The 111,490-nt window shown below is 72.8% G+C and carries 107 protein-coding genes and 2 tRNA genes (2 of these 109 cut by a window edge); 44 read left to right on the forward strand and 65 right to left on the reverse strand.

Annotated features, from left to right (window positions below; all coding sequences use genetic code 11):
* A protein-coding gene (locus ACTEI_RS32245) for an MDR family MFS transporter (protein ID WP_122981092.1) crosses the window boundary here: on the forward strand, positions 1-373 show its end. Its footprint begins 1,196 nt before the window's first position; only the last 373 of its 1,569 coding nucleotides appear in the window; its start codon lies off the left edge, out of view; it ends in the stop codon at positions 371-373.
* 93 nt (positions 374-466) lie between these two features.
* Here ACTEI_RS32245 and ACTEI_RS32250 read toward each other — a convergent pair whose 3' ends face one another.
* Complete coding sequence (locus ACTEI_RS32250) at positions 467-823, reverse strand: STAS domain-containing protein (protein ID WP_122981093.1); 357 nt, start codon at positions 821-823, stop codon at positions 467-469.
* Between the two features lie 288 nt (positions 824-1,111).
* Here ACTEI_RS32250 and ACTEI_RS32255 point away from each other — a divergent pair, with 288 nt between their 5' ends.
* Complete coding sequence (locus ACTEI_RS32255) at positions 1,112-2,107, forward strand: AraC family transcriptional regulator (protein WP_122981094.1); 996 nt, start codon at positions 1,112-1,114, stop codon at positions 2,105-2,107.
* Between the two features lie 3 nt (positions 2,108-2,110).
* Here the strand turns inward: ACTEI_RS32255 and ACTEI_RS32260 are convergent, their stop codons facing one another.
* On the reverse strand, positions 2,111-2,461 hold the full coding sequence (locus ACTEI_RS32260) for a hypothetical protein (RefSeq protein WP_122981095.1): 351 nt from the start codon (positions 2,459-2,461) through the stop codon (positions 2,111-2,113).
* A gap of 364 nt (positions 2,462-2,825) precedes the next feature.
* On the opposite strand from ACTEI_RS32260, the gene ACTEI_RS32265 reads away from it, so the two are divergent.
* The gene (locus tag ACTEI_RS32265; protein WP_122982542.1) at positions 2,826-3,014 is read left to right on the forward strand and encodes a hypothetical protein; all 189 of its coding nucleotides are present in this window, start codon (positions 2,826-2,828) and stop codon (positions 3,012-3,014) included.
* A 64-nt stretch (positions 3,015-3,078) separates the two neighbouring features.
* Here the strand turns inward: ACTEI_RS32265 and ACTEI_RS32270 are convergent, their stop codons facing one another.
* On the reverse strand, positions 3,079-3,975 hold the full coding sequence (locus ACTEI_RS32270; RefSeq protein WP_122982543.1) for a Gfo/Idh/MocA family protein: 897 nt from the start codon (positions 3,973-3,975) through the stop codon (positions 3,079-3,081).
* A gap of 77 nt (positions 3,976-4,052) precedes the next feature.
* On the opposite strand from ACTEI_RS32270, the gene ACTEI_RS32275 reads away from it, so the two are divergent.
* Together ACTEI_RS32275 and ACTEI_RS32280 are read left to right on the forward strand one after the other, a co-directional pair.
* Entirely contained in the window at positions 4,053-4,418 is a 366-nt protein-coding gene (locus tag ACTEI_RS32275) for a hypothetical protein (protein WP_122982544.1), read from the forward strand.
* Positions 4,411-4,851, forward strand: coding sequence for a hypothetical protein (locus tag ACTEI_RS32280; protein WP_122981096.1), 441 nt, complete (start codon positions 4,411-4,413; stop codon positions 4,849-4,851). The genes ACTEI_RS32275 and ACTEI_RS32280 overlap by 8 nt, the downstream gene beginning before the upstream one ends.
* Positions 4,852-5,037: 186 nt before the next feature.
* Here ACTEI_RS32280 and ACTEI_RS32285 read toward each other — a convergent pair whose 3' ends face one another.
* The 5 genes from ACTEI_RS32285 to ACTEI_RS32305 are packed head-to-tail and all read right to left on the reverse strand — an operon-like array spanning position 5,038 to position 9,799.
* On the reverse strand, positions 5,038-6,504 hold the full coding sequence (locus ACTEI_RS32285) for a glutathionylspermidine synthase family protein (protein ID WP_122981097.1): 1,467 nt from the start codon (positions 6,502-6,504) through the stop codon (positions 5,038-5,040).
* Positions 6,505-6,509: 5 nt separating this feature from the next.
* Complete coding sequence (locus ACTEI_RS32290) at positions 6,510-6,893, reverse strand: hypothetical protein (protein WP_122981098.1); 384 nt, start codon at positions 6,891-6,893, stop codon at positions 6,510-6,512.
* A gap of 8 nt (positions 6,894-6,901) precedes the next feature.
* On the reverse strand, positions 6,902-7,297 hold the full coding sequence (locus tag ACTEI_RS32295; protein ID WP_122981099.1) for a hypothetical protein: 396 nt from the start codon (positions 7,295-7,297) through the stop codon (positions 6,902-6,904).
* A 36-nt stretch (positions 7,298-7,333) separates the two neighbouring features.
* Complete coding sequence (gene fabG / locus ACTEI_RS32300; RefSeq protein WP_122981100.1) at positions 7,334-8,098, reverse strand: 3-oxoacyl-ACP reductase FabG; 765 nt, start codon at positions 8,096-8,098, stop codon at positions 7,334-7,336.
* Between the two features lie 54 nt (positions 8,099-8,152).
* Positions 8,153-9,799 (reverse strand): alpha-amylase family protein, encoded by a 1,647-nt coding sequence (locus ACTEI_RS32305; protein WP_122981101.1) that lies wholly within the window; start codon positions 9,797-9,799, stop codon positions 8,153-8,155.
* Positions 9,800-9,915: 116 nt separating this feature from the next.
* Between ACTEI_RS32305 and ACTEI_RS32310 the strand changes: the two genes are divergently transcribed.
* Positions 9,916-10,635, forward strand: a complete 720-nt coding sequence (locus tag ACTEI_RS32310; RefSeq protein ID WP_122981102.1) for a DedA family protein — start codon at positions 9,916-9,918, stop codon at positions 10,633-10,635.
* Here the strand turns inward: ACTEI_RS32310 and ACTEI_RS32315 are convergent.
* The 5 genes from ACTEI_RS32315 to ACTEI_RS32335 form a co-directional block, all read right to left on the reverse strand.
* The gene (locus ACTEI_RS32315; RefSeq protein ID WP_239082126.1) at positions 10,619-11,737 is read right to left on the reverse strand and encodes a carbohydrate-binding protein; all 1,119 of its coding nucleotides are present in this window, start codon (positions 11,735-11,737) and stop codon (positions 10,619-10,621) included. The genes ACTEI_RS32310 and ACTEI_RS32315 overlap by 17 nt on opposite strands.
* 105 nt (positions 11,738-11,842) lie before the next feature.
* A complete protein-coding gene (locus tag ACTEI_RS32320) occupies positions 11,843-13,120 on the reverse strand; it encodes a chitinase (RefSeq protein WP_122981104.1) in 1,278 nt (425 codons plus the stop codon).
* Positions 13,121-13,297: 177 nt separating this feature from the next.
* Complete coding sequence (locus ACTEI_RS32325; protein ID WP_122981105.1) at positions 13,298-14,662, reverse strand: carbohydrate-binding protein; 1,365 nt, start codon at positions 14,660-14,662, stop codon at positions 13,298-13,300.
* An 82-nt stretch (positions 14,663-14,744) separates the two neighbouring features.
* Positions 14,745-15,464: a YidC/Oxa1 family membrane protein insertase gene (locus tag ACTEI_RS32330; protein WP_122981106.1), complete on the reverse strand. Its 720-nt coding sequence runs from the start codon at positions 15,462-15,464 to the stop codon at positions 14,745-14,747.
* 643 nt (positions 15,465-16,107) lie between these two features.
* A complete protein-coding gene (locus tag ACTEI_RS32335; protein ID WP_122981107.1) occupies positions 16,108-16,380 on the reverse strand; it encodes a DUF6412 domain-containing protein in 273 nt (90 codons plus the stop codon).
* A 104-nt stretch (positions 16,381-16,484) separates the two neighbouring features.
* On the opposite strand from ACTEI_RS32335, the gene ACTEI_RS32340 reads away from it, so the two are divergent.
* Positions 16,485-17,645 carry a carboxylate-amine ligase gene (locus ACTEI_RS32340; RefSeq protein WP_122981108.1) on the forward strand — a complete coding sequence of 387 codons (1,161 nt, stop codon included), beginning with the start codon at positions 16,485-16,487 and terminating at the stop codon, positions 17,643-17,645.
* Positions 17,646-18,091: 446 nt separating this feature from the next.
* Positions 18,092-19,204 (forward strand): polysaccharide deacetylase family protein, encoded by a 1,113-nt coding sequence (locus ACTEI_RS32345; RefSeq protein WP_239082128.1) that lies wholly within the window; start codon positions 18,092-18,094, stop codon positions 19,202-19,204.
* Between the two features lie 760 nt (positions 19,205-19,964).
* Here ACTEI_RS32345 and ACTEI_RS32355 read toward each other — a convergent pair.
* Positions 19,965-20,774 carry an Fpg/Nei family DNA glycosylase gene (locus tag ACTEI_RS32355; RefSeq protein ID WP_122982545.1) on the reverse strand — a complete coding sequence of 270 codons (810 nt, stop codon included), beginning with the start codon at positions 20,772-20,774 and terminating at the stop codon, positions 19,965-19,967.
* A gap of 169 nt (positions 20,775-20,943) precedes the next feature.
* Between ACTEI_RS32355 and ACTEI_RS32360 the strand changes: the two genes are divergently transcribed.
* From ACTEI_RS32360 to rocD, 4 genes are all read left to right on the forward strand, one after another.
* On the forward strand, positions 20,944-21,549 hold the full coding sequence (locus tag ACTEI_RS32360; protein WP_122981110.1) for an ATP-dependent Clp protease proteolytic subunit: 606 nt from the start codon (positions 20,944-20,946) through the stop codon (positions 21,547-21,549).
* Between the two features lie 120 nt (positions 21,550-21,669).
* Positions 21,670-22,254, forward strand: a complete 585-nt coding sequence (locus ACTEI_RS37930; RefSeq protein ID WP_187645854.1) for a hypothetical protein — start codon at positions 21,670-21,672, stop codon at positions 22,252-22,254.
* A 290-nt stretch (positions 22,255-22,544) separates the two neighbouring features.
* Positions 22,545-23,342 (forward strand): dimethylargininase, encoded by a 798-nt coding sequence (gene ddaH, locus ACTEI_RS32375; RefSeq protein ID WP_122981112.1) that lies wholly within the window; start codon positions 22,545-22,547, stop codon positions 23,340-23,342.
* Positions 23,343-23,519: 177 nt separating this feature from the next.
* Entirely contained in the window at positions 23,520-24,734 is a 1,215-nt protein-coding gene (gene rocD, locus ACTEI_RS32380) for an ornithine--oxo-acid transaminase (RefSeq protein ID WP_122981113.1), read from the forward strand.
* 67 nt (positions 24,735-24,801) lie between these two features.
* Here rocD and ACTEI_RS32385 read toward each other — a convergent pair whose 3' ends face one another.
* Entirely contained in the window at positions 24,802-25,950 is a 1,149-nt protein-coding gene (locus ACTEI_RS32385) for an FHA domain-containing protein (protein WP_122981114.1), read from the reverse strand.
* Positions 25,951-26,129: 179 nt separating this feature from the next.
* Here ACTEI_RS32385 and ACTEI_RS32390 point away from each other — a divergent pair, with 179 nt between their 5' ends.
* Entirely contained in the window at positions 26,130-26,927 is a 798-nt protein-coding gene (locus ACTEI_RS32390) for a hypothetical protein (protein WP_122981115.1), read from the forward strand.
* A 2-nt stretch (positions 26,928-26,929) separates the two neighbouring features.
* Here ACTEI_RS32390 and ACTEI_RS32395 read toward each other — a convergent pair whose 3' ends face one another.
* Together ACTEI_RS32395 and ACTEI_RS32400 are read right to left on the reverse strand one after the other, a co-directional pair.
* The gene (locus ACTEI_RS32395) at positions 26,930-27,985 is read right to left on the reverse strand and encodes a 1-acyl-sn-glycerol-3-phosphate acyltransferase (RefSeq protein WP_122981116.1); all 1,056 of its coding nucleotides are present in this window, start codon (positions 27,983-27,985) and stop codon (positions 26,930-26,932) included.
* Entirely contained in the window at positions 27,985-28,839 is an 855-nt protein-coding gene (locus ACTEI_RS32400) for a patatin-like phospholipase family protein (protein ID WP_122981117.1), read from the reverse strand. Before ACTEI_RS32400 ends, ACTEI_RS32395 begins: the two co-directional genes overlap by 1 nt.
* 75 nt (positions 28,840-28,914) lie before the next feature.
* Here ACTEI_RS32400 and ACTEI_RS32405 point away from each other — a divergent pair, with 75 nt between their 5' ends.
* Entirely contained in the window at positions 28,915-29,295 is a 381-nt protein-coding gene (locus ACTEI_RS32405; protein WP_122981118.1) for a MerR family transcriptional regulator, read from the forward strand.
* Positions 29,277-29,624 (forward strand): thioredoxin family protein, encoded by a 348-nt coding sequence (locus tag ACTEI_RS32410; RefSeq protein ID WP_122981119.1) that lies wholly within the window; start codon positions 29,277-29,279, stop codon positions 29,622-29,624. The genes ACTEI_RS32405 and ACTEI_RS32410 overlap by 19 nt, the downstream gene beginning before the upstream one ends.
* Before the next feature lie 95 nt (positions 29,625-29,719).
* Here ACTEI_RS32410 and ACTEI_RS32415 read toward each other — a convergent pair whose 3' ends face one another.
* From ACTEI_RS32415 to ACTEI_RS32440, 6 genes are all read right to left on the reverse strand, one after another.
* Positions 29,720-32,896 (reverse strand): cyclic nucleotide-binding protein, encoded by a 3,177-nt coding sequence (locus ACTEI_RS32415; RefSeq protein WP_122981120.1) that lies wholly within the window; start codon positions 32,894-32,896, stop codon positions 29,720-29,722.
* Positions 32,897-33,118: 222 nt separating this feature from the next.
* The gene (locus tag ACTEI_RS32420) at positions 33,119-34,705 is read right to left on the reverse strand and encodes a S1C family serine protease (RefSeq protein ID WP_122981121.1); all 1,587 of its coding nucleotides are present in this window, start codon (positions 34,703-34,705) and stop codon (positions 33,119-33,121) included.
* Between the two features lie 39 nt (positions 34,706-34,744).
* A complete protein-coding gene (locus ACTEI_RS32425; protein WP_122981122.1) occupies positions 34,745-36,298 on the reverse strand; it encodes a sensor histidine kinase in 1,554 nt (517 codons plus the stop codon).
* A gap of 9 nt (positions 36,299-36,307) precedes the next feature.
* Positions 36,308-37,021 (reverse strand): response regulator transcription factor, encoded by a 714-nt coding sequence (locus ACTEI_RS32430; RefSeq protein ID WP_122981123.1) that lies wholly within the window; start codon positions 37,019-37,021, stop codon positions 36,308-36,310.
* 295 nt (positions 37,022-37,316) lie between these two features.
* Positions 37,317-38,096 (reverse strand): lysophospholipid acyltransferase family protein, encoded by a 780-nt coding sequence (locus ACTEI_RS32435; RefSeq protein ID WP_122981124.1) that lies wholly within the window; start codon positions 38,094-38,096, stop codon positions 37,317-37,319.
* On the reverse strand, positions 38,093-38,854 hold the full coding sequence (locus ACTEI_RS32440; protein ID WP_122981125.1) for a GNAT family N-acetyltransferase: 762 nt from the start codon (positions 38,852-38,854) through the stop codon (positions 38,093-38,095). The genes ACTEI_RS32435 and ACTEI_RS32440 overlap by 4 nt, the downstream gene beginning before the upstream one ends.
* Positions 38,855-38,947: 93 nt before the next feature.
* Between ACTEI_RS32440 and ACTEI_RS37525 the strand changes: the two genes are divergently transcribed.
* The 5 genes from ACTEI_RS37525 to ACTEI_RS32455 all read left to right on the forward strand — a co-directional run bounded on the left by ACTEI_RS37525 (position 38,948) and on the right by ACTEI_RS32455 (position 47,022).
* Positions 38,948-39,610: a hypothetical protein gene (locus tag ACTEI_RS37525; protein ID WP_164466203.1), complete on the forward strand. Its 663-nt coding sequence runs from the start codon at positions 38,948-38,950 to the stop codon at positions 39,608-39,610.
* 171 nt (positions 39,611-39,781) lie between these two features.
* Complete coding sequence (locus tag ACTEI_RS32445; RefSeq protein ID WP_425321048.1) at positions 39,782-43,534, forward strand: multifunctional oxoglutarate decarboxylase/oxoglutarate dehydrogenase thiamine pyrophosphate-binding subunit/dihydrolipoyllysine-residue succinyltransferase subunit; 3,753 nt, start codon at positions 39,782-39,784, stop codon at positions 43,532-43,534.
* Between the two features lie 63 nt (positions 43,535-43,597).
* Complete coding sequence (locus tag ACTEI_RS37530; protein ID WP_164466205.1) at positions 43,598-43,774, forward strand: DUF6104 family protein; 177 nt, start codon at positions 43,598-43,600, stop codon at positions 43,772-43,774.
* A 54-nt stretch (positions 43,775-43,828) separates the two neighbouring features.
* A complete protein-coding gene (gene pta, locus ACTEI_RS32450) occupies positions 43,829-45,910 on the forward strand; it encodes a phosphate acetyltransferase (RefSeq protein ID WP_187645855.1) in 2,082 nt (693 codons plus the stop codon).
* Positions 45,907-47,022, forward strand: coding sequence for an acetate/propionate family kinase (locus ACTEI_RS32455; protein WP_122981128.1), 1,116 nt, complete (start codon positions 45,907-45,909; stop codon positions 47,020-47,022). The genes pta and ACTEI_RS32455 overlap by 4 nt, the downstream gene beginning before the upstream one ends.
* Positions 47,023-47,256: 234 nt before the next feature.
* On the opposite strand, the gene ACTEI_RS37535 is transcribed toward ACTEI_RS32455, so the two are convergent.
* The 4 genes from ACTEI_RS37535 to ACTEI_RS32470 all read right to left on the reverse strand — a co-directional run bounded on the left by ACTEI_RS37535 (position 47,257) and on the right by ACTEI_RS32470 (position 50,578).
* Positions 47,257-47,415 (reverse strand): hypothetical protein, encoded by a 159-nt coding sequence (locus ACTEI_RS37535; protein ID WP_164466207.1) that lies wholly within the window; start codon positions 47,413-47,415, stop codon positions 47,257-47,259.
* Between the two features lie 401 nt (positions 47,416-47,816).
* On the reverse strand, positions 47,817-48,758 hold the full coding sequence (locus tag ACTEI_RS32460) for a zinc-binding dehydrogenase (RefSeq protein WP_122981129.1): 942 nt from the start codon (positions 48,756-48,758) through the stop codon (positions 47,817-47,819).
* Between the two features lie 188 nt (positions 48,759-48,946).
* A complete protein-coding gene (locus ACTEI_RS32465; protein ID WP_187645882.1) occupies positions 48,947-50,104 on the reverse strand; it encodes an NAD(P)-dependent malic enzyme in 1,158 nt (385 codons plus the stop codon).
* Positions 50,105-50,317: 213 nt separating this feature from the next.
* Positions 50,318-50,578, reverse strand: coding sequence for a S26 family signal peptidase (locus ACTEI_RS32470; RefSeq protein ID WP_122981130.1), 261 nt, complete (start codon positions 50,576-50,578; stop codon positions 50,318-50,320).
* Between the two features lie 133 nt (positions 50,579-50,711).
* On the opposite strand from ACTEI_RS32470, the gene sodN reads away from it, so the two are divergent.
* The gene (gene sodN, locus ACTEI_RS32475; RefSeq protein WP_122981131.1) at positions 50,712-51,116 is read left to right on the forward strand and encodes a superoxide dismutase, Ni; all 405 of its coding nucleotides are present in this window, start codon (positions 50,712-50,714) and stop codon (positions 51,114-51,116) included.
* A 112-nt stretch (positions 51,117-51,228) separates the two neighbouring features.
* Positions 51,229-51,621 (forward strand): ATP-binding protein, encoded by a 393-nt coding sequence (locus ACTEI_RS32480; RefSeq protein WP_122981132.1) that lies wholly within the window; start codon positions 51,229-51,231, stop codon positions 51,619-51,621.
* Between the two features lie 7 nt (positions 51,622-51,628).
* Here ACTEI_RS32480 and ACTEI_RS32485 read toward each other — a convergent pair whose 3' ends face one another.
* Together ACTEI_RS32485 and ACTEI_RS32490 are read right to left on the reverse strand one after the other, a co-directional pair.
* Positions 51,629-52,327, reverse strand: coding sequence for a FadR/GntR family transcriptional regulator (locus ACTEI_RS32485; RefSeq protein WP_122981133.1), 699 nt, complete (start codon positions 52,325-52,327; stop codon positions 51,629-51,631).
* 38 nt (positions 52,328-52,365) lie between these two features.
* Positions 52,366-52,761: a hypothetical protein gene (locus tag ACTEI_RS32490; protein ID WP_239082129.1), complete on the reverse strand. Its 396-nt coding sequence runs from the start codon at positions 52,759-52,761 to the stop codon at positions 52,366-52,368.
* 52 nt (positions 52,762-52,813) lie between these two features.
* Between ACTEI_RS32490 and ACTEI_RS32495 the strand changes: the two genes are divergently transcribed.
* Positions 52,814-53,755, forward strand: a complete 942-nt coding sequence (locus ACTEI_RS32495) for a diacylglycerol/lipid kinase family protein (RefSeq protein WP_122981134.1) — start codon at positions 52,814-52,816, stop codon at positions 53,753-53,755.
* A 410-nt stretch (positions 53,756-54,165) separates the two neighbouring features.
* On the forward strand, positions 54,166-54,420 hold the full coding sequence (locus ACTEI_RS32500) for a WhiB family transcriptional regulator (protein ID WP_014694499.1): 255 nt from the start codon (positions 54,166-54,168) through the stop codon (positions 54,418-54,420).
* A 469-nt stretch (positions 54,421-54,889) separates the two neighbouring features.
* Here the strand turns inward: ACTEI_RS32500 and ACTEI_RS32505 are convergent, their stop codons facing one another.
* The 6 genes from ACTEI_RS32505 to ACTEI_RS32530 all read right to left on the reverse strand — a co-directional run bounded on the left by ACTEI_RS32505 (position 54,890) and on the right by ACTEI_RS32530 (position 61,270).
* A complete protein-coding gene (locus ACTEI_RS32505; RefSeq protein ID WP_122981135.1) occupies positions 54,890-55,651 on the reverse strand; it encodes a sirohydrochlorin chelatase in 762 nt (253 codons plus the stop codon).
* On the reverse strand, positions 55,633-56,409 hold the full coding sequence (locus ACTEI_RS32510) for a phosphoadenylyl-sulfate reductase (RefSeq protein WP_122981136.1): 777 nt from the start codon (positions 56,407-56,409) through the stop codon (positions 55,633-55,635). The genes ACTEI_RS32505 and ACTEI_RS32510 overlap by 19 nt, the downstream gene beginning before the upstream one ends.
* Positions 56,406-56,600 (reverse strand): hypothetical protein, encoded by a 195-nt coding sequence (locus ACTEI_RS38795; RefSeq protein WP_122981137.1) that lies wholly within the window; start codon positions 56,598-56,600, stop codon positions 56,406-56,408. Before ACTEI_RS38795 ends, ACTEI_RS32510 begins: the two co-directional genes overlap by 4 nt.
* Positions 56,597-58,288 (reverse strand): nitrite/sulfite reductase, encoded by a 1,692-nt coding sequence (locus tag ACTEI_RS32520; RefSeq protein WP_122981138.1) that lies wholly within the window; start codon positions 58,286-58,288, stop codon positions 56,597-56,599. The genes ACTEI_RS38795 and ACTEI_RS32520 overlap by 4 nt, the downstream gene beginning before the upstream one ends.
* Before the next feature lie 360 nt (positions 58,289-58,648).
* The gene (locus ACTEI_RS32525; protein ID WP_122981139.1) at positions 58,649-60,199 is read right to left on the reverse strand and encodes a sensor histidine kinase; all 1,551 of its coding nucleotides are present in this window, start codon (positions 60,197-60,199) and stop codon (positions 58,649-58,651) included.
* Between the two features lie 36 nt (positions 60,200-60,235).
* Positions 60,236-61,270, reverse strand: a complete 1,035-nt coding sequence (locus tag ACTEI_RS32530) for an SIS domain-containing protein (protein ID WP_122981140.1) — start codon at positions 61,268-61,270, stop codon at positions 60,236-60,238.
* Between the two features lie 161 nt (positions 61,271-61,431).
* On the opposite strand from ACTEI_RS32530, the gene ACTEI_RS32535 reads away from it, so the two are divergent.
* Positions 61,432-62,973, forward strand: a complete 1,542-nt coding sequence (locus tag ACTEI_RS32535; protein ID WP_187645856.1) for a tetratricopeptide repeat protein — start codon at positions 61,432-61,434, stop codon at positions 62,971-62,973.
* Between the two features lie 227 nt (positions 62,974-63,200).
* Here the strand turns inward: ACTEI_RS32535 and ACTEI_RS32540 are convergent, their stop codons facing one another.
* Positions 63,201-63,416: a biotin/lipoyl-binding carrier protein gene (locus ACTEI_RS32540; RefSeq protein WP_122981141.1), complete on the reverse strand. Its 216-nt coding sequence runs from the start codon at positions 63,414-63,416 to the stop codon at positions 63,201-63,203.
* Positions 63,417-63,548: 132 nt separating this feature from the next.
* Here ACTEI_RS32540 and ACTEI_RS39465 point away from each other — a divergent pair, with 132 nt between their 5' ends.
* Positions 63,549-63,623 (forward strand): 50S ribosomal protein bL37, encoded by a 75-nt coding sequence (locus tag ACTEI_RS39465; protein WP_369700219.1) that lies wholly within the window; start codon positions 63,549-63,551, stop codon positions 63,621-63,623.
* Positions 63,624-63,677: 54 nt separating this feature from the next.
* Here ACTEI_RS39465 and rsrA read toward each other — a convergent pair whose 3' ends face one another.
* The 5 genes from rsrA to ACTEI_RS32565 form a co-directional block, all read right to left on the reverse strand.
* The gene (gene rsrA, locus ACTEI_RS32545) at positions 63,678-63,962 is read right to left on the reverse strand and encodes a mycothiol system anti-sigma-R factor (RefSeq protein WP_122981142.1); all 285 of its coding nucleotides are present in this window, start codon (positions 63,960-63,962) and stop codon (positions 63,678-63,680) included.
* 4 nt (positions 63,963-63,966) lie between these two features.
* Positions 63,967-64,764 carry a sigma-70 family RNA polymerase sigma factor gene (locus ACTEI_RS32550; RefSeq protein WP_122981143.1) on the reverse strand — a complete coding sequence of 266 codons (798 nt, stop codon included), beginning with the start codon at positions 64,762-64,764 and terminating at the stop codon, positions 63,967-63,969.
* Between the two features lie 73 nt (positions 64,765-64,837).
* Positions 64,838-65,446, reverse strand: coding sequence for an alpha/beta hydrolase family protein (locus ACTEI_RS32555; RefSeq protein ID WP_122981144.1), 609 nt, complete (start codon positions 65,444-65,446; stop codon positions 64,838-64,840).
* Between the two features lie 14 nt (positions 65,447-65,460).
* Positions 65,461-65,859 carry a WhiB family transcriptional regulator gene (locus tag ACTEI_RS32560; protein ID WP_122981145.1) on the reverse strand — a complete coding sequence of 133 codons (399 nt, stop codon included), beginning with the start codon at positions 65,857-65,859 and terminating at the stop codon, positions 65,461-65,463.
* Between the two features lie 192 nt (positions 65,860-66,051).
* Positions 66,052-66,729, reverse strand: coding sequence for an SOS response-associated peptidase (locus ACTEI_RS32565; RefSeq protein WP_122981146.1), 678 nt, complete (start codon positions 66,727-66,729; stop codon positions 66,052-66,054).
* A 185-nt stretch (positions 66,730-66,914) separates the two neighbouring features.
* Here ACTEI_RS32565 and aroA point away from each other — a divergent pair, with 185 nt between their 5' ends.
* The 7 genes from aroA (at position 66,915) to ACTEI_RS32600 (ending at position 73,952) form a co-directional block, all read left to right on the forward strand.
* Positions 66,915-68,207, forward strand: coding sequence for a 3-phosphoshikimate 1-carboxyvinyltransferase (gene aroA / locus ACTEI_RS32570; RefSeq protein ID WP_122981147.1), 1,293 nt, complete (start codon positions 66,915-66,917; stop codon positions 68,205-68,207).
* Positions 68,208-68,209: 2 nt separating this feature from the next.
* The gene (gene rsgA, locus ACTEI_RS32575; RefSeq protein WP_122982549.1) at positions 68,210-69,283 is read left to right on the forward strand and encodes a ribosome small subunit-dependent GTPase A; all 1,074 of its coding nucleotides are present in this window, start codon (positions 68,210-68,212) and stop codon (positions 69,281-69,283) included.
* 209 nt (positions 69,284-69,492) lie between these two features.
* Positions 69,493-70,293 carry a histidinol-phosphatase gene (gene hisN / locus ACTEI_RS32580; protein WP_122981148.1) on the forward strand — a complete coding sequence of 267 codons (801 nt, stop codon included), beginning with the start codon at positions 69,493-69,495 and terminating at the stop codon, positions 70,291-70,293.
* 156 nt (positions 70,294-70,449) lie between these two features.
* Positions 70,450-71,178 carry an ATP-binding protein gene (locus tag ACTEI_RS32585; RefSeq protein ID WP_239082130.1) on the forward strand — a complete coding sequence of 243 codons (729 nt, stop codon included), beginning with the start codon at positions 70,450-70,452 and terminating at the stop codon, positions 71,176-71,178.
* Between the two features lie 29 nt (positions 71,179-71,207).
* Positions 71,208-71,765 carry a DUF5709 domain-containing protein gene (locus ACTEI_RS32590; protein WP_122981150.1) on the forward strand — a complete coding sequence of 186 codons (558 nt, stop codon included), beginning with the start codon at positions 71,208-71,210 and terminating at the stop codon, positions 71,763-71,765.
* A gap of 95 nt (positions 71,766-71,860) precedes the next feature.
* The gene (locus ACTEI_RS32595; RefSeq protein WP_145830757.1) at positions 71,861-72,610 is read left to right on the forward strand and encodes a carbohydrate-binding protein; all 750 of its coding nucleotides are present in this window, start codon (positions 71,861-71,863) and stop codon (positions 72,608-72,610) included.
* A 106-nt stretch (positions 72,611-72,716) separates the two neighbouring features.
* Positions 72,717-73,952, forward strand: coding sequence for a glycoside hydrolase family 16 protein (locus ACTEI_RS32600; RefSeq protein ID WP_122981152.1), 1,236 nt, complete (start codon positions 72,717-72,719; stop codon positions 73,950-73,952).
* A 52-nt stretch (positions 73,953-74,004) separates the two neighbouring features.
* Here ACTEI_RS32600 and ACTEI_RS32605 read toward each other — a convergent pair whose 3' ends face one another.
* Both ACTEI_RS32605 and ACTEI_RS32610 read right to left on the reverse strand, forming a co-directional pair.
* Entirely contained in the window at positions 74,005-75,255 is a 1,251-nt protein-coding gene (locus ACTEI_RS32605) for a chitosanase (RefSeq protein WP_239082131.1), read from the reverse strand.
* A 24-nt stretch (positions 75,256-75,279) separates the two neighbouring features.
* Complete coding sequence (locus ACTEI_RS32610; RefSeq protein ID WP_122982550.1) at positions 75,280-75,531, reverse strand: hypothetical protein; 252 nt, start codon at positions 75,529-75,531, stop codon at positions 75,280-75,282.
* 91 nt (positions 75,532-75,622) lie between these two features.
* On the opposite strand from ACTEI_RS32610, the gene malQ reads away from it, so the two are divergent.
* A complete protein-coding gene (malQ, locus tag ACTEI_RS32615) occupies positions 75,623-77,551 on the forward strand; it encodes a 4-alpha-glucanotransferase (protein WP_122981154.1) in 1,929 nt (642 codons plus the stop codon).
* Between the two features lie 119 nt (positions 77,552-77,670).
* Here the strand turns inward: malQ and ACTEI_RS32620 are convergent, their stop codons facing one another.
* The 3 genes from ACTEI_RS32620 to ACTEI_RS32630 form a co-directional block, all read right to left on the reverse strand.
* Complete coding sequence (locus ACTEI_RS32620) at positions 77,671-78,039, reverse strand: hypothetical protein (protein WP_122982551.1); 369 nt, start codon at positions 78,037-78,039, stop codon at positions 77,671-77,673.
* A 98-nt stretch (positions 78,040-78,137) separates the two neighbouring features.
* Positions 78,138-79,406: a DUF1501 domain-containing protein gene (locus ACTEI_RS32625; RefSeq protein ID WP_244940656.1), complete on the reverse strand. Its 1,269-nt coding sequence runs from the start codon at positions 79,404-79,406 to the stop codon at positions 78,138-78,140.
* Positions 79,403-81,001, reverse strand: coding sequence for a DUF1800 domain-containing protein (locus ACTEI_RS32630; RefSeq protein WP_239082132.1), 1,599 nt, complete (start codon positions 80,999-81,001; stop codon positions 79,403-79,405). Before ACTEI_RS32630 ends, ACTEI_RS32625 begins: the two co-directional genes overlap by 4 nt.
* 82 nt (positions 81,002-81,083) lie before the next feature.
* Between ACTEI_RS32630 and ACTEI_RS32635 the strand changes: the two genes are divergently transcribed.
* Together ACTEI_RS32635 and ACTEI_RS32640 are read left to right on the forward strand one after the other, a co-directional pair.
* Complete coding sequence (locus ACTEI_RS32635; RefSeq protein WP_122981156.1) at positions 81,084-81,935, forward strand: spermidine synthase; 852 nt, start codon at positions 81,084-81,086, stop codon at positions 81,933-81,935.
* A 159-nt stretch (positions 81,936-82,094) separates the two neighbouring features.
* Entirely contained in the window at positions 82,095-83,264 is a 1,170-nt protein-coding gene (locus ACTEI_RS32640; RefSeq protein WP_122981157.1) for a translation initiation factor 2, read from the forward strand.
* On the opposite strand, the gene ACTEI_RS37545 is transcribed toward ACTEI_RS32640, so the two are convergent.
* From ACTEI_RS37545 to ACTEI_RS32655, 4 genes are all read right to left on the reverse strand, one after another.
* Positions 83,253-83,393, reverse strand: coding sequence for a hypothetical protein (locus ACTEI_RS37545; RefSeq protein ID WP_164466211.1), 141 nt, complete (start codon positions 83,391-83,393; stop codon positions 83,253-83,255). The genes ACTEI_RS32640 and ACTEI_RS37545 overlap by 12 nt on opposite strands.
* A 28-nt stretch (positions 83,394-83,421) precedes the next feature.
* Positions 83,422-84,192 (reverse strand): pentapeptide repeat-containing protein, encoded by a 771-nt coding sequence (locus ACTEI_RS32645; RefSeq protein WP_244940657.1) that lies wholly within the window; start codon positions 84,190-84,192, stop codon positions 83,422-83,424.
* 113 nt (positions 84,193-84,305) lie between these two features.
* A complete protein-coding gene (locus tag ACTEI_RS37550) occupies positions 84,306-84,974 on the reverse strand; it encodes an alpha/beta fold hydrolase (RefSeq protein ID WP_164466212.1) in 669 nt (222 codons plus the stop codon).
* A gap of 565 nt (positions 84,975-85,539) precedes the next feature.
* Positions 85,540-85,616 (reverse strand) — tRNA-Met (locus ACTEI_RS32655).
* Positions 85,617-85,994: 378 nt separating this feature from the next.
* Here ACTEI_RS32655 and ACTEI_RS32660 point away from each other — a divergent pair.
* Positions 85,995-86,999, forward strand: a complete 1,005-nt coding sequence (locus ACTEI_RS32660; protein ID WP_262384554.1) for a glycosyltransferase family 2 protein — start codon at positions 85,995-85,997, stop codon at positions 86,997-86,999.
* A gap of 72 nt (positions 87,000-87,071) precedes the next feature.
* Here ACTEI_RS32660 and ACTEI_RS32665 read toward each other — a convergent pair whose 3' ends face one another.
* Positions 87,072-88,523: an MFS transporter gene (locus ACTEI_RS32665; RefSeq protein ID WP_122981160.1), complete on the reverse strand. Its 1,452-nt coding sequence runs from the start codon at positions 88,521-88,523 to the stop codon at positions 87,072-87,074.
* 102 nt (positions 88,524-88,625) lie between these two features.
* On the opposite strand from ACTEI_RS32665, the gene ACTEI_RS32670 reads away from it, so the two are divergent.
* A complete protein-coding gene (locus ACTEI_RS32670; RefSeq protein WP_122981161.1) occupies positions 88,626-89,009 on the forward strand; it encodes a MarR family winged helix-turn-helix transcriptional regulator in 384 nt (127 codons plus the stop codon).
* A gap of 84 nt (positions 89,010-89,093) precedes the next feature.
* Here ACTEI_RS32670 and ACTEI_RS32675 read toward each other — a convergent pair whose 3' ends face one another.
* A complete protein-coding gene (locus ACTEI_RS32675; RefSeq protein WP_122982554.1) occupies positions 89,094-90,518 on the reverse strand; it encodes a DHA2 family efflux MFS transporter permease subunit in 1,425 nt (474 codons plus the stop codon).
* 95 nt (positions 90,519-90,613) lie between these two features.
* Between ACTEI_RS32675 and ACTEI_RS32680 the strand changes: the two genes are divergently transcribed.
* On the forward strand, positions 90,614-91,180 hold the full coding sequence (locus ACTEI_RS32680; RefSeq protein WP_239082133.1) for a helix-turn-helix domain-containing protein: 567 nt from the start codon (positions 90,614-90,616) through the stop codon (positions 91,178-91,180).
* Positions 91,181-91,191: 11 nt separating this feature from the next.
* Here ACTEI_RS32680 and ACTEI_RS32685 read toward each other — a convergent pair whose 3' ends face one another.
* From ACTEI_RS32685 to ACTEI_RS32700, 4 genes are all read right to left on the reverse strand, one after another.
* Positions 91,192-93,447 carry a galactose oxidase-like domain-containing protein gene (locus ACTEI_RS32685; RefSeq protein ID WP_239082134.1) on the reverse strand — a complete coding sequence of 752 codons (2,256 nt, stop codon included), beginning with the start codon at positions 93,445-93,447 and terminating at the stop codon, positions 91,192-91,194.
* Between the two features lie 643 nt (positions 93,448-94,090).
* Positions 94,091-94,164, reverse strand: a tRNA-Met gene (locus tag ACTEI_RS32690).
* 71 nt (positions 94,165-94,235) lie between these two features.
* The gene (locus tag ACTEI_RS32695) at positions 94,236-97,181 is read right to left on the reverse strand and encodes a UPF0182 family membrane protein (protein ID WP_122981162.1); all 2,946 of its coding nucleotides are present in this window, start codon (positions 97,179-97,181) and stop codon (positions 94,236-94,238) included.
* Positions 97,182-97,306: 125 nt separating this feature from the next.
* The gene (locus ACTEI_RS32700; RefSeq protein WP_122981163.1) at positions 97,307-98,335 is read right to left on the reverse strand and encodes a YlbL family protein; all 1,029 of its coding nucleotides are present in this window, start codon (positions 98,333-98,335) and stop codon (positions 97,307-97,309) included.
* 90 nt (positions 98,336-98,425) lie between these two features.
* Between ACTEI_RS32700 and ACTEI_RS32705 the strand changes: the two genes are divergently transcribed.
* The gene (locus tag ACTEI_RS32705; RefSeq protein WP_122982557.1) at positions 98,426-99,691 is read left to right on the forward strand and encodes a zinc-dependent metalloprotease; all 1,266 of its coding nucleotides are present in this window, start codon (positions 98,426-98,428) and stop codon (positions 99,689-99,691) included.
* A gap of 276 nt (positions 99,692-99,967) precedes the next feature.
* Here ACTEI_RS32705 and ACTEI_RS32710 read toward each other — a convergent pair whose 3' ends face one another.
* Together ACTEI_RS32710 and ACTEI_RS32715 are read right to left on the reverse strand one after the other, a co-directional pair.
* Entirely contained in the window at positions 99,968-100,564 is a 597-nt protein-coding gene (locus ACTEI_RS32710; protein ID WP_122981164.1) for a hypothetical protein, read from the reverse strand.
* A 307-nt stretch (positions 100,565-100,871) separates the two neighbouring features.
* Positions 100,872-101,402: a M48 metallopeptidase family protein gene (locus ACTEI_RS32715; protein ID WP_122981165.1), complete on the reverse strand. Its 531-nt coding sequence runs from the start codon at positions 101,400-101,402 to the stop codon at positions 100,872-100,874.
* 506 nt (positions 101,403-101,908) lie between these two features.
* Between ACTEI_RS32715 and ACTEI_RS37555 the strand changes: the two genes are divergently transcribed.
* From ACTEI_RS37555 to ACTEI_RS32725, 3 genes are all read left to right on the forward strand, one after another.
* On the forward strand, positions 101,909-102,070 hold the full coding sequence (locus ACTEI_RS37555; protein WP_164466214.1) for a DUF5679 domain-containing protein: 162 nt from the start codon (positions 101,909-101,911) through the stop codon (positions 102,068-102,070).
* Positions 102,071-102,273: 203 nt separating this feature from the next.
* On the forward strand, positions 102,274-103,392 hold the full coding sequence (locus ACTEI_RS32720; protein ID WP_122981166.1) for a ThiF family adenylyltransferase: 1,119 nt from the start codon (positions 102,274-102,276) through the stop codon (positions 103,390-103,392).
* A 78-nt stretch (positions 103,393-103,470) separates the two neighbouring features.
* Positions 103,471-104,817, forward strand: coding sequence for an ABC1 kinase family protein (locus ACTEI_RS32725; protein ID WP_122981167.1), 1,347 nt, complete (start codon positions 103,471-103,473; stop codon positions 104,815-104,817).
* Between the two features lie 408 nt (positions 104,818-105,225).
* Here the strand turns inward: ACTEI_RS32725 and ACTEI_RS32735 are convergent, their stop codons facing one another.
* The 3 genes from ACTEI_RS32735 to ACTEI_RS32745 form a co-directional block, all read right to left on the reverse strand.
* Entirely contained in the window at positions 105,226-105,588 is a 363-nt protein-coding gene (locus ACTEI_RS32735) for a WhiB family transcriptional regulator (RefSeq protein WP_122981169.1), read from the reverse strand.
* 146 nt (positions 105,589-105,734) lie between these two features.
* Positions 105,735-106,058, reverse strand: coding sequence for a hypothetical protein (locus ACTEI_RS32740; RefSeq protein ID WP_187645858.1), 324 nt, complete (start codon positions 106,056-106,058; stop codon positions 105,735-105,737).
* Positions 106,059-106,177: 119 nt separating this feature from the next.
* Positions 106,178-108,331, reverse strand: coding sequence for an ATP-dependent DNA helicase UvrD2 (locus ACTEI_RS32745; protein ID WP_122981170.1), 2,154 nt, complete (start codon positions 108,329-108,331; stop codon positions 106,178-106,180).
* A gap of 82 nt (positions 108,332-108,413) precedes the next feature.
* On the opposite strand from ACTEI_RS32745, the gene ACTEI_RS32750 reads away from it, so the two are divergent.
* Positions 108,414-108,677 (forward strand): mycoredoxin, encoded by a 264-nt coding sequence (locus ACTEI_RS32750; protein WP_122981171.1) that lies wholly within the window; start codon positions 108,414-108,416, stop codon positions 108,675-108,677.
* A 96-nt stretch (positions 108,678-108,773) separates the two neighbouring features.
* Here the strand turns inward: ACTEI_RS32750 and ACTEI_RS32755 are convergent, their stop codons facing one another.
* From ACTEI_RS32755 to ACTEI_RS32770, 4 genes are all read right to left on the reverse strand, one after another.
* The gene (locus tag ACTEI_RS32755) at positions 108,774-109,127 is read right to left on the reverse strand and encodes a VOC family protein (protein ID WP_122981172.1); all 354 of its coding nucleotides are present in this window, start codon (positions 109,125-109,127) and stop codon (positions 108,774-108,776) included.
* Positions 109,128-109,300: 173 nt separating this feature from the next.
* Entirely contained in the window at positions 109,301-110,182 is an 882-nt protein-coding gene (locus ACTEI_RS32760) for a phytanoyl-CoA dioxygenase family protein (RefSeq protein ID WP_122981173.1), read from the reverse strand.
* An 87-nt stretch (positions 110,183-110,269) separates the two neighbouring features.
* Positions 110,270-111,265 carry an NAD(+) diphosphatase gene (gene nudC, locus ACTEI_RS32765; RefSeq protein WP_239082135.1) on the reverse strand — a complete coding sequence of 332 codons (996 nt, stop codon included), beginning with the start codon at positions 111,263-111,265 and terminating at the stop codon, positions 110,270-110,272.
* A protein-coding gene (locus ACTEI_RS32770; RefSeq protein ID WP_122981174.1) for a M16 family metallopeptidase crosses the window boundary here: on the reverse strand, positions 111,262-111,490 show its final stretch. The gene runs 1,097 nt beyond the window's last position; 229 of the gene's 1,326 nt are visible here — the last part of the coding sequence; the start codon falls outside the window, past its right edge — the gene reads right to left on this strand; its stop codon occupies positions 111,262-111,264. Before ACTEI_RS32770 ends, nudC begins: the two co-directional genes overlap by 4 nt.

The raw sequence follows: 111,490 nt of genomic DNA on the forward strand, positions 1-111,490 counted from the left end.
CGACGTGCCGGCCGCCGAGCTCGGCGCCACCACGTCGGCGCTCACCTTCTTCCGCAGCATGGGCGGCTCGATCGGGGTCAGCGCGCTGGGCGCGGTGCTGGCCGACCGGGTCACCTCGCTGTTCACCGAGAGGTTCGGCGCCGCCGCCTCCGGCGGCACGGCACAGGTGCCGGACCCGGGCAGCCTGCCGCCCGAGGCCCTCGCCGTGATCCGCGACATCTACGGTACGGCCACCGCCCACCTGTTCCTGATCGGCGCCCCGATCGCCTTCCTGGCGGTTGTCGCGGTGCTGTTCATCAAGGAGAAGCCGCTCTCCACGCTCTCCGGTGACGAGCGCGCCGCGCGCGAGCAGGCGGCCACCGCGCCGCACTGACCGGCCGCCGGCTGGTGCCCCGGTACGCCGGGCGCACCAGCCCGGGTCGGACGCCCGTGGCGTGCTGACGGCCGCCACGCCGGCGCCGGCGGGTCAGGAGGGGCGCAGGCCGACCGACGAGCGCGGCGACGGCGGCTCGGCGCAGCCCAGCAGGCCGACCAGCCCGGAGACCCACAGCTGCCGGTAGACCGTGGCGCTGGGGTGACTGACCACCAGCTTGATCCCGCTGGCGGCGGCGGTGTGGAAACACGCCACGAGAATGCCGATCCCGATGCTGTCGATCAGCATGACGCGCTGCAGGTCCAGGCAGATCCTGCTGGGCGTCATGGTGGTCAGGACGTCGTTGACGGCGTCCCGCATGACGTGCGCGTTGTCCAGGTCGATCTCGCCGCTCGGGGTGATCTCGACGGTGCCGTCGGCCAGCTGGCGGGTCGTGATCGGCAGATACACAGCTGCCCTCTTCCTGGCATCGGGACATCCGACGCCGACTTTCCGCGGGACACGGTGCGCCGGCCGGAAACTCAAGGTCGTTCGCACGCGGCGTTCGCTGGGATACGCCACACCGAACCCGCGTTCCTACAACAATCCGCTGGTCTGCAAGTTACGCCACGTAGGCGCGGAACGCCAGAGTAGTTCATATGGCCGGAATGTGCTGGAACGGTCAGTGCGTGGCGACCACGTTGACTCTCCACGGAACCTGACCGAATACTCACCGTATGCGATGGAGCACCGGACGGTATGCCTGACGCCGCCCCGGCCGCCGGGTCCGCACCGGCGCCGGGCACCGTCTACTTCGACAGCGTCGGCGTTCACCAGGCTCGTGACGTTCTGAATCGGTTCTTCCACCCGGTGTCGGTCGGCGGGCCCGAGTGCGGCGAGGCGCGGATGGCCGTGGAGGTGATCCAACTCGGACCACTCACGGTCGGTCACCTCACGTTTGGCGGCCGGGTCACGCTGGCCGCCCCGCGCGCCGACGCTTACCACCTGACACTGCCCACCGCGGGCCGGGTGCTGGCCCGCCGCAACGGCCGCGAGGTCACCGCCGGGCCGTCCACCGCGCTCACCTTCCGCCCCGGCGATCCGGTCCACCTGCGCCCGCAGGCGCCGTCCGCGGAGATCGACGTGCGCATCGAGCGGTGGGCGCTGGAGAACGAGCTCGCCGCCCTGCTCGGTCACCCGGTCGAGGGAACGATCGACCTGCCGCCCGTCGTCGACCTCAGCGGCGGGCCGGCGCACAGCTGGAGCCGGCTCATCCGGCTGCTGCACGACGAGCTGGAGCACGAGACCAGCCTGATCCACCAGCCGATGATCGCCGAACACCTGTGCAGCAGCGTGCTGAGCGGGTTGCTGCTGAGCGTCCCGCACCGCTACCACGACGAGCTGGTCACCCCGGCCGCCGCCGGCCCGCCCCGGGCGATCCGCCGGGTGCTGGACGCGATCCACGCGGAGCCGGACCGGCCGTTCACGGTCGCCGGCCTGGCCCGGGTCGCCGGGATGAGCGTGCGCTCGCTGCAGGAGGGTTTCCGGCGGCACCTCGGCTGCACGCCGATGGCGTTCCTGCAGCAGACCCGGCTCGACCGGGCGCACGAGACGCTGCGCCACGCCGATCCGGCGGTGGTCACCGTGGCGGCGGTGGCGCACCGCTGGGGATTCGCCCATCTGGGCCGGTTCGCGTCGGCCTACCGGGCGCGTTTCGGCGTCTCGCCGTCCGAGACGCTGCGCCGGGCGGCGTGAATCTCACTCCCCCGGATCACACCGGCGCGGCTGCGGTATCTCGTTGATCCGGCGGGTGCCCGGTCGGTGCCCGCGGGCCGCGCCGAGCAGGTGACCGCGCGGCGGCACCCACTGGCGCCACTCGGCCAGCGCGGGCGGCACCGGCGCCGCGTCGCCGTCACCGGCGCCGCGCCGCCGCCGCAGGTAGTCGTGCACCCGGGCGGCCGAGGCGGCGCCGTCCGCGGCCAGCCGCCGCATGATCCGCAGGGTCTCCTCGTCCGGCTCGGCGCGGTCCCGGCCGAGCAGGGCGGCCAGGCCGGCCAGCACCCGCACCAGCTCACCCGCGTCCCGCTCGGCGTCCCAGAGGCCGGTCACGCCGGACCCGCTTCCGGGATGCCGGCGCACGCCGCGGCTGCGTCGGCGCGGGCCGGCACGGCAGGGGACCACCCGGTCCCCCGGCAGGGCGTTCGCTTCGCTGCGGTGCGGTCGGTCATGCAGATCTGTCCCCTCACCTCACGCACATCGGCGGCGACCGGCGGGCCCGCGGCGCCTGGAGGACGGTTCGTCCCGGGTGTGCGTGACAGGCGAAAATGTATTCGGCCCGCTACTTTGCGTCCATCCGTAACGCGCAGGTTCTGTCCAGTTCGCGCTCAGTTCGGCCCCCCTTGCCGCTACCCGGCGTACAGAATAGGAAACCGGGCACCGCAACAGCCTGGCCGAACGCATGGAGGAGGCCACCATGAGCAGCACCTCGCCGGAGCAGGCGGCGGCCACGCCGCCGGTCTGGCGCACCGGCGCCGAGCAACCGTGGGATCCCGAGGACCTGGCGATGGCCCAGGGTCGGGACCCGACACCGGAGAACATCGCCCGGGCTCGCGCCGAACTGGAACGGGACGGCGCCGCCGCGATCGAGCGGACCGTCCCGTAACGCCCACGGGCCGCCGCCCGTGGGTCCCGCGGCGACGCCCGGGGACCCACGGGCGGCGGCCCGGTCAGCCCAGCCGGACCGTGCGTCCCTCGCGGACCGCCTCCGCGGCGGCCGCCAGCACCTCGGTCACCTGCTGGCCGAACCGGACGTCGCAGGCCGGCCGCGGGCCACCGGCGGCGGCCGACAGCAGCTCGTCGAGCGCCCGGCCGAACAGGTCGACCGCGGAGAACGGCACCGTCGGCACGGTGCGCACCCCGGCCGCCCCGGCGAATTCCGCCTCGGCCCGGACCGCCGCCTCCGGCGCGTCCACCGACAGGGTGAGCCGGCTGATCGCCCCACTCGCGTGCCGCAGCACCAGCGAGGTCAGATCGCGCCCGCCGGTCAGGCCGGTCACCTCGGTCACCGGGCCGAGCACCGGCAGCACCAGGGACAACGCGTGCGGGCCGACGTCCCAGAGGCCGCCGCGCTCCCGGCGCCACGGTGAGGCGCCGAACGGGTTGTCCGGCGTGAAGATCGAGCCGAGGTGGTCGACCCGCGCCTCGGTCCAGCCGCCGGTCGCCACGGCGTCCGCGAGGAACCGCTCGGTCTCCGGCACGAACCGCCGGGTGAAGAAGACCACCGAAGCCACGTCCCGGTCGGCGACGGCCGAGGCGAGTTCCGCAGCCTCCGAGGCACGCAGCGAGACCGGCTTGTCCAGCACCAGGTGCCGTCCGGCCCGCGCCGCGCGGATCGCGATCGGCGCCTGCACGTCCGGCGGCAACGCGATCGCAACCGCGTCCACGTCGGCGATCAGCTCGTCCGCGTCCGCATACGCCCGGGTGCCACGCTTCGCCGCCAGCTCCGCGGCCTTCTCCGGGTTCCGCCCCCAGACCCCGGCCAGCTCGACCCGCGGGTGTTGTGCCAGGGCCGCCGAATGCACATCGTGCGCCCACGGGCCCGTACCGAACAATCCGAACCGCACCGGTCCGCCCACCTCTCCTCGACCGATCTCCGGGGCCGCAAGTTACCAGCCCACGGTCGGCTCAGTAACCTGTGCCGGTGAACGGTCCCCTCTCGGCGGCGACGATCGTCGCCGCTCTCGTGCTGGCGGCGTGGTTCTTCCTGCGCAGCGCGCTCGATCGCGCGCCCAGCCGCTTCGACCTGCTGGCCATGGCCGCGCTCAGCGCCCTGGCCGCGGTCCTCGTCGTGGTCGCCGCGATCGGCCTCCTCGACGGCACCCGCCCCTCGGACCCCGCCACGTTCGCCGGTTACCTGGTCACCACCATCGCCTTCGCGCCGGCCGCGCTGTGGCTGGCGAAACTCGAACCGACCCGGTGGGGCAGCCTGATCCTCGGGGTCGGCGCCGTCGTCCTGCCCGTCCTGGTGCTGCGCCTGCAGCAGATCGCCGAGGTGACCCATGGCTGACCGGACCCGGACCAGGCCGCGCGGCGCGGCGCTGGGCACCGGCCTCGGCCGGGTGCTGCTGCTGGTGTACGGGACGTTCGCCCTGTCCGCGAGCGCCCGCGCCCTGGTCCAGATCAGCACGCACTTCGCCGAGGCCCCGCTGGCCTATCTCCTCTCCGCCCTGGCCGGCGTGGTCTACCTCGCGGCCACCGTGGGGCTGGCCGTCGGCGGCGCCCGCGGCCGGCTGATCGCCCTGGTCAGCTGCACCATCGAGCTGGTCGGCGTGCTGGTCGTCGGCACCCTGAGCATCGCCGACCGCGTCGCCTTCCCGGACGACACGGTCTGGTCCCGCTTCGGCAGCGGCTACGGCTACGTCCCGCTCGTCCTGCCGTTCGTCGGTCTGTGGTGGATCTGGCGCCACCGCCCCGAGCCGGCCGGCTCCGACCGCTCCTGACACTCCCCGCCCGGCCCGGCGGCGACCGCGCCCGCCGGGGCAGCGCCCGGGAGATCTCCGGAAACGCGAACGGCGCCACGCTGCGCAGCGCGGCGCCGACCACATCAAGCGGCTTCCGGGGGGATCATACCATTCTGTCTATTTCGATGACCGTTTTGAGCGGATGGAGCGACATCGACCGTACGGTCAGCTCTCCGCCTCGATCGCGTGCGGCAGGAAATTGCAGGTGTTCCGGGTGACCAGGCCGGACACGCCGACGCCCTCACGGATGCCCATCCCGGCCGGCTCGCCGTCGATCAGCCAGGACCCGATCACCGGGTGCACGGTGCCCTCCAGGGCGTCGAAGGCCGGCAGCTCGCACAGCTGCTGCACGATGTAGAGGCCGTCGGTGCCGTACTCGGAGGGGTTGTCGACGATCGTCTGGCCCGCACGGACCAGCGTGACCGAACCGCCCTCCCGGCCCCAGACCGGCTTCTTCGCGTACGACGTGAGCGTCGCCGCGCCCTTGGAGTCGGCGAAGTACGCCGGCAGCAGGTACTTCCCGCGCTCCGGGTCGTCGCCGAACAGCTTCCACAGCACCGGCAGCAGCGCTTTGTTGCCGAGCAGCGCGGCCTTGTACGGCGGCTCGATCCACACCGTCCCGCGCTTCTGCGGGTCCGCCATGTTGCGGAAGAACGCCTTGCCGCCCTCCTCGTGCCAGAACCACTCCCACGGGTAGAGCATGAAGATCACGTCGATCGGCTCGGCCTCGTGCTCGCGGCCCGGCGCCGGCACGTAGACCACCCGGTCGCCGGCCACGTCCCAGCCGATCTGGCTCATCGCGATCAGTTCGACCGGGAAGCCGGCCTCCTCCGCCGTGGACATCAGGTACGCGACGTTCATCCGGTCCTCGCCCGAGGCCTCCGACGTCTCGTACGCGAAGAAGATCTTCGGTTTCTCCGGCAGCCACGGCCGCGCCTCGCGCAGCTTGCCGATGTTGCGCCGCCAGGCGCCCGGGTCGGCCGGCTCGCCGTCCGGGGTGGCCTCCCAGCCGACCAGCCGGTCGTGGATCGAGTTCCACTGCCGCCACGGATGCCGGCTCACGCCGGTCTGGTCCATCCAGTGCCACTGGATGACCGAGGCCTCGACCAGCGAGGTCGGCGTCTGCGCGTTGAACTCCAGCAGCTTCGGCGTGCTGCCGGCCCCGTTGTACCACAGGTCGAAGCGGCCGTAGACGGTCGGCGAGAAGTCCGGCGTCTGCATCGGCAGCCGCATGTCCGGATCCTTGTCGTAGTGCGTCCACGTCTCCGCGTCGCCGTCGTACCAGGTCCGGATGATCTGCTCGTGGGCGAACTCCGGGACGCCGATCCGGCTCAGGTAGCACTCCGCGGGCGTGCAGATCGAGGCGAAGTAGCCACGCCTGCGGCCCTCCACCGTACGCCGCGGGCACTGCCCGACCATCCAGTCGCCGGCCTCCAGGCACATCTCGTAGAGCGTCGCGGTGGCGGTCTCCAGCTCCTCGATCTCGGCCGCGGTGAAGTCGTAGAACGGCCCCTCCTGCCAGTACGAGTACATCGACCCGTCGGGCAGCACGTCGTCGTTGTACGTCAGTCCGAGGCTGAAATTGGTCAGCCGCCAGCCGTCCCGGACCGGCCCGTACGGAATCCGCCGCATGTTCCCTAGCCTCCCACCGAACCGCTGTCGTCGCCGATGCCGCCGCCGGTGCTGCCCCGCCCGACGACCCCGGTCCGGACGGTGGCCGCCGGCGTGGCCGCCCGGGTCGTCCCGGCCGTCCGGGTGGGCGCCGTCCCGGCTGCCCCGGGCGCCCGGGTGGTCCGGACCGGCCGGGCGGTCCGCGCCGGCGTGCCGGTCCGCGCCGGCGTGGCCGTGGGCGCCGTGGTGGCCGGCACGACCATCGGCTCACCGATGCCGCCGCCGCCCGGATATCCGGGGTCTCGCGGCTCGGTGGCGTCCCGGGTCTCGCGGCCCGGCGAGGCACAGGCGGTGAGGGCCAGGAAGGAGGCCGTCAGAACGACGGCCCGCGAGGTCCAGCGTCGCGTCATCGCAGAGCTCAGCCGCCCGAGGTGCGGCTGCCGCTGCCGCCCTTGCCGACCACACTGGACTTGATCGTCCCGTTGCTGACCCGGCCGGTCGCGGGCAGCCCGTACGCCCGGCGGGCGGCGGTGTCGTTGTAGGCGAACCGGCCGCCGCCGGGCGGCAGGCGGTACCCGACCGGATAGCCGGACCGGTACGCGGTGGAGTGCCAGATGAAGAATCCCGCGCCGCCGTGGTAGCTGTCGTCGTCGTCGCAGTAGTCCTCGTCGACGACGACGCCATTGGCGTCGGCGCAGTAGAAGCCCTCGTTCTGGTAATCGTCGTCGTTGTCGCAAGCCGCCGCGCCGCCCGCGGCGAGCAGCAGAAATGTGCTGGTCAACGACACGCTGCGGGAGCTCATGCGTCGGTTCATGTTTTCTTTGTAGCCGTTCTCAGCAAGTTGCCAGCATCAGTCGCGTGGCCCGCCGGCCACGTAAATCACCTGGCCGGACACGAATCCGGCGCCCTCGCTGACCAGGAACGAGACGGTGTTGGCCACATCCTCCGGGCGGCCGGAGCGGCCCACCGGGATCTGGCTGATCGCCGCCTTCTCGAAGTCGGCGAAATCCATGCCGACCCGGGCCGCCGTGGCCCGGGTCATGTCGGTGACGATGAAGCCCGGCGCCACCGCGTTCGCGGTGATGCCGAACTTACCCAGCTCGATCGCCAGCGTCTTGGTGAATCCCTGGATGCCGGCCTTGGCCGCGGCGTAGTTGGCCTGCCCGCGGTTGCCCAGCGCCGAGGTGCTGGAGAGGCTGACGATCCGGCCGAAGCCGGCGTCCACCATGTGTTTCTGCACCGCTCGGCTGAACAGGAACGCGCCGCGCAGGTGCACCGCCAGCACGGTGTCCCAGTCCTCCTCGCTCATCTTGAAGAGCAGGTTGTCGCGCAGCACCCCGGCGTTGTTGACCAGCACGGTCGGCGGGCCGAGCTCGGCCACCACCCGTTGCACAGCGGCGCTGACCTGGGCCGGGTCGGACACGTCCGCGCCGATCGCGACCGCGGTGCCACCGGCGTCGTGGATCGCGGTGACCGTGTTGGCGCAGGCGCCCTCGTCCAGGTCGACCACCGCGACGGCCAGGCCGTCGGCGGCGAGCTTGAGCGCGATCGCCTCGCCGATGCCCCGCGCGGCTCCGGTGACGACGGCAACCCTGGACGGTGCGGACTGCGACATTGCGGCCTCCCAGTGGTGATCTCCGCTGCTCCTGCCGGCCGACTCTAGCCCCGGTCAGGCGGTTCTGCGCAGCCGGATCCACCGGTACCCGTAACCGGACACCGGGAGGTCGGCGAGCTGGCCCGGATCCGGGTACTCCGAGTCGGCCAGCACGTCGTTGGGCAGCTCCGCCTCGCCGGACAGCGAGCTCAGGTCGGCGGTCACCGCCTCCGGGCCGAGATTGTGCAGGAAGAGCATGGTGCCGGTGCCGTCGTCGGCCCGGTGCACCAGCAGGCTGCGGGGCACCGGCACGTCGACATGCGTGCACGCGCCGCTGCCGATCTCCGGCGCCTCCCGCAGGGTGCGGATCATCCGCTCGAACCAGGAGAGCAGTGAGGAGCTGTCGTGCCGCTGCAGGGTCACGTTGACCGATTCGTATCCGAATTCCCCACCGCTGATCACCGGGCGGGTCAGCCGGTCCGGCTCGGCGGTGGAGAAGCCGCCGCCCGGCAGGGCGGACCACTGCATCGGGGTACGGATCGCGTCCCGGCCCTCCAGCGACAGGTCGTCACCCATGCCGATCTCCTCGCCGTACCGCAGCACCGGGGTGCCGCGCAGGCTGAACTGCAGCGCGTAGGCCAGCTCCAGCCGGCGGCGGTCGTTGCCCAGCATCGGGGCCAGCCGGCGGCGGATGCCCCGCCCGTACAGCTGCATCCGCGGCTCCGGGCCGAACCGGGCGAAGACGTCGGCGCGCTGCTCGGCGGTGAGCCGGGACAGGTCGATCTCGTCGTGGTTGCGCAGGAACGTGGCCCACTGCCCGCCGGGCGGCAGCTTCGGGGTGTCGCGCAGCCCGTCGATGATCGGCTCCGGGTCCTCCCGGGCCAGCGCCAGCACCATCTTCGCGTTCAGCATGAAGTCGAACAGCATGTGGATCCGGTTGCCCGAGCCGCCCTCGTCGCCGAAGAAGGTGACCAGCTCGGCGGGCTCCACATTGGCCTCGGCGAGCAGCACCGCATCGGCCTTGCGCCACTGCACGTGCTGGCGCAGCTCGGTGAGGAAGCCGAAGTCCTTCGGGGAGTCCGGGTTGCCCGGCTCGGTCTCCTCGATGATGAACGGCACCGCGTCCATCCGGAATCCGGCGACCCCGAGCTGGAGCCAGAACGCGCAGATCTTCTTGATCTCCTCGCGGACCGCCGGGTTGCGGATGTTGAGGTCCGGCTGGAACCGGTAGAACCGGTGGTAGTACCAGGCTTTCGCGGTCCGGTCGTAGGTCCAGGTCTCGTCCTGCTCGCCCGGGAAGACCATGCCCTGCTTGCGGTCCGGTGGCTCGGTGTCGCTCCAGACATACCAGTCCCGGTACGGCGAGTCCGGCGACGACCGCGCCGACCGGAACCACGGGTGCTGGTCCGACGTGTGGTTCACCACCAGATCGATGATCACCTTGATGCCCCGGTTGCCCGCCTGGTGCAACAGCTCGGCGAAGTCCCCGAGGCTGCCGAACCGCGGGTCGATGTTGTAGAAGTCGGCCACGTCGTAGCCGTCGTCGCGGCCCGGCGAGGGGTGGATGGGGTTGAGCCAGAGGCAGTTCACGCCGAGGCGGGCCAGGTAGTCCAGCCGCCCGATCAGACCCGGGATGTCGCCGCAGCCGTCGCCGTCGGAATCGGCGAAGGTGTCGATGTCGAGGCAGTAGACGACGGCCTTCGAGTACCACCGGTCACTCATGGCCCCTTACTTGTCCGCGCCCGCGCGACGCAAAACGTGCGCCCGCGCGGGCCCGGGGGTCACCATCGCCGGCGGCGCCCGGGGTTGCTTCGGCCGCGGTCGGGTATGGGTGGGAGATGGCACAGGTCGATCCCGGACAACTGAGTGGGCTGACCGGATGGGTCGCCTCGGTCATCGACGCGCTCGGCGAGGCAGGCGTCGGCCTGCTGGTGGCGTTGGAGAATGTGATTCCGCCGATCCCCAGCGAGATCGTCCTGTCCCTGGCCGGTTATCTGGCCAGTGCCGGCCGGGTCGACGTGCTGCTGGTCTGGCTCGCCGCGACGCTCGGCGCCGTGGTCGGCGCGCTGCTGCTCTACGGGCTCGGGCGTGGGCTCGGCGAGCAGCGGCTGCGCCGCGGGCTGGACCGGATCCCGCTGGTGGACCTGGACGACCTGGACAAGGCCGACCGGTGGTTCGCCCGGCACGCCCGGGCCGCCGTGCTGTTCGGCCGCTGCGCGCCGGTGGTACGCAGCCTGGTGTCCATCCCGGCCGGGGCGGACCGCATGCCGATCAGGCAGTTCACCGTCTTCACCGCGATCGGCAGCGGGGTGTGGAACGCGATCTTCGTGGGCGCCGGCTACGCCCTGGGCGAGCGCTGGCAGGACGTGGAGCGGTACAGCCACTGGTTCGACTACGCGATCGCCGCGTTCTTCGCGGTCGCGGTCATCTGGTGGGTGGTCAGGAAGGTGCGCGGCCGCTCCGCGAAGCGACCGCGCACCGGGGACGCCGGACGCGGCCGCCCGGTGGAGCGACCGCGCACCGAGGACGCCGGGTCAGGCGTCAGAAGCCCGCGCTGACCTTGGTGAAGGCCCAGTCGGACTGGGCGATGCCGGAGCAGTCGGAGACCACGCCGCCACCGGCGCAGCCGCGGTCGCGGTTGACCGCCCAGAAGGTGAAGCGGGACAGGCCCTTGCTCTTCGCGTAGTCGCGGATCCGGGTCCAGGTGTCCACCGAGGTGACCTCCTGCTGGTCGGAGAGACCGTTCATGCCGGAGATGCCCATGTGCGAGTACGCCTGCGCGTCGGTGTAGCCGAACGTGCTCTTCAGGGTGTTCTTCAGGCCCTCGGTGGCGCCGACCGTGGCGGCGTACATGTCCGCGCCGCCGCCGAAGTCGAACGGCATCTGGGTGAAGATGTCGATGTTCGCGCCCAGCGCCTTGGCCTGCTGGATCAGCCGGGTGCCGTAGTAGGTGGGACCGGTCGGCGTGGTGCCGAACGTGACGATGGTCTTCACCGACGGGTTGTTGGCCTTGATGATCTTGAGGGCGCCGAGGATCCGGTCCTGGACCGCGGTGTTCTCGAACTCGTCGGTGTTCTCGATGTCGATGTCGATCGCCTTCAGGCCGAACGCGTTGATCACCTTCTGGTACGCCCCGGCGAGGGCCTCCGCGGTGGCGCAGTTCGGGCCGAGCTTGTTGCCGCTCCAGCCGCCGATCGACGGGACCACGTCCGCGCCGGCCGCCTTGACCTGCGCGATGTAGTTGGCGTGCACGCCGCCGGTCAGCCCGGACTCACCGTCCCACGCCGGGTTGCAGCCGCCGCTGGCCAGCACGAACGCGATGGTGAAGGACTTGACCCCGGTGGCGTTGACGACCGTGGCCGGCGCCGGCGGGTTACCCCAGCCGGGGTAGACGTACGGCGCCGAGGCCATCTTGGTCCCGGTCGACGGCGGTGTGGTGGGCGAGCTGGTCGGGGGCGTGGTCGGCGTGGTGCCGCCGCCACAGACGCCGTTGTCGGCCCAGACGTCCCACTGACCGCTGTGGGTGGCCGGCGACTCGTTCTGGGTCCACCACTTGGCGGTGTAGTTGTGGCCGTTCTGCGAGGCCACGTTGTCCTTGACATAGGTGGCGGTCGGGCTCCAGGCGGCGGCGCACGCGACGGCGGCGTTGGACACCGTCATCGGGAGGACGGCCACGGCCGTACCGGCCGTGGCGACTGCCGAGACTAGAGCGATCTTCCTGCTCAATTTCACGGGGAACTCCGAGGGGGGTGCGGGGGTGCGGGATCAGGGAAGGGTGGTGAGGTGCGGATCGACCGTGGCGGCCCAGTTGTTGCCGTTGGTGACGTCCCAGTTGATCGACCAGGTCATCGCGCCACGGATGCCCGGGTAGGTGGCCGGCGGCTTGAAGCTGCCGCAGTTGGTGCCGCGAGCCAGGCAGTCCAGGGCGGCGTTGACCACCGACGGGGCGACGTATCCGCCGCCGGCGGCCTGGGTGCTGGCCGGCAGGCCGAGGGCGACCTGGTCCGGCCGGAGCCCGTTCTGGGTCTGGATGCACGCGAGGGCGACCAGGAAGTTCTCGGTGCCCTGGCTGTACGCCGCGTTCTGGTCGCAGCCGAGCATCGACCCGGAGTTGTAGAACTGGGTGTGTACGACGGTCAGGATGTCCTTGATCGCCAGCGCCAGCGCGAAATACGACGAGCCGGGGCTCTGCATGTCGATGGTCTGCGGCGCCATCGTGATGATCAGGTTGGCGCCGGCCTTGCCGCGCAGCGTGCGCAGGGCGCTCGCCATGTAGGTCGGGTTGAGCCCGTTCTCCAGGTCGATGTCCACGCCGTCGAAGCCGTACTTCTGGATCAGCGAGTAGACCGAGTTGGCGAAGTTGGTGGCCGCCTCGGCGCTGGCGACGCTGACCGTGCCCTTCTCGCCGCCGACCGAGATGATCACCTTCTTGCCGCGCGCGTGCAGCGTGGCGATGTCCGCCTTGAACTGCGCGTCGGTGTAGCCGCCGACCGCGCCGGCCAGCCCCGGGTCGAGGGTGAAGGAGACCGCGCCGGGGGTGGCGGTGGCGTCCGCGAACGCGACCGCGATCAGGTCGTACGTGGCGGGGACGTCGGCCAGCTTGAGGGCGGCCGCGCCGTTGACGAAGTTCTGCCAGTACCCGGTGAGGAAGTGCGCCGGCAGGGCGCCGGTCCCGGTCGGCTGCGTGGCCGGCGGGGTCGTCGGCGAGCTGGTCGGTGACGAGGTCGGCTTCGACGTGGGCGCGGAGGTCGGCTTCGAGGTGGGCGACGACGTCGGCGTAGTCGTGCCGCCGCACGCGCCGTTGTCGATCCAGACGTCCCACTGGCCACTGTGGGTGGCCGGCGACTCGTTCTGGGTCCACCACTTGGCGGTGTAGTTGTGGCCGTTCTGCGAGGCCACGTTGTCCTTGACGTAGACCGCGGTCGAGCTCCACGCCGGGGCGCACGCGGCGGCCGCGGAGGCGTCCGCGGCGAACCACGTCGCCGTGCCGGCGGCGGCCACCGCGGTGACCGTCGCGAAGAGTACCGATCGGGAGCGCTTCATCGCTGTCCTTCCTGCGCCGCCGGTGAGATACGTCAATCTTTAGGACTGTTAACAGTGGAAGTAAAGAGGGGGAGCACCTTAAACATCCTTAAAACTCGATCCGTGACCGCGACACGACGATGGGCCGCAACCGCAGGTCAGCGGCCACGGCCCATCGATTTCGGTCGTTAAAAGTTTTTACCGGCGGAACTGGAACCAGTTCACGTTGACGAAATCAGCGGGCTGCCCGCTGGTGAAGGTCAGATAGACCGTGTGAGTTCCGGTCACCCCGGAGACGTTGCCCGGGATCGAGGTCCAGTTCTGCCAGCCACCGGTGGAGCCCAGGGCGAAACTGCCGATCGGGGCGTTGCTCCGGCTGTCCAGGCGCACCTCGACCAGCCCGCTCACCCCGGCGGCCGCACCGGACGCGACCCGGGCCACGAAGTCCTTCACCCCGCCGGTCCCGAAGTTCACGTTGCTGAACTGCAGCCAGTCACCGTTGCCGATGTAGCCGACGTCCTGGCCGCCCTCGGAGCAGGTCTCCACCTGCACCCCGGCCGAGGCGTTGAAGGACTCGGCCTGGATCTGCGCGTACGCGTCGCGGGTCGAGCCGGTGGGCGGCGGGGTGGTCGGCGTGCCGCCGCCGCCGGACTGGTACACCGCCACGTAGTCGACCAGCATCGGCACCCCGGACTGGGTGGCCGCGGTCGGGCCGCCGCCGAACGCCGCCGGGAAGCCGCCGCCGATCGCCACGTTGAGGATCACGAACATCCCGTGGTGGGTGGCGTTGTTCCAGGTGGTGGCGTCGATCTGGGACGAGTTCAGGGTGAAGTAGTTGACGCCGTCCAGGTACCACCGCAGCTGTTCCGGCGACGTGCTGCGGTCGAACTCGATCGCGTACGTGTGGAAGCCGGTCTGGCAGCCGGAGCAGGCTCGCTCACCGCTGGTGAGGCCGGTCGTCTCGTTGCAGACGCCGCCCGGGTTGGTCCCGCAGTGCAGCGCGGCGAAGACCGAGGACCGGCCGTTGATGTCCTCCATGATGTCCCACTCGCCGATGCCCGGCCAGTTCGTCGCGCCCACCGGGCGGGCGGCGTCGCCGAGCGCCCAGAACGCCGGCCAGTACCCGGCGGCCGCGGCGCCGCTCACATTCGGCTGCTGCAGGCGGGCCTCGATCCGTACCCGGCCGCCGGCCGGCGCGGCGAAGTCGGTGCGCTGGGTCTCCACCCGGCCCGAGGTCCACCGGCCGGCCGCGTCCCGGATCGGCTTGATCACCAGGTTGCCGCCGCCGTCCTGGTAGACGTTCGCGGTGGAGTCGGTCATCGTCTCGATCTCGCCGGTGCCCCAGTTGGCCGCGCCGCCGGGATAGCCGGTGCCGATGGCATAGAGCCAGTTCGACCGGTTCAGCCCGGTCCCGGCCGCGCCGGTGAAGTCGTCGCTGAACACCAGCGACATGCCGGACGGCGGAGGCGGGACGGCCGCCTCCGCCTGGGCCACGAACGTCATGGACGCGCCGACGGTCAGCGCGGCCGCGGTGAGCGTGAGGATGCGTCGAGGAGCTGCCATGGGGCACGCCTTTCCGAGGGGGCGGGGACGCAGACGTGAGAGCGCTCTCTGGCAAAGATTGCACGCTTGTTTCGCACACTTGTCAACGTTCGTCGATCGCTGCGGTCTCCGTCCGCCTGACGAGCCGCCGTCGAACCGCCTGCTCACCGGCGGTCCACACCGAGGAGGTGACCAGGTAGACGCCACCGGCCAGCGGCAGCCAGGCCACCGCCAGCACGCTCAGCCAGGGCAAATATTTCATCATGGTGACCGTCAGCGTGGCCGCCCGCTGCGCCTCACCGGAGCCCGGCGGCACCGCGTCGTGCCGGGCGGCCGCGACCGCCCGGCTCGACGACCACCAGGCGGTCACCGCGGCCAGCGCCAGCAGCCCGGCAAAGACCGGCAGGCCGGCGCCCAGGTGCGCGGTCAGCGGCACGCCGGCGATCGTCCCGGCGGGCGGATCCAGCGCCACCCGGTACATGACCATGAAGAACGGCGCCTGGGCCAGCGCGGGCAGCAGCCCGGCGAACGGGCCGACGCCGTGCTCACGCTGCAACGCGAGGGTCGCGGTGGCCAGCTCCACCGGGTCACGATGCCTGCGGCGCAACTGCGCCAGCTGCGGGGCGAGGACCGCCCGGCGGCGCTCGGCCCGGATCTGCAGGTAGGTGAGCGGGGTCAGGCCGGCACGCACGAGCAGGGTGAAAGCGACGATCGCGAGCGCCGGGGCGAGCCCGCCGGCGAACGGGTCGAGGAACCCGGCGAGGCCGGTGATGGCGGCGTGCGCGGCGTCGACGACGGCGTGGAACGGACTGGCGACAGACATGGACGTACCCCCTGGGGTCCGAAGCGATGGGACACCGAGGCGGCGGTCTGACACTCACCCCGGCCCACCCGCCGGGGCCGGCGACGGCGGCGCGGGGCCGCGGGCACGCCGCCCCGGATCGCCGGAGACGCACGGCCCCCGGATCGCCGGGCCGCAGGCCGGGCCACCGGACCGCAGGCCGGGCCACCGGACCGCAGGCCGGGCCACCGGACCGCAGGCCGGGCCACCGGGCCGCAGGCCGGGCCACCGGACCGCCGGGCCGCAGACCGGGCCGCCGGGCCGCAGACCGGGCCGCCGGGCCGCAGGCCGGGCCACCGGACCGCAGGCCGGGCCACCGGACCGCCGGGCCGCAGACCGGGCCGCCGGGCCGCAGACCGGGCCGCCGGGCCGCCGGGGCGCAGGGCCCGCCGCGGGCACGCTGGTCTCGGGTGTGGACCGGAGACTCAGGGCCGCGGTCGAAGTGCGAGCGCGGGCAAGGCGCGGGCCGGGCAAGGCGCGGGCGCAGACACGGCGCGGACGGGATGCGGGCACGGCGGGGCAAGGCGCGAGCGGGATGCGGGCACGGCGGGGCAAGGCGCGAGCGGGGTGCGGGCACGGCGGGGCAGGGCGCGGGCGCGGTCAGCGGGACGGCGCCGGTGCGAGGTCAGACAGCCGCGGGGTACGGCGTCGGCGCGCGGGGCCGGGGGCGGCCGGGCGCGCCGGGGTCGAGCAGGCGCCGGGCCGACGTGCGGAACCGGCGGGCGACCGCGCGCAGCCCCGGCAACAGCCACCTGGCCAGCACCGGGACCGCGACGGCGGCGACCACCAGCAGCGCCGCGGCGACCAGGGCCAGCGCCAGCACCAGGCGCGGTCCGCTGCTCAGGCCGGGCTGCAGCAGGGCGGAACCCGCCAGCGCCCAGTACCCGAGAAGCAGCATGGGCCGCAGCCTAGCCGGACCGGTCAACCGGCCCGCCCCGGTTCTCCGCCGCCCCACGCTGAGCTGCGGTTTCCTGGCGGATCGCGTCGGGTACCAGCAGTCGCATGGAAGCCGCTGCCGAGGGCACGACGACGATCTCCCCCACGCTCGCCGAGCGCGCCGAACGGCGTGACCTGCTCACCCTGGGCGTCGAGGAGGAATACCTGCTGGTCGACGCGGTCGAGCCACGCGGCGTGGAGACCGTCGAGGCGGTGCTCGACGAGGTGCCCGAGCAGCTGCGGCCCAGCGTCCAGCACGAGTACGTGCGCAGCCAGATCGAGGTGGCCAGCCCACCGCAGCTGGAGCTGACCGGTCTCCACGAGTCGATGAGCCGGCTGCGCACCGGGCTGGCCGACGCCGCCGAGCGGGCCGGCTCCCGGCTGGTCGCGGTCGGCGCCGGCCCGGCCGCCGGGCCGAACGCCCGGCTGGTGGACAAACCGCGGTACCACCGGATGCGGGAGCGCTTCGGCGACCTCTCCCCCGGACAGGGCCTGTGCGGCACCCACGTGCACGTGAGCATCCCGGACCCCGAGACCGGCGTGCAGGTGCTCAATCACCTGCGGCCCTGGCTGCCCACGTTGCAGGCGGCGACGGCCAACTCGCCGCTGTCCGCCGGGCACGACACGGGGTACGCCAGCTGGCGCTCGATGATGTGGGAGCGCTGGCCGACCGTCGGGCCCACCCCGTACCTGAACTCCCACGAGCACTACCTGACGCTGATCGCGGACCTCGAGGCGAGCGGCGCGATGCTCGACGAGGGGATGCTTTACTGGTACGCCCGGCTCTCCGCGAACTACCCGACCGTGGAGATCCGGATGGGCGACGTGATGCCCACCGTGGACGACGCGATCCTGCTCGCCGCGCTGGCCCGGGCCCTGGTCGCCACGCTGCTGCACGAGGTGCGCGACGGGGTGGCCGCGCCGGACGTGCCGCACCCGCTGCTGATGGCCGCGCACTGGCGTGCGGCCAAGGACGGCCTGGAGGGGCAGGGCATCGACCTGGCCACCCGGGAACCCCGGCCGGCCTGGCGGCTGCTGCGCCAGCTCGTCGACTACGTACGCCCGGAACTGGAACGGCACGGCGACCTGGAGATGACCACCGACCTGCTCGACCGGTTGCGCTCGCACGGGACCGGGGCGGCGCGCCAGCGGGTCCTGCTCGCCAAGGGCGCCCGGGTCGACGAGGTGGTGGACTGGCTGGCCCGGGCGACCCGCGGCGAGACGTGACCGCGGAACGTGTCCCGCGTGGATCACATCAGATATTACCCGTGGCGGCACATTTGGTGAGCAGCGCAAACCACCATATGTGACGGTGCGATGACTGATCTGGTATCGCGCTGGATCTTGCTGCACGGTAGGCATGACGAATGCCGCCGCACTCCTCGCCGCACCTGACGAGCTCCGGCGACGCAGCCGCGACGGGTGGTCGGCACCGCCGGCCGGACCCCGCCGACGGCTCGGAGACCGCGTCCCGCGTCCGCTCCCGGGCGTACCCCCCGCAGTCGTCACCGCGCTCCGCTGTGGACGGCTCCGGGCAGCCCGCCACCCGGGCGGCCCGGCACCGCGCGGGCGACACCGGGTCGTACAGCACCGTGCGTACCGGAGAGAGTGGATCCCCCGCCGGGCGGACCCGGCGCGCCACCGGCCCGCGCCGGTCACGCGCGAGGCGCCCGGTGACCGGCGCGCACCGCGCGCCCAACACCCTTCCGCTGGAAGCCTGGCTGGAAGCGGCGAAGAACCGGCCCACCACCGTGCTCGGCACCCTCGTGGTGACCGGGCTGTTGATCACCGCGGTGCCACTGTCGCAGCCGGACACCGGCAGCGACCCCGGCGCGTTCACCGCAGCCGCCCAGGCGGCGGCCTCGGCCCGGGCAGCGCAGCGCGACCGGGCGACCGACGCGGACGGCGGCGGCAAGCAGCAGAGCCAGGCCCAGGCCCAGCCGATCGCCGGGACGACCGCCCGGCCCACCCCGGAGGCGTCCGCCACCGTCAAGCCGGTCCAGCACGCCCCGGCGCGCGCCGTCCCGCCCGGCGCCGGACCCGGCAAGTCGCTGATCACCACCGGCGGCCAGCAGGTCGCCCTCACCTTCGACGACGGCCCGGACCCGCAGCTGACCCCGCAGATCCTGCAGATGCTCGACCAGTACCAGGTCAAGGCGACGTTCTGCCTGGTCGGCTCGCAGGCGCTGCGGCACCCGGACCTGGTGCGGCAGATCGTCGCGGCCGGGCACACGCTGTGCAACCACACGTACGCCCACGACCTGACGATCGGCCGGAAGAACGCCGCGAAGATCCGCGCCGACCTGGCGAAGACCAACGAGGCGATCCGGACCGCGGTCCCGGGCGCGCAGATCCCGTTCTTCCGGGCGCCCGGCGGCAACTTCTCCGACAAGCTGGTGTCGGTGGCCCACGCCGACGGGATGGCCTCGCTCTACTGGGACGTCGATCCGCGGGACTGGGAACACCCCGCGGGCGAGAGCGACGCGCAGCACGTCAAGCGGGTGATCGCCACGGTGAAGAAGCAGACGAAACCGGGCTCGATCATCCTCTCCCACGACTTCAACCAGCCCGACACCATCACGGCGTACCGGGACCTCATCCCCTGGCTGGCGAAGAACTTCCAGCTGGGTGTGCCGTCCGGCACCGGCGAGACACCGGTCACCGCGACGCCGACCGCGCCGACCCCGGCGACGCCCTCGCCGTCGGCGAGCACCAGCGCGCCGCCGGCCGTGGCGCCGCCGTCGGCGAGCCCGTCGACCGCGTCGACCGGCGCGCCCACCCCCTGAACCCGTTCCGGTCCGGTCCCCTGACGCCGGTCTGGTCCCGTCCCCCTGACGCCGGTCTGGTGCGACCCGCGGACGCCGCCCTGGTCCGGCCGCGGCCGAGTTTCACGGTGGTTCCGCGCGACGTCCGCCGTGCACCGGTTCGCGGCGCGTATCGGACGGTGTGCGGCGGCCCGTGGCGGGCGCCGCGGATCGTCCGAGCGTGGCCGCTGACGTGCGGGGCACTCCCGGACCGCGGCGTGTCACCCGGGCAGGGTCGCTGACGTGCGCGGTACCCCGGGCCCCAGCGGAGCATCCCCGCACGGCCGCTGACGTGCGCGGCACTCCCGGACCGCGGCGTGTCGTCCGGGCGCGGCTACTGCCGTGCCGCGCTGCGAACGCCGCGCGGGACCGTCACGGGGCTCGGCTGGGCCTTCGGACGGGGCTCCCGGTTCGTATCGGATATGGGTTTCATGCCGCCCTCGGGGCCGCGCGGCCGGGCGCGGGCCAGCGTGCGGCAGGGCGCGGGCCAGCGTGCGGCAGGGCGCGGGCCAGCGTGCGGCAGGGCGCGGGCCAGCGTGCGGCAGGGCGCGGGCCAGCGTGCGGCAGGGCGCGAGCCAGCGTGCGGCAGGGCGCGGAAAGCCCGGCCCAACCCCGGATCGCCGCCGGACGGGGCGAATGCGGCAAACGCGCAATCGCCGCGGATCTCGGCGGAACGCCGTGCGATGCGGCGAACATCGCGGGACGTGGTGGTTGCCGCCGGGCGTGGGGATCGCCGTTTCGGTCAGCGGGGCTGGCAGGTGGGGCACCAGTAGAGGTTGCGGCCGGCCAGCGGACCGCGCGAGACGGCCGTGCCGCAGACCAGGCAGGGCTGGGCGGCGCGGCGGTAGACATAGACCTCGCCGCCGTGCCGGTCGACGCGCGGCGCCCGCTGCATCGCCTCCGGGGTGTGCCGGGTGTGCACGGTGTCGATCCGGCCGCGGGCCACGCCCTCCTTCATCAGCGCGCACAGGTCGTCCCAGATCGCCGTCCAGCGCTCCCGGTCGATCGCGGTGCCCGGGGTGAGCGGGCTGAGCCCGGCGCGGAACAGCACCTCGTTGGCGTAGATCAGGCCGCAGCCGGCCACGATGGACTGGTCCAGCAGCAGCGCGAAGAGCGGCTTGGTGCTGGAGCGGACCCGCGAGTACGCCCGGGCGGGGTCCGCGTCGTCGCGCAGCGGGTCGGCGCCGAGGCGGGCGCGCAGCAGGTCCACCGCGGCCGGGTCGAGCACCTCGCAGGCGGTCGGGCCGCGCAGGTCGAGCCAGTGGGTGGCGCCGATCATCCGCATCCGGACCTGGCCGACCGGCTCCGGCAGCGGCGGCTCGCCCTCGGTGAACTTGCCGTAGAGCCCGAGGTGGACGTGCAGGGTGCGGTCGTCCTCGTAGTGGTGCAGCAGGTGCTTGCCGTAGGCCTCGGTGTCGTGCAGCACCCGCCCGTCGAGCCGCGCGGCGCCGCCGGCGAACCGGCCCTGCGGGCTGGAGACGGCCACCGGGCGCCCGGCGAACAGCTCACGGTGGCGGGTGGCGAGGCGGTGAATGGTATGTCCCTCCGGCACGCGCCAAAGGTAGCCGCCGGCGAGCCGCACACGGATCGGGCGTGATCAGCGCCACGGGCGGCCGGTTCTGCCGTGAGCGGATTCGCCCTGAGGGGAATCGCTGGGTTGCGACACGCTCCGTGGGAGAAGGTGTGAGACGTAGACGAGCGGATGCGAGAGGGTTGGGCTCATGAGTGTTGACACGACCATGCGCGGTGGCGGCGCGTCCTTCGACGACCAGGTCTTCGAGCGGCTGCTCCGGGAGCGGATCATCTTTCTCGGCAGCGAGGTCAACGACGAGGTGACCAACCGGATCTGCGCGCAGATGCTGCTGCTCGCCGCGGAGGACCCGGAGCGCGACATCGCGCTGTACATCAACTCACCCGGCGGCTCGATCAGCGCCGGGATGGCGGTGTACGACACCATGCAGTACATCAAGAACGACGTGGCCACCATCGCGATGGGCATGGCCGCCTCGATGGGCCAGTTCCTGCTCTGCGCCGGCACCCCCGGCAAGCGGTATGCCCTGCCCCACGCCCGGGTCATGATGCACCAGCTCTCCGGCGGCATCGGCGGCACCGCGGCCGACATCGCCATCCAGGCCGAGAGCATGCTGCACATCAAGCAGACGATGAACGAGCGGATCGCCTTCCACACCGGGCACACCCCGGAGGAGATCGAGCGGGACTCCGACCGGGACCGCTGGTTCACCGCCCAGCAGGCCAAGGAGTACGGCCTGGTCGACCACGTGATCAGCAAGGCCTCCGACGTGAACGCGACCTCGTCGCTGGTCTGACCGGCGCTGCCGCACGGCGGGCGCCCGGGTCCTCCCGGGTCGCCCGTCGTGTCGTTTCCCGGCGGGACGGGTATGGAGAAGGGTCGACACGCCCGACAATCCCGCCAAGGAGGTGCTGACGTGAGGATGCCGACCTTCTCGCGTACGGCGACGACCGATACCGATGAGACGGCCCGGGTCCCGGTGCGGCCCCGCCGGGACTCCGACGCCACCGCGCAGGACATTAACCGCCCCCGGACCAGCACGGTGACCGCACCGACCGAGGCGCAGCGCAAGCCCATCACGGTCGGCCGCCCGGTCACCGGGCCGGCCGCCACCGGGCCGGCCGCCACCGGGCCGGCCGCCCCGGCCGTCCCGGCCCCCGCGCCGGTCGCCAACCGCAGGCCGCGGGCCAGCCTGCTCGCCACCCTCGGCCTGATCACCGCGGTGGCCGGGATCGCGCTGGTGCTCTCCGGCCCGCTCGCCGGGTGGGGGATCGGCGTCGCCGGGCTTGGCCTGCTCCTCTCCCTCGCCGGGCTGAGCGCCACCCGCAAGCAGCACGTGGCCGGTAAGACCGACGCGCTGATCGGCATCGTCGTGGCGCTGGGTGCGATCACGCTCGGCGTGCTCGCGCTGACCGGCCAGCTGAGCTGGCTCGGCACCGACACCCACCCGGCATCGGATCTTCGCGAGTGGCTCGACACACAGTTTGCCAAGCGTTTCTGACGGGTACCTGACATGTACCGACGGCGATGCGCGGTCGGTGCACCTCTCGGAATCGGGACGACACGGTCGTCGGCCCGCCCCGAATTCACCCGGCGGTTCGCCGGGTCGGCTCCGGCGGTTCGCCGGAGACCGCACGGGCGCCTGGGGTGGCGTGGGAACGCCGCTCCCGGCGCCCGTGTGGCGTGTGCACAACGATTCGCTGCCCGGTCGGCCGATCACGCAACGATCCGCCGCCGGACGCATGGTTGAACCAGGGCGTTCGAAGGTCATCCGCCCCTACCGTTTGCTGCATGACCGCCAAGCGCCGCTATCTGATGTGCCGGCCCACCCATTTCGCCGTCACCTACCGGATCAACCCGTGGATGGACCCCACGGCGCCGTACGACAACGCGCTCGCCGTCCGCCAATGGGAGAACCTGCGCCGGGTGTTCCTGGACCTGGGCCACACGGTGGACCTGATCGACCCGCTGCCCGGACTGCCGGACATGGTCTTCGCCGCCAACGGCGGGACGGTCATCGACGGCCGCGCGCTGGGCGTGCAGTTCCGCGATGCCGAGCGGGCCGACGAGGCCCCGGCGTACGCCGCCTGGTTCCAGGACAACGGGTTCGAGGTCGAGCTGCCCAAGCACACCAACGAGGGCGAGGGCGACATCCTGCTCGCCGGTGACCTGCTGCTGGCCGGGACCGGCTTCCGCACCTCGCACGCGTCGCACGCCGAGACCCAGGAGTTCCTGCGCCGGCCGGTGATCACGTTGCAGCTGGTCGACCCGGCGTACTACCACCTGGACACCGCCCTGTGCGTGCTGGACGAGACGAACGTCGCGTACCTGCCGTCGGCGTTCTCCCCGGGCTCGCAGGCCGTCCTCCGGCAGCTCTTCCCGAACGCCGTCATCGCAACGCCCGAGGACGCCGCGGTGCTCGGCCTCAACGCGGTCAGCGACGGCCGCAACGTCGTGCTGCCGGAGCAGGCCGGGAACCTGACCGAGGCGCTGCGTCAGGCCGGCTACCACCCGATCGGGGTCGACGTGTCCGAGCTGCGCAAGGCCGGCGGCGGCCCGAAGTGCTGCACGCTCGAACTCCGGCCGTGAGCGACCGCACCGAGCGGCGCCTCCCCTCGCCCGCGGACAACCTGACAGGCGAGGGCCAGGAGAGCACGGCAAAGAAGGCACAGCCGTGAGCGACCGCACCGAGCGGCGCCTCCCGGCGCCGACAGACGATCTCGCCGGCGCTGCCGGAGAGGGAAGAAAGGCTAGGAAGGCACTGTCATGACCACGGTGGAATTCCGGACGCCGGAGGCGCTGGCCGACGCGGAGCGCTGGACCGCGCACAACTACCACCCGCTGCCGGTCGTCGTCGCCGAGGCCGAGGGCGCCTGGGTGACCGACGTGGACGGCCGCCGCTACCTCGACATGCTGGCCGGTTACTCGGCGCTGAACTTCGGCCACCGGCACCCCGGGCTGATCGCCGCCGCGCACGCCCAGCTGGACCGGCTCACCCTGACCAGTCGCGCGTTCGTGCACGACCAGTTCGCCGCGTTCTGCCGCGGGCTGGCGCAGCTGTGCGGCAAGGACCTGGTGCTGCCGATGAACACCGGCGCCGAGGCGGTGGAGACCGCGATCAAGGTGTCCCGCAAGTGGGGTTACCAGGTCAAGGGCGTACCGGACGGGCAGGCCGAGATCATCGTGGCGGACGGCAACTTCCACGGCCGGACCACCACCATCGTCAGCTTCTCCACCGATCCGGAGGCCCGGGCCGACTTCGGGCCGTACACCCCCGGCTTCGTGGTGGTGCCCTACGGCGACGCCGCGGCGCTGGCCGCCGCGATCACGCCGAACACGGTGGCCGTGCTGCTCGAGCCGATCCAGGGCGAGGGCGGCGTGCTGATCCCGCCGGCCGGCTACCTCGCCCGCGCCCGGGAGCTGTGCACCGAGCACAACGTGCTGCTGGTGGCCGACGAGATCCAGTCCGGTCTGGGCCGGACCGGCCGGACCTTCGCGATCGAGCACGACGGCGTGGTCCCGGACATGTACGTGCTGGGCAAGGCGCTCGGCGGCGGCATCGTGCCGGTCTCCGCGGTCGCCGCGAACCGGGACGTGCTGGGCGTGCTGAAGCCGGGCGAGCACGGCTCCACGTTCGGTGGCAACGCGCTGGCCTGCGCGGTCGGCAGCGCGGTCGTCGACCTGCTGGCGACCGGCGAGTTCCAGGAGCGGTCGGCGCGGCTCGGCGAGCGGCTGCGGGCCGGACTGGAGGCGCTGATCGGCAAGGGCCTGGTCGCGGTCCGCTGCCGTGGGCTGTGGGCCGGGGTGGACATCGACCCGGCGCTGATGACCGGGCGGCAGGCGTGTGAGCGGCTGGCCGAGCGCGGCGTGCTGGCCAAGGACACGCACGGCTCGACGATCCGGCTCGCGCCGCCACTGGTGATCACCGAGGCCGACCTGGACCACGCGGTCGCCCAGCTGGCCGCGGTGCTGGCCGGCTGACCGCACGACGACGAAGGCGCCGCGGCCGGACCCTCGACGGGTCGGCCGCGGCGCCTTCGTCGTGCCGTCAGCGGCCGACCGGGCGGATCGCCATGGTGGGTGCCTCGCCCATCACCGACTGCGGCTGCACCACGCCGCCGCTCGACCAGAGCTTGGCCCGGCCCACGTGCACGCCGGCGTACAGCTCCACGATGTCGTCCGGGGCGAGCACCCGGCTCTCGTCCCGGTGCAGGGTGATCCGCTGCTCGTCGTCGAACGAGCCGCCCGGGCGTACGCCCGTGCCGTTGGTGCTGATGTCCTTCGCGGTGACCTCGCCGGCGCGCAACGCGAACCGGACGTGCCCGCGGCTGATCCACTTCCGGGCGTCCTGGGTGAGCCACTGGCCCAGCATGACCCCGCCGCCACCCTCCGGCGCCCGGCCGACGACCACCGGCTGATCCTCCGAGACGGTGAACCGCTGCCGGATCACGCCGTCGATGCGTACCGAGAAGACCTCGGTGGCCGGGCGCGGACCGGCGTCCCTGAGCCGCTCGCCGTGCCGCGGGCAGGTCGGCACGCCGGCCCGCAGGGCCGGCGGCGGCTGCGCCACCGGGCTGGTGAAGGTACGCATGTCGGCGAACGGGCTGTCCGAGTCGCCCCCGCTGCCGAAGGTGGTGCAGTTGAAGTCCGGGCAGCGCCAGACCCGGGAGAGCAGCCGCTCGCCCAGCGGCGACCGCGGCGCCGGCGGGACCGCCTCACCCCGGCCCACCCGGGCCACCAGCCCCGGGCCGCCCTGCTGCGACACCAGCGCGAGCAGCCGCCCGGGCTCGGCCACCCACGGGCGGCTGGCCCGGAAGCGGTCCTCCCGGTCCCGGGTGAGCACCGGCAGGCCGAGCATCTCGGCCACCTCCAGCACCCGGTCGTCGAGCTGCGGCACCACCTCGACCTTGCCGTCGTCGGCCCAGCGGCGCACCACCATGCGCTCGTTCGAGGTGAGATCGGTGTCGGAGAGGAGACCGCGCGGGGCGATCACGTAGACCGGGACGTTCTCCTCGGCGACGTACCGGCCGAGGGCGTCGACCAGCAGGCCGAGGCGGACCAGGCTCGCCGGCCGGCCGCCGTCGAGGTCGGCGTAGCGCACCACCTCCGACAGATCGACCACGGCCCGCGCCAGCGCCGGGTCGGTGGTGAGCCGGGCCTCGATGGCGTCGAGGACCTTGCTGACCTCGAATCTCACGAGTCCTCCCCCTGTCTGAGCGAGTACGGATTACCTCCGCCTCATCATGCCCGGCCCATGATCTGCGCGGCCAACCGGGCGGACGTCACGCCACGCTTTGCCCGGGGTGTCCGTTTGCCGATTCCTCCGATCGGGCACTGCGCCTATCGACGGGCATGGAACCAGGAGGAAGGACAGTCATGCGCAGACCACGGCTGGCCGGGCTCGGCGTCGCGGCGGCTGCGGCCGCGTTTCTGACCGGCTGCACCGCCGACAGCACGCCCACGACCCCGGCGTCGAGCGTCCCGCCGGTTTCGGCGGCGCCCTCGTCCAGCGCCGACCCGGTGGCGGTCAAGGCGCTCTCGGACGCCGCCGCACAGCTCGGGAACACCAGCTTCAAGATGACGATGACCAGCGGCTCCGCCTTCCAGCTGACCGCGAACATCGACGCGCCGCGGGGCACCGGCAACGCGGAGATGACCGCCAAGGGCGCCAACGCCGCGCTCACCGTCAAGACGCTGCTGTCCGGCCAGGACATTTATGCCCAGATTCCCGGTATCACCCCGGCCGGCACCTGGACGCACCTGGACATGGCGCGGCTGCCGGACGGCGCGAGCATCGGTCTGCGGCCCGGCCAGATCGACCCGGCGAACACCGCGCAGCTGCTGAGCGCCACCACCGACGCGCAGGCCGCCGGGGCGGGGGCCTACGCCGGGACGCTGGACCTGACCAGGGCCGCCGGGGTGGCCGGGATCAACCGGGTCACCGTGGACGGGTACGGCGCGGACGCGCAGCGGGTGCCGTTCGAGGCCACCGTGGACCGGGCGGGCCGGTTGGACACGCTGACCCTGAAACTGCCCGCGGCCGACAACCGCCCGGCCCAGCCGCTGGTGGTCAAGTACAGCGACTACGGCCAGGCGGTGACCGCGCAGCAGCCGCCGAGCGGCCAGGTCACCGAGGCGCCGGACAGCGTCTACCAGGCGCTCGGCGGCAAGTGACCTCAGCCGGCGCCACGGTCGATCCACAGTGGCCGTGGCGCCGGCCGGTTCTCCTCGATCCAGCTGTCGATCCGGGCCCACCAGGCGTACAGCCAGTCGATCCGCTCCTGTTCGCCGGCCGGCACCTCCTCCGGCGGCACGCTCCAGAACCGCATCACCAGGCGTTTGTCCATCGGCAGCTCGCGCCACAGATCCCCGACCGTGATCATGCGGTCCAGGCCGGTGTGCGCCACGAAGATCACCCCTGCGTCCGGGGCGGCGTCGAGCGCCGCGAGCAGGCCGCCCGGTTTCGGCGGCAGCAGGTTGCGCAGCGCCTCGGCCCGGGTCGCCATCTCGTCCAGCCCGCTGGCCCGCAACCGGGCGATCGCCCTGAGCTTGCGCCGCGGGGTGAAGTTACCGCCCTCCGGGAAGATCACGAAGGCGTCGTTGTCGTCCAGCCCGGTGGCCAGTTGGCCGATCTGTTGCTCCAGCGTCGCGGTGCCGGTGTGCCCGGGCGAGATGAAGCGGTTGGGCAGCCGGTTGAGCAGCACGTCCACCGCCGGGTCCCACTGCAGCGCGGCCTTCAGCACGATCCGCGGCTCCCGGGCGAACCAGTTGACCAGCGCGTGGATCAGGGTGAACGAGTCGCCCGGACCGGCGTGCCGGCTCACCACGATCTCCGGCCGGCCCGGCTGCGCGGTGTCCGGGTCGGTGCCGACCACGTCGATCGCCAGGTGCAGCGACCAGCGGGCGAACCAGAACAGCGTCCGCAGGAACCAGCCGGTCACCAGGTAGTGCGCCCGCTGGAACGCCGGGGTGCGGATCCACCGGCCGAAGCCGGCCGCCACCCACAGCACGGCCAGCACGATCAGCGCCGCGGCGTCCCAGACCACGTAGACGATGAGCAGGAACACCAGCCGGGGCACCCGCAGCCGGCCGGGCACCAGCGGTGACACCGCGAGCGCGAGAAGCAGCCAGATCGGCAACGTGGTCAGCAGGGCCGCGGCGAGCAGCACGACGGCGGGGGCGATCAGCAGGCGGCGGATCCACGGCTGCGGCAGACCCGGCGGCACGTCCATCAACGGTCGCCCGGCTCCGGCAGCGGGTGCACGTTCGCCGCCAGGTAGCGGCGCGAGGCGGTGTAGGCCCGGCTGATCCGGCGGCCGACCCGGGCCATGTCCCGGTAGGCCCACGGCGAGTCGTCGCGGCTCTCCCCGCCGCCGCTGGGCAGGACATGCACGCGTACGCCCGCGGGCAGCGACGCCATCTCCCGGGCGAACCGGTGCCGCCGGGCGATCTCGAACGCCACCTGTGCCACCTCCCACGGCCGTCTGGGCACGCTGAGCTGCCGTTCCACCCGGCCGACCTGGAGCACGAAGATGAGCCGCGCGCCGAGCCGGACCGCTTCACTGATCGGGATCGAGTTTACGATCCCACCGTCCACATAGTGCTCCCCGTCGATCGCCATCGGCGGCAGCAGCCCGGGCACCGCCGACGAGGCGAGCACCGCGTCGACCAGCGGCCCGCTGTCGAACCAGTGCTCGGCGGCCCGCTCGATGCTGGCCGCGCAGCAGTGGAACGGCACCTTCAGGTCGGCGAAGGTGGCGTTCCCGCCCAGCTCGCCCGCCAGCAGCCGGCGCAGCGGCAGCGGTGAGTGCAGGTGGGTGCGCGCGGCGAAGCGGCGCAGCTGACGGCCGATCGAGTCGCCGTAGACCGCTGCCGCCTCGGGCGACGCCCAGAGCCGGACCAGCCGGTCGGTGACCGCCTCACCGGGCTCGGCGGCGACCAGCGCGCCGTTGACCGCCCCGATCGACGTGCCGACCACCACGTCCGGCCGGAAGCCGGCCCGGAACAGCGCGCGCAGCATGCCCACCTCGACCGCGCCCAGCACACCACCGCCACCGAGCACGAACGCCACCGGACCGCCGATCATGCTTCCATCGTTCCACGTGCTTGCCTTGACGCCGGTGTCAAGCCGTAGCGTCGGCGGCGTACGAGGGAGGATCGGATGCTGATCGGGGAGCTCGCCGAGCGAGCCGGAACCAGCCCGCGCACACTGCGCTACTACGAGGCGCACGGCCTGGTGCGGGCCGGCCGGGACGCCAACGGCTACCGCCAGTACGACGACGCCGAGCTGCGCGTGGTGCACGAGATCCGCACGCTGCTGGCGTCCGGCTTCGGCCTGGACGACATCCGGCCCTTCGTCGCCTGCCTGCGGGCCGGCAACAGCGCCGGTCACGTGTGTCCGGACTCGGTCGCGGTGCTCCGCCGCAAGATCGCCGAGGTGGACGACTACCTCGGCCAGCTCACCGACGTCCGGCGACGGCTGCACGACCAGCTCACCCACGCCATCGAGCACCGGGAGACACGATGCCGGACGACACCCTGATCACGATCACCGACGCCACGTTCGACGAGCTGGTGCTGCGTGCCCGGCAACCGGTCGTGGTGGACTTCTGGGCCACGTGGTGCCCGCCCTGCGGCCCGATGACCCGGGTCCTCGGCGAACTGGCCGGCGAGTTTCGCGGGCAGCTGCTGATCGGCACGCTGGACGCGGACGAGAACCCGGTCACCACCCGGAACCACCGCGTGCTCGCGATGCCGACGCTGCTGTTCTTCCGCGACGGGGTGGTCACCTCGTCGGTCGTCGGGGCGCGGCCGAAATCGGTGCTGCGGGCGGCGCTGCGCAGCGCGGTCACGCCGTACGTCAATTCCTAGGCCGGCGGCCCCGCCTTCGGGCACCGCGAGCGGCCGCGGACGACGGGCGCCGCACTGTACGGCGTCCCGCACCGGCACCGCGGCCCTTGCGGTGGTCAGCTCGAACCCGGCGTGCCCTCCTCGCCCCCGGCCGGTGTGGTGGTCGGCGCGGTCGTCGGCGGGGTGGTCTCCGCCGGCGGAGTCGTCGTCGTGGACGTCGGGGCCGGCGTGGTCCCGGCCGGCTTGCTGGTCGTCCTGGTCTTCGTCGGTTTCGTGGTCGGGCGGGTGGTCACCGTCGTCGGGCCGTCGTCCGGCGTCGTGATCCGGGTCGGCGTCCGCGTGGCGGCCGGCTCGGTCGGGTCCGGGCTGTCGCTGGGCGCGGCGCTGCTCGGGCCGGCGCTCACGCTGGGCGTGCCGGTGGGGGCCGGCGTCGTGGGCTCCTCGGTGGGGAACGGCTGCTCGGTCGGCTGGTCCCCCTCGGTGGCCGCCGGTTGCGGCACCGTGACCCCGTCGCCGCAGGTCAGGTCGCCGCCGACGGGGGCGCCGTCGACGCCACCGGCGGAGACCGAGCCGTTGGCCACGGTCACCGCGGCGGCATCCACCGCGTACCAGGCACTGCCCCGGTTGGTCACGTCGCCCTGGGCCCGCGCCACGGTCAGCTCCAACGGCCGGTACGCCGCGCTCGTGCCGGCCGTGCCGGCCAGCAGCCGCCCGTTGTCCAGGGTCAGCCGGCCGGACGGGGCGGCCTGCCGCCCGCTCGTGACCGACGCCGAGTTCAGGGTGACCCGCGCCCCCGGGCACAGCAGCACCGCGCCGCCGCCCGGGAAGGTCAGCCGGGCCCGGCCCGTGCCGGTCGTCTCCAGCTGGGCGCCGGCGCCCAGGTAGCGCCGCTGCCCGGCGCGCACCGTCCACCGGTCGCCGCCGTCGTGCGCGATGGCCTGCCCCCGGTCCACGGTCAGCAGCGCCCGCTCGGCCGGCATCTCGGCCCACGCCGGGCCGGCGCCGAGGCCCAGGGCCCCCGCGCCGAGCGCCAGGACCAGCAGCACCCCGGCGAACGCCCACATCCGTTTCTCGAAGTGCCGGTCCACGTCGAACTCGTCGCTGCGCTCCGGCGGCGGGCCGGGCGGCACCGCCAGCGGCGGGTGCGCCGCGCCGGGCCGCACCGCGAGCGGAGCGCCGGGCCGCAGGCTCGGCATCGGCGCGCCGGGACGGGCCGGCAGACCGATCAGCGGCGGCAGGTCGGACGCGTCCGGGATGATCCACAGCCGGACCGGGGTACGGGTCTGCGCCACCATGCCCGGGGTGCCGTCGCCGACCGGGCCGACCAGGGTGCCGCGCCGCAGCTCGATGCCGTCCGGCATGGCGATCACACCGGACTCCACCACGACCGCGTGGGTCGGCCCGTGCAGGACCACCGGGGCGCCCGGCTCCAGGTCCACCGGGTGCGCCGCGGCGATCAGCGCGAGCTGCTGGTCCTCCTCCAGGCCGGCCAGCGCCGGGGTGTCGGCGAACAACGCCTCGGCCTCGGCCCGCTCCGCCGGGGGCGGACCGGGCAGCGGGCCGACCACGGTGGCCACCGTCGAGGTGGGCACGGCCAGCAGGGTCGCGCCGGCGGCGGCGTGCCAGTCCAGGGCGGCGCCGCGGCCGGTGAGCGCGGCGGCCAGGCCGACCACGCTGCCCGGGCCGGCGTGGTGGCGGATGGTGCCGCCCGGGTCGCCGGGACGGCGGCCGTGCAGGGCGCCCTCGACCACCACCAGCACCGCGGGCTGATCCGTTCCGGCCAGGACCAGCTGGCGGCCGGTCGGCGGGCGCTCCCAGCGGGCCCGGGCGGCCAGCGACTGCAGCGCCGGCTCCGGCAGGCCGCCCAGGTCACAGGCATGCAGCGCGGCCAGCCGGCGGGGCATGTCGGCCTCCTGGTCACGCTCGGCGGCGCGCTGCCGCCACCGGCGCCAGCCCCGGCCGATCCGACCGAGCAGGAAGTAGAGCGGCGGAGCGGTCAGCCCGAGCAGCATCACGGCGAGCAGCAGACGGGCGGCGACGCCCTCGTACCACAGGCCGAGGACGAGACCGTGCACCCGGTCGGTCCACAGGCGAAGGCCCAGCGCGACGGCGGTGGCCAGCCAGAAGACGGCGAGCAGGCCGTACAGCGCGATCAGCCGGCCCTCGCGGTCCAGCGCCGACCAGCGCGTACCGCGCCGGCGCAGCCGGCCGCCCAGCCAGGCCAGCGCCCGCGAGCGCAGGTCGGGGATCTCCAGCCAGTCCATCAGCAGGTACTGCCCGTCCAGCGGCAGCAGCGGGCTGAGATTGAAGAACGTGTGCAGGTAGAGCAGGAACGCCAGCTTGAACGCGAGGCCGCCGGCCGCCGGGACGGCCAGCCCGATCAGCTGCGCCAGCCCGGCCAGCGCCAGCCCGGTGACCGGACCGGCCGCGGTGACCGCGATCCGGGCGCGCCGGCCGGCCATCCACACGTCACTGGTGTCGACGACGACGGTGGGCAGCCCGAAGTGCAGCATCAGCCCGGCGGCCGGCACCTCGCGGCCGACCCGTTTGGCGGCGAGCGCGTGCCCCAGCTCGTGCAGGCCGAGGGCGAGCAGGTTGAGCAGCAGCAGGCTGATCGCACCGAGCAGATACGAGTCGGCGGTCAGGAACAGCGCGTGCCCGCCGCGCTGCCAGGTGGTCACGAACAGCACCCCGCCGGCCAGCGCGAGCAGGATGCCCAGCCAGACCGCGGGCCGGGTGAACAGCAGCCGGCCCACGCTGTTGTAGAGGCCGGTGAGCGCGCCGTCGACGTTCACCGTGAGCATCCGGCGGCCGCGCGCGGCGGCCAGCAGCGAGCCACCGACCCGTTGCGGCAGCGGCTCCGTCTCGCGCAGCGGGCGGAACGCGTCGGCCGGCAGTTCCTCCAGCATCCGGTTGCCGGCCAGGTCGGCGACCACCCGGCGGACCTGGTCCGGGGCGAGGCGGCCGGCGATCCGGGCGAACTCGGCGACCAGCCGGGCCACCGTGCTGCCACCGTCCATCATCAGGGCGAGCTGGTACTCCTCCGGGGTGAGCCGCAGGTAGCAGCTGCGGCCGCCGTCCTCGGGCGAGCGGAGCATCACGTACCGGCCGCCACGGACCGTGGTGCGGTGCCGGACCTCGATGCCGCCGCGCAGCTCGGGGCGGGCGCGGCCGGGGTTGAGGCGGTCGGCGACGGCGTGCCAGAGACCGGAGTCGGCGGGCCCGGACGGATCCTGCGGGGCCCGGCCGGCCAGGACTTCCCAGACATTGGTCCGGTTCTCGACGTACGTCAACTCGCTGGGCCTCTCACTCCGCCGAAGCGAAACCGAGCCGACGGCGAGGCTCCGCCGATGGCGAAAGGAGATTAGGCGGTCGCCTGGCCGAACGCGAGTCCCCCACGTCGAAAACTTGCTGTTGTTCGGGAAAAGTCCTCAATCGCGGCATAGATAGGAATACGGCGGGTGACGCGCCCACCCCCTGGCCGCGTCACCCGCCGTGGTGGCGGCAGTCGACGTCTACTGCGACTCCGCAAGCGTGACGGTGACCGCCTTCTCGGCGCCGTTGCGGGTGAAGGTGATGTCCATCTTCTGGCCGACGGTACCGGCCTGGACCACGGCCACCAGGTCGTCGGACTCACCGATGTCCTTGCCGTCGACCTTGGTGATCACGTCGCCCTTCTGCAGCCCGGCCTTGGCCGCGGCGCTGTTGGACACCACCTGGCTGATCAGCGCGCCGCCGTTCTCCGCGGTGGTCACGCTGACGCCGAGCGCCGGGTGGCTCACCTTCTTGCCGGACATCAGGGCCTCGGCCACGCTCTTCGCCTTGTTGCTCGGGATGGCGAAGCCCAGGCCGATGTTGCCGGAACCGGAGCCGGAGGTGGCGATCGCCGAGTTGATGCCGATCACCTCGCCGTTGGTGTTGACCAGCGCGCCGCCGGAGTTGCCCGGGTTGATCGGGGCGTCGGTCTGCAGCAGGCCGGTCATCGTCGTGCGGCCGCCGGACTGCTGCTGGGACTGGCCGAACGGGTCCTGGCCCTGCTGCTCGTCCTCGCTGCTGGACTCGATGCTGCGGTCCTTGGCGCTGATGATGCCGGCGGTCACCGAGCCCTCCAGGCCCAGCGGGCTGCCCAGCGCCAGCACCGTGTCGCCGACCTGCATCTGCGAGCTGTCGCCGAAGGTGGCCGGTTTCAGGTCGGCGATCCCGGAGGCCTTGACCACGGCCAGGTCGGTCCGCGGGTCGGTGCCCACGATGGTGGCGGTGGCCTTCTTGCCGTCCGCGAAGATGATGTTCACCGATGTGCCGGAAGCGCTCGCCACCACGTGGTTGTTCGTGACGATGTAGCCGTCGGCGGTCAGCACCACGCCGGAGCCCTCCCCGGGGCCCGTGGTGATCGAGACGACGCTGTCCTGCACCGCGGCGGCGATCTGCGCCAGCGACGAGCGGTCCACCACGCGGGTGACCGACGAGTTGCCGGCCTTGACCGTGGTGGGCGCGGCGTCGTCGTGCAGCGCCAGTGCGGTGGCGGCGCCGACCCCGCCCGAGAGGAGCGCGATAAGCACGGCCGCCGCGCCGGCCATCACGATCTTGCGGCTACGGCCGGGACGGGACGGCTCGGACCCGACCGGCGTGGCCCAGATCGGCGGGGGCGGGTTGGTGCCGCCACCCTCGGCCGGGGGCGCGCTGTGCGGCCAGGCGGCGGTGGCCTGGTAGCCGGGCGGGGCGTACGGCCCGTAGGCGGGCTGCTGGCCGTAACCCGGGTAGCCCCCGCCGTGCGGCTGACCGGAGGCGGGCGCCACCGAGACCGGCGTCTGCTGCTGCCACGGCGACGGGGGCGCGTGCGGGGGCTGCGGCGCGGCCGGCTGGGCCGAGGGCGGGACGCCGGGCTGGGCCCACGGATTGGGCCCGTGCGGCGCGGAGGGCTGTCCGCCGTGCAGCGGCTGCGTGGGGTGCGCGCCCGAGGAGGGGGCCGCGGACTGATGAGCGATGGACTGCGGGGCAACCGGCGGCTGCGCGGCGGTCGGCTGCTCAGACTCCACCCGCTCCGTGCTGCTGTGCTCAGCGCCGGCGTCCGCGGGCCGCGGGTTGGTCTCGTTCTCGTTCATAGTGGTTACTCTGCCCCGTGCGACTCGTACCGAACTGTGCTAGTCCTGGATGTTTTCTGTGAACGCTTTATCCACATTCATGGTTGGCAGGGTGACGCGGAACGTGGCGCCCTGACCGGGCTCGCTCAGCACGTCGACGGTGCCGTTGTGGGACCGTACGATGGCGGCCACGATGGCCAGCCCGAGGCCGGTCCCGGTGGCCTCGCGGTCGGTGTTCCTGGTCCGCGCACCGTCCACACGGTAGAACCGCTCGAAGACGTGCGCCTGCTGTTCCGCGGTCAGACCGGGGCCGGTGTCGGTCACCTCCAGCACCGCGTGGTCGTCGCCGGAGGCGTAGACCCGCAGCGTCACGGTCGCCTCGGCCGGGGTGTGCACCAGCGCGTTGGTCATCAGGTTGCCGATCACCTGGCGCAGCCGGGCGTCGTCGCCGTGCGCCACCAGCCGCCCGTGCTCGTCGCGCACGTCCAGCTCGATGGTCCGGTCCGGCGCGGTCGCCCGGGCCGCCTGCACGGCGTCCATGGCCAGCACCGGCAGCTCCACCGGCGCCAGGTTCAGCGGCCGCTCCCGGTCCAGCCGGGCGAGCAGCAGCAGGTCCTCGACGAGCAGGCCCATCCGGGCGGCCTCGTCCTCGATCCGCCGGACCAGCCGGGCCACCGCCTCCGGGTCGGAGACCGCGCCCTGGCGGTACAGCTCGGCGAAGCCGCGGATGGTGGTCAGCGGGGTGCGCAGCTCGTGCGAGGCGTCCGCGACGAACTGCCGCATCTTCTCCTCCGAGCGCACCGCCCGGCCCTCGGAGATCTGGGCCGCCTCGGCCGCCTCCATGGCGCGCTGCTCGGACGCGGCCCGGGCGTGGAAGGCCGCCTCGATCTGGGTCAGCATCGCGTTCAGCGCGGTGGAGAGCCGGCCCAGCTCGGTGGTCGGCTCGCCGCCGTCCACCTCCGGGTCGGGCACCCGCTGGCTGTAGTCGCCGGCGGCGATCCGCCCGGCGGTCCGCTCGATCTGCAGCAGCGGGATCAGGCTCTGCCGGACCAGCGCCGCGCCGACGATCGCCAGGGCCAGCAGCACCCCGACGCCGACCAGCACGTCCACCCAGATCAGCCGGGCGATCACCGCGTCCACGCCGGTCATCCGCTGCCCGACGTGCACCACCGAGCCGCCGGGGGTGTACTTGACCAGCACCCGCCACATGTACTTGCCGTTCACCGAGCGCACCGTGTACGGCCGGTTCACATGCTTCCCGACCGCTTCCGTGCCGGTCACCAGCGGCGGCAGGTCGGCCACCGACATGGTGCTGCCGGGCACCGGCGGGCCGACCCCGTTGACCGAGGTGTACGCGATCATCCAGTCGATCGGCATGTAGACCCGGAAGTCGACCTCGGCCAGCTGGCCCAGGTCGTCGTAGACCACCTGCAGCTGGTCGTCCAGTCGGTTCACCATGTAGGTGTGCAGCGCGATGGTGCTGGCCGAGCTGATCAGGGTCAGCGCGGCGAACACCAGCACCAGCACCGAGGCGACCAACTTGGTGCGGAGCGAGATCTTGCGCAGGCTCGCCTGCTGCGGGAGGGAGACCCGGACCCGCTCGGTGAGTGACATCGCGTCGACCTAGACGGCTGGCTTGCGCAGCACGTAACCCACCCCGCGGAGGGTGTGGATCAGGCGCGGCTGCACGTTGTCCACCTTTCGCCGCAGATAGGAGATGTACGACTCGACGATGTTGTCGTCCCCCCGGAAGTCGTACTTCCACACGTGGTCCAGGATCTGCGCCTTGGAGAGCACCCGGTTGGCGTTGAGCATGAGGTAGCGCAGGAGCTTGAACTCGGTGGGCGACAGCTGCACCCGGCTGCCGGCCCGGTAGACCTCGTGGGTCTCCTCGTCGAGCTCCAGATCGGCGAAGACCAGCCGGGACGGCTGCTCCTCGCCGGCCGTGGTGCGGCGCAGCACGGCCCGGATCCGGGCGGTGAGCTCCTCCAGGCTGAACGGCTTGGTGACGTAGTCGTCGCCGCCCAGGGTGAGGCCGCGGATCTTGTCGTCGGTGCCGTCGCGGGCGGTCAGGAACACCACGGGGGTGCGCTGCCCGCCCTCGCGCATCAGCCGGATCACCTCGAAGCCGTCGAGGTCGGGGAGCATCACGTCGAGCACGACCAGGTCGGGCGCCGCGCTGCGAGCCGCGCTGACGGCGGCGCTGCCGCTGGTCGCGGTGGTGACGTCGAACCCGGCGAAGCGCAGACTGGCGGAGAGCAACTCGAGGATGTTCGCGTCGTCCTCGACGACGAGAAGCTTCGCCTCACTCTGCTTGGGCTGGGTCTGAGCGGCCATGCGGCCATTCTTTCTCCAGCCCCTGCACCTCTGCTGCGGGCTTGCTGAAAATAATCTGTGAGACGTACCCGGAATCCGCTGTCCGCGCGGAGCGCGCCGCGCCCGGCCTCTCCGCGCCGCGCCCGGCCTCTCCGCGCCGCGCCGCGCCTCTCCGCGCCGCGCCGCGCCTCTCCGCGCCGCCCGGCCTCTCCGCGCCGCGCCCGGCCTATCCGCGCCGGGTCGCGCAGCCCGGGCGCGCCCGGCGTCCGGCGTCAGGCGGCCAGCCGGTAGCCGTGCCCGGCCATGCCGCCCGGCGTCAGGCGGCCAGCCGGTAGCCGTGCCCGGCCATGCTGCGCTGCGCCGCCCGGGCCAGCGCGCGCCGGTCCGCGCCCGGCATCGGCCGCAGCGCCGGGGCGGTGGTCACGGTGATCGTGGTCCGGCGGGTGCGCGCCACCCGGACCAGCGAGCCGGCCAGGGTGTCGTCGCCGATGAACGCCGCCTGCGTGGTGTCGTACCGGATGGCGACCGGCGCCACCGGGGCGCCCGCGTCGATCGCCGCCTGGAACAGCGCGGGCCGGAACGCCCCGTGCTCGGCGCCGCAGTAGGTGGTGCCCTCCGGGAAGACCGCGACCGACCGCCCGGCCCGCAGCGCGGCGGCCACCTCGCCGACCGTCGCGGGCAGCGTCCGGGGCCGGCCGCGATCGATGAAGATCGTGCCGCTGCGGCGGGCCGCGGCGCCCACCGCGGGCCAGGCCCGCACGTCGTGCTTGGCCACCAGGTGCACCGGCGAGATCGCCAGCAGCGCCAGGACGTCCAGCCACGAGACGTGGTTGGCCACCAGCAGGCTGCCCGCGCGGGGCGCCGGGCCGCGGTGCGCCACCCGCACCCCGAGCACCGCGAGCAGGGCGCGGGCCAGGGTCCGCGCCGCGGCGCCGCGCAGCAGCACCGCCAGCGGCAGACCGATCGCCAGTACGACGATCAGCCCGGCCAGCCGCAACCCCACGGTCCCCGCCGGGGCGTGCCGCGCGTCGCCCGGCCGGCAGCGGTCCCCGCAGGCCGAGGCGGGCTGCCACAGCGGGGTGACGGCGGCGCTCACCGGGTCGCGCCCAGGAAGTGCCGCCGGTACCGCGGGTCCAGGCGGTCCATCGAGAACAGCACGTAGAAGTCGGCGCAGGCGAAGGCCGGGTCGAAGGCCGGCTCGCCGCACACCCAGCTGCCCAGCCGCAGGTAGCCCCGCAGCAGCGGGGGCACCGCCACCTTCGGGTCGGCGACCAGGCCGGCCGGCGGGGTCCACGGGGTGCGCGGGCGGACCCGCAGCGCCGGCGGGGCCAGGTGACCGGCGTTGATCCGCGCCCGGACACCGGCCGCGGTGACCCCGCCGTCGGCCAGCGGCACCGAGGCGCAGCCGCCCAGCCAGCGCAGGTTGTTCAGATGCAGGTAGCGGGCGATGCCGGCCCACATCAGGTTGACCACGGCGCCGGAGCGGTGGTCCGGGTGCACGCAGGAGCGGCCGATCTCCACCAGCTGGTCGCGCAGCGGGCGCAGGGCGCTCAGGTCGAACTCGGTGTCGGCGTACCGCCGGCCGGCCAGTTCGGCGGCGCGCGGCGGGAGCATCCGGTAGGTGCCGACCACGTCACCGGTCGCGTCGTCGCGCACGATGAGGTGGTCGCAGTAGGCGTCGAACTCGTCGGCGTCCAGGCCCTCGGCCGTGGCCGGGAGGGTCGCTCCGAGCTCGCCGGCGAAGACGTCGTGGCGCAGTCGCTGCGCGGCCGCCACCTGCGCGGCGTCGTCCGCGATGAGAAGCGTGTAGCCGCTGGTCCCGGTGGTTGCAGCAGCGGTCATCAGAACTGCCATGTGACCTGTGTAAGCGCGACAGCTGCCGATGGCGTGTCGCGCCAGGTGGCGATGTGTGACCGCTGGGTGAACGGCTTGTGCGAGGGTCGTGGGATGCGCATTCCGGCTCGCTTCAACGGTCCGCCCGGCTCCGGCAACGGCGGGTGGTGCGCGGGGGTCTTCGCGGCGGCCGCCGGCGCGGCGCCCGGCGGCGCCGCGTACCAGGTCACGCTCCGGCGTCCGCCGCCGCTGGAGGTGGACCTCGACCTCCGCGACACCGCGGTGTACGCCGGTGACGAGCTGATCGCGGAGATCGTCGGGGTCCCGGACGCCGGCCCGGGCGTCGCCGCGGTCGGCTGGGACACCGCGGTCGCCGCCGCGCGCGACTACCCGGGCTTCACCGGGCACCCCTTCCCCACCTGCTTCGTCTGCGGGCCGGAACGGGCCGAGGGCGACGGTCTGCGGATCTTCCCGGGCCCGCTGCCGGACGGCCGGACCGCCGCGCCGTGGACCGTGCCGGACGAGGTCCGCCTGCCGCTGCTGTGGGCGGCGCTGGACTGCCCCGGCGGCTGGACCGCCATCCGGCCGGGGCACACCTATCTGCTGGGGCGCATCGCGGTGGCCGTCGACCGGCTCCCGGACCCGGGGGCGCGGTGTGTGATCACCGGCGCGGTGTCCGAGGTGCACGGTCGTAAAGCGCTGGTGGACTCCACGGCGTACGGCCCGGACGGCCGCCGCCTGGCGGTGGCCCGCGCCACCTGGATCCGGACGGGCTGATCGCCCGGGGCCGCCCGGACCATCGTCCCGGCCGCCGCGGGACCGGTGGCCGGGGCCGGATCGGCACGCGGTGGTTCGTCACAGACCCGACGTCCGGACGGAGCACGCTCGCGCACGGCGTAGCCTGGACTCCGGATCCCAGCCCGTCGGACGTGACGGAGTCGTCACGTGATGACAAACACGGTGAAAGAGGCGAACGCGGCAGTGTCGACGCAGCAGACTTCGCAGGACAATCCACTCGCGGACTTTGGTCCCAACGAGTGGATCGTCGACGAGATGTATCAGCGATACCTGGCCGATCCGACCAGCGTCGACCCTGCTTGGCACGATTTCTTCGCGGACTACAAACCGGCGACGGCGTCGGGCTCGATCGCGACGCCGGACGAGGCGACCGCGGCGAACGCCACCAAGTCCGCCGCCAAGGCCGGCACCGACGCCCCCGCCGCGGCCTCCGTCGCGCCGCCCAAGCCGGTGACGCCGCCCACACCCGCCGCGAAGCCGCAGCCGGCCAAGACCCCGGCGGCCAAGGCCGCGCCCAAGCCCGCGGCCGTCGACGGCGCCGCCCCGACCGGCGCCAGGACCACGGTCCTGCGCGGCGTCGCCGGCAAGATCGTGCAGAACATGGAGGCCTCGCTGCAGGTGCCCACCGCCACATCGGTGCGGGCGGTCCCGGCGAAGCTGATGGTCGACAACCGGATCGTCATCAACAACCACCTCTCCCGGGGCCGGGGCGGCAAGGTCAGCTTCACCCACCTGATCGGCTGGGCGCTGGTCCGGGCGGTCATCGCGCACCCGGAGATGAACAACACCTACGCCGAGGTCGACGGCAAGCCGACCCTGGTGCAGCCGGAGCACATCAACCTCGGTATCGCGATCGACCTGGCCAAGAAGGACGGGTCGCGCACCCTGGTGGTGCCCTCCATCAAGAACTGCGAGCAGATGGACTTCCGGCAGTTCTGGCAGGCGTACGAGGACGTGGTCCGGCGCGCCCGCCGCAACGAGCTGACCATGGAGGACTACGCCGGCACGACGATCTCGCTGACCAACCCCGGCGGCATCGGCACGGTGCACTCCATCCCGCGCCTGATGAACGGGCAGAGCGCGATCATCGGCGTCGGCGCGATGGAGTACCCGGCGCCCTACGCCGGCATGAGCGACGAGATGCTGACCGAGCTCGGCGTCAGCAAGGTCACCACGCTGACCAGCACCTACGACCACCGGGTCATCCAGGGCGCGCAGTCCGGCGAGTTCCTCAAGGTGATGCACGAGCTGCTGCTCGGCACGCACGAGTTCTACGACGAGATCTTCACGTCGCTGCGGATCCCGTACGAGCCGGTCCGCTGGGTGCGTGACGTGGCCCGGACCTCCGAGGGCCAGATCGACAAGGCCGCGCGGGTGGTCGAGCTGATCCACGCGTACCGGGTGCGCGGCCATCTGATGGCCGACACCGACCCGCTCGAGTTCACCATCCGCAAGCACCCCGACCTGGACGTCCTCCAGCACGGCCTGACGCTGTGGGACCTGGACCGGTCGTTCCCGGTCGGCGGTTTCGCCGGCAAGCAGAAGATGAAGCTGCGCGACGTGCTCGGCGTGCTGCGGGACAGCTACTGCCGCCGGGTCGGCATCGAGTACATGCACATTCAGGACCCGGAGGAGCGCCGCTGGATCCAGGAGCGCATCGAGGTCAAGTACACCAAGCCGGACGCCGAGGAGCAGAAGCACATCCTGCACCGGCTGAACCGGGCCGAGGCGTTCGAGACGTTCCTGCAGACCAAGTACGTCGGGCAGAAGCGGTTCTCGCTGGAGGGCGGCGAGTCGCTGATCCCGCTGCTGGACGCGGTGCTGCAGGCGTCCGCCGAGGCGGGGCTCGACGAGATGGTGATCGGCATGGCCCACCGGGGCCGGCTGAACGTGCTCACCAACATCGTCGGCAAGCCGTACGAGAAGCTGTTCAACGAGTTCGAGGGCTGGATGGACCCGAAGTCGGCGCACGGCTCCGGTGACGTCAAGTACCACCTCGGCCAGACCGGCAAGTACACCACGCCGGACGGCGCGCACTCGACCACGGTCAGCGTGGTCGCCAACCCGTCCCACCTGGAGGCCGTCGACCCGGTCCTGGAGGGCATCGTCCGGGCCAAGCAGGACCGCCTGGACCTGGGCCTGCACGGGTACACCGTGCTCCCGTTGCTGGTGCACGGCGACGCCGCGTTCGCCGGCCAGGGCGTGGTCGCCGAGACGCTGAACCTCTCGCAGCTGCGCGGGTACCGCACCGGCGGCACGGTGCATGTGATCGTCAACAACCAGGTCGGCTTCACCACCGCGCCGGAGTACAGCCGCTCGTCGATGTACTCGACCGACGTGGCGCGGATGATCCAGGCCCCGATCTTCCACGTGAACGGCGACGACCCGGAGGCCGTGGTCCGGGTGGCCAGGCTGGCCTTCGAGTACCGCCAGGCGTTCAACAAGGACGTCGTGATCGACATGATCTGCTACCGCCGGCGCGGTCACAACGAGGGTGACGACCCGTCGATGACCAACCCGCGGATGTACCAGATCATCGACACCAAGCGCAGCGTCCGCAAGCTCTACACCGAGGAGCTCATCGGCCGCGGCGACATCACCGTGCAGGACGCCGAGGAGCAGCTGCGCGACTACCAGTCCCGGCTGGAGGAGGTCTTCAAGGCCACCCGGGACGCGGCCGGCACCCCGCCGCGGCCGCACATCATCGCGGAGGCCCCGGAGCCCGAGGTGACCACCGCGGTGGAGCCGGACGTGGTCCGGGCCGTCGGCCAGGCGCACATCGAGCTGCCCGAGGGCTTCACCCCGCACAAGCGGGTCCAGCAGCTGCTCGACCGCCGCGCCAAGATGTCCACCGACGGCGGCATCGACTGGGGCTTCGGCGAACTGATCGCGTTCGGCTCGCTGCTCGCCCAGGGTGTGACCGTCCGCCTGGCCGGCCAGGACTCGCGGCGCGGCACGTTCACCTCGCGGCACGCCGCGATCGTGGACTCGAAGACCGGCAAGGACTTCCTGCCGATCGCCTCGCTGGCCACCGGCACCGCGCGGTTCTTCGTGCACGACTCGCTGCTGTCGGAGTACGCCGCGATGGGCTTCGAGTACGGCTACTCGGTGGAGAACCCGGACGCGCTGGTCCTCTGGGAGGCCCAGTTCGGCGACTTCGTCAACGGCGCCCAGTCGATCGTCGACGAGTTCCTCTCCTCCGGCGAGGTGAAGTGGGGCCAGCAGTCGTCGCTGGTGCTGCTGCTCCCGCACGGCATGGAGGGCCAGGGCCCGGACCACTCGTCCGGCCGGCCGGAGCGGTTCCTGCAGCTCTGCGCGCAGGACAACATGCGGGTGGCGAACCCGACCACCCCGGCGAACTACTTCCACCTGCTGCGCCGCCAGGCGCTGTCCACCAAGCGCAAGCCGCTGGTGGTGTTCTCGCCGAAGTCGCTGCTGCGGCACAAGCTGGCGGTCTCCGCGGTCGCCGACTTCACCCAGGGCACCTTCCAGCCGGTGCTGGGCGACGCCGGGGTCAACGGCCAGCCGCTGGACGCCGGCTCGGTCAAGCGGGTGCTGCTCTGCTCCGGCAAGGTCTACTACGACCTGCTGCAGGCGCGGGCCGACCGGGGCATCGCCGACACCGCGATCATCCGGATGGAGCAGATCTACCCGCTGCCCGTCGAGGAGCTCAAGGCGATCCTGGCGCAGTACCCGAACGCCGAGGACTTCGCGTGGGTCCAGGAGGAGCCGGCGAACCAGGGCGCCTGGTCGTTCGTCGCGCTCAACCTGCTGGAGCACCTGGAGGGCGTGCGGCTGCGCCGCATCTCCCGCCCGGCGGCGGCCGCCCCGGCGGTCGGCTCGGCCAAGATGCACGAGGCCGAGCAGGCGGCCCTGATCGAGGCGTCGCTGCCGCGCCCGTGATCGCCTGACCGGCGCGAGGGGGCGCTCCGCTTTCGCGGAGCGCCCCCTCTTACCATCCAGGGCATGTACTTCACCGATCGTGGCATCGAGGAGCTGGTCCAGCGGCGCGGCGAGGAGACCGTCACCCTGGAGTGGCTCGGCGAGCAGCTGCGCACCTTCGTCGACCTGCACCCGGAGTTCGAGACGCCGATCGAGCGCCTGGCCACCTGGCTGGCGCGCGACGACGAGGACGAGGACTAAAGCGGTTCCTGAGAAGGACCTTCGGCCCGGCGCGGCAGCTCCGCGGCCGGTAGTTTGAAGGTCGTGGCGCGCAGTGTCTATGTAGCGGGCTTGGGCCCGGTTGTCGGCAAGGGCACGGTGGCCCTGGGGATCGTGGAACTGCTGTCCCGGCAGGTGGCCGGGGTGTCGGTGTTCCGCCCTCTGGTCTCGGCCGCGGATCGAGATCCGCTCCTGACCGTCGTCGAGGAGCACTATCCCGGCCCGGTCAGCCCGGCCGAGTCGTTCGGCGTCACCATGGCCGAGGCGGGCGAGCTGATCGCCGACGGCCGGCGCGAGGAACTCATCGGCCGGATCGTGGAGCGGTACCGCGCCGTCGAGCGGCAGAGCACCGCGGTCGTGGTCGTCGGGAGCGACTTCTCCGACGCGAGTGACGAGAGCCGCGACGAGATTCCCCGCGAGCTGGCGTTCAACGCCCGGCTGGCGACCGAGTTCGGCAGCGTGGTGATCCCGGTGGTGACCGGGGCCGGACGCAGCGGGGAGTCGCTCGCCGCGGCGGCGCGCAGCGCGTACCACTCACTCGACGAACTCGGCGCGACGGTGGCCGCGGTGATCGCCAACCGGGTCCCGGAGGCCGCCGCCGGCGGCCCGGCGCCGAACCTGCCGGTGCCGTTCTGGAAGATCCCCGAGGTGCCGATCATCGCGGCGCCGACGGTCGGCGAGGTCGCCGACGCGCTCGACGCGACCGTCATCTCCGGTACGCCCGGCGCCCTGGACCGCGACGTGCTCGACTACCTCGTCGGTGCCGCGCACGTGCCCACCGTGCTGGAACACCTGACCGACGGGGCGCTGCTGATCACGCCGGGCGACCGCTCCGACCTGCTGGTGGCGGCGAGCGCGGCGCACGCGGCCGGCACGGTCACCCTGGCCGGGCTGGTGCTCACCGTCGGCGAGCCGCCCGACCCTCGGGTGGTGCAGGTGATCGAGCGGCTCAACACCGGCCTCGCGATGCTGGTCACCAAGTCCGACAGTTTCCACGCCATCGCCCTCTCGGACCGCCTGCAGGCGCGGCTCAACACGCCGCGCAAGGTGCAGGCGGCGATCGGGGCGTTCGAGGCGAACGTCGACACCGCCGAGCTGTCCAAGGTCCTCGACGTGGCCCGGTCGTCCCGGGTCACCCCGCTGATGTTCGAGAACGACCTGATCGACCGGGCCCGCGCGGACCGCCGCCACCTCGTGCTGCCGGAGGGCACCGAGGAGCGGATCCTGCGCGCCACCGAGACGCTGCTACGGCGCGGGGTCACCGACCTGACCCTGCTCGGCGACCCCAACGAGATCACCCGGCGGGCCCGGGAGCTGGGAGTCGACATCGGCGACGCCCGGCTGGTCGACCCGGCCACCAGCCCGTGGCGCGACGACTTCGCCGCCCGCTACGCCGAGCTGCGCAAACACAAGGCGGTCACGCTCGATCTCGCGTACGACGTGGTCCGCGACGTCAACTACTTCGGCACCATGATGGTGGCCGCCGGGCTGGCCGACGGCATGGTCTCCGGCGCGACCCACACCACGGCCGCCACCATCCGCCCGGCCTTCGAGATCATCAAGACGGTGCCGGACGTGTCCGTGGCGTCCAGCGTGTTCTTCATGCTGCTGGCCGACCGGGTGCTGGTCTACGGCGACTGCGCGGTCAACCCGGACCCGGACGCCGCCCAGCTGGCCGACATCGCGCTCTCCTCGGCGAAGACCGCGGCCGCTTTCGGCATCGAGCCACGGGTCGCGATGCTCTCCTACTCGACCGGTAAGTCCGGTTTCGGGGTGGACGTGGAGAAGGTCGCGGCGGCCACCGCGCTGGTCCGGGAACGCCGTCCCGACCTGCCGGTCGAGGGCCCGATCCAGTACGACGCGGCGATCGACCCCGCGGTGGCGGCCGCCAAGCTGCCCGGCAGCGCGGTGGCGGGCCAGGCCACGGTGTTCGTCTTCCCCGACCTGAACACCGGCAACAACACGTACAAAGCCGTACAGCGCTCGGCGAACGCGGTCGCGGTCGGCCCGGTCATGCAGGGCCTGCGCCGCCCGGTCAACGACCTGTCCCGGGGCGCGACCATCAAGGACATCATCAACACCGTCGCCATCACGGCGATCCAGGCGGGAGCGAAATGACCCGGGTACTGGTGCTCAACTGCGGTTCCTCGTCCGTGCGATACCGGTTGTTCGACGGCGCCGAGGTGCTGGCGAAGGGCCTGATCCAGCGCATCGGCGAGGCCGGCGGCGACGCGGCCGACCACCGGGAGGCGCTGCAGGAACTGATGGACCGGCTGGATCTGAGCGGGCTGGCCGCGGTGGGGCACCGGGTGGTGCACGGCGGGGAGCGGTTCACCACCTCCACCGTGATCAACGACGAGGTGGTGGCCGCCATCGAGGAGCTGATCCCGCTGGCGCCGCTGCACAACCCGGGCGCGCTGACCGGCATCCGGGTGGCCCGCAAGCTGCTGCCGGACGTGCCGCAGGTGGCGGTGTTCGACACCGCGTTCCACTCCACCATCCCGCCGGAGGGGGTGCTGTGGGCCGTCGACCGGGAGCTGACCCGGCGCTTCGGGCTGCGGCGGTACGGCTTCCACGGGACGTCCCACTCGTACGTCTCCCGGGAGACCGCCCGGATCCTCGGCAAGCCGCTGACCGAGACCAACGTGATCACGCTGCACCTGGGCAACGGCGCCAGCGCCTCGGCGGTGCGCGGCGGCCGGTGCGAGGCCACCTCGATGGGGATGACCCCGCTCAGCGGCCTGGTGATGGGCACCCGCTCCGGCGACATCGACCCCAGCGTGGTGTTCCACCTGCACCGTGTGGGCGGGATGTCGCTGGACGAGATCGAGGAGTCGCTGACCCGGCACGGCGGGATGCTCGGCCTGACCGGCGTCAACGACATGCGTGAGGTGGAGAGGCTCGTCGAGGCCGGCGACCCGGATGCGGTGCTGGCCTTCGCGATCTACAACCGCCGCCTCCGCGAGTACATCGGTTCCTACCTCGCCGTCCTCGGCCGGGTGGACGCGATCACGTTCACCGCCGGCGTGGGCGAGCATTCACCGGAGGTGCGCACCGCCGCGCTGGCCGGTCTGGAGCCGCTCGGCATCGTCCTTGACGAGGCCCGTAACCAGGCCAACGAGCTGATCATCTCGCCGGACGGCGCGCCGATCACGGTCTGCGTCGTGCCCACCGAGGAGGAGCTCGAGATCGCGGACGAGGCCCGGCGCGCCCTCGCGCTGGCCGACTGACTCCGCAGGGTCTGCCCGCTCCGGTCCGCCCGGCCTGCCACGCCCGGCCTGACTTGCCCCGTCGGCAGGTCGGGCCGGATCAGCGGGGTGGGCCGGTCCGATGTCAGCGGGCCGGCCGGCAGGGCCGCACACCGGATCAGCGGGGTGGGCCGGTCCGACGTCAGCGGACCCGGGGCCCGGTGCGCTGTCAGCGGGCCGGCCGGCAGGGCCGCACGCCGCAGGCCCGGTGCGATGTCAGCGGACCAGCAGGGCGATCAGCGCGATCAGCGCGATGGCGGCCACCACGCCGCCGATCACATAGGGCGCCTTGGACGGGGCCGCGGACTCCGGCGTGCGGGTGAAGGCCCGGAAGGCCTCGGTGTTGCCGCTCGGGTCGACGCTCTTGTCAGACATGTGCCCGACCCTAACCAAGCCCCGCACGCTTTCGCCAAGGCCGCTTCCCGCCCGACGGACACGGTGTACGTCACGCCCGCTCCCCCGCCGCCGCGCCACGGACCGGCCGCTCCCGCGCTCTGCGACGCGCGTGTCGAGCCGCCCGCCGCACGCCGCCCACCGGGAGGCGCCCACACCCACGAACGACGCCCACGGCCAGCGCAACACCCACCGAACGCCGCTCACGGGTAACGCACACACCCGCCAGACGCCGCCCACGGCCAGCGCGCACACCCACCGGACGCCGTCCACGGCCGGCGCACACACCCACCGGACGCTGACCGGGAGGCAGCGCACACCCACCGAATGCAGACCGGCGGCTCCTTGCGGGCGCGCACCGTCCCCGGAGCGCCCGCGACCCGCTAGTGCTCGATGACGATCTTGCCGAACACCTCGCCGGAGGACAGGCGGGCGAAGGCGTCCGGGACCGCGTCGAAGGGGAACGTCGCATCGATGACCGGGCGGACCTGCCCGGTCGCGCACATCCGCAGGAGCTCGGCCAGTTCCGCGGCGGTGCCCATGCTGCTACCGAGGATCTCCAGCTGCATGGCGAAGACCCGGCGCAGGTCGATCCGGGCCAGGTGGCCGCCGGTGGCGCCGCAGACGACGATGCGGGCGCCGGGGGCGGCGCACTTCAGCGAGTGCTCGAAGGTCGGCTCGCCGACCGACTCGATCACCACGTCGACGCGTTCCGGCAGGCGGGCGCCGGGCTCCACCGCGACCGCGCCGAGTTCCGTGACGCGCTCCCGTTTCGCCTGATCGCGGCTGGTGGCGTAGACCCGCTTGCCGAGAGCGACACCGAGCGCCACCGCGGCGGTGGCCACGCCGCCGCCGGCGCCCTGCACGAGGATGGCGCCGGCGTCGGCGGCACGGCCGCGGGTCATGAGCATGTGGTACGCCGTGAGCCAGGCCGTGGGCAGGCACGCCGCCTCGGCGAACGACACCCCGGCGGGGATCGGCAGCAGGTTCTCCGGTGGCGCCGCGACCTGCTCGGCGAGCGTGCCCGGATGCCGCTCGGAGAACAGGGAGTAGCCGCGCGGGTCGGCCGGGTCCGCGACCACCGGGTAGACCACGACCGGGACGCCGTCCGGGTCCACACCGGCGGCGTCGCACCCGAGGATCATCGGCAGCCGGTCGGCGGGCAGGCCGACACCGCGCAACGACCACAGGTCGTGCTGGTTGAGCGCGTTGGCCCGGACCGTGACCGGCACCCAGCCGTCCGGAGCGGAGAACGGCAGGTCGCCGACGGTCAGGCCGCTCAGCGGCGCGTCGGGCTGGAGCGAGGAGGCATAGGCGGCGCGCATGATCCGACCCTAACGCCGGGAAGCCGCCCGCGCCGCCGCCGATTCGGATCCGGCGATGTCCGGTCGCCCGGCGCGCCGCCCACCGGAAGGGCTCGCGCCGACGCCGACGATGTCCGATCACACGGCGCGCCGCCCACCGAAGGGCTTCGGGTGGCGCGCCGTGCGACCGCTACGGCGAGCGGAAAGGATCAGACCGGTTGCGGCGCCTCGGCCGGCGCCGCCGCGGCCGTCCGCCGGGCGACCCCGTCGCGGATCGCCGCCTCCGCCACCGCGGCCGCCACCGCCGGGGCGACCCGCGGGTCCAGCGGCGACGGAACGATCGCTTCCGGACGGAGGTCGTCGGCGACGATCGACGCGATGGCGTCGGCCGCGGCCACCTTCATCGCGGCGGTGATCGTCGTGGCGCGGACGTCCAGCGCGCCGCGGAAGATCCCGGGGAACGCGAGGACGTTGTTGATCTGGTTCGGGAAGTCGCTGCGGCCGGTGGCGACGACCGCGGCGTACCGGTGGGCGAGCGCCGGTGGGACCTCCGGCGTCGGGTTGGCCAGCGCGAAGATGATCGCGCCCGGCGCCATGCCGGCGAGAGCCTCCTCCGGGATGCTGCCGCCGGAGACGCCGACCAGGACGTCCGCGCCGATCAGCGCCTCGGCGATGCCGCCGGCGCGCCCGGAGAAGTTGGTGGTGGCGGCCAGCTCGGCCTTGATCGGGCCGAGCCCGGCGCGGTCGGCGTGGATGATGCCGCGCGAGTCGCAGACGATCACGTTGGCGCCGTGGACGCCGGCCGCGATCAGGGTCTTGGTGATCGCGACCCCGGCGGCTCCGGCGCCGCTGATCACCACGCGCAGGTCGGCGAAGGCGCGACCGAGCAGTGTGGCGGCGTTGCGCAGCGCGGCCAGCGTGACGACGGCGGTGCCGTGCTGGTCGTCGTGGAAGACCGGGATGTCGAGGGCGGCGTCCAGGCGACGCTCGATCTCGAAGCAGCGTGGCGCGCTGATGTCCTCCAGGTTGATCCCGCCGAAGGACGGGGCCATCGCGGTGACCGCCGCGACGATCTGCTCGACGTCCTGGGTGGCCAGACAGATCGGGATCGAGTCGACCCCGCCGAACTGCTTGAACAGGACCGACTTGCCCTCCATCACGGGCATCGCCGCCTTCGGCCCGATGTTGCCCAGGCCGAGCACCGCGGATCCGTCGGTGACGACGGCGACGGTGTTCGACGTCCAGGTGTAGTCCGGGTAGAGCGCCTCGTCCTCGGCGATGGCCTCGCAGACCCGGGCGACGCCCGGGGTGTACGCCAGGGAGAGGTCGTCCCGGCTGGCCAGGGGAACCGTCGCGCTCATCGTCATCTTGCCCCGCCGGTGCAGGTCGAAGACCGGATCGGCGGCCAGGGCAGGATCGAGCTCGAAACTGAAGAATGACACGGTGAACTCCACACAGCATCGACATTGATACGTGGCACCTGCGTTCCCGATCGCGAGTATGCGTCGGGGGGCGGTGCGATGCGGGGGTCACCCGGGAAAGCGACCACAGCGCGGGTGTGCGCTTGGGGATACTGGAGACTAACTTAGCCGCCCAGGCCTGGGGTAGTAGCGAAACACCACGCGACCGATGACATCCGCCACCCCGTAGGCCCGCGAGTCGTCCCGGACGAACTCGTTGTCGCCCTCGACCCACCAGCCCCCGTCCTGCTCCCGCACCACCCGCTTAACGACCAGGAGGCCGGGCCGGGTGCGGAAGCGGGCGACCACGACGTCCCCGGTCCTTACCGGAGCGCCGCGACGGACGATCAGGGCGTCCCCGTGGCGCAGCGTGGGCGCCATGGACGGACCGTGCACCAGTACGGCGAACAGTGGTAGGTGCCACCTCAAGGCATCAAGCCTCCGTCGCGTCAGTTCCTGGGTGTAAGGGGTAGTGTCAAGCCCGGATCATCGCAAACTCTATGGAGGAGTCCTGATGCGACTTCCGCGTTTCCTCATGCCGCGCACCGTGGTCAGCGCGCACTGCGACCTGCCGTGCGGTGTCTACGACCCGGCCCAGGCCCGGATCGAGGCCGAGTCGATCAAGGCCATCGCCGAGAAGTACGCGGCGAACACGGACCCCGAGTTCCGCACCCGGGCCATCCTGATCAAGGAGCAGCGCGCCGAGCTGGTCAAGCACCACCTCTGGGTGCTGTGGACCGACTACTTCAAGGCTCCGCACTTCGAGAAGTACCCGAACCTGCACCAGCTCTTCAACGAGGCCACCAAGCTGGCCGGCGCCGCCGGCGCCAAGGGCTCGGTGGACGTTGCGATCGCCGACCAGCTGCTCGGCAAGATCGAGGAGATCTCCAAGATCTTCTGGGAGACCAAGCAGGCCTGAGCGCCCCCGGGCCGGCACGTCCGCGTGATGTGCCGGCCCCACCGGTCACCGCAGCTGACCGGCTAGAGTCTCCACCGACGGGAGGAGGGTTCGGGTGACTCAGCTGACCCACATGGAGCCGGCGGAGGTCGGCGACGACGTCGTCCTGCTGACGGTCCCCGCCGACGGTGGTTACCTGGGCGTGCTCCGGACGGCCACCGCCGGTCTCGCGGCCCGCCTGCACTTCGCCCTCGACGAGATCGAGGACCTGCGGATCGCCGTCGACGAGGCCTGCGCCATGCTGCTGGCCATCGCGACCCGCGGCGCCGAGCTGGAGTGCCGGTTCGCGGTCACCGACGACGCCCTGACCGTCGAGGTCACCGTTGCCACGGTGCGCGGCGCCCGGCTGCCGTCCGAGTCGTCCTTCGCGTGGAAGGTGCTGACCGCCCTGACCACGTCGGCCTCCGCGGAGGCCAACGGGCAGCACGCGACGATCCGGCTGCTGACCCGCCGTACCGAGTACTGAGTCCGGGTCAGCGGTCCGCCGCGGCGAAGGCGACGTAGTCCAGATGCCGCGCCGCCGTCCGGGTGGCCGCCTCGGCGTCCCGCGCCGCCAGATGATCCAGCAGCTCCCGATGGTCCGCGTCGATCCGGAACCAGTACTCCTCGGGCAGGGCGGCGACCACCTCCTCGCCGTAGGACGCCTGGTAGAGCGGGCGGCCGACGAGCTCGAACAGCGGGTTGCCGGTGGCCTTGGCGAGGGCCCGGTGGAAGGTGGAGTGCGCGGCGAGCATGGTGTCGAAGTCGTCGATCTCCGGGTCGAAGAACGCGTTGCGCAGTTCGGCCAGGTGAGCCTCGGTGCGGCGGATCGCGGCGAGCCCGGCGGCCGGCACCTCCAGCGCGCGGCGCAACTCCAGCATGTCCGCCATGCCCACCCCGGCCGAGTGCGTGAGCAGCGCGAAGCCGGTCGAGAGGCCGTCGGCGAGCTGGGCGGCATCCGGATGGGCGACGAAGCTGCCCCCGGTCACCCCGCGAGTGGTGACGATCAGATGCTGGCTGGCCAGCAGCCGCAGTGCCTCGCGCACCGTGCTGCGGCTCACGCCGATCTTCACGCACAACTCAGGCTCCGGCGGCAGTCGTTCGCCGGGTTGGAGCCGTCCGGAAGTGATGTCCGCACGTAGCTCGTCCGCGAGTTGCTGATAGGCGGGCGGGCGCACCGTTGAGCCGGTCACCCGTCCAGGTTAGGCCCAGACCTGCCGGATGGGACCCACTAATCGACGCCCAACGCTCGGCTGCTCGCCGGCAGGAGCACCAGAACCGCCGTCAGCAACGCCAGCACCAGCAGCACCACACCCAGCCAGAGCGGCCCGACCTGAACCAGGAAACCACCGGTGGCCAGCAGGAACAGCTGCACGACGACGGCGGGTCCACGGGCCCGGACCCGGCGCTGTCCGAGCGCCCGGGCGATCAGGAGGACCGCGACGGCGGCCAGGGCCGCCATGACGGTGAGCGAGACCGCCACGCCGACGTCCGCGCCGTCGCTGGTGAGATCAAGGACGATGAGGTACGCCGTGAGCCCGGCCAGTCCCACGCCCTGCAGGTAGAGCAGCCGTACGCCCCACTGGAGGGACGCGGCCGCGGTAGTCACGGGTTTCTCGCCGGTCACAGCTGCACCTTACCGACCGCCGGAGCGGTCCCCGCCGGGTAAGGTGCCGCGCATGCGTGCGTTGCTGGTGGTCAACCCCCGGGCGACGGCGACCACCGAGCGCAGCCGGGACGTCCTGGTCCGGGCGCTGGAGAGCGCCGTCGAGCTGACGGTGCGGCACACCGAGCGGCGCGGCCACGCCACCGCCCTGGCCCGGGCGGCCGCGGAGAGCGGCGTCGACGTGGTGGTCACGCTGGGCGGCGACGGCACGGTCGACGAGGCGGTGAACGGACTGATGACCGCGCCCGCCGCGCTGACCGGGCCGGCGGCGTACCGGCTGCCGGCGCTGGCCGTGGTGCCGGGTGGCTCGACCAACGTCTTCGCCCGCGCCCTGGGCCTGCCCCGGGACTGGGCGGACGCGACCAGCGTGATCCTGGACGGGCTGCGCGACGGGCGGCACCGGGTGATCGGTCTCGGTCGCGCCGACGACCGCTATTTCACCTTCGCGGCCGGGCTGGGACTGGACGCCGCGGTCGTCCGCCGGGTGGAGCAGGCTCGGCTGCGCGGCCGGCCGCCGACGCCGGGCCGGTACATGCGCGCGACGGTCGGGCAGTTCCTCACCGGAGTCGACCGCCGGGATCCACCCATGACGCTGGAACGGCCGGGCGAGCCGGCGGAGGCCGGAGTGGGCACGGTCATCGTGCAGAACACGGCCCCCTGGACGTACGTCGGTGACCGTCCGGTGGACCCCAATCCGGACGCATCCTTCGATCTCGGACTTGACATCCTGGCCCTGCGCCGGCTTGAGGTTTTCGGCACGGCGAGGACCGTGACACAACTCGCGTGGCGCTCCGGTGATCCACACGGTAAACAAGTGTTACGGCTACATGACCTTGCCGAGTTCACCGTGGTCTCGTCCCGACCCCAGGCGTTCCAGCTGGACGGCGACTACCTCGGGGAGCGGCAGAAGGTGCACTTCGTGTCCGTTCCCTCAGCGCTGCGTGTGATCTGCTGACGACGGGGTACGTGTTTCCATACGTGCTCACGATCCGTTACAGAAACACCGGCAAAAGGTCGGCGAAGTGGCCGGGACCGTACTACATTGATGGGAGCGTTCGTCAACCGGCTCTGGCGACAGCGGCAGAACCGGACATAAGGGGACGTGAGCCAGCTCACCCGCTGGAAGAAACTTCCAGCGCTACCCTTGACATCGCGTGAGTTCGTGAAAGCATTCACAAGCGATAAGAAGTAACCGGTTGCCGCTTGTGCGCGTTCCTAATCAAGAAGCGCAGAACGGCCACCAAACCCAAAGGCTTGCTGACGCACGGGTGAGCGTACGGGCACAACCCGTCGGCACCGCGGCGCATGCATATAGGTAAACAGCACTGTTTTCATTACCCCATCCGAAACAAGGAGTTTGCCGCCATGGACTGGCGTCACGATGCGATCTGCCGCGACGAGGACCCGGAGCTGTTCTTCCCGATCGGGACGTCCGGCCCCGCGCTCCTGCAGGTCGAGCAGGCCAAGGCCGTGTGCCGGCGGTGCCCCGTGACCGAGGAATGCCTCTCGTGGGCACTCGAGTCCGGCCAGGACGCCGGCGTATGGGGCGGGATGAGCGAAGACGAGCGGCGCGCGGTCAAGCGTCGCGGCGGCCTCCGGGTCTCCGCTCCCACCGCCTGAATCAATCCCCCACAACAGCATTTGCGCCCCGGGCCTGGCGGCACCGGGGCGTCTTGCTGTTTCGGGACGCTCACCCAGCGTTCCCATTCCACAGCGCGCCAATTCGATCACCGTACGTTTACCGCCTCGGGAAATGATCTCGTAATGGGGTGCCCATCCGTTTCCGTCGCCACTCCGGCACACTCCGCTGTGGACCATCCAATGGCGACGCGGTAATCGCATAGCGCAGAGTGATCATCACTCACGGTAGCGGCGGCCGGGGCCGTCACCGATGCGGACGGTAGGCGGCACCCCGAGGGGTGGGGACGGACGTGATCGGCCGTCAGGGACGCGCTGAGGCGGGAAACGATGCGGTTCTGGTCGCGGCTGCACCGGCCCGTGGCGGGCGCCGCGGCGGCGATGGCGCCGGCTCGGCACACCACCCGGGACCAGGCCGCCGCAAGCAGACGAACGCGCCGCCCGCAACGGATCAGGCGGCGGCGAGCATCCGTACGCCGGTCGCCGCCACCCGGCTGCTGACCAGAGCGACCATCTCCGGCGCGTCCCCGAGCGGCTGCGCCACCGCGACCGCGCCGGCTTCCCGGGCCGCTTCCGCCGCCAGGTCGTAGAGCAGGCCCGGCGCGAGGAAGTACCCGGCCACCGCGACCCGGCGGCTCCCCGCCGCCCGCAGCGCCCGCACCGCCTCATCGGCGCGTGGGCCCACCCCGGAGGAGTACGACACCCGCACCGGCACGCCGAGGCGCTCCCCGAGCGCCACCGCGGCGTGCTCCACCGTCCCGCGCGCGGCGGGGTCCCGGGTTCCGGCCGCGGCCAGCACGACGGCGTCGAAGTCGTCCACCGGGATCCGTCGCACCAGCGCCTCCAGCAGCAGCCGCGGCGTCCGCACCCGGCCCGGCCCGGCCGGCCGGGGCCCCAGCACCTCGGCGAGTGTCACCCGCACCGGCAGGTCGGCCGCCTCGGCCAGCACCGCCGGCAGATCCACCCGGCCGTGGTACGCCTCGGTCAGCAGCAACGGCGCCAGTACCGTCCGGCGGGCGCCGAGGGAACCGAGCACGTCCAGCGGGCGCGGCCCGGCATGATCGAGGTAGGCGGCCCGGACCAGCCATTCCGGGCGGGCCCGGCGCACCGCCCGGGCCAGCGCCTCGGTCGACTCGGCGGCCCGCGGGTCCCGGCTGCCGTGGGCCACCAGGACCACGGCCGGACGCGGGGTGGTCAGACGTGCAGACCGCATTCGGTCTTCTCGAACATGGCCCAGCGACCGGCGCGCGGGTCCTCGCCGGCCTTGGTGCGCCGGGTGCACGGCCAGCAGCCGATCGAGCCGTAACCCTTCTTGAACAGCTCGTTGACCGGCACGTTCCACCGGCCGATGTAGCGGTCCACGTCCGCCTGGGTCCAGGCCGCGATCGGGTTGACCTTGATCTTGCCCTTCTTGGCGTCGAAGCCGACGACCGGCGTGTTGGCGCGGGTCGGTGACTCGTCGCGGCGCAGGCCGGTGGCCCACGCGTCGTACTCGGTCAGGGCCCGCTCCAGCGGCTCCACCTTGCGCATGAAGCAGCACTCGTCCGGGTTGCGGCTGAACAGGCGGGGGCCGTACTCGCCGTCCTGCTGGCCGACCGTCATCCGCGGGCGGATCGAGCGGACGTTCACGTTCATCGTGCGGGCCACCGTGTCGCGGACCTTGAGGGTCTCCGGGAAGTGCAGGCCGGTGTCCAGGAAGACCACGTCCACGCCGGGCGAGACCCGGGAGAAGAGGTGCGCGACCACGGCGTCGGCCATCGAGCTGGTCACGCAGAACCGCGCGCCGAAGGTGTCGGTCGCCCACTTGGCGATCTCCTCGGCGGAGCTGCCCTCGAGGTCGCGGGCGGCCCGCAGGGCCAGCTCCCGCAGCTCCTCGGGGCTGCGCCGGGACGGGTCAGCGGCGGTGTTCCCGGGGCCGCTGGGAGCGCCCAGGTTGATCAGGCCCAGGCCGGAGGCGTTCAGGAGATTCATTCGGTGGCTCCCTCATCCGACGAGTTTTCGGTTGTGGACCGAGATGACGCAGGCAACAGCCCGATGAACTTGACCGAGAAGACCCGCACGCAGGAGTGGCACTCCCAGGCGCCGTGCGAGGCCCCGTTGGGGCGGAGGTCCTCTTCACCGCAGTAGGGGCAGTGGAGCGGGGCGGATCTGGCGTCGCTCATTTCAGGAGCTCCTCCTCCGCCCGCATCACCCAGTTGGCGAACGTCTCCCCCTCGGAACGGCCGTCCAGGTAGTTGCGGGCGATCCGCTCGACGTACTCGGGGAGCTCCTCCGCCGTGGCCTTCAGGCCACGCAACTTGCGGCCGAAGCCGGCGGTCTCGCCCTTGGCCATCCCGAGCGCTCCGCCGAGGTGGATCTGGAAGCCCTCGACCTGCTCGCCGTGCGAGTTGAGGACCAGCTGGCCCTTGAGGCCGATGTCGGCGACCTGGGTGCGGGCGCAGGCGTTCGGGCAGCCGTTGAGATGCACCGAGATGTCCGCGTCGAAGTCCCTGAGCCGCTCCTCGAGCCGGGCGACGAGCTCACCGCCGCGCGCCTTGGTCTCGACGATGGCCAGCTTGCAGTACTCGATGCCGGTGCAGGCCATGGTGCCGCGGCGCCAGGCCGAGGGACGGGCTTCCAGCCCGATCCCGCGCAGGTCGGCGATCAGCGGTTCGACCCGGTCGTCGGCGATGTCCAGGACCAGCAGTTTCTGGTACGCGGTGAGCCGCACCCGGTCCGACCCGTGCCGCTGCGCCACGTCGGCCAGCCGGCTCAGCTGCGTGCCGGAGACCCGGCCGACCACCGGGGCGGCGCCGACGTAGTTCTTCCCGTCGCGCTGCCGGTGCACGCCGATGTGGTCGATCGGCTTCTCCGGCAGCTCCGGCGCCGGCCCGTCGAGCAGCGCCCGGCCCAGGTACTCCTTCTCCAGCACCTCGCGGAACTTCTCCACGCCCCAGTCGGCGATCAGGAACTTCAGGCGGGCCCGGTTGCGCAGCCGGCGGTAACCGTAGTCACGGAAGACCCCGACCACGCCGGCCCACACGTCCGGGACCTCGGCCAGCGGCACCCAGACGCCGAGACGCTCGGCCAGCCGCGGGTTGGTGGAGAGGCCGCCGCCGACCCACAGGTCGAAGCCGGGGCCGTGGTCGGGGTGCTCGACGCCGACGAAGGAGACGTCGTTGGCCTGGTACGGCCCGTCCGCCAGCCAGGAGATCTGCGTCTTGAACTTGCGGGGCAGGTTCGAGTACTGCGGGTCGCCGATGTAGCGCTCGATGATCTCGTCGATGGCCGGCGTCGCGTCGATCACCTCGTCCACCGAGATGCCGGCGACCGGGCTGCCCAGCACGACGCGGGGGCAGTCGCCGCAGGCCTCGGTGGTCTGCAGGCCGACCGCCTCCAGGCGGCGCCAGATCTCCGGCACGTCCTCGATCCGGACCCAGTGCAGCTGGATGTTCTGCCGGTCGGTGATGTCCGCGCTGTCCCGGGCGAACTCGGTGGAGATCTGCCCGATGGTGCGCAGCTGGGCCAGGTCCAGCGCGCCGCCGTCGATGCGGACGCGGAGCATGAAGTACTCGTCCTCGAGCTCCTCCGGCGCGAGGACGGCGGTGCGGCCGCCGTCGATCCCGGCCTTGCGCTGGGTGTAGAGCCCCCACCAGCGGAACCGGCCACGCAGGTCGGCCGGGTCGATGGAGGCGAAGCCCCCCTGCGCGTAGATGTTCTCGATGCGCGCCCGGACGTTGAGCGGGTTGTCGTCCTTCTTCAGCCGCTCGTTGGGGTTGAGCGGCTCGCGGTGTCCGAGCGCCCACTGACCCTCGCCGCGCGCCTTGCGGGGGCGGGCGGCCGGCGTTGCGGGAGTGTTGCTGGGCGCCATGGCGGCGGTCCTCCGGGTTTCGTGGGCACGGGAGGACACTCACGGCCACCAGGAGGCTCCGCGACATCTGTGTCAGGAGAGGGCCGGCGCGTCTTCCGCGCCCGAATCTCTTTCGGGCGGCGTCAGGAAGCCGGACACATCGCGCTGAAGACACGCCCGTAGTCGACGTGGCGGCGAGCCACGAAGCGGCGGTCGAGTGCAGCGGTCATGCCGGTAAGCCTCTCACGCAATCCGAATGTGGGCCAGTGAGGTCCAGAATCCGGGAGTGTGGTCCACGGCACTTGGCGGAGTTCTCCTACTGCCGTTACGGAACCGTTACATCGCAGGTCGGACCGTCCCACCCATCGATGACGATCAGGCTCAGCGCTTGCCCAGCGGGACCACCAGCACCGCCTCGGTCCCGCCCCCGGCCCGGTTGCGCAGCTCGATGCTGCCGCGCAGCTCCCCGGTCGCCAGCGCCCGGACGATCTGCAGCCCGAGCCGCCCACCGGCGTCGAAGCGGAAACCCTCCGGCAGCCCCTTCCCGTTGTCGGCGACCGTCACGTGCAGCTGCTTGCGGAAGCGGTGCGCGGCGACCACCACCTCGGGCGCCGGCAGGTCCGCGCCGGCGACCGGCACTTCGTCGTCCGGCGCCGGGAAGCCGTGCTCGACCGCGTTGATCAGCAACTCGTTCAGCACCATCACCAGCGAGGTGGCGATCTCCGCGGGCAGCACGCCGAACGTGCCCTCCCGGTGCATCCGGACCGGGATGCTGGTCGAGGCCACCTCGGTGGCGGCCGTGGCCACCCGGTCCACGATGCCGTCGAACTCGACCGCCTCGTCGCTGGACATCGAGAGGGTCTCGTGGACCAGGGCGATGGAGGCGACCCGGCGCACCGACTCCTCCAGCGCCATCCGGGCCTCCGGCGCGTCCACCCGGCGGGCCTGCAGGCGCAGCAGCGCGGCCACGGTCTGCAGGTTGTTCTTCACCCGGTGGTGGATCTCCCGGATGGTGGCGTCCTTGGTCATCAGGGCGCGGTCCCGGCGGCGCACCTCGGTGACGTCGCGGACCAGCACCAGCGCGCCGATCGGCACCCCGGCCGGCAGCAGCGGCAGCGACCGGGTGAGCACGGTCGCGCCGCGCGCCTCGAACTCCATCCGGGGCGGCGACTCGCCGCGCAGCGCCGAGCGGATCCGCTCGGCGGCGTCGTTGCCCTCCAGCGGGTCGGCGGCCAGCCGGCTGGAGAGGCCGGCCAGCTCCTCGCCGACCAGGTGCGCGTTGAAGCCGAGCCGGCGGTAGGCCGACTGGGCGTTCGGGCTGGCGTAGGTCACCTTGCCGGAGGCGTCCAGCCGGATCATCCCGTCGCCGACCCGGGGCGCCGAGGTGGTCATCTCGCCCGGCTGCCGGGCCGGCGGGAACGTGCCGTCGGCGACCATCTGGGCCAGGTCGTCGGCGGTGGTCAGGTAGTTCAGCTCCAGCTGGCTGGGGGTGCGCGCGGTGCTCAGGTTGGTGTCGCGGCCGATCACCGCGATCACCTCGCTGTAGCCCTCCTCGTGGTCGTTGGGCTCGCGGCGGCGCACCGGGATCGCCTCGTGCCGGGCGGGGGTGTCGCCATACCAGACCGGGTCGCCCTCCCGCCAGATCCGCTCCTGGGTGAACGCGACGTCGAGATGCGCCACCTCGGGCCCGCCGAAGATCTTCCCCACCTGGTCGTCCTGGTACGCCGTGGGCGCCGTGGTCGGGCGCACCTGGGCGACGCAGAGGAACTCGCGCGGCTTGCGGGCCTCGCCCTTGATCGGCACCCAGAGGAGCAGGTCGGCGAAGGACAGGTCGGACAGCAGCTGCCAGTCACCGGCCAGCCGGTGCAGGTGGTCGATGTCGGCGGAACCCAGGCTGGTGTGTTCCTCGACGAGATCGCGCAGGGTGGACACCGCCCAAGCCTGCCACGGGGATGTTTCCGGACGTCCCTACAGGGTGCTGGTCACCTTCTTCAGGCCGCGCGGCGCGTCCGGGTCCTCGCCCTTGGCCAGCGCCAGCGCCAGCGCCAGCTTCTGCAGCGGCAGGATGTCCAGCAGCGGGCTGTACCGCTCGTCGAGCGCCGGGACGGCCAGCCGGCCGGCGGCGCCCGGGATGTCGGACGCGCCGATGGTCACCACGTCGGCCCGCCGCTCGCCGAGCCGGGTGATCACGTCGCGCATCGACCGGCCGCCGGGACCGTCGCCGACCACGGCCAGCACCGGGACGTCGGTGTCGGTCATGGCGAGCGGGCCGTGCAGCAGGTCGGCGCCGGAGAACGCCAGGGTCGGCACGTAGGACGTCTCCATCAGCTTGAGCGCGGCCTCCCGGGCGGTCGGGTACGCGTACCCCCGCCCCGTGGTCACCACGTGCGGCGCGAACCGGTAGCGCTGGGCCAGCTCCTCGGCACTCCGATCGGCGATCGTCGCCTCGGCCAGCTCCGGCAGTCGCGCCAGCGCGGCCCGCTCGGCCTCACCCGGCCGTCCGTCGCCGGTCCGGATGCCCTCGACGAGCAGCAGCAGCGTGAGCAGCTCGGCGGTGTAGGACTTGGTCGCGGCGACCGCCCGCTCGTGCCCGGCCGCCACGTCCACCGACAGCTCGGCGGCGCGGGCCAGCGGCGACTCCGGGTTGTTGGTGACCGCGAGGGTGAGCGCGCCGGTCTCCCGGGCGGCGGAGAGCACCCCGGTGAGGTCGGGTGAGCCGCCGCTCTGGCTGACCCCGACGACCAGGGCGCCGGTGAAGTCGGGACGGGCGCCGTAGAGCGTGATCGCGCTGGGCGAGGCGCTGGCCACGGGCAGCCCGAGCCGGATCTCGGTCAGGTACGCCGCGTACAGCGCCGCGTGGTCGGAGGTGCCGCGGCCGACGAAGAGCACGTGGCGCGGGCGGCGGGCCGCGATCTCGGCGGCCACCTCGGCGACAGCGGTCGCGTGCGGGCCGTCGAGCAGGCGCGCGAAACCCTCCGGCTGTTCCGCAATGTCCGCTGCCATCCCCTGGCCTCGCTGTGTCACGTCTTCCTCCCCAGATGAGCGGTTCTCGCGCGAATGCTGCGCAGTCTTGCAAGAAAAAGCTTAGTACGTCAATCTTTCGCTCACTACTGCGCAGACTCTCGGACTGACAGATCGCTCCGGTGCCCGTACTGTCTTCACACGTGGATGCCCAGCCCCAGGTCTGGCACGACCTCGCCCTCGCCCGCGCCGCCCTCGACCGCGGCGAGATGACCCGGGCCGCCCGCCACCTGGCCGGGGCGCTGCCCCACGCACCCACCCTGCCGGAGATCCACGAGCTGCTCAGCCGATTGGCGGCACGCGCGGACGGCGCGCTCGACCTGTTCCCGCTGGACCCGCACGCGCCGGCCGGCCGGGTGGCGGCGCACGCCCACCTGCTCGCCGCGGCCGGGCGCCCGGAGGACGGACTGCCGCTGCTCGCCGCGGCCAGCGGGCACACCCCGGCGGTGGACTGGGCCGGGGTGCCCTGGGTCAGCGACCCGGTGCTCGGCGGGCGGATCGACCCGGACCTGCTGGCCCGCACCGTGATGCGGCTGTGCACCGCGGTCGGCGACCCGGCCCCGCGGGCCGCCTCCGCCCCGCTGCGGCCCTACCTGACCGTGGTCCGGCACACCGTGGACGCGCACGGCGAGCACGCGATGCTGCTCGGGGCCGGCTCGGCGCTGGCACGCCGGCTCGGCGAGGCGCGCCTCGCCGTCGACTGGGCCGCCCGCGGCGCCCGCTCACGGCCGTCCAAACTCGGCGAGATCTGGCTCGGGTACGCGTACCGCAGCGCCGGCCGCATCCCCGAGGCGCTGGCCGCGCTGCGCCGCGCGGTCGCCTACGACCCGGACGACCTCTCGGTGTACGCCGACCTCGCGGCCACCCTCGCCGACCTGGGCCGGCTGGACGAGGCGCTGCGCTGGACCGACCGCGCGCTGGAACGCGACCCGGCGTACGACTGCGTGGTGCACACCGCCCACCGGCTGCGGTACCGCGCCGACGGCGACGTGGCGCACCTGATCGCGCTGGCCGACTTCGTCCGCGACCACCCGGACGACACGCACGAGCACACCGATCTCGACGAGTGCTGCCGGGACATGCCGTGGCTCGGCGGCACGCCGGCCGGCCTGTCCCAGCTGCCCGCCGGCCGGGCCCCGGTCGCGGCCGAGCCGTCGGCGGACGCGCTGGCCCGCCTGCTGCGGGTCGCCTCGGCCGGCTGGCCGCACCCGCCGGCAGCCTACGACCGCGCGCTCGGCCTGGTGCTGGTCGAGCCGTGGGAGCTGCTCGCCCTGCTCGGCGACCCGGTCGTCACCGGCGCGCGGCCGGCCGGCGCCGCGGAGGTCTGGGCCTGCCTGGGTCTACTGCACCACGGCACCGAGGAGCCGTGGCCGGACTCCACCCGGCGGCGGCTGCTGCTCGGCCTGCTCGACGGCGGCGTCGACCGGGTCACCCAGGCGGCGTTGTTCGCGCTCGTGACGTACGCCTGGGTGGATCCCGGCGCGCGGGCGGACGTGGCCGCCGTGGTGGCCGGGCGGTTCGCCGAGACGGCCGGCGGGCCGCACGCGCGGGCGGTCGCCGAGCTGGCCCTGACCGCGCCGGGGCTGGACCGGGCCACCCGCGAGCTGGCCGCGGCCACGATCCGGGTGCCGGCCGTCCCGCGCCAGCGCCGCCGTTCCCACCTGCTTCGCTGGCTGCGCAGGTAAGCGGCGGCCGAAGCGCGCCGCCCGCGCCGGCCCGGGCCGGAATCCCGGAGGCCGGCCCGGCGCGGAAGCGGATCCGGAAGGGAAGCAAGCCCCCGGGCCGGAATCCCGGACGCGGAACCGGCGCGGAAGCGGATCCGGAGGCGAAGCAAGCCCCGGGCCGGAATCCCGGACGCGGAACCGGCGCGGAAGCGGAAACCGCGCGACCGCGCCGATCGCCGGGAGAGGCGCTAGTTGATCACGGCGATCAGGTCGCCCTCCTGCACCACGTCGCCCTCGTTCACCGCCAGCTCGCCGACCGTGCCGCCGGACTCCGCCAGCACCGGGATCTCCATCTTCATGGATTCCAGGATCACCAGCGTGTCGCCCTCCTCGACGGCGTCACCGACGCCGGCCACGACTTTCCACACGTTGGCCACCATCTCGGCCCGGATCTCCTCGGCCATGCCGGATCGCCCTCCTCGTCACCCTTCGGGGAAGGTCATCCAATCATGGATCCCGCGCGGGTAGGTCTCAGCGCGACGGGAAGGGCCGACTACGATCGGCGGCTGACCCAGCGTGAGGAAGGAGGCCCGCAGATGGCGAAGAAGGCTCGCAAGAAGAAGGCCCGTAAGAAGAGCGGCGCGAACCACGGCAAGCGCCCCAACAGCTGAAGATCCGAAGAGAGGGCCGGCAGATGACATCCGCCGGCCCTCTCTCGTGGCCTTCTACGGGAGGTACTCCCGGGTCTCGGTCTGAACCTCCAGCTGGTCCAGCTTGTGACGCAGCCGGTCGCGCAGCTCGACCGGCGCGCGCTCGTCCCCGCAGCAGCGGCCGACCAGGGCCTTCACCTCGTGCTCGATGCCGAACTCGCGCAGGCAGCCGGAGCAGTCGTCCAGGTGTTTCTGGATCAGCCGGCGGCGGTCCTCGCTGCACTCCAGGTCGAGGTAGAGGTACACCTCGCTGAGCACGATGGCGCAGTCGGTCTCGTGTTCGTTCTCGGCGTTCGCCATCGGGTCACGCCTCCTGCGGCTCGGACGCGGTCCGGGTGATGCCCCGCTCACCGGCGTACTGCTCGAGCAGCTTGCGCAGGTTGCGCCGGCCACGGTGCAGGCGGGACATGACGGTGCCGATGGGCGTGCCCATGATGTCGGCGATCTCCTTGTACGAGAAACCCTCGACATCGGCGAGGTAGACGGCGAGCCGGAAGTCCTCCGGCAGGGACTGCAGCGCCTGCTTGATGTCGCTGTCCGGGAGCCGGTCCAGCGCCTCGGTCTCGGCCGACCGCAGGCCCGACGACGTGTGCGACTCGCTGGAGGCGAGCTGCCAGTCGGTGATCTCCTCGGTGGGCGACTGCACCGGCTGCCGCTGCTTGCGCCGGTACGAGTTGATGTAGGTGTTCGTCAGGATCCGGTACAGCCAGGCCTTGAGGTTGGTGCCCTCCTCGAACTGGTGGAACGCGGAGAACGCCTTGAGGAACGTCTCCTGCACCAGGTCCTCGGCGTCGGCCGGGTTACGGGTCATCCGCAGGCCGGCGGCGTACAACTGATCCACGAACGGCAGCGCATCGCGCTCGAACCGTGCGCGACGCTCGTCGGTCCGTTCCTTCTGCGCCACCCTGGACTCCCCCCTCGACCGCCTCGCCGAGGATACGGGTAGTGCCCCAGTCACGCCTTCGAAAACCGGTGTGCTCACGCTCACCGGCGGTGCGGCGGACACCGGCTCGGCCGCCGGCCACTGCGGGGAGTCCAACAGCTCGCGCACCCGGGTCGCCTCGCGGCGCTCGGGTGTCACGTACTCGATACCGGCACGCACTACAGATTCCCCTTCCGCCGGACAAGTCTCCGGGTCGTGCAACGCCGGTGGCGGGGTCAGAATTCCGGCGCCCTCAATCGGCCCAGCCGTGCCGGCGCAGCCAGCCGACGGCCAGCTCGGCGGTGCCGGACACGTCCGTGCGGAGGTCGTGCACGGCGCCGGGCCTCACGATCACCTCGACGCCGTCGCGCGGCTCGGGCACGCCGAACGGGTCCCGGTCGCCGTTGAGCACGCACACCGGCAGCCCGGCGGGCAGCTCGCCGGCCCGGCTCTTCTCCGGCCGGCCCGGCGGGTGCAGCGGGAAGGCCAGCGCGAGCACCCCTGCGGCGCCCAGCCCCGGCGCGGTCCGCGACGCGACCCGCGCTCCGCTGGAGCGCCCGCCGAGGATCACCGGCAGCCCCGGTACGGCGTTCGCGCGCACCACCGCGCCCCACGCCTCGTCGAGGTGCCCGGCCGGGGCCGGCGCCCGCCGTCCGGCCACCCGGTACGGCTGGGTCACCAGGAGCACCCGCACGCCGGCCGCCACCGCGGCGTCGTGCACCGCGGTCAGGTCCGGCGCGTCCACGCCGCCTCCGGCCCCGTGGCCGAGGAACAGCTGGCTGCGCGCCGGGCCGGCCGGTTCGGTGAGGCGAACCAGGGCCGGCCCGCGCGGGGTCTCGACGGTCTTCTCGGAGCTCGACACAAGCTCCGTTTCTATCAGCGGCTCACCGGGGTGAGGGTCAGGAACCGGCGGTCCTCGGCCTCGGTGGACCCGTCGTCGACCGGATCGCCGTTGGGTTGCACGCGCTCGCGCCAGGCGACCAGCATGGCGCGCCGTTCGCGCGGCGTGGTGCCGCCCCAGACCCCGTGGCAGTCACCGACCTGCAACGCCCAGGCCAGGCACGGGCCCTGCACCGGGCAGGTGCCGCAGAGCGCCACCGCGCCTCCGGACGGCTCGTTCGGCGCCGGAAAGAACGTCTCCGGGTCGACGGTCCGGCATGCTCCCCTGGTCCGCCAGGCCTCGTCCGTACGTCGTTGTGCAATTGCCTCGAGCAACCGCGGGTCACGTCGCGCGATGGCCACCTCGTGCGGACGCGGCATGCGTGCTCGTGTCATCAGCCCACCTCCCCCGTGGGACCGGAAATGCTGTGGCGGCCGTTCCCGCACCCTGCGGAGCGGCACCACTCCGGCGCTGGTTTGTACCGCACCGTACAAGATCAGAACAAGGGGCCGATCAATGTTGAAACAAAGTTGCCGGTGGCGAATCCGCGCATAATCCGACAAAGAACTTCGTTGATCTTCGAGAGTTCAGAAAAGCGTCACCTCGCCGGGAGGCGCCAGCAACTCGGGGCCGTTGTTGCGGACATTGCCCACCGCGGCGCCGACCGGGCGCACCTCGATCGCGGCCAACGCCGCCTCGTCGAGCGGGCGCAGCAGCGGCTCCGGGTCACCGCCGCCGGCCAGCCAGTCCGACCAGCGCTCGGGCGGCAGGACCAGCGGCATCCGGTCGTGCACCCGGGCCAGCTCGCCGCGCGCCGCCGTGGTGATGACACTGCAGGTCAGCACGCCTTCCGGGCCCCACGGCGACCAGATCCCGGCGAACGCCAGCGGGGCGCCGCCGGCCGGACTCATGTAGTACGCCTGCTTCTGCTTGCCGGACCGGGCCCACTCGTACCAGCCGTCGGCCGGGACCAGGCAGCGACGGCGGGCGAAGGACGGCGCGAACGTCTTGAGAGTGGCCACCGTCTCCGCCCGCGCATTGATCATGCGGGCGCCCTGACGCAGGTCGGCGGCCCACGGCGGGACCAGACCCCAGCGCGCGGTGTCCAGCACCCGGGCGTCGTGCGTGCGCGACCGGCGAATCAGCGGAACCGCGGCGGTGGGCGCGACGTTCCAGCTCGGCGACAATTCCCCGGCCACGTCGACGGCTTCGAAGAACTGACTGAGATCCACGTTGCTCCGCGTGGTCGCGTAACGGCCGCACATGGCGTGCAGCGTACGCCAACGGAAACGGTGGTGGGGGGCGCGGAACGCCGACGAAATGACGGCATCACGCGGAGCCCGGATCCCGAATCAGTGGAATGGCGACGGCCCGTACGGAGGAATTCCGGGCGGCACGACGTCCCGGGAGCCGGGAACGCGCGCCGGGACCGGCGGCGTCCCCCGGCAGAATGGCGGTCATGGCTGCTGAATCCCGCCCCTGGCCCGCCCCGACCGCCGCCGGCCCGATCTCGACCACCGTCCGGTTGCCCGGCTCCAAGTCGATGACCGCCCGCGCGCTGGTCCTCGCCGCGCTGGCCGACGGCCCCTCGGTGATCGAGGCGCCGCTGCAGGCCCGGGACACCACGCTGATGTCCGCCGGGCTGCGCGCGCTGGGCGTCGCCGTGGACACCTCGGCCGACGACCGCTGGCGGGTCGAGCCGGGCCCGCTGCGTGGCCCGGCCACCGTGGACGTCGGCCTGGCCGGCACCATCATGCGGTTCCTGCCCCCGCTGGCCGGCCTGGCCGACGGCCCGGTCGAGTTCGACGGCGACCCGCACGCGCGCAACCGCCCGCTGCGCCCGATCGTCGAGGCGCTGCGCGCCCTGGGCGTACGCATCGAGGCCGCGCCCTCCGGCGGGCTGCCGCTCACCGTGCACGGCACCGGCCTGGTCGCCGGCGGCGAGGCGGTGGTCGACGCCTCCGGCTCCAGCCAGTTCGTCTCCGGCCTGCTGCTCTCCGCGCCACGCTTCGCCAAGGGCCTGACCCTGCGGCACGAGGGCCCGCCGGTGCCGTCCGCCCCGCATCTGCGGATGACCACGCACATGCTGCGCGCCGCCGGCGCCACGGTGGACGACAGCGTCCCGGAGACCTGGGTGGTCGAGCCCGGCGCGCTGCACGGCCGCACCTGGACCATCGAGCCGGACCTGTCCGGCGCGCTGCCGTTCTTCGCCGCCGCGATGGTCACCGGCGGCACGGTCACCCTGGCCGGCTGGCCGGCCCAGAGCTGGCAGCCGGTCGAGCAGCTCAGCCGGCTGCTCACCGCGCTGGGCGGCGAGGTCACCCGCACCGCCGGGGAGCTGACCGTGCGCGGCGCCGGCACGCTGCGCGGGATCACCGCCGACCTGTCCGAGGTCAGCGAGATGACCCCGGTGATCGCCGCGCTGGCCGCGCTCGCCGACGGGCCGTCCGAGCTGCGTGGCGTCGAGCACATCCGGGGCCATGAGACCGACCGGATCGCCGCCCTCGCCACCGAGCTCGCCAAGGCCGGCGCCGGGGTCACCGAGTTCCCGGACGGCCTGCGGATCGAGCCGCGGCCGCTGCACGCCACGTCCTTCGCGACGTACGCGGACCACCGGATGGCGCACGCCGCCGCGGTTATCGGACTCACCGTCCCGGGCATCGAGCTGACCGACGTAGGTTGTACGTCGAAGACGTTGCCCGAGTTCCCGGAACTCTGGGCGGGACTCGCGGCAAGGAGCTAGAGCTGCCAGGGCGTAAACGGGAGTACGACGAGGACGACGTCCGGGTCCGGCCGGGGCGGTCCTCCCGCCCGCGTACCCGGACCCGGCCGAAACACGACGACGCGGTGGACGCGCTGGTGATCACCGTGGATCGGGGCCGGTACGGCTGCGTCCGGGAGGACGGCGGCGACCGGATCGAGGTGATCACCGCGATGCGGGCCCGCGAGCTGGGCCGCAAGTCCGTGGTGGTGGGCGACCGGGTGGCGCTCGTGGGCGACGTGTCCGGAGCGCCCGGCGCGCTGGCCCGCATCGTCCGGATCGGCGAGCGGACCTCGGTGCTGCGGCGCACCGCGGACGACGACGACACCACCCCGGAGGGCCGGCTGGAACGGGTCGTGGTGGCGAACGCGGACCAGCTGGTCATCGTCAGCGCGCTGGCCGACCCGCCGCCCCGTACCGGCTTCATCGACCGCTGCCTGGTCGCGGCGTACGACGCCGACGTGGAGCCGCTGCTCTGCCTGACCAAGGCCGACCTGGCCGGTCCGGAGCAGGTGCTCGACTACTACACCGAGCTGGACCTGCCGTACGTGCTGGTCCGCCCCGGCAGCGACCTGGCACCGCTGCGCGAGCGCCTGGCCGGCCGGATCTCGGTCCTGGTCGGGCACTCCGGGGTCGGCAAGTCGACGCTGGTCAACCGCCTGGTGCCGGACGCGCTGCGGGCGGTCGGCGCGGTCAGCGCGGTGGGCAAGGGCCGGCACACCTCGACCAGCGCGGTGGCGCTGCGGCTGCCGGCGATCGGCGGGTCCCGCAAGGACCCGGGCTGGATCGTCGACACGCCCGGCATCCGCAGCTTCGGCCTGGCCCACGTCAGCGCGGAAAGCCTGCTGCACGGCTTCCCGGACCTGGTCGAGGGCACGCTGGAGGACCAGCCGAACTGCGGGCACACCGCGGCCGACCCGGACTGCCGGCTGGACGCCTGGGTCGCCGACGGGCACGCCGACCGGCGGCGCCTGGACTCCTACCGCCGGTTGCTGGCGTCGCGCGCCGGTGACCTGGACGCCCGCGAGCAGCCCGCGGACGACAGCGCGCCGCTCTGACCCGCACCGGACGCGGTCTCCGGGGCGGACGGCCACCCCGCGGCCCGCGGGGCGCGGGGTGGGCCCGGACCGGCGGCGGCGCCGCGCGGGCCGGGCACGGGGCGCGGCGGGAGCCTGCGGGCGGGGCCCGGGGGCCGTACCGGGAAAGGGTCTTCTCGGCGGCCGCGGGGCCCACCGGCGGCGGCCGGAGGCATCAGTAGAGTTCGGGCATGGCTGGATATGCCGACGATCTCGCTCTCGCCCACACCCTCGCCGACGCGGCCGACGCCATCGCGATGGCCCGGTTCCGCTCGCTGGACCTCAAGGTCGAGGCCAAGCCCGACCTGACGCCGGTGTCCGACGCGGACACCGCGGTGGAGAAGTCGATCCGGGCCACGCTGGCCCGGGCCCGCCCGCGGGACAGCGTGCTCGGTGAGGAATTCGGCCGGTCCGAGGCGGCGGCCGGGCCGGGCACCCGGCACTGGGTGATCGACCCGATCGACGGCACCAAGAACTACGTGCGCGGCGTGCCGATCTGGGCCACCCTGATCGCGCTGATGGAGGGCGACACCCCGGTGGTCGGGCTGGTCTCCGCGCCGGCGCTGGGCCGGCGCTGGTGGGCGGCGCGCGGCCTGGGCGCGTTCGCCGGCCGGCACCAGCACGCCGCCACCCGGATCGAGGTGTCCCGGGTCCGCCGGCTCGCGGACGCGAGCTTCTGCTACGCCAGCCTGAACGGCTGGCAGGACAACGGCCGCCTGCCGCAGATGCTGGACATCCTGCTCGGGGTCTGGCGCAGCCGCGCCTACGGCGACTTCTACGGCTACATGCTGCTGGCCGAGGGGGCGCTGGACGCGATGGCCGAGCCGGAGCTGTCGCTGTGGGACATGGCCGCGCTGATCCCGATCATCACCGAGGCCGGCGGCAAGGTCACCGACCTGGACGGGCGGACCTGTGCCGACCACTCGTCGGTGGTCGCCACCAACGGCCTGCTGCACGAGAGCGTGCTGACCGCGCTGACGCCACGCGGCTGACCCTCCTGGCATGAGCGCACCACGACGGGGTACTCCCCATGCATGCCCGTCGTGGGCTTTCGTCCGGTTTCCGTGCCGGGTGGGCGCCGATCGCGCAAGCCGGCCCGCCCTCGCCGAAATGCGCGGACGGGACGCGTTATGCACAATGGAGCGATCATGCCGAGCGAGGTTCGTCACCTGGTGGACCGCGGCCAGAGTTTTCCACTGGTCCGGCTGACCGGGGTGCTCGACGGCGGGACCGTCGCCCCGGTCCGCTCCACCCTCCTGGACGTGCTGGCCGGCCAGCCGGAGGCGGTCGTGGTCGACGTCGCCGGCCTGCGGGTGCCCCGGCACGACGCGCTGGCCGTGCTGCGCGAGGTGCGCGACGAGACCCGTGACTGGCCGGCCGCCCGGCTCGTGCTCTGCGGCGCCACCGACGGCACGCTGTGGCAGTCCACCGGCTGGCCGGTCTGGCCGGACGCGCCGGCCGCCTTCGCCTCGCTCGGCTCGCCCGGCGCCGGCCTGCGGGTCGGCCTGGAGCTGCAGCCGGTGACCGGCGCGGCCCGCCGGGCCCGCGAGCTGATCACCGAGACGTGCCTGCGCTGGGACCGGCCGGCGGTGACCGGCGACGCGTGCATCGTGGCCACCGAGATGGTCAACAATGTGGTGGCGCACGCGCGCACCCCGATGCGGGTGCTGCTGGCCCGGCACGGCGACACGGTGAGCGTGGCGGTGCGCGACGGCTCGCCGGTGATCCCGCGGTTCTCCGGGCCGGTCGCGGCCACCGCGTACGGCGGTCGCGGACTGCTGCTGATCGACGCGGTGTCGGTCCGCTGGGGCTGCCTTCCGCTGGCCGACGGCAAGGTCGTCTGGGCGCACCTGACCCCGGACCGGATCACGGTATGACCGGCCCGGCCCGTGGGTACATTGCGCACATGCGAGACAACGACTACCCCACCGAGGTGAGTGATCCGCAGGCCTCCGGCCTGCCGGACACCGCCGACGACGATTCCATCGCGAACGACGAGGTGGACAGCGGCCGCTGGAGCGACGGCCCCGACCCGGCGGCGCTCGCCGGGGTGGGCCCGGGTGGCTCCAACCGGTTCGGCGACACCGCCGAGGAGCAGCGGCAGGGCGAGTCGCTGGACCGGCGGCTGAGCCAGGAGGAGCCGGACTTCGGCGCCGAGGACCAGGTCCGGTCGCAGCGCGACCCGATCGACGAGACGGTCGACGACCCGGAGCAGAGACGCTTCGACCGGGACGTGTGGGGCGAGAGCCCGACCTCGGACCCGAACTCGCCGGTCTCGCTCTACGACGACGGCCAGCTCGACGAGGACAGCCCGGCCCGGGTCGGCCGGCTGGTCGCCCCGGACGGCGGCTCCGGCTTCGACGAGGAGCCGGACAGCGTCGCCTGGGACGCGGGCGCGGCCGGCGGCGGCGCGAGCGCCGAGGAGCTCGCCATCCACGAGACCAGGGCGCCCGACTACGACTGACCCGGCGTCAGATCCCACCGGTCGCCGGGTCTTGCCGGGACCACCCCGCTGCGGGCACAGTCTGTGCGGGACCGAGGTGGGGGGAGTACAACCGGATGGGTCGCACGCGTCACCGGGCCGAGGTGTCGTCGCGGTGGCTGCGGCCGTTGCTGGCGGCCGCGGTCGCCGTCTGCGGGCTGACCGTGCCCGGCGCCGCGCACGCCGAGACGGTCACCCGGACGCTGGTGCGCGACGACTTCACCGGCGGCCGCGGCGCCGTCGTGGACGCCACCCGCTGGGCCGGGGACACCCGGGGCGCGTGGCTGGACGGCGACGGGAACCTGGCGCTCGGCACGCGGCTCTGGACGGCGACCACCTTCACCCAGCCGAACGGGCACGCGTCGGCGCGGATCCGGGCCGGCCGCTCCGGCGGGGCGTGGCGTTCGCTCGGCGTGCTCGGCGAGGACGGGCAGATCCTGTCCGGGCAGGTCGAGGCGCTCGGCGACGACGGGGTGGGCGACTACGACTTCCACACGTACGCGATCGACTGGACCCGGACGTCGTTCGTCTGGTCGGTCGACGGCCGGCAGGTGCTGCGCCTGACCCCGGACACCGCCGGGCAGCCGTTCCGGCTGGTGCTCAACCTCGGCGGGGGCGACCGCTACGCCGGCGGGATCCTGGTCGACTCGGTCGGCGTCACGACCCGGGTCACGGTGAAACCGGCCCCGGCGTGGGCGGCGTTCACCACGTACCGGGTGGGCGACCGGGTCAAGTACCGGGGTACGACGTACCGGGTGACGGCACGGCACACCGCGCTGCCCGGCTGGGAACCGAGCCTGGTCCCGGCCCTCTTCGAGAAACTTTGAGAGATCCTGTTATCCGGGGGTTCCGGAACCCGTCTCCATTGACCCACGCAGTCCGTCTCTAAAGACTGTTTGGAGTACGACACCCTCTCCCCCCGGAGGTCCCCCCATGCGTAAGTTACGGGTTCTGCTCGGCGCGGCCGTGGTCGCCACGACCCTGGCGTCATCCCTGTTCATGGCCTCGCGCAACGACCACGCGGATGCGGCCGTGGTCTGGAACGAAGACTTCAACGGCGCGGCCGGCACCGGCGTCGACACGTCCAAGTGGAACTTCGACACCGGCGGCAGCGGCTTCGGCAACCAGGAGCTGCAGTACTACACCAGCGGCACCAGCAACGTCGCCATGGACGGCCAGGGCCACCTGGTCATCACCGCGCGCAAGGGCAGCGGCGGGCACAACGACTGCTGGAACGGCACCTGCCAGTTCACCTCCGGCCGGATCCAGACCGCCGGCAAGTTCACCCAGCAGTACGGCCACGTCGAGGCCCGCATCCAGGTGCCCAACGGCTCCGGTCTGTGGCCGGCCTTCTGGATGCTCGGCGGCGGCAACTGGCCGACCGACGGCGAGATCGACATCATGGAGGTCGTCGGCCGCGACCCCAACCGGCTGTTCGGCACGCTGCACGGCCCCGGCTACTCCGGCGGCAACTCCTACGGCGGCACCCTCGTCGCCGGCTCGCCGTGGTACCAGGCGTTCCACACCTACGCCGTCGACTGGTCGCCGAACCTGATCGTCTGGACCGTGGACGGCAAGGAGTACTTCCGCGCCACCCCGGACTCGCTGCGCGCCGCCAAGGGCAACGTGAACTGGGTCTACGACCACCCGTTCTTCATCATCCTCAACCTGGCCGTCGGCGGTAACTTCGGCCAGGGCAACCCGGCCAGCCTGCCGGCCGAGAGCAAGATGCTGATCGACTACGTGCACGTCAGCACCTCCTCCAGCACGCCGCCGCCGTCGACCAGCGGCACCGCGCTGAAGAGCAACCTCAACGGCCGGTGCATCGACATCCCGGGCGGGACCGCCTCCGACGGCGCCCGCCTGCAGATGTGGGACTGCAACGGCAGCAGCGCCCAGAAGTGGACCTTCAACAGCGACGGCACGCTGCGCGCGATGGGCAAGTGCATGGACCCGGCCGGCGGCGCGCTGGCCAACGGCACCCCGATCCAGCTGGTCACCTGCAACGGCAACCCGGTCCAGCGTTTCACCCTGTCGGGCGCCGGTGACCTGGTGAACGTGTCGGCGAACCGGTGCGTCGACATCAAGGACAACAACGCCGCGAACGGCGCGCAGCTGCAGCTCTGGGACTGCGGCGGCACCGCCAACCAGAAGTGGGCGAAGGCCTGATCCAGGGCACAGCCGCATGATGGCGCTCCCCGGCCGACGCCGGGGGGCGCCATCAGCGTTCGATGGTGTACTCGTCGCCGTAGACGTGCCAGGTCAGCGGCGCGACCAGATCGAGGTTGCCGGCGCGCAGGAAGACCCGCTGCGCGGTGTCCACCCGGGTGGTGTCGCCGTGCGCCGCCTCGCGCCGCATCTCGGTGTCCCGGGAGTCCAGGAAGGCGCCCAGGTAGGCGATCTCGTCCCCGCCCTGGGCCGGGGTCGGCCGGGCCCGCACCGCGCGCTCGCGGATCGTCCGCAGCCCGGAGACCCCGTGCATCACCGCCGCGTCGTAGTACGCGAACTGCCCCAGCGCCCGCAGCCCGTCCGCCCGGGCCAGCCGCACCGCCGGCGTGAAGTACATCCGGTCGCGCGCGTCCCGCTGCGCCGCCTGGAAGACCGGGTCCTTCGCGGCGGCCCGCCAGGCGGCCACGAAACCCGGGTCCAGGCCCCGGTGCGAGTCGGTGCCGTCCACCGCGCGCAGCGCCGGGAGGTACCGGGCCAGCCGGTTCGACGGCTTGCGGCGGGTGTAGTCGGTGACCAGGTCGAGCATGTCCCCGGTGCCGGAGCAGAAGCCGACGATCCCGGCGGTGTAGCCGCGACCGTCGCCGATGTCTTCGATGTAGCCGTACTCGCCGCGCCAGTTCAGCGTCGAGTTCTCCGCGCTGGAGACCAGCTGCAGGGCGGTCTCCTTCTTGGCGCTCGCGGTCAGCGCGGCGGCGATCGCCGGGGTCGCCGCGCTGGGCCGCGCGCCCGACTCGGGGGCCGGGCCGGCCGGCCCCGGACCGTACGCCCGCACGTCCCACAGCGAGTACCCGCTCGCACCGGCCTGCTGGGTGGCCAGCACCCGCAGGTACCGCCCGTGCGCCGTCAGGCCGCGCAGGTCGTCCACCCCGCCGTTGCCGGAGCCGGTCCGGTACGCGTCGGTCCAGGCCGCCCCGTCGTCGGAGAACTGCACCCGGTACCCGGTGGCGTACGCCCCGGCCCAGTGCAGCCGCACCCGGGTGACCTGCTGCGCCGGGCCCAGGTCGACGCGCAGCCACTGGGTGCCCGCCCCGGCTCCGCTGGCCCAGCGGGTGCCGGCGCGGCCGTCCACGGTCGCCGACGCCGGCCAGGCCACGCTCAGCGTGGACGAGGCGAGCGCCGGACGGCCCCGGCTCAGCAGCACGTCGCCGGACGCGCCGGCCGCCACCGAGATGGCCGGCGGGACGCAGAGGATCGCGGCGATCCCGCCGCCCAGGGCCATCGACCGCCTGCCACCTGCACGCATCCCCCTAAGCTAGGGCGCGCCCCGTCAGCGACGCTTGCGATTGCGGGAAATCAACAGGACCACCAGCACCACCGCACCGATCACGAGCAGGCAGCACAGCCCGCCGCCGAACAGCAGCCCGAAGCCGCCGCGGCGGCTGCGGCGTTTCGCCGCCTCCACCGCAACCTCGGCGACCCCGTTGCCCGCCGCCCAGGCGTGCGCCGGGATCACCAGGGCCAGCACCGCGCCGGTCAGCGCGGCGGTCATCCGGGACCACCACTTCACCACGTCAGCCATGTGCTCCATGCTGGCCGATGCGGGCAACAACCGCACGCGGAGTAACCGCCGATCAACCGGGTAAGGGACCGTCACCGACGGGAGGGGCAGTATGGACGCGCAGCTGGAAGCGCTGGCCGAGGCGCACGGGGTGGCCACCTGGTACGAGAACTATCAGCGCCGTCGCACCGAGGTCGCCGCGGAATCGGTGATCGGCGTTCTCGGCCTGCTCGGCGTGGACGCCACCACCCCGGCCGCGGTCGAGGCCGCGCTCCAGGCGGCCCGCGAGCGGGGTCGCGGCGCCCAGCTGCCCGGCACCGTGGTGCTGCGCGCCGGGCAGAGCCGCCCGCTGCCCGCCCCGGCGCAACTGACCCTGGAGGACGGCAGCACCCGGACCGTCGAGCGGCTGCCGGCCAACCTGCCGCTGGGCTGGCACCGGCTGACCGTCGACGGGCGTACGGTGACGCTGGTCGTGGTCCCGGCCGAGCTGCCCAGACCACCGCACGCCTGGGGCTGGATGCTGCAGCTCTACTCGCTGCACTCGGCCGGCTCGTGGGGCATGGGCGACCTGGGCGACCTGCGGTCCTTCGTCGAGCGGTGCGGGGACGCCGGGATGGTGCTGCTGAACCCGCTGCACGCGATCACGCCGGTGCAGCCGGTGCAGCGTTCGCCGTACTCGCCCTCCAGCCGCCGCTTCGCCAACCCGCTCTACCTGCGGATCACCGACATTCCGGCGTACCGGCGGGCGGATGCCGGACTCCGGGCGCGGATCGACGCGCTGAGGCCGGAGCCGCCCGCGGACGGGCTGATCAACTACGACGCGGTGTGGGCCGCCAAGCTGGCCGCGCTGGAGCTGCTCTGGCCGCTGGCCGGGCCGGTCGATCTGGAGGCCGATCCCGGGCTCACCGACTTCGCCCGGTTCTGCGCGCTGGCCGAGGAGCACGGGCCGAACTGGCAGAAGTGGCCGGAGGAGCTGCGCCGGCCGGACTCCCCGGCGGTGCTGGCCTACCGCAGCGAGCGGATCGCCTTCCACGCCTGGATCCAGCAGCAGGTCGAGGAGCAGCTGGCCACGGCCCGGGAGGCGGCCGCCGGGATGGCCGTCGGCATCGTGCACGACCTGGCGGTCGGGATCGACCCGACCGGCGCGGACGGCTGGCTGCTGCAGGACGTGCTGGCCCCCGGGGTCCGGGCGGGCGCCCCGCCGGACGCGTTCAACCAGCTCGGGCAGGACTGGGGACTGGCCGCGTGGCGGCCGGACACCCTGGTCGAGACCGGGTACGCCGCCTACCGCGACATGCTGCGCCGGATCTTCCGGCACGCCGGCGGGCTGCGCGTGGACCACGTGGCCGGGCTGTGGCGGCTGTGGTGGGTGCCGCCGGGGATGGGACCGGCCGAGGGGACGTACGTGCGCTACGACCCGGAGGCGATGCTGGGCATCCTGGCGCTGGAGGCGCAGCGGGCCGGCGCCGTGGTGATCGGTGAGGACCTGGGCACCGTGCTGCCGGAGATGACCGAGACGCTGGAGCGGATGAACATGCTCGGCTCGTCGGTGCTGTGGTTCGTCCGGGACTGGGACACCGGCGAGTTCCGGCCCGCCGCCGACTACCGGCGCAACGCGCTGGCCAGCATCTCCACCCACGACCTGCCGACCGCCGCCGGTTTCCTCGCCGGTGAGCAGGTGGAGGTCCGGGCGGAGCTGAACCAGTTGGCCGGCACCGTCGAACAGGAGCGGGCCACCTGGCAGGCGGACCGGGCGGCGCTGCTCGGCCTGCTGCGTGCCGAGGGCCTGATCGGGGCGGCTCCCGCGCCGGACGCGACCGTGCTGGCGATGCACGAGTTCCTGGCCCGCACCCCGTGCCGGCTGGTCGCCGCGTCCCTGCACGACGTGCTGCTGGAGCGGCGCCAGCCGAACCTGCCGGGCACCTTCGACGAGTACCCGAACTGGCGGATCCCGCTCGGCGCCGACCTGGACCGGATCGTCACCGACCCGCTGTTCCTCCGGGTGGCCGAAATTCTCCGCTCCCGCCCGGAGACCGACTGACCCCGCCCGGCACCGGCGCTGCCACCGGTAACCCTGGCCCTCCCCCGCACCCTGACCGCGCCGACCGCAACGCGTGAGAGGGCGCGCTGCCGAGCCGAAGGCGAGGCCATAAGCCCAGCTCAGAGCGGCATCGGCCCCGGGTCGTCGTCGACCGCGTAGAGCATCGGGTGCAGCGGCAGATACGTGTCCGGCTGCCGGCAGCTGGCCGGCGGCAGCAGCGAGGAGCGGTGTTCCGGGTGCTCGTGGCAGTGCCGCATGGCCCGGGCGACGGCGTCCGGGTGGTGCCGTCCGCCGCCGTACTCCCCGCAGCCGTCGCAGTCCCAGCGCCAGAACGGCGCGCCGTCGTCCGAGCCGTGCCGGCGGATCCGCAGCGGTGGCCCGGCACGGTGCCTGGCCGCCGTCAGGATCGCCGGCATCTGGCGGGCCGGCGGCGGCCCGGACGGGCGGCGCTGGCCGCCGATCAGCTCGGCCAACAGGTTGCTGGTCACCGTCACCTCCGTACGTCGGAATGTCGGTGACAGTGTGGGACAGCCAACTTGCGACTTACCTGCTGTTTCGTGAAATATGCCCGGTTCTGATGAGCCGGTCAGCGGGTCGCGACCAGCCCCAGCGAGGACGCGGTGACGCCGGGGAAGACCGGGGCGAGGTCACCCACCCGGCACCGGGCCCGCAGGATCTCGCCGATCACCGCGCGGTAGTCGGTGGTCACCGCCAGATCGCCGTCGCGGAGCTGGGCCGCGGTCAGGCCCGGCCAGGAGCCGTACACCCGGCCGCCGCGGACGCCGCCGCCGAGCACGAACATGGCGTTGCCGTAGCCGTGGTCCAGCCCGCCGGAGCCGTTCTGCGCCACCCGGCGGCCGAACTCGCTGATGGTGACCAGGGTGACCCGGTTCAGGCCGTCCGGGCCGAGATCGGTGGCGAAGGCGGCGAGCGCGGCGGCCAGCTGGGCGAGCTGGTCGTGCATCCGCCGGCCGGGCTGGGCGGGACCCAGGTTCTCGTGCATGTCCCAGTCGCCGGAGTCCACGGTCGCGGTCATCAGGCCGGCGCCCGTCTTGATCAACCGGGCCACGTCGCGCAGCGCCGCGCCCAGCTCGGTGCTCGGGTACGCCGCCCCGTTCGCCGGCGTGTAGCCCGCCGAGCGCAGCGCCTTGGCCCGGGCCAGCGCCCCGGTGAGCTGTCCGGCCGTACGGGCCAGCGCGGGCGGCGCGCCCTGGTAGAGCGCCGCCATCGTGGCCGCCACCGGCTTGACCGCGTCGTCGCCGGTCAGGGTGAAGGCGTCGATCGAGGTGAGGCCGAGGTACGGCGCCGGGCCGTCGAGCACCCGGGCCGGGCGCGCGGTGCCCATCGCGACCGCGTCGAACGGGTCGTCCGCACCGAGCGAGCCGGCCATCCGGTTCAGCCAGCCGGTACGCAGCGAGGTGCCCGGCGCGGCCCGCTCCAGCTCCTCCATCGCGGCGAAGTGCGACCGGTTCGGGGCCGGCTGCCCGACCGCGTGCACCGCGGCCAGCTTCCCCGACGTCCAGTACGGCAGCAGCGGCGCCAGCGCCGGGTGCAGCCCGAAGAACGTCCCGCCGCCGATCAGCTGGGCCTTCGGCACCGCGATGGTCGGCCGCGCGGCGTAGTACGCCGGGTCGCCGGCCGGCACCACCGCGGACAGGCCGTCGAAGCCGCCGCGCAGCGAGAGCAGCACCAGCACGTCGCCGGAGTACGCCGGGTCGGCCGCGAAGGCCAGCTGGGTGTCCAGCTGCGAGCCCGCCAACCCGGCGAACGCGCCGGCGGCCCCGGCGGCCAGCAGTCGGCGCCGGGACACGGTCACCCGGCGCTGTTCGTCACATCCGCAGTTCACAGTCGTCACCTCAATGCGAAGGTCGGCGAGTTGAGCAGCATCGCCATCAGGTACGGGTACATCCAGCCAACCGCCGGATCGTTGTACTTCAGTAGCGACGCGGGCGTCTTGCCGTAGAAAGCGGCCAGCGCGGCCCGCTGCCCCTCGTCCAGCGTGGTGCCGAGCAGCCGGGTGGCGGTCGCGTCGATCAACGCGCCGTAGGTGGCCGGCGTCGCCCCGATCATCCCGGTCAGCAGGTTGGCCGGCTTGACGAGATCGGCCGGCCAGTACCCGGCCGCGATGGACAGGTGGGAGTTCCAGCGGGCCAGCAGCCCGGACGGCGACGCCCAGGCGGTGGCCACGTCCGGGTACCCGTTCGGCGGCCCCCACGCCAGCGGCGCCTGCCCGGCGTTGCGGGCCATCACGTAGAAACTCTCGAACGTCTTCGTGCCGCTGGGCGGCGGGCCGTAGCCGAGGATCCGGACGGTGGCCGCCAGGTCCTCCAGCGGGGTCCGGGTCTTGGCGCCGATCGAGGCGGCGAACTCCGGGGAGGTGAACAGCGCCCGCAGCACCGGCACGATCGCCGACCGGTTGTCCAGGTAGACCTTCACCAGCTTGGTGACCAGGGTGGCCGGCGGCTCGTCGGCGACGAACCGGACGCACAGTTTGGTGGCGATCCGGCGGGCCGTGGCCGGGTGCAGCGCCAGGTGGTCGAACAGGGCCAGCGCGGCCGCCTCGCCGCCGGTGGTGGTGGCGTTGGCGTGCGTGAAGTCGAGCACCTGGACCGGGCCGACGGCGTGGTTGGCCGCGTCGTACCGGTACGCGCCGGTGGTGCGGTCCACGGTCAGACCGGTGAGCAGCCGGGCCGCCTCCTTGACGTCCCGCTCGGTGTACCCCATCCCGACCGTGTGCAGTTCCAGCAGCTCACGGCCGTAGTTCTCGTTCGGCGAGAGCCGGGTGGAGTACCGGTTGTCCAGGTAGGTGAGCATCGCCGGGTGCCGGGCCGAAGCCTTGAGCAGGTTGGCGTACGTGCCGAGGGCGTGCTTGCGGATCACGTTGCGGTCGTAGTCGGTGCGGCTGTCCCAGACGTCACCGGCCGGGCAGGTGACGTTGAGGTGGTTGGACCAGAAGTCGACCATCACCTCGTACAGCTGCCGTTCGGTCCAGATCGCGCGGATCGGGGCGGCGAAGCTGAGCTGCCACATCGGCTCCCAGGCGAACTGCCTGAGCTGCCCGGCGGCCACCTTCGCGTGGATCTCGCCGATGCTCAGGCCGCTCAGCGGCAGCCGGGCGAGCAGGCCGTCGACCACCGGGTCGCCGATCGCGGCCGGGTTGAGCTGCCGGTCCAGCCAGGCCGTGGCGCCCAGCCTCCGGATCTCCGCGATCGAGGCCGGGCTGGGCCCGAAGGTGGCCCGGCGCAGCAGGTGCAGCAGCGGGTCGGCGCTCAGCAGGCCGGCCGGACCGGCGTCGAGGACGACGGCCGGTTCGACGGCGGCGTGGATCTGCGGGTCGGTGGCCGAGGCGGCGTGTGCGGGGGTCGCGGTGGTGAGCGCGGCGGCGGCGCCGGCCGCGACCGCGCCGCCGATGGCGGTACGCCGGGTCAGAGTCTGGTCGATAACCGTCACACCGCAGATGTCGGAAGTTTCCCGCGCCACTGTCGGGTTCCCGGATCAGCGCTACCGATCTGCTCCCGGGGACAATGCTCGGATGGCACAGCGCAGGGCGTCGCGACGACGGGTGGAGACGGTCGCCTCGGGCGTCGCCGAGCTGGTTCCGGACCCGGACCGGGACACCGCGTTCACCCTGCTTCTGGACGGCGCCCCGCAGTCGCACGTGGACCTGGCCGACCCCACGTACCTGCAGTTCGAGTACGTCCGGCGGATCGCGGCGGCGATCGACCTGGTGGCCGAGCCGGGCCGCCCGCTGCGCGCGCTGCATCTGGGCGGTGGCGCGCTGACCCTGCCGCGCTACCTGGCCGCGACCCGGCCGGGGTCGCCGCAGCGGGTGGTGGAGATCGACGGGCCGCTGGTCGAGATGGTCCGGCGGGAGCTTCCGCTCCCGGGCCAGGCCGGGATCCGGGTCCGGGTGGGCGACGCCCGGGAGGCCGTCGAGGGAATGCGCGATCGCGGGTACGACGTGATCGTCCTGGACGTCTTCGCCGGCGCCCGCACCCCGGCGCACCTCGCCTCGGTGGAGTTCGCCCGGCAGGTGGCCCGGGTGCTCGCCCCGGCCGGCTGGCTGATCGCCAACGTGGCCGACGGCCCCCCGCTCAAGCACGCCCGCACCCAGGTCGCCACGATCCGGTCGGTGCTGCCGCAGGCGTGTCTGGTTGCCGACGCGGCGGTGCTGCGCGGCCGCCGGTTCGGCAATCTGGTGGTGCTCGCCGGGCGCACCCCGCCTCCGGTGGCCGAGCTCGCCCGCCGGGCGGCGGGCGACTGGTTCCCGGGGCGGGTGGAGACCGATCTCGATCGGTTCGCGGCCGGGGCGGCACCGGTTCCGGACGCCGCCGCGGTCGCTTCGCCACCACCACCCGCCGGCCTTTTTGGTAACCGAAAGTAATGATAGGTTCGGCCGACCGTCCATCGGTGATCACCGTCCGGTGTCGAAACGGAAAGTTCCGGTGTGATTCGCGTCGGGTCGCTGGCGACACTGGTAGGACAGGGCTGTAATCGTCTCGGCCGCATGTTTCCGATCGCGGCGTGAACGGGGAAGGCAACCATGTTCCACCAGCACTTCCTGTCCGCTCCGGGTACCGACCTCGGTCCGCTGGACAGCGGCGAGCGGGTGTTGTGGCGCGGCCGCTGCGCCGTCGCCGAGTATGCGTTCGACGAGGCTTCCTCGCTGCCGCGATGGACCCTGCCGGAGGAGACCGAGGTCTTCGTCACCGACCGCCGGGTTCGCTATTCGTATGCGGATGAGACCACTCTGCGTAATGGTGAGCTGTTCTGGCTGTGGCCGCAGCACCTGCGCGTGCAGCCGGGCAACCGGGACACCGGCCGGACCGCCACGGTCACCCAGATCCAGCTGGTCTGCAACGGGCCCGAGGGCAGCTATCCGGCCCTGGTGTTCGCCGGCGGCGACCTGGCCACCGTGGGCGACGCCGACCGGCTGGCCAACGTGCTGCGCCAGGCCATCGCCCGGTTCCGGGTGGAGAACGCCACCGAGATCGGGGTGGCCCCGGTGCACGCGCGGATGCTGTCCCGGCTGCTGATCGGACCGGAGTTCACCAACTACCAGGGCGGCGAGGGGCAGACGGTGTCGCTGCTCGGCTCCGTCCCGGTGCCCGCCCAGGAGCCGGCCGCCCCCGCGTACGCCGAGCCCGCCCCCGCGTACGCCGAGCCCGCCCCCGCGTACGCCGAGCCCGCCCCGGCCTACGCCGAGCCCGCCTACCAGGAGGCCGCCCCGGCCGCCTACCAGGAACCGGCCTACGCCGAGACGGTTTACGCCGAGACGGCCTACCAGCAGCCGGCGTATCGGGAGCCCGCCTACGCCGAGCCGGCCTACGAGCCCGCGGCGTCGTCCCCGGTCTCGTCGATGCCCGTCTCCTCGATGCCGGTCTCGCCCACGCCGGTCTCCGCCGTGCCGGTGTCGTCCATGCCGACGTCGTCCATGCCGACGTCGTCGATGCCGACCTCGGGCGGGCGTGGCGCTCCGCAGCGTCCCGGCCGGGAGGCCGACGCCCTCCGCGCCGAGGAGGCCATGCGCGCCGAGCAGGACTCGCGGCACTCCGAGCCGGACCTGGCGTCCCGGGCCGCGAGCCTGGCCGCCCGGGTGGCCAGCCTGATGTCCGGCGGCCTCGACGACGACGCGGCCGGCCGGTTCGGGGTCCAGACCGCGAACCTGTCGGCGTACCTCAACCGCGCCGACGAGCCCGGGTCACGCCACTGACCGCGCCGCGTGCACCTGGTGCGCGCGGCGCAGCAGCTCCATCAGGTCGCTCTGCTGCCGGATCCGGTCCCGGTACCGCTCCGGCAGCGAGCGCGGGCGCTCCCGGTCGGCGAGCAGCCGGTGGTACACCTCGTCCTTCAGAGCGGATCGGCACCGTTCACTGCGGGTCGGTCACCGCGGCCCGCAGCTGGGCCCCGGTCAGGAACAACGCCCCGGTCAGGTCGGCGCCGCGCAGGTCCGCGCCCCGCAGATCGGCGCCGGTGAAGTCGGCCCGGCGCAGGTCCGCGTCGCGCAGGTCGGCGCCGAGCAGCAGCGCGCCGCGGAAACTCGCGCCGCGCAGGTCGGCGCCGCGGAACCGGCGGCCGATCAGCTGCGCTCCGCTGTGGTCCGGACGGCGCCCGCCGGCGCCGGCCCGGGCCAGCTCGCTGGCCCGGCGCAGCAGCGGCACGACCCCTTTCCGGTACGCGTCCACATCCAGCCCACGCAGCTCGCCCGCCGGCCGTGCGGCGAGCGCGTCGATCTCGTCCCGGGCGGCCCGCAGCTTCGGGTGCAGCCGCCGCGCCTCGTCCAGCTTCAGCGCCTCGGTCAGCAGCCAGAGCAGCTCGTGCAGCTGGCGCATCACCGGCAGGGTGGCGAACATCGCGCCGGCGATCTCCGGGGCGCCGCGCCAGTCCCGGCCGCCGAACGTCTCCTGGGTGATGCGCTGCCCGGCGCCGAAGCAGTCGAACACCACGCAACCGCGGAAGCCGCTCTCGGTCAGCCGCTCGTGGATCCGGCAGCGGAAGTCGTCGCCGAGGTTGCGGCAGGCCTGCCCGGCCGGCTTGTCCACGGCGAAGTCCGACGACTTGGCGAAGGCCGGCGCCACGCAGCACAGCCCGGCGCACCGGGCGCAGTCCGCTTCCAGGCGGGTCATCTCATCAGTTCCCATAGAACCGCCAGTCTCCCGCACCCGGCCGCTCGACCGCCCACCAGGTCAATCGCTGTGACCAGCATCTTCGACGTGCCGGGCGCCGGCGTCGCGCGGCCGGCCCGGTTCCGGGGTCAGCACGCCGGGCCCAGGGCGTCCCGGACGTGCCGCAGCGCCACCGGATGGTGCAGGATCCCGAGGTGCCCGACCAGCGCGCGCGGGGCGTGCCGCTGCAGCACCACCTGCCGGGCCTGCGGCACGGCGCGCAGCGACGCGGCGTAGGGCGTGACCATCTGGTCGTACCGGGTGACGATCGTGGTGAACCGCACCGCGGGCGCCGGCGGGGCCGCCTCGATCGCGGTCAGCACCGCGGAACCCGGCAGCTGCTCCCGCCAGCTGGGGATCTTCGCGTCCAGCCAGTGCCGCAGCCGCGCCGGCAGCCGATCCGGCCGGCGCAGCAGCCCGTGCAGGGTGGTGCCGCCATAGGTGGGCGCCAGCCCCACGACCGACCGGACCGCCCCGGCTCCCGGCGCCCCGGCGAGGCACCGCACCAGGTAGTGCGCGAGCACCGCACCCCACGAGTGCCCCACCACGTCGACCTGCGCCGCCCCGGTCACCGCGCGCACCCGCTCGATGAACTCGCCGAGCTCGGCCGCGTGCGTGTGGGTGGCACTCGTGCCCGCGGTCGGCCGGGCCCGCCGCCACTGGAACGCGAAGACGTCCCGGCCGTCGCCGGCCAGCAACGGCGCCAGCGTGAACCAGTCGCAGGCGGCCCGCCCGTTGGTCCCGTGCACCAGCACCACGGGCGCTCCGGAACCGCCGGCCGCACCGGCCCCCACCTGGCGCGCCCCGGGCGGCAGCCCGCGCGGCTGCGCAGCCCCGTGCCGCAGCGCCGCCCGCCGCCCGTACCGAACCGGCTCCGGCACACTCTCCACTGCTGCCTCGCTTCGCGTCGTTCGATGTCCCGGGAACGATGGTGCACCGGGGACGGCGGGATCCGCTCCCGGCCCGGCGCGAGAATCCGTGCCCCAGGGACCGCGTGGCGGGGTTCTCCGGAGCCCCCGGGACCGCGTGGCCAGGTTCTCCGGAGCCCCCGGGACCGCGTGGCCAAGTTCTCGGAGCCCCCGGGACCGCGTGGCCAAGTTCTCGGAGCTCCCGGGACCGCGTGGCCGAGCTCTCCGGGCCCACGGGACGGCGTGGCCGAGCTCTCCGGGCCCACGGGACGGCGATCGCGACACGGGCATGTCGTGTCAGCGACCGGCGACGACACCCGCCGGGCACGGGACCGCGGAGACGGCGGCCCCGGCGCTGCTCGCAAAAACGAAAAACGCGGTCCGTCTCGAACGGACCGCGTTTCCGATACTGCATTGGTAGCGGGGACAGGATTTGAACCTGCGACCTCTGGGTTATGAGCCCAGCGAGCTACCGAGCTGCTCCACCCCGCGTCGGCTCGTTAAGCCTAGCGCACCGGTGAACGAGCGGCGAATCCGCCCCCGACGGGCCCGGCTCCCGTGCACCGCCGGGTCCGTCGCATCACGCGCCGGGATACGGCACCACGTCGAACCGGCTCCCGCGCACCGCCGGGTCCGTCGCATTACGCGCCGGGATACGGCACCACGTCGAACCGGCTCCCGCGCACCGCCGGGTCCGTCAGGCTCTCCCGGCCGGACCCGGCGCGCCCCGGACGCCCGGGAACTCCGCCAGGTTTGGTGCGCTGTTGGCGAAACGTTCACATCGCAGCGCCTGTGGCATGTGGACCGGGTGGGCTAGCGTGCCCCGCGTAGTCGCCCTGTTCCGTACGAGAAACCCGGGGAGTCCCGCTCGTGAGCGAACCCGGCCTGACGCTGTCGGTCGTCATCCCGATGTTCAACGAGGAAGCGGTCATCCCGCTGCTGGTGCAGCGGCTGCGGCCGGCTCTCGACGGCGTCGGCGAGCCGTACGAGGTGGTCGCCGTCGACGACGGCAGCCGGGACGCGACCTACGCCGTCCTGCAGGGCGTGCGGCGGACGTGGCCGCAACTGCGGATCGTGCGGCTGCGCCGCAACAGCGGCCACCAGGCGGCGTTGAACGCGGGGCTGATGTCGGCCCGGGGCGCCTACGTCGCCAGCATCGACGCGGACCTGCAGGACCCGCCGGAGAAGATCCCGGAGATGCTGGAGCTGGCCCGGACGCAGGGTCTGGACATCGTCTACGGCGTGCGCAGCGACCGGGGCACCGACACCCGGTTCAAGCGCTGGACCGCGGGGGCGTACTACCGGCTGATGCGCCGGATGGTGGGCCGCAACGTGCCGTCGCAGGGCGGCGACTTCCGGCTGCTGTCGCGCACCACCGTCGAGGCGCTGCGGGAGCTGCCCGAGCGGGCGCCGGTGCTGCGCCTGCTGGTGCCGTGGATCGGGTTCCCGAGCGGGCAGGTGTCCTACGTCCGCGAGGAGCGGGCGGCGGGCAGCACGAAGTACCCGCTGCGCAAGATGATCATGCTGGCCGTGGACAGCATCACGAACTTCTCGGCCGCCCCGCTGCGGCTGGCCACCTGGCTCGGCGTGTCCGGCATGGCGATCAGCGCGGTGCTGGTGGTCATGGGCCTGATCGCCTACGCGCGCGGCACCGTGGTGCCCGGCTGGTCCTCGCTGTTTCTGGCGGTGCTGCTGCTCGGGGCGATCCAGCTGCTGTGCCTGGGCCTGCTCGGTGAGTACGTCGGCCGCCTCTACACCGCGGTGCAGAACCGCCCGGCGTACTTCATCGCCTCGGACACCGAGTCGTCGCCGGCGCGGGTGCCGGCCAGCCGGACGGCCGTGGAGGACTCGCTCGGGGAGCGGGTCACCCTGTGACCACCGCCGGCACGAAGCCGGCTGCGCGGGCCGGGGCGGCCGCCCCGCGGGGCGGCCGCCTCGCCGGGTGACTCAGGCCGCCGCCCGGCGGGACCGGGCGGTGACCGCCGCGATCACGTTGAGCACCAGCCCGGCCAGCGCCACCCCGGTGACCAGGCCGACGCCGGGCCGGAACGGGGCGAAGTCGCCGGGGGCCGCGGTCGTGGTGGCCGAGGCGACCAGCGCGGTCACCACGGCCAGCACCAGCGCGGTGCCGACCTGTCCGGAGGACTGCACCAGCCCGGACGCCAGCCCCTGCTCCGAGTCGTCGATGCCGTCGGTGGCCTGCGCCATGATCGAGCTGAAGCCGAACGCGAACCCGCCGCCGAGCAGCAGCATCGCCGGGAGCACGGTGACCAGGTAGCCGGGCCGGCTGCCGGCGGTGGCGAGGAACCACACGTACCCGGCGCTGAGCGAGGCCGTCGCGGCCACGATCAGCGGGGCGGTTCCGTACCGGTCGATCAGCCGGCCCATGAACGGCGAGCTGAACGCGACCAGCAGCCCGGCCGGCAGCAGCGCCAGGGCCATCCGCAGCGGCGCCCAGTGCAGCACGTCCTGCAGGTAGAGCGTCATCATGAACTGGAAGCTGACGTACGACCCCATCAGCGCGACCATGCTGGCGTTGGCACGCACGATCGCGCCGATCCGGAAGATGCTCAGCCGCACCAGCGGGTGCCGGACCCGGCTCTCCGCCACCACGAACGCGGCCAGCAGGGTCACGGCGAGCGCCGCGACCCCCGCGGTCAGCGCGTCGAATCCGCGCTGCGGGGCGGTGACCACGGCGTACACCGCGAGCAGCATCCCGCCGACCAGGGTGACCGCGCCGATCAGGTCGTGGCCGCCCTCGGCGGCGGGCCGGTCGCGCGGGATGAGGGCGAGGCCGGCCACCAGCGCGCCGAGCGCCAGCGGCACCGGGACCAGGAACGTCCACCGCCAGCCCAGGCTGGTCAGCACGCCGCCGAGGATGAGGCCGGAGGAGTAGCCGCTGGCGCCGAAGACCGTGAAGATCGACAGTGCCCGGTTGCGGGCCGGGCCCTCGGCGAACGTGGTGGTCAGGATGCTCATCGCGGTCGGCGCGGTGAACGCGGCGGCCAGGCCCTTGACGAACCGGGTGGCGATCAGCAGGCCGCCGTCGTCGACCAGGCCGCCGACCAGCGAGGCGACGGTGAACACGGCCAGCGCGATCAGGAAGACCCGCCGCCGGCCGAGCAGGTCGGCGGTGCGCCCGCCGAGCAGCAGCAGACCGCCGTAGCCGAGCACGTAGCCGTTGACGATCCACTGCAGCGCGGTGGTGGAGAGCCCGAGTTCGGAACCGATCGAGGGCAGTGCCACCCCGACCATCGAGACGTCCAGGCCGTCGAGGAACAGGACGGCGCACAACACCGCGAGCACGCCCCAGAGCCGGGGCGTCCAGCGCTGTTCCGCGGCGGCGACCGCCGGCGCGCCGGAGGCCGCGGAGGGGGTCAGGGTTTCGGTGATAGTCACGCCCGGAACACTAGATGCGTACGCATCTAATGTCTATGCATCGTTTGCAGGAGCATATATTTCGCGTGCATCGACCGTCCGGTACGGAGTAGGATGCCCGGCATGGAGCTGGAGAACGACCTTGTCGAACGCTGGCGGTCCCTCCTGACCTCCTACAACGAGGTCGCCGGCCACCTTGAGCGGGCCCTGAGCGAGTCCCACGACCTCACCCTCAGTGAGTACGAGACTCTCGACCGTCTCACCACCCACGAGTGTGACAAGCGACGCATGCAGGATCTCGCCGACACCATGTACCTGAGCCAGAGCGCCCTGTCCCGGACGGTGAGCCGCCTGGTGAAGAACGGGCTGGTCGAGCGGACCCACTGCGAGGCCGACCGGCGCGGCGTGTTCGTGGAGCTCACCGCGGCCGGTCGCCAGCGCTGGGCGCAGGCCCGTCGGACCCACCTCGCGGTGCTGGCCGAGCATCTGCGCCCGGCGGTCGCCTGAGCCGGTCCGCGAGCCCGGGCCGTCAGCCCGGCGCACCCGGCCGGGCCACACCGGCCGCCCGGAGCAGCGAGCCGCGGAGCCGGCTCACGCAGCCGGACCGGGAGCGTGCCGCCCGGTGGCGCCGGTGAGCCGTTCGCCGGCGCCCGGGGCGCCGATCGGATTGCCCGCCGGTGACACCCGGGCGACCAGCAGCACGGCCGCACCGCAGGCCATGACCAGGAGCCACCCGGGACGGGCGGCCGCGGCCAGCCCGGCCGCCGAGGCGCCCGCGACGAGTCCCCCGGCCAGCGCGATGCCGAGCGCGGAGCCGACCTGCCGCGCGGTGGAGGCGATCGCGCCGGCCAGCCCGACGCGGTCCGGTGGCAGGCCGCCGACCGCGGTGCTGGTGATCGGCGCGTTCGCGAAACCCACCCCGACACCGATCAACAGGTACGCCAGCAGCAGCACCGGCAGCGGAGTCCGGTCGCCCAGGCCGGTCAGCACGACCCCACCGGCCGCGGTGCTCACCCCGGCCAGCCGCAGCGGCAGGCGCGGCCCGCTCCGGCCCACCAGGCGGCCGGCGAGCGGCGCGCAGACGGTTGCCGCCACCGCCATCGGCAGGGTCACCGCTCCGGCCGCGAGCGGGGTGAGGCCGCGTACCTGCTGCAGGTAGAGCGTGCCGAGCAGCAGGGTGACGTTCAGGGCGACGAACACCGCGACCGCGCCGCCCACCGCCGCGGTGAACGGCAGCCGCCGGAACAGCCGCAGATCCATCAACGGCTCGGCCCGCCGGGTCTCCACCCGGGTGAACGTGAGCGTGGCGGCGGCGATCACGGCGTACGCGGTGATCATCGGCCCGGACCACCAGCCCAGCCGCGGCCCCTCGATGAGGACCGCGATCACCGCGCCCACCAGCACGATCAGCAGCACCTGCCCGGGCGGGTCCAGCCGGCGCGGACGCGGTGACCGGGACTCCGGCACGTAGCGGGCGGTCAGCCCCAGCACCAGCGCGATCAGCGGCAGGTTCACCCAGAACACCGGCCGCCATCCGAGCCCGGTGACCAGGGCGCCACCCAGCACCGGACCGGCCGCCATGCTGAGCCCGAACACCGCCGCCCAGATCCCGATCGCCTGCGCCCGCTCCCGGGCGTCGGTCATCACGCCGATCACGATGGCCAGCGCCACCGGGCTCAGCATCGACCCGCCCACACCCTGCACGACCCGCGCCGCCACCAGCGCGCCCAGCCCCGGCGCCAGCGCACACCCCACCGACCCGGCCGCGAACAGCACCAGCCCGGTCCGGAAGACCCGCCGCCTCCCGAACCGGTCGGCCAGCGTGCCCGAGGTGATCAGCAGACTCGCCAGCACCAGGGTGTACGCGTCGATCGCCCATTCCAGACCGCGGACACCGAGTCCCAGATCCCGGCCGATCGACGGCAACGCCACGTTGACGACCGTGGCGTCCATCCCGACCAGGAAGATGGCGGCGCAGCAGATCGCCAGCACCACCCATCGACGTCGCTTCTCCATCACGGCTCCCATCCGGCTCACGCCTGTCTCCCGTGATGCTCGCCGCCGGCGCCCCCACCTCCCCAGCGAACTTGCGAAGACCGCAAACTGCTCTCGTGGAACCATTGACAGACCTGCTCAACGGCATCGGCCCGCGGCTGCGCCGGATCCGGCAGGACCGCGGCCTCACCCTGGAGCAGGTGGCGTCGGCGACCGGCCTCTCGGTGAGCACGCTGTCCCGCCTGGAATCCGGCAAGCGGCGCCCCACCCTGGACCTGCTGATCCCGCTGGCCCGCACCCACCGCATGGCCCTGGACCACCTGATCGGCGCCCCGCCCACCGGCGACCCGCGGGCACACCTGACCCCGTACCGCACCGAGCCGCGTACCGGGAATCCCAGCGTGGTGGTGCCGTTGACCACCTACCCCGGCCGCCTGCAGGTCTTCAAACAGATCCTCGGCCCCGGCCCGGCCACGCCCTCCCCGGTGACCCACCCCGGCCACGCCTGGTTCCACGTGTTGTCCGGCACGGTGCGGCTGCTGCTCGGGCCCCGGGAGATGCTGCTGCAGCCGGGCGACACCGCCGATTTCGACACCACACAGCCGCACTGGTTCGGGCCGGCGACCGAGCAGCCCGCCGAGATCCTGCACCTCTACGGCCCGCACGGGGACCGCCCGCACTGATCGGCCGGCCGTCACCACGTCCATTTCTGCAGCGCGTCGCCGTTGCACGTGGCCAGCTGGATCGCCGCCTTGTCGTCCACCGACGCCGCCGCCAGGCACAGCCGGGTGTCGGCGACCGGCCGGATCGTGCCGTCCGCGCCGAACTGCCAGGCCTGCGCGTTCGTCCGGTTGCAGGTGTATGTCCACACCTTCTGGCCCGGCGAGAAATTGCTCGACGGTACGTCGAGGCAGTTGCCGAGAACCCGCAACGACCGGTCGTCGCTCAGCCGGGTCAGCGCCTGCGCCTTGCTGTTGTTGCACGTGTAGGCCTGCGGATAGGTGCGGATCGCGAGCGTGGACGCCGGCACGTCGACGCACCGGCCGGTGCTGTTGCGGACCGGGCTCATCACCGGGTTCGGGCCCTTCGCCACCTGCACGATCTTCGCGATCGACGGCACGCCGGCCGCGTCGACGACGAAGAGCATGTAGTAGCCGGGAGGCGCCACACCGCCGTTCGGCGGGCCGGTCACCGTCAGCGTCGTGCCGGACGCGGAGAACTTCAACGGCACGTAGCGCTGGCCCTGATCCACGCCGTGGGTGGAGTCGCCGAGACCGACCAGCGCGACCTTCCGGATGCTCGCCGCCTGGCGGGTGGAGACGGTGAAGGCGGTGTCGACGGCGACGCCGGCCGGCGCGGCGGAGATGACCGGCCGGGTGGCGAGCCGGCCGGTGCCGTCCTTGGCGTAGAGGTACGGCGGGGAGAAGTACTCGACGTTCTTCTCCAGGTAGCCGACCGTCATGCAGGGCCCGCAGATGCCGCCGCCGCCGGTCATCACCCGCCCGTCCGGCAGCAGCACCGCCGCCGAGTGGTACTGCCGGATGCGGTGCGCGCTCGCCAGCACGGTCCACTGCCCGGTCGCCGGATCCCAGCGCTCCGCGGCTGTCGCGGCGTTGTCGAGATCGACCAGGCCGTCGGTGGCGGTACTGGTCAGGCCCCCGGTCGCCAGCACCGAACCGTCGGCGAGCACGGTCGCGTTCAACTGCCGCCGGCCGGTCGACAGCGACCCGGTCGCCGTGTAGGCCGGGGCCAGCCCGGTGGTGCTGTCGACCACGACGGCGGACCGGGTGGGACGCTTGGGCACGCCGTCCTCGATGCCGCTGCCGCCGCCGACGACCAGGGACTTGCCGATGTCGTACGTGGAGAAGCTGCCGTAGTCGCGGTTCATGCCGTCCCGGTTGCTGGTCGCCGTGATGACGCCGTCCCCGGAGGTGTTGATCGTGTAGCCGGTGAAGTACGGCCCGAAGAGGCCGATCTGGGTGTCCGGGCGCGAGCCCATGTAGGGGTAGAGGCGGGCGCTGTACTTGCTGAAGCCGGGGAGGGCCCGGATCGTGCCGTCGGTCTGGTACACCTCGGCGGTCGCCGGGCCGCCGCCGATGATCACCTCCTCGCCGTTCGCGGTCTCCGCCACCGAGGGATACCAGCGCCCGGCGGCCATGTCCCGGCCGCGCGTCCACGTCTCGGTCCGCCAGGCGAACACGTAGGTGTTCACCGTGCCCTCGAGCTTCGCGTTGGCGTTCCCGCCGGCCACCAGGATGTCGCCGTTGCCGAGATGGGCGAACCCGGCACAGAAGATGTTGCTGCCCTGCAGGTCGACGCGCTTGTACGTGTCGTCGGCCGGATTCCACACCACGGCCCGCGTGAAGCTGTGATCCGGATACGACTCGGCCGCGTTGTCGCCGACCGAGTCCCACATCAGCACCTTGCCGCTGGGCAGCACCGCCTGGAAGACCGGGACCACGGGGGTGTCGACCACCGCGCTCCACTGGCCCGACCGGCCCGCGTCGGCCACCGCGTTCGCCCTGGCAGGCGCCGCTCCCGGACGCACGCCGGTCCGGCGCTGGATCCGCGCGGCGGTCGCCGCGGTCTGTTGCTCGATGACCCGCATCGGCGTGCCGACCAGGTCCTGGGCCATGTGCTCCCGGGTCTCCTCGTGCGCGTGGGCCTCCCCGGGCGGCTCGGCGCCGCCGGACGTGCCGGACCCGCCGGACGCGGCCCCGCCGGACGTGCCGGCCGTGCTGGGCACCGGCTCCCCCGACGCGTGGGCCGCCGCCGGCCCGTGGGTCTCCCCCGGCGCGTGGACGTGCCCGTGCTCGGGGACGCCGCCCCGCTCGTGGGTGTACCGCCCGGCCTCGGGCGGCCCGGTCTCACCCGCGGCGGCCGTCGAGGTGCCGCCCAGTAACAGGGCGGACAGCAGTCCAGCGGCCACGATGCCGCGACGGGTACGCATGCAGGGATTCCCTTCGCCGAACGTCCATCGGCGGCGTATCGGAACCCATGTCGAGCCGGAACCGGCTGGCACAGCGCTGCGCCGTCGGTACCGTTCCCCCCGCGTCCACAGGAAGCACGCCACTTCGGGCCGCTGCGCACCGAGTGCGCACACGGCGGCACGAGTGATCGTCGAGCGTGCTCGGATATGGGCCGCCGCGCATCACCCTGCGGCGCCGCCACCGTCTCATCTGAGCGGTGCGGCCACCATAACCTGTGACTTAGCTGTTCTTCAATGTACCCACGCCGGGCCGGACCCGTCCGCACCGACCGGGACCGGCGGCTTCCGTCGGGCACCGACCGGGCCGGACCCTTCCGCACCAACCGGGACCGGCGGCTTCCGTCGGGCACCGACCGGGCCGGACCCTTCCGCACCGACCAGGACCGGTAGCGTCCGTCGGGCACCGACCACGCCGGGCCGATCCCGTCCCCACCGACCGGGACCGGCAGGTCCCGTCGGGCACCGCCAGGGCCGGGGGCCGCTCGCGTGCCGTCGCACGGCAACCGCCGTGACGCGCAGCGTCCGGTGCCTCGGACGCCGGAGCGGGAACGCGAAGAGGGGCCCCGGTCCGCGCTTTCCGCGAACTGAGACCCCTCACCACTCGTAGCGGGGACAGGATTTGAACCTGCGACCTCTGGGTTATGAGCCCAGCGAGCTACCGAGCTGCTCCACCCCGCGTCGGCTCGTAAAGACTAGCGCACCGTCGCGGAGAGCTGCAAAACAGCCCCCCGCGACGGTGTCAGTGCTGGTCAGCCACCCACGCTCGGGGACGGCGCCACCGAGGCGGACGGGGCGACCGACGGCGCCCCGCTGGGCGTCGCCGCCGGGGTGTTGCCGGCCCCCTGTACGGCCTGGAAGCGGCTCATCGCCTCGTCGAGGGCCTGCAGCGCCTCGCCCTGGGCGGCGAAGTTGCCGGACTTCTGGGCGTTCCGCAGATCCTCGATCGCCTTGTCGACCGCTGCGGCGGCCTGGGCCAGGTCACCGCTGACCTGGGCCGGTGGGGCGCCGGGCTGGGTGCTCGGCGGGGTGGTGCCGGTGTTGCCGGTGCTCTTGCCGAGCGCGGCGAGGGCTTTCAGACCCTTGGTGAGGTCGTCCTCCAGCACCACGTACTGCCCGCCGTCGCCGTACGACATCAGCACCTTCTGCAGCAGTGGCGCGGCGTTGGCCTGGGCGCTCTTCACGTAGACCGGCTCGACGTACAGGATCGCGTTCTCCAGCGGCAACGAGATGAGGTTGCCGTAGAGGACGGTCTGCTGGCCACCACGGTTGAGCAGGGTGAGCTGCTGCGCGATGCTGGCGTTGCTGGTCATCAGGCGATGGACCTGGACCGGGCCGGACACCACGGTGTCGTCGGGCAACTCCAGCACTTCCAGCGACGGTTTGCCGTTGGCGTCGTACGACCCGGAGATCAGGGCGGCCATGTTCTCCCGGTTGGCCGGGGTCACCCCGGAGGTGAGCTGGAACCTGGTCTCGTCCTGATCGGGCAGCTTCACGTTGAGGTAGAACGGCGGCTGCTTGTCCCCGGTCTGCGGCGCGTCCGGCGCGTTCGGCACCTGCCAGAAGTCGTCACCGGAGAAGAACGTGCGGGGGTCGGTGACGTGGAACTTGGTGAGCAGGTTGCGCTGCACCTTGAACAGGTCGGCCGGGTAGCGGAAGTGCTCGGCCAGTTCGGCCGGGATGTCCGCCTTCGGGATCACCAGGTCGCCGCCGAACGCCTTGTTCCACGCCTTGAGGACCGGGTCCTGGTCGTCGAACTGGTAGAGCTTGACCGTCCCGTCGTACGCGTCGACGGTCGCCTTGACCGAGTTACGGATGTAGTTGACGTCGTCCCGGGCCAGCGCGAACGAGCCGGTTCCGGTGAGTTCGTCGCGGGTCTCGGTGGCCAGGTTGATCTTCTGAGCGTACGGATAGGTCTGCGCCGTGGTGTATCCGTCGAGGATCCACACGATCCGCCCGCCGACCACGGCCGGGTACGGGTCGCCGTCGATGGTGAGGAACGGCGCGACCTTCTCCACCCGCTCCCGCGGGGTACGGATGTACATCAGCCGGGAGTTGTCGTTGACCGCGTCGGAGAGCAGGAAGTTGCTCTCGGTGTTCTTGATCGCGAACACCATCCGGCGGAAGAACGAGCCGATCTCCACGCCGCCCTTGCCGTCGTAGGTGTACAGGTCGGAGGCGTTGGTGTTCTGCTCCTGCGGCCGGTCGAACTCGACCTTCTTGTTCGGGTCGGACTGCCCGACGATGGCGTACTCGGTCGACTGCTCGCCGAAGTAGATCCGCGGCTGCTCCGCCTTGATCAGGTCGGTCGTCGCCGAGCAGCTGCCCTTGTTGTCGGTGGCCAGGAAGCCGGAGACGAAGTACGGCAGACCGCCGCCGCACACCTGGTTGGCCGGGGCGGCGACCAGGCCGTACCCGTGGGTGTACACGGTGTGCCGGTTGATCCAGTTGCGCTGCTGGGCGGAGAGCTTCTCGTCGTTGATCTCCCGGGCGCCGACCACGTAGTCCTGGGTCTTGTTGTCGATCGTGTAGCGGTCGACGTCCAGTTTCTCGCCGAAGTCGTAGAAGCCGCGGAACTGCTGCGACTGGGTGAAGGCCTGGGACACCAGCTGCGGGTCGATCAGCCGGACGTTCTGCGCGCTGGTGTCGGCGGGCAGGTTGGTCGGCGGGTCCTCGTCACGGGCGCTGTACTGCTCGACCGCGGTGTCGGTGAGGCCGAACGCGTCCCGGGTGGCCGCGATGGACCGGCTGATGTACGCCTGCTCCTTGTCGAAGAGGCTCGGCTTGACCTGGAAGTTCTGCACCGCGAGCGGGTAGATGCCGCCGATCGCCACGGCCGAGACGGCCAGCAGCGCCAGCGAGACGCCCGGCCACACCAGGTTCCGCATCACCGCGTTCGAGAACACGATGATGGCGATCGCGACCACGATCGAGATGTACGCCAGGATCTCCTTGGCCGGCAGCAGCGCGTTGACGTCGGTGTAGCCGGCGCCGTACAACCCCGGGGAGACGTGCTGCTCGAGCAGCAGAGCGCGCCGGTCCAGGACGTACGCCACGGCCTTGAGCAGCACGAAGATGGCGACCAGCGTGGTCAGGTGAGCGCGCGCGGCGGTGGTCATCCGGTCGCCGACGCCCTGCAGGCGCACGCCACCGAAGATGTAGTGCACGGCCAGCGAGCCGAGCACGGACAGCACCACCGCGGTGAAGCCCACGCCGAGCAGGTAGCGCAGCAGCGGGTAATCGAAGATGTAGAACCCGATGTCCACCTTGAACTGCGGGTCCACCTTGCCGAACGACTGCCCGTTGCGGAACAGCATCCAGTCCTTCCACCGGCCCTGCGCGGACAGGCCCGCGAACAGGCCGATGACCGCGCTGAGCACGGTGATCCAGATGCCGAGCCGGGGCGCCAGGACCGAGCGGTAGCGCTCGAGCGTCGCCTGTTCCGCCGAGTGCGGTCGCAGCAGCGGCCGCAGGCGGTACGCCAGGTAGAGGTTGCCGCCCACGACCAGGGCCGTCGCCGCACCGATCACCAGGAACAACACCAGCTTGGTGAGCAGCACCCCGGAGAAGACCTTCGTCTTGTCGACCTCGGAGAACCACAGATAGTCGGTGTACGCGTCGATGCCCCAGCCGAGGAGCGTGAAAAGTATGAAGACCCCGACCAGGACGCCGACGGTGACGCGACCGCGCCGGCTCATCCTCGGCAGAGGGCTGTTACGCATTACCAACGTTGGCTCCACACTTCGTCGGGCCGGTGTTTCACCTTACGATGTCCCATCCAGCTTCGATACGCTGCCGAACTGTCCGGTCACGGGCGGTGGCGTCACGAGGCCGAGCAGGGCGTCGGCGTGCCGCCGGACGTGAACGTCTTGAGGGCGGTGAGGGCGTCGTCCACGGTGGCCACCTTCGCCATCGGCAGACCGGGCACCGCGTTGCGCAGCGCCTCCGCACAGTTGTCCTTCGGAACCAGGAAGAGTTTGGCGCCGGCGTCCTTCGCCCCGACCAGCTTCTGCGGGATGCCGCCGATCGCGCCCACGTTGCCCTCGTCGTCGATGGTCCCGGTCCCGGCGATGACCTTGCCGCCGGTCAGGTCCTCGGCACGCATCTTGTCGATGATGCCGAGGGTGAACATCAGGCCCGCGCTCGGCCCGCCGATCTTGTCAAGGTCGATCTTGATGGTGAACGGGTGCGGCTGCTTGGTGCCGATCTCGATGCCCAGGCGCGGGGTCCTGTCGTCCTTCCCGGCCCGGGTGGTGATCACCGAGCTGCCGGCCTTGCCGTCCCGGGTGTAGTTCACGGTCAGCGCGCTGCCCACCGGCTTGGCCCGGACCAGCTCGGTGAGCTGGGTGGGGCCGGTCACCGCGGCGCCGTCCACCGAAGTGATCACGTCGTCGGCGCGCAGCACACCCTCGGCCGCGCCGCCCGCGGTGACCTTGCGCACGTAGGTCTGCACCGGGTAGCCCAGCTCCCGCAGCGCGACCGTCTCGGCGCTGGTCTGGGACTGCCTCCACTCCTGCGCGTTCTGCTCCTGGACCTGCTTCTCGCTGCGGTCCGGCGGGTAGACCAGCTCCCGCGGCACGACCGCGTCCTCGCCGCTGAGCCAGCCCTGGACCGCCTGGACCAGCTCGACCTTGGATTGCACGTTCACGGTGGTCAGCCGCAGCTGCCCGGACGACGGGGTGGTCCCGGCCCCGGTCACCTGGATCACCTCGGTGCCCTGGGACGAGCCCAGGGTGTTCACCGTCGGGCCGGGCGTGAGCACCACGTACGGCAGGGGTGCGACCATGACACCGGCGGCCAGCAGGGCGGTTATCAAGGCGCCCAGGATGACGGTGACACCGCGACGTCTCATGCGCGTGAGACTACCCACCCTGTCTGAGTTCTCTCTGAGCTGACACCTCCCTCGGTCCGCTACGAGCGTTTCGCGCGTACCGTGGGGGTCGTGCCTGATATCCCGTTCGGCTTCTCCCTGCCGGGCGCGCAGCCGCCCGACCCCTCCGACCCGCAGCAGATGCAGCAGTTCATGGCGCAGCTGCAGCAGATGTTCGCTGCCCCCGGCAGTGGCCCGGTGAACTGGGACCTGGCCCGGCAGGTCGCCGCCAGCCAGCTCTCGGCCAACGGCGACCCGGCGGTGAACATGTATGAGCGCCACCAGGTCGAGGAGGCGCTCCGGCTCGCCGACCTCTGGCTCGACCCGGTCTGCGCGCTCCCCACCGGCATCCACAAGGCGGTCGCCTGGAACCGCAACGAGTGGATCTACAACACCCTGGACGTCTGGAAGAAGCTGTGCGAGCCGATCGCCGGCCGCATGGTGGGCGCCATGGGCGACCTGGTGCCCGAGGAGGCCCGCGCCCAGCTCGGCCCGATGCAGTCGATGGTCGCCACGCTCGGCGGCGCGCTCTTCGGCGGCCAGCTCGGCCAGGCCTTCGGCCAGCTCGCGGCCGAGGTGCTCTCGGCCGGCGACATCGGCCTCCCGCTCGGCCCGGCCGGCACGGCCGCGCTGGTGCCGGCCAACATCAAGGCGTACGGCGAGGGCCTCGAACTGCCCGAGGACCAGGTCCGGCTGTACGTCGCGCTGCGCGAGGCGGCCCACCAGCGACTCTTCGGCCATGTCCCGTGGCTGCGCGCGCACGTGCTCAGCGCCGTCGAGGCGTACGCGAACGGCATCACCGTGAACCGGGAGGCGATCGAGGAGGCGATGAGCCGCGTCGACCCGACCGATCCGGAGTCGATGCAGGCGATGGCGCTCGAGGGCATCTTCACGCCCGAGGACACCCCGCAGCAGAAGGCCGGCCTGGCCCGCCTGGAGACGGCGCTGGCGCTGGTCGAGGGCTGGGTGGGGCACGTGGTCGACGACGCGGCCGGTGACCGGCTGCCGTCGGTGGCCGCGCTGGGCGAGGCGTTCCGGCGCCGCCGGGCCGCCGGCGGCCCGGCGGAGCAGACCTTCGCCGCCCTGGTCGGGCTGGAGCTGCGGCCGCGCCGGCTACGCGAGGCCGGCGCGCTCTGGACGGCGGTCACCGAGCACCGCGGCATCCCGGGCCGGGACGCCCTCTGGGACCACCCCGACCTGCTGCCCACCGGCGAGGACTTCGCCGACCCGGAGGCGTTCGCCCGCAGCCGGTCGGACTGGGACATCAGCGAGCTGGAGGGCCTGGGCAGCAACCCGGAGCCGGGCCCGGAGCCGGGCCCGGACACGCCGGAGAAGTAGCCGGACCGCTCCCGGCCCTCACCGGGAGCGGCGCCCACCTCCCCCACAGCCGCCGGGCGAGCGCACCCGCGCCGCGGTCCGGGCGTGTGGCCGGGACCGGCGCCCACCCGCCCACAGTCAGCGGGGCGCGGCCGGGAGCGGCGCCCGCGTGCCCCACGGCCAGCGGGGCGCGCCCGCGCCGCGGTCCGGGCGTGGCCGGGAGCGGCGCCCACGTGCCCCACAGTCAGCGGGGCGCGCCCGCGCCGTGGTCCGGGCGTGGCCGGGACGGGGCGCCGGTCACCCTCCCAGCAGGGCCCGGGTGTTGTCCCAGCCTTCCAGGGCGACGTCCAGCGTCGCCAGGTCGGCCGGGCCGCGCAGCCGGCGCCACGGCGGGGTCGAGGTGACGTCACCGGGCGCCGGCGCGGTGCGGCGCAACCGCTGTGCCGAGGCGGTGTCCAGGTCGTGGTCGGCCAGCCAGTCCGGCGCGGGCAGACCGGTTGCCACGCCCAGCAGCCCGCCGCCCGGTCCGCCCGGGGCGACCGCGACCGCCCTGCTCTCCAGCGGGCGCAGCAGTTTGCCGAGGATCATGCCCGGTACGTCCGGGGCGTCCGCCGCGATCACCGCGGCCTGTTCGAAGCCGTCCGCGGCGGCGGCGCCGAGGACGGGCAGCACGGACATCCCCGGGACCTCGTAGATCCGCATCCCGGGCCAGGCGATCTCCTCGGCCAGGCTGCGGTCGGCCGGCGTGGCGGCGATCGCGGCCTCGGCCTGGGCCAGCCGGGCCAGCAGGTCGGCCACGTCCTCGGCGAGCGCGGCACGCCAGGCGCGCGGGTCGACTCCCGGGGGACTCCACGGCACCGGCACCAGCATCGCCACCACCACACGCCGCGTCACAGCGTCACAGTACTCATCGCGTACCGGGCAAGTGCCGGAGGCGGCCGGTGCCGGAGCGGGCCGCGGACCTCGCGCCAGGCGAGTTACGCCGCCGATCTCCCGCCAGGCAAGGTACGCCGCGGGCCTCGCGCCAGCCGAGTTACACCGCGAGCCTCGCGCCAGGCGCATCACACCGCGAGCCTCGCGCCAGGCGCATCACACCGCGAGCCTCGCGCCAGGCGCATCACACCGCGAGCCTCGCGCCAGGCGCATCACACCGCGAGCCTCGCGCCAGGCGCGTTACACCGCGGGCCTCGCGCCAGGCGGTCTACTCCGCCATCACGAGGCTGCCGGCGGCGGCGACGCCCTCCAGGTAGCCGCGGGCGCGCTCGGCCTTGGGGAAGCGGTTGACCAGCTCCCAGAAGCAGGCGTTGTGACTGGGCACGACCAGGTGGGCCAGCTCGTGCAGGAGAACGTAGTCGATCACCCAGTCCGGCATCTCCTGAATGCGGTGGGAGATCCGGATGGTGGCGTCATCCGGCGTGCAGGAACCCCAGCGGCCGTTCTGGTTGGTCACCCAGCGCACGCTGGCCGGTGCGATCAGATCGGTGTGGTCGTCGAGGTAGCGCATGGTGAGCCGGCGGGCGCGGGCGAGCAGTTCGGCATCGGTGTGCCGGAGGCGCTCCTCCCGGGCGGCCAGCCGGGCGAGCATCCGCTCGACCCACTCGGTCTCCTCGGCGCGCGAGAACCGGTCCGGGATCAGCACGACCACGCGCTCCCCGTCGCGATACGCGGACACCGTCCGGCGACGACGCTGACTGCGCCGCACTTCCACGACAGGTTTGCGCGCGCGGGCCATTACCGGCTCGCGCGGCCCAGATTCGGGTTCACGTTGAGACGCTAATCCGCGAGACCCTGGTCACCGCAAGAGTACGCCCAAGGACTGTCACGGGATATGCACGTTACGTCCGCGAATACCCGAAAAAATTTTCCTCAGCGGCAACATCTGAGACAGTCGTCAACCTAGACCATCGTCGACTCAAGCGCTCACTCGACCCTCCCGTCCCTTTAGTGCCGTTCTGAAGGCAATAGTCGGCGTGTCCCGGCAAACGTGTACGAAAAGGGCAGTTCGCCCCGGCACACTCACGTCGTCGGTGACACCGCCGACCACGCGCTGACATGGAACCGGTCTGACCTGGGTAAGTCCACGCCCCGGACGGATGGCCACAGCCACGTGGCCGCACAGGCCCCGCCCCGCCGAGCACGCGGGACACGCCTGACGGTCCAGCGCCGCAGACAGGTTCGCGCCCGTCGCCGCGAACCGGCACGGGGCCCAGCGGCCCACGACACGAACGAGGAGGAACCGTGGCCGAAAACACATACAACGGCTATTGCGTCAAGTGCAAGGAGAAGCGCGACTTCCAGGGCAACGTGGAGGTCTCCAAGACCGGCATGAACATGGCCAAGGGCAAGTGCCCGGTCTGCGGGACCACGATGAACCGGATCCTGGGCAAGGCGAAGGCTTGAGGTCCACTTCGGGGAGGCCGGCCGGACGGTCGCCCTCCCCGGCTGGACCGTAACCGTGTCCGATCCACCACGTTGAGTCATCGGGAACCTCTGTACCCACCTGTGGATAACTTACGTCTGCTTGTGGAAAACCCTGTCGGGTGCGTCGGCGGGCTGTGGATAACCAACTCGCTCCGCAGCCCCGCAGTGACACCCTGTCACTCATGACTCCGCCGCCCCGCACCCCACTGCCCCGGCCCACCCTGATCCCGGGCCTCTCCCGGGTCTGGCGCGGGCCGGTCGAGCTGCAGCTCGGACTGGATCCGGCCCACGCCGTCCGGGTGGAGATGCCCGACCCGCGCCTGGCGCGCGTGCTCGACCTGCTGGACGGGAACCGCCCGGAGCGGCAGGTCCTGCTGCACGCGGCCGAGCTGGGCGTCTCCCCGGACGAGACCCGCCAGCTGCTCGACCTGCTGCACCACGCCGGCCTGGTGCTGCCCTCGGCGGCCCTGCTGCCGGCCACCCTGCCCGCCGCCGAGCGACGACGCCTGACCGCCGAGGCGGCGGCCCTCGCCCTCGACGCGCGCGACGGACGGTCCGCCGCGCCCGGCGCCCACGACGGACAGCCCGGCGCCGCGGTGCCCTCCCCGGCCCGCACACTGCGCCGCCGCCGGGCGGCCCGGGTGCTCCTGGCCGGACGCGGCCGGCTCGGCGCCACCATCGCGGTCGCCCTGGCCGAGGCCGGGGTCGGTCACGTCCACCCGGACCTCTCCGGCAGGGTCGGGCCGGGTGACCTGGCCGGGAGCGCGCTGCACCCGGCGGATCTGGGCGACCCGCTGCACGCCGCGGTGGCCGCCGCGATCCGGCGCGCCGCGCCCGGCACCCAGGTGCACGAGATCCGCCGCGCACCCGTCAGCGTGGTCGTCCAGCTCGCCCATGACCAGCCGGCCGCCCTGGTCGCCGCGGCGCACGCGGCCCGCCGCCGGCCCCACCTCGCGGTGCGCATCCGCGACGGCGCGGCGGTCGTCGGCCCGTTCGTCCCGGCCACCGGCGGCCCCTGTCTAAACTGCCTGGAGTTGCACCGGCGCGAGCGCGATCCGGAGTGGCCCGGCGCGCCCGCGCCGCCCGGGCCGGACGCCGCCGAGCCGTGCGCGGTGGCCACCGTGCTGGCGGCCACCGGGTACGCCACCGCGGAGGTGCTGGCGTTCCTGGACGGCGGCACGCCGCAGACCCTGGGCGCGGCCGTCGAGATCACCGCGCCCGGCCGGTTCCGCCGCCGCACCTGGCCGGCTCACCCGGGCTGCACCTGCCACCGCCGGAGCCGCCGAAGTGCCGATCGTTAATCGAACCTTTGTCGCATAAGCTGGCGAACCAGTTCTTGACGGGCAGAGGAAGAGCCAACCGTCAGTCACAATGATCTGGTGACGGACATACCGCGCCGCGCGGCCTCCCGGACCGCCAAACTGGCCGCATTACCCCTCGGCTTCGCCGGCCGTGCCGCGCTGGGCCTGGGCAAGCGGGCCGTGGGGATGGCCGCCGACGCCATCTCCGCGGACATCCAGCAGCGCACCGCCGAGCAGCTCTTCAGCGTGCTGGGGCAGCTCAAGGGCGGTGCGATGAAGTTCGGCCAGGCGCTGTCGGTGTTCGAGGCGGCACTGCCCGAGGAGATGGCCGGCCCGTACCGCCAGGCGTTGACCAAGTTGCAGGAGGCCGCTCCGCCGATGCCGGTGGCAAGCGTGCACAAGGCGCTGGCCGAGCAGCTCGGGCCGGACTGGCGGAACAGCTTCGCCGAGTTCGACGACAGCCCGGCCGCGGCGGCCAGCATCGGCCAGGTGCACCGGGCGGTGTGGAAACTGCCGCCGGCCCGCAAGAACGCGAAGCCGAAACTGCTGCCGGTCGCCGTCAAGGTGCAGTACCCGGGAGCCGGCGAGGCGCTGGTCTCGGACCTCAAGCAGCTCTCCCGGCTGGCCGGCATGTTCAAGATCATGCAGCCCGGGATCGACGTCAAACCGCTTCTCGCCGAGTTGCACGAGCGGGTCGTGGAGGAGCTCGACTACGAGATGGAGGCGGCGACCCAGCGCGCGTTCGCCGCCGCGTACCACGACGACCCGGAGATCTTCGTGCCCCGGGTGGTGGCCTCCGCACCCCGCGTGCTGGTCACCGAGTGGGTCGAGGGCGCCCCGCTGTCCAGAGTGATCGCCGACGGCAGCGTGGCCGAGCGGGACGAGGCCGGCCGGTTGATGGCGATCCTGCACTTCTCCGCGCCCGGCCGGGCCGGGCTGCTGCACGCCGATCCGCACCCGGGCAACTTCCGGATCCTGCCGGACGGCCGCCTCGGTGTGATCGACTTCGGTGCGGTGGCCCGCCTGCCCGAGGGCCACCCGGAGCCGATCGGCCGCCTGGTCCGGCTCGCGCTGGACGGGGACGCCGAGGCGGTGGCCGACGGCCTCCGCTACGAGGGATTCATCCGGCCCGACGAGCCGATCGACGCGGAGGCGGTGCTCGGCTTCCTGCGCCCGATGATCGAGCCGGTGGCGGTGGACCGGTTCCGGTTCACCCGGGCCTGGCTGCGCGGCGAGGCCACCCGGCTCGCCAATCCGCGGTCGCCGGCCTATCAGCTGGGGCGCAAGCTGAACCTGCCGCCGTCGTACCTGATGATCCACCGGGTGACGCTGGGCTCGATCGGCGTGCTCTGCCAACTGGAGGCCGAGGCCGGCTATCGGGAGATCCTCCAGAGGTGGCTGCCGGGGTTCTCGCCGGTCGCCTGAGGTCGCCGTCCGGCCCCGCACATCGCGGCCGCGGCGGGGGCGCGCAGCGGCGGCCGGCGGTTGACCGGCGCCACCCGACGCGGTGCACCAAAGGGAAAACGGGCCGGCCCGCGGAAATGACGAAGCCCGACCGCCGAGCGGTCGGGCTTCGTCATTTCCCAGGTAGCGGGTCTATTCGCCGATCAGTACCCGCCGACGCCGAGTTCGCGGGCGGCCTGCTTACGGCCCTCCATGGCGATACGACGGGCGGAACGGTAAGCCTCAGGTGCACGGTCACTCTGAGGCCGACGCATTCGAGCCCTCGACAATGCCTCTTGGATGAGTCTCACCTTGGTCACTCCATTCGTGTGCACCGATACGGTGCCGGGCTTTCGGGTGGTGGTATCGGGGATGGTCGCGTCGTTCATCTCAGGCCGCCAGCCGGACGGAGTTGCGGGAGTCGAGACCGTTCGCGGCGAGCCGCTGCTCGACCTGGACAGCCAGCTCGGCGTCGCGGGCGACGTCGGCCTTGCGGGGACGGCCACGCGGCCGCTTGCGCGGAACCACGGCGCCGCGCTCGAAGATCTCGCCGCCCCAGACACCCCAGGGCTCGCTCCGCTCCACCGCGCCGGCCAGGCACTCGACGCGCAGCGGGCAGTCCCCGCAGAGCGACTTGGCCAGCTCCAGCTGGGTCGGGGAGTCGGAGAACCACAGGTCCGGGTCGAACTTCCGACAGGGCAGGTTCGCCTCGATCTCGACGGTGATGTCGATCGGGGCCAGCGCCAGACTCATAAAGCCCGGTCACCTCTCTCTTCTTCTCGATCTTCTGGATCGCGTTTTCCGGTCGTGCACCGGCTGGTGAGCCGGCGAAAAAAAATTAGGCCGCGGATCCCGGTTACGGGTTCCGCGGCCTCGAGGTGAGCCGGAGGTCTGGTCTGTCAGACCGGCCTTCCTCGAGGCGGGACACCGCCACCATCCGTGTAGCGCTTGCCGGAGATGGAGTCGTTGCCCATGAACCCAGTGGTGCCGTTGATGCTGGTGGTGCCGGTGCTGCCCTTGACTCCGCCGGCGAGCACACGCTCGGCCGCCCACTCGCCCAGCTCGGCCTGGGACGGGCTGAGGACCTGGTGCACCTGCGGAGCCGGGACCCGCTCGGCAGCCGGCAGCGCCGCCGGAACGGCAGCGGCGGGCAGCAGAACGGACGGAGCGCAAACGGCAGACGGCAGCATCGACGGACGCATCAGCGTGGTGTTGATCCTCATCGGTGCCACCTCCTCCATCGACTTGCACTCGTAGCTCGATCTTGCCCGGGAGGGTCCCCCGGCAAGGTGTGTCCTGAGGCTATGCCTGCCCTACACGGGAGGGCAAACGAATTAACGGACTAGTTTTCAAAGTTTTTTCGGCCAAGGTCCTCGGGGCTCGCGCCGCCCACCAACGCGAACACCGCCTCGCCGTACTGGCCAAGCTTGCGCGGGCCGATTCCGGCAATCGCCAGCAGCTGGGCCGGATCGGTCGGGCGGCGTTCCGCCACGGCCACCAGAGTGGCGTCGGTGAACACCACATATGCAGGGACTTTCAAGTCCGCGGCGGTGCTCGCGCGCCATTCCTGGAGCCGCTGGAACAGGTCCTCGTCCATATCGGACGGGCAGGTCGGGCAGCGTCCCAGCTTGCGGTCCGCGCCGGCCAGCAACGTCGCCCCGCAGATCCGGCAGGACGACACCTTCGGCACCCGGCGGTCGGCGCGGCGACCCCGCTCACCGGCCGGACCGGACGACCCGGCGCGCTCGGCGCCGCCGGACCGCTCCAGCTGCGGCAGGAAACGGCACGGCCGGCGGGCCCGGCCGCCCGGCGCCCGGGACTGGCCGTAGGAGAGCCAGAGCAGCTGCCGGGCCCGGGTCACCCCGACGTAGAGGAGGCGGCGCTCCTCCTCCAGCTGCTCGGCGGTTTTCGCGTACGTCGTGGGAATCGTCCCGTCCGCGAGCCCGACCAGGAAGACCGCGTCCCACTCCAGGCCCTTGGCCGAGTGCAGCGAGGCCAGGGTGACCCCGGCCATGGTCGGCGCGTGCTGCTGCTCGGCCCGGCGGGCGAGTTCGTCGTTGAAGGCGGCGAGGGTGACCTCGCGCTGCACCCGGGCGCCCTCGCCGATCGGCAGGATCTGCGGCTCTCCCGCGTACTCCTCGGCGAGCACGACCAGCGCCGCGAGCGCCTCCCACTGCTCACGGGCGGCTCCGCCGGGCGGCGGCTGGGCGCGGTTCCAGCCGGTCGCCCGCAGCCCCTCCACGACCGCCTCGACGAGCGGCGTCTCGCCCGGGATGGCGCGCACGGCGGCACGCAGGGCCACCATCGCCTGCCGCACCTCGGGCCGCTCGAAGAACCGTTCGGCGCCGCGGACCACGTACGGCACCTCGGCGTCCGCCAGGGCTTCCTCGTACGCCTCGGACTGCGCGTTCGTACGGAAAAGCACCGCGATCTCGCTGGCCGGCGTGCCGGCCGCCAGGAGCTGGCGGCAACGCCGCGCCACCGCGGCCGCCTCGCCCGGCTCGTCCGGGAAGATCTTGAGCTCCGGTTCCGGGCCGGGCGGCCGCTGCCCGTGCAGTTCCAGACGCAGTTTCGCCTCGGTGCCACGGGCCTGCCGGATCACCGCGTTGGCCAGGCCCACCACCTGCGGGGTGGAGCGGTAGTCGCGGACCAGGCGGACCACCACGGCGCCGCGCCACCGGCGCGGGAAGTCGATCAGGTGGGCCGAGGTGGCGCCGGTGAACGAGTAGATCGTCTGGCTGGCGTCGCCCACCACGGTGAGATCGTCCCGGCCGCCCAGCCAGGCCTCCAGCAGGCGCTGCTGCAACGGGTTGACGTCCTGGTACTCGTCGACCACGAAATGCCGGTACTGCGCCCGGATCTGCTCGGCGACGTCCGGATGCTCCTCGATGCCCCAGACCGCGGCACGCAGGAGGTCCTCGAAGTCGATCACGCCCTGCCGGCGTTTGAGCGACTCGTAGGCCGCGAACACCTCGGCCACCCGGGCCGGCTCCAGCGGGGGCTCCCGCAGCGCCTTGGCGGCGGCCACCGCGTACTCCCCGGGTTCGACGAGGGACGACTTCGCCCACTCGATCTCACCGGCCAGGTCGCGGGCGACCGCGCGGTCGGCGCGCACCCCGGCGCGGGCGGCGGCCAGGCCCACCACCCGGATCTTGCTCTCCATCAGTTCGGGCATGCCGCGGCCGTCGAGCAGGCGGGCGGCGAAGTAGCGGACCTGGCGCAGGGCGGCCGCGTGGAAGGTACGGGCCTGGACGCCGCCGGCGCCCAGCGAGGTGAGCCGGGCACGCATCTCGGCGGCGGCCCGCGCGGTGAAGGTCACCGCGAGCACGTGCCGCGGGTTGATCTCGCCGGACAGCGTCCGGTACGCGATCCGGTGGGTGATCGCCCGGGTCTTGCCGGTGCCGGCGCCGGCCAGGATGCAGACCGGCCCGGCCGGGGCCGTCACCGCCGTCCGCTGTTCCGGGTCCAGCCCGGCCAGCACCGTTTCAGTCCGCACGGTAGGGAATCATGACACCCCTGGGGAGCGTTGTGCCGTAGGCGTAGTGCCGTGTGACTCGTATCCGAAGGAGCCCTGTCCGATGCTGACCATGTACTCGACGTCCTGGTGTGGGTACTGCCACCGCCTCAAGTCGCAGCTCGATCGAGAAGGCATCGCCTACGACGTGGTGGACATCGAACAGGACCCGAAGGCCGCCGACTTCGTGATGAGCGTGAACGGCGGCAACCAGACGGTGCCCACGATCCGCATCGTTCCCACCGACGGCAGCTCCGAGATCGTGATGACCAACCCGTCGATCATTCAGGTCAAGCAGGCCCTGGCCGGCTCGGGCGTGGCCGGCTGATCGAGCCGGCACGGGCCGTCCGCACGGTCCGGCAACACAGCAGGCCCCGGCGATGAGCCGGGGCCTTCGCGTACTCCGGCACGCCCGGCGGGGTTCCTACTGACGTCGCCGGGCGAGGACACAGAACTCGTTGCCCTCGGGGTCCGCCAGCACGACCCACGATTGGTCACCCTGGCCGATGTCGACGCGCCGTGCGCCGTGCGCGACCAGACGGGCCACCTCGGCGTCCTGGTCATCCGGCCGGAAGTCGAGATGCAGGCGGCTCTTGGCCGTCTTGGGCTCATCGATCCGGACGAAGTCCAACCCCGGCATGCGATCCGGCGCCGGACGGATCTCGAACTCCTCGTCGGAGGAGTGCACCACCACCCAACCGAGAGCCTCGGCCCACCACTGCCCCAGGGTCACCGGATCGACCGAATGAACGATTACCTGCTCCCACTCCAAGGTCATCCAAAGAGGCTAGACCTCGTGATCCGGTGTCGACGAGCACGCCGACGCCGCAGCACGGCGGCCCGGCGCCGGCCGGGTGGGCGAGAGCACCCGGGGCCGGACCGGCCGGCTGGTGCCGACGCGCAGGGGGCCGGCCCCGTTCCGGGCCGGCCCCCTGCGCGTGCCCGGCGGTTCTACGGGATCAGCGCCGGGATGCTGGAGTCGAGCAGGCCCCGCTCCTTGAGCACGCCGTAGAGCGGCGTGGTCTCCGGGTAGTGACCCCACTGGTGGTCGCCGTCACCGTTGCCGAAGCCGCCGAGCAGCTGCTTCTGCACGTCGTTGAGGCCCGCCCACTCCGGCCGGTTCGGCAGGTCCGCAACCTCGTCGCGGATGACGATCCAGCGCGGCGTGTAGCCGAAGAACGCGCCGACACGGGTGATGTCGGAGTAGTTGTCCGAACGGGCGTGCCAGATGCGCCGGTCGAAGACCACCAGGTCACCCGGGTTCGCGGTGATCTGCACGGCGCCCTCGGGCTGCGGCCACGGAACGCCACGGCTCGGCGGGCCGGGCAGCCAGTTGGTCTTGTGGCTGCCGGGCAGCACGGTGAAGTTGCCCCGGCCGGTCTCGCTGACGTCGGAGAACCAGTACGCCAGCTTCACCGACATCATCGGACGCGGGTCGGTCTCGATCTCCCGGTTCTGCCGGCCGCCGTCCTGGTGCCAGTGCCACCATTCCTTCTGCTTCTCGTGCAGCTGCGGGTGCACGTCGATGTGCGAGTGGTACACGTGGATGTTCCACCCGAGCAGCGACCAGATGTACTTGAAAGCCTTGGGGTGGTCGAGCAGGAAAGCCAGCTCGGGCACGTGGGCGATCGGGGAGAGCTGGTGCAGCGCGCCGGTCGCGCTCAGCGTGCCCTCGGCCTTCGCCTTCTCGTAGTACCCCAGGATCGCGGTCCGGCCGGCCTCGATCTCGCTTTCACTCAGCACCGACGGCACGATGATGTAGCCATCGCGGTCGAACGCCTCCCGCTCCTCCGCGGACATCGGCGTCCACGCAGGCGCTTCCACCTGGGTCATCGGATCCCCTCTCGCTCTTTTAAGCATTGACGCGACCAGACCGCGCCCAGGTTGCCTCGCGAGACGAGAATTCTTCTGATCAACCGGTCAGCCGTGCTCCCGCCCACCGTCGTGCAGCCACTTCTCGATGAGGTAGAACGCGATCGAGGAGCGCATCGGCAGGCCCATCGGGACACCAGTGTCCGGGTGCACGTAGTCACCGGCGATCATCCCGGCGATGTCGTCGCGGGAGAACCAGTGCGCCTCGTCGATCTCCTCCGGGTCCAGCCGCAGCGGCTGCGCCGGGTCGGCGGTCGCCAGGAAGCCGAGCATCAGTGAGCCCGGGTAGGGCCAGGACTGGCTGCCCTCGTACCGCAGGGTGTCGAGCCGGATGCCGACCTCCTCCCGGACCTCGCGGATCACCGCGGCCTCGGCGGACTCACCCGGCTCGACGTAACCGGCCAGGCAGGAGAAGCGGGTCGCGCCGTCCGGCCCCCGGCCCCAGGCCGCGTTGTGCCCGAGCAGGCAGCGGCCGGCCGGGCCGGGCACGCCGTCGTGCACCACCACGATCATCGCCGGGTCGGTACGCGGCCACATCAGCTGCCCGTCCGCGTCGGCTCGGGCCCAGCCGGCCTCCACCGCGACCGTCGGCTTGCCGGTGCGCGGCGAGAACCGGTGGCTGGCGTGCCAGTTGGTGAGCGCGGCGGCGGCTGTGAACAGGCCGGCGTCGCGGTCGTCGAGCAGGTGGCCGATCTCCCGCAGCGTCGCCGGACGCGTTCCGTCGGCCGGGGGCGGCGTCGCGTCCATGGTCCACAGCGGGGTGCCGTCGGTGTCGAGGCCGAGGAACCAGTGCTCGGCGTCCGGGGCGTCGGCCGACGGGATCAGGACCAGCGTGGCGCCCCCGCCGGCCCGGTCGGCGACCAGGGCCCGGCCCCCCTTCGCCAGGTCCACCACCAGGACCAGGCCCCGGGTCCAGGCCTCGGCCAGCCACGCCTCGTCCTTACGGCGCTCGGCGGCACGGTCCAGCGTGGTACGCGCCAGCGGTGGGGTGCCGGGCTGCTCACCGCCGAGGTCGGGCTGCTCCACTTGCTCGGTGCCGGTCACTGCGCGCTGCGCTCCACCGCGGTCAGGGCGGCGAGCTGGGGCTCGACCTTCTCGGCGTCGCCGAGCACCACGGTCACCCCGCGCGACGGGGCGAGGTACCTGGCCGCGGCGGCGGCGACCTGCTCCGCGGTGGCGGCGGCGAGCGCGGCCGAGTGCTCCCGCAGGTAGTCCAGGCGCAGGCCGAAGCCCGCGTACACGCTGGCCAGCCCGGCCAGACCGGCCTGG

This window comes from Actinoplanes teichomyceticus ATCC 31121, assembly GCF_003711105.1.
In the GTDB taxonomy this organism is placed as follows: Bacteria; Actinomycetota; Actinomycetes; order Mycobacteriales; family Micromonosporaceae; genus Actinoplanes; species Actinoplanes teichomyceticus.

What these genes read in the sequence shown, in the direction of transcription:
- ACTEI_RS32255 (WP_122981094.1), top strand. Translation starts at nt 1,112, where the DNA reads ATGCCTGACGCCGCCCCGGCCGCCGGGTCCGCACCGGCGCCGGGCACC.
- ACTEI_RS32265 (WP_122982542.1), top strand. Translation starts at nt 2,826, where the DNA reads ATGAGCAGCACCTCGCCGGAGCAGGCGGCGGCCACGCCGCCGGTCTGG.
- ACTEI_RS32280 (WP_122981096.1), top strand. Translation starts at nt 4,411, where the DNA reads ATGGCTGACCGGACCCGGACCAGGCCGCGCGGCGCGGCGCTGGGCACC.
- ACTEI_RS32285 (WP_122981097.1), bottom strand. Translation starts at nt 6,504, where the DNA reads ATGCGGCGGATTCCGTACGGGCCGGTCCGGGACGGCTGGCGGCTGACC.
- ACTEI_RS32290 (WP_122981098.1), bottom strand. Translation starts at nt 6,893, where the DNA reads ATGACGCGACGCTGGACCTCGCGGGCCGTCGTTCTGACGGCCTCCTTC.
- ACTEI_RS32295 (WP_122981099.1), bottom strand. Translation starts at nt 7,297, where the DNA reads ATGAACCGACGCATGAGCTCCCGCAGCGTGTCGTTGACCAGCACATTT.
- fabG (WP_122981100.1), bottom strand. Translation starts at nt 8,098, where the DNA reads ATGTCGCAGTCCGCACCGTCCAGGGTTGCCGTCGTCACCGGAGCCGCG.
- ACTEI_RS32305 (WP_122981101.1), bottom strand. Translation starts at nt 9,799, where the DNA reads ATGAGTGACCGGTGGTACTCGAAGGCCGTCGTCTACTGCCTCGACATC.
- ACTEI_RS32310 (WP_122981102.1), top strand. Translation starts at nt 9,916, where the DNA reads ATGGCACAGGTCGATCCCGGACAACTGAGTGGGCTGACCGGATGGGTC.
- ACTEI_RS32315 (WP_239082126.1), bottom strand. Translation starts at nt 11,737, where the DNA reads ATGACGGTGTCCAACGCCGCCGTCGCGTGCGCCGCCGCCTGGAGCCCG.
- ACTEI_RS32320 (WP_122981104.1), bottom strand. Translation starts at nt 13,120, where the DNA reads ATGAAGCGCTCCCGATCGGTACTCTTCGCGACGGTCACCGCGGTGGCC.
- ACTEI_RS32325 (WP_122981105.1), bottom strand. Translation starts at nt 14,662, where the DNA reads ATGGCAGCTCCTCGACGCATCCTCACGCTCACCGCGGCCGCGCTGACC.
- ACTEI_RS32330 (WP_122981106.1), bottom strand. Translation starts at nt 15,464, where the DNA reads ATGTCTGTCGCCAGTCCGTTCCACGCCGTCGTCGACGCCGCGCACGCC.
- ACTEI_RS32335 (WP_122981107.1), bottom strand. Translation starts at nt 16,380, where the DNA reads ATGCTGCTTCTCGGGTACTGGGCGCTGGCGGGTTCCGCCCTGCTGCAG.
- ACTEI_RS32340 (WP_122981108.1), top strand. Translation starts at nt 16,485, where the DNA reads ATGGAAGCCGCTGCCGAGGGCACGACGACGATCTCCCCCACGCTCGCC.
- ACTEI_RS32360 (WP_122981110.1), top strand. Translation starts at nt 20,944, where the DNA reads ATGAGTGTTGACACGACCATGCGCGGTGGCGGCGCGTCCTTCGACGAC.
- ddaH (WP_122981112.1), top strand. Translation starts at nt 22,545, where the DNA reads ATGACCGCCAAGCGCCGCTATCTGATGTGCCGGCCCACCCATTTCGCC.
- rocD (WP_122981113.1), top strand. Translation starts at nt 23,520, where the DNA reads ATGACCACGGTGGAATTCCGGACGCCGGAGGCGCTGGCCGACGCGGAG.
- ACTEI_RS32390 (WP_122981115.1), top strand. Translation starts at nt 26,130, where the DNA reads ATGCGCAGACCACGGCTGGCCGGGCTCGGCGTCGCGGCGGCTGCGGCC.
- ACTEI_RS32395 (WP_122981116.1), bottom strand. Translation starts at nt 27,985, where the DNA reads ATGGACGTGCCGCCGGGTCTGCCGCAGCCGTGGATCCGCCGCCTGCTG.
- ACTEI_RS32400 (WP_122981117.1), bottom strand. Translation starts at nt 28,839, where the DNA reads ATGATCGGCGGTCCGGTGGCGTTCGTGCTCGGTGGCGGTGGTGTGCTG.
- ACTEI_RS32405 (WP_122981118.1), top strand. Translation starts at nt 28,915, where the DNA reads ATGCTGATCGGGGAGCTCGCCGAGCGAGCCGGAACCAGCCCGCGCACA.
- ACTEI_RS32410 (WP_122981119.1), top strand. Translation starts at nt 29,277, where the DNA reads ATGCCGGACGACACCCTGATCACGATCACCGACGCCACGTTCGACGAG.
- ACTEI_RS32420 (WP_122981121.1), bottom strand. Translation starts at nt 34,705, where the DNA reads ATGAACGAGAACGAGACCAACCCGCGGCCCGCGGACGCCGGCGCTGAG.
- ACTEI_RS32425 (WP_122981122.1), bottom strand. Translation starts at nt 36,298, where the DNA reads ATGTCACTCACCGAGCGGGTCCGGGTCTCCCTCCCGCAGCAGGCGAGC.
- ACTEI_RS32430 (WP_122981123.1), bottom strand. Translation starts at nt 37,021, where the DNA reads ATGGCCGCTCAGACCCAGCCCAAGCAGAGTGAGGCGAAGCTTCTCGTC.
- ACTEI_RS32440 (WP_122981125.1), bottom strand. Translation starts at nt 38,854, where the DNA reads ATGGCAGTTCTGATGACCGCTGCTGCAACCACCGGGACCAGCGGCTAC.
- ACTEI_RS37525 (WP_164466203.1), top strand. Translation starts at nt 38,948, where the DNA reads ATGCGCATTCCGGCTCGCTTCAACGGTCCGCCCGGCTCCGGCAACGGC.
- ACTEI_RS32445 (WP_425321048.1), top strand. Translation starts at nt 39,782, where the DNA reads ATGACAAACACGGTGAAAGAGGCGAACGCGGCAGTGTCGACGCAGCAG.
- ACTEI_RS37530 (WP_164466205.1), top strand. Translation starts at nt 43,598, where the DNA reads ATGTACTTCACCGATCGTGGCATCGAGGAGCTGGTCCAGCGGCGCGGC.
- ACTEI_RS32455 (WP_122981128.1), top strand. Translation starts at nt 45,907, where the DNA reads ATGACCCGGGTACTGGTGCTCAACTGCGGTTCCTCGTCCGTGCGATAC.
- ACTEI_RS37535 (WP_164466207.1), bottom strand. Translation starts at nt 47,415, where the DNA reads ATGTCTGACAAGAGCGTCGACCCGAGCGGCAACACCGAGGCCTTCCGG.
- ACTEI_RS32460 (WP_122981129.1), bottom strand. Translation starts at nt 48,758, where the DNA reads ATGCGCGCCGCCTATGCCTCCTCGCTCCAGCCCGACGCGCCGCTGAGC.
- ACTEI_RS32465 (WP_187645882.1), bottom strand. Translation starts at nt 50,104, where the DNA reads ATGACGATGAGCGCGACGGTTCCCCTGGCCAGCCGGGACGACCTCTCC.
- ACTEI_RS32470 (WP_122981130.1), bottom strand. Translation starts at nt 50,578, where the DNA reads ATGGCGCCCACGCTGCGCCACGGGGACGCCCTGATCGTCCGTCGCGGC.
- sodN (WP_122981131.1), top strand. Translation starts at nt 50,712, where the DNA reads ATGCGACTTCCGCGTTTCCTCATGCCGCGCACCGTGGTCAGCGCGCAC.
- ACTEI_RS32480 (WP_122981132.1), top strand. Translation starts at nt 51,229, where the DNA reads ATGGAGCCGGCGGAGGTCGGCGACGACGTCGTCCTGCTGACGGTCCCC.
- ACTEI_RS32495 (WP_122981134.1), top strand. Translation starts at nt 52,814, where the DNA reads ATGCGTGCGTTGCTGGTGGTCAACCCCCGGGCGACGGCGACCACCGAG.
- ACTEI_RS32500 (WP_014694499.1), top strand. Translation starts at nt 54,166, where the DNA reads ATGGACTGGCGTCACGATGCGATCTGCCGCGACGAGGACCCGGAGCTG.
- ACTEI_RS32505 (WP_122981135.1), bottom strand. Translation starts at nt 55,651, where the DNA reads ATGCGGTCTGCACGTCTGACCACCCCGCGTCCGGCCGTGGTCCTGGTG.
- ACTEI_RS32510 (WP_122981136.1), bottom strand. Translation starts at nt 56,409, where the DNA reads ATGAATCTCCTGAACGCCTCCGGCCTGGGCCTGATCAACCTGGGCGCT.
- ACTEI_RS38795 (WP_122981137.1), bottom strand. Translation starts at nt 56,600, where the DNA reads ATGAGCGACGCCAGATCCGCCCCGCTCCACTGCCCCTACTGCGGTGAA.
- ACTEI_RS32520 (WP_122981138.1), bottom strand. Translation starts at nt 58,288, where the DNA reads ATGGCGCCCAGCAACACTCCCGCAACGCCGGCCGCCCGCCCCCGCAAG.
- ACTEI_RS32530 (WP_122981140.1), bottom strand. Translation starts at nt 61,270, where the DNA reads ATGGCAGCGGACATTGCGGAACAGCCGGAGGGTTTCGCGCGCCTGCTC.
- ACTEI_RS32540 (WP_122981141.1), bottom strand. Translation starts at nt 63,416, where the DNA reads ATGGCCGAGGAGATCCGGGCCGAGATGGTGGCCAACGTGTGGAAAGTC.
- rsrA (WP_122981142.1), bottom strand. Translation starts at nt 63,962, where the DNA reads ATGGCGAACGCCGAGAACGAACACGAGACCGACTGCGCCATCGTGCTC.
- ACTEI_RS32560 (WP_122981145.1), bottom strand. Translation starts at nt 65,859, where the DNA reads ATGACACGAGCACGCATGCCGCGTCCGCACGAGGTGGCCATCGCGCGA.
- ACTEI_RS32565 (WP_122981146.1), bottom strand. Translation starts at nt 66,729, where the DNA reads ATGTGCGGCCGTTACGCGACCACGCGGAGCAACGTGGATCTCAGTCAG.
- aroA (WP_122981147.1), top strand. Translation starts at nt 66,915, where the DNA reads ATGGCGGTCATGGCTGCTGAATCCCGCCCCTGGCCCGCCCCGACCGCC.
- hisN (WP_122981148.1), top strand. Translation starts at nt 69,493, where the DNA reads ATGGCTGGATATGCCGACGATCTCGCTCTCGCCCACACCCTCGCCGAC.
- ACTEI_RS32585 (WP_239082130.1), top strand. Translation starts at nt 70,450, where the DNA reads ATGCCGAGCGAGGTTCGTCACCTGGTGGACCGCGGCCAGAGTTTTCCA.
- ACTEI_RS32590 (WP_122981150.1), top strand. Translation starts at nt 71,208, where the DNA reads ATGCGAGACAACGACTACCCCACCGAGGTGAGTGATCCGCAGGCCTCC.
- ACTEI_RS32595 (WP_145830757.1), top strand. Translation starts at nt 71,861, where the DNA reads ATGGGTCGCACGCGTCACCGGGCCGAGGTGTCGTCGCGGTGGCTGCGG.
- ACTEI_RS32600 (WP_122981152.1), top strand. Translation starts at nt 72,717, where the DNA reads ATGCGTAAGTTACGGGTTCTGCTCGGCGCGGCCGTGGTCGCCACGACC.
- ACTEI_RS32605 (WP_239082131.1), bottom strand. Translation starts at nt 75,255, where the DNA reads ATGCGTGCAGGTGGCAGGCGGTCGATGGCCCTGGGCGGCGGGATCGCC.
- ACTEI_RS32610 (WP_122982550.1), bottom strand. Translation starts at nt 75,531, where the DNA reads ATGGCTGACGTGGTGAAGTGGTGGTCCCGGATGACCGCCGCGCTGACC.
- malQ (WP_122981154.1), top strand. Translation starts at nt 75,623, where the DNA reads ATGGACGCGCAGCTGGAAGCGCTGGCCGAGGCGCACGGGGTGGCCACC.
- ACTEI_RS32635 (WP_122981156.1), top strand. Translation starts at nt 81,084, where the DNA reads ATGGCACAGCGCAGGGCGTCGCGACGACGGGTGGAGACGGTCGCCTCG.
- ACTEI_RS32640 (WP_122981157.1), top strand. Translation starts at nt 82,095, where the DNA reads ATGTTCCACCAGCACTTCCTGTCCGCTCCGGGTACCGACCTCGGTCCG.
- ACTEI_RS32645 (WP_244940657.1), bottom strand. Translation starts at nt 84,192, where the DNA reads ATGGGAACTGATGAGATGACCCGCCTGGAAGCGGACTGCGCCCGGTGC.
- ACTEI_RS32670 (WP_122981161.1), top strand. Translation starts at nt 88,626, where the DNA reads ATGGAGCTGGAGAACGACCTTGTCGAACGCTGGCGGTCCCTCCTGACC.
- ACTEI_RS32675 (WP_122982554.1), bottom strand. Translation starts at nt 90,518, where the DNA reads ATGGAGAAGCGACGTCGATGGGTGGTGCTGGCGATCTGCTGCGCCGCC.
- ACTEI_RS32685 (WP_239082134.1), bottom strand. Translation starts at nt 93,447, where the DNA reads ATGCGTACCCGTCGCGGCATCGTGGCCGCTGGACTGCTGTCCGCCCTG.
- ACTEI_RS32695 (WP_122981162.1), bottom strand. Translation starts at nt 97,181, where the DNA reads ATGAGCCGGCGCGGTCGCGTCACCGTCGGCGTCCTGGTCGGGGTCTTC.
- ACTEI_RS32700 (WP_122981163.1), bottom strand. Translation starts at nt 98,335, where the DNA reads ATGAGACGTCGCGGTGTCACCGTCATCCTGGGCGCCTTGATAACCGCC.
- ACTEI_RS32715 (WP_122981165.1), bottom strand. Translation starts at nt 101,402, where the DNA reads ATGGCCCGCGCGCGCAAACCTGTCGTGGAAGTGCGGCGCAGTCAGCGT.
- ACTEI_RS32720 (WP_122981166.1), top strand. Translation starts at nt 102,274, where the DNA reads ATGACTCCGCCGCCCCGCACCCCACTGCCCCGGCCCACCCTGATCCCG.
- ACTEI_RS32735 (WP_122981169.1), bottom strand. Translation starts at nt 105,588, where the DNA reads ATGAGTCTGGCGCTGGCCCCGATCGACATCACCGTCGAGATCGAGGCG.
- ACTEI_RS32740 (WP_187645858.1), bottom strand. Translation starts at nt 106,058, where the DNA reads ATGAGGATCAACACCACGCTGATGCGTCCGTCGATGCTGCCGTCTGCC.
- ACTEI_RS32750 (WP_122981171.1), top strand. Translation starts at nt 108,414, where the DNA reads ATGCTGACCATGTACTCGACGTCCTGGTGTGGGTACTGCCACCGCCTC.
- ACTEI_RS32755 (WP_122981172.1), bottom strand. Translation starts at nt 109,127, where the DNA reads ATGACCTTGGAGTGGGAGCAGGTAATCGTTCATTCGGTCGATCCGGTG.
- ACTEI_RS32760 (WP_122981173.1), bottom strand. Translation starts at nt 110,182, where the DNA reads ATGACCCAGGTGGAAGCGCCTGCGTGGACGCCGATGTCCGCGGAGGAG.